Genomic DNA, 99,024 nt, shown 5'->3' on the forward strand with positions numbered 1-99,024 from the left:
CGGGCGTGATACGCCGCGCCGCACGTTCGCAACGCCTGGTTCACTGGCCATCCGGCCGACTGTCAGTCGCCGCCGCCGCATGTCATGATTTGCCTCAAGGTTGCAGGCAGACGTGGCATCGGCGGCGGATTGTCTTGTTGTACGGTGTTCTGTACAATGGAACATCCGATGGATAGCTGTCTTGTCCCACATGTTTTCCCGCCAGGGAGGCCCGTGAAAGCAGCGCTGCCAACCCAATCTGACAGGAGCGACCGGAGCGAAACCACTCAGGTCGGGAACCCGCAAATGAACGTTCTAACTTATAGCGAAGCGCGTGCCGGCTTCAAGCAGGCAATGGATGACGTGTGCCGCGACCATACGCCGATGATGATCACGCGGCAAAGCGGCGAGCATGTCGTGATGGTGTCGCTCGATGATTTCAATGCGATGCAGGAAACCCTGTATCTGTTGAGCTCGCCGAAGAACGCTGAACGGCTTGCACGTTCCATTGCCCAGGTGAAGGCCGGCAAGGCGGTTCGACGCAACCTGCTGACACATGAGCAATCAGAAGAGCCGCAACAAAGAGGCCGCAAGGGCTGATGCCGCGTTTGCCTTCACGGACGAAGCGTGGGAAGACTATCTGCACTGGCAGCAGACCGATCACAAGGTTCTGCGCAACATCAACGCACTGCTCGAGGAGTGCCGGCGCGATCCGTTCAGGGGAACCGGCAAGCCCGAGCCGCTGGTGGGTAATCTGAGCGGCTTCTGGTCGAGGCGCATCACGCGGGCGGACCGCCTCGTGTATCTGCCGGAAGACGGTTTGATCTATGTGATCGCCTGCCGTTTCCACTACGAGTGAGCGAATGAGCGGGTGTGCGTGGCGGCGCGGTTGCGAAACCGCGCCGAACGCGCCAGACGCGCAACCACCGCGCGGTTCAACCGGAACGGGCCCGCGTGCCGGGCAGCACGACCGAAAGCAGCGGCCAGCCGAGGTTCACGCCGAGGCTCGCGGCGACGATCAACGCCATGCCAGCGAGTTGCAGCGGCAAGAGCGCGCGGCCGTAGACGAGCGCATCGACGGCGATGGCCGTGAGCGGATAGACGAACAGCAGCACGGCGATGACGGGCGTCTGCAGCTTCGGCAGCGCGCCATAGATCAGCACGTACGAGAGGCCGGTATGGAGCACGCCCATGCCGACGACCCAGAACCACTGCTGCGGCGAAAGATGTACCGACCCAAGCGGTGCAACGAATGCCGCAATCAAAGGCAGACAGACCACGCCCACCAGACATTGCGCGAGCGTCAACAGATGCGGGCGCAGGTCGCCAAGGCTCTTCGCGATCAGCGTGACGCTCGCGTACAGCACCGAGCCGGCGAGCGCTTCGCCGATCCCGATCAGGTAGCTCGCATGGCCCTGCACGTTCCCGCTCGCGATCACACCCGAAGCGAGCACGAGCCCGACGAACGCCGTGCCGATCCAGCCGAGGCGGTCGATGCCGAGCCGCTCGTTGAAGAGCGCCGCGCCCATCAGCACGACCCAGAACGGCTGCACATGAAACACGACCGTCGCGACGGCGATGCTCGTGCGATGAATCGAATCGAAGAATCCTACCCACTGCGTGACCATCAGCACGCCCGAGATGACAGCGAGCGTCACCGTGCGTCGCGTGAAAAAGCGGCGCGCGAAGAAGCCTTTCCACGCGCAGTACGCGAAGAGCGCGAGAAAACCGAACAGGCAGCGAAAAAACACGAGCGTGAGCGCGCCGAGCCGCGCCTCTTCGACAAAGATCCCGATGGTGCCCATCAGCAGTCCGCCGGCGGCCAGTGTGACGGCCCCTTGCTGGCGTTCGGTGATGTTCATGAAAAATAGCTCCCTCGCATGCGTCGACGAACCGAGTATCGATGACTTGCCGGGCACTCACAAACGAATTAAATTGAGAAATCCCATAAGCCAAATTGATAAATCATGCATCCCGAATTCGATGTCGATCTGTTGCGTACGTTCGTCGCGGTGGTGGAGGCGGGCAGTTTCACGAAGGCGTCGGTGACGGTGCACCGGTCGCAGGCGGCCGTCAGCATGCAGATCAAGCGGCTGGAACGCATGCTGGACACGACGCTCTTCATGCGCGACACGCGCAATCTCGCGCTGACGCGTCCGGGCAACACGCTGCTCGAATACGCGCGGCGGATGCTCGATCTGCACGAGGAAGCGTGGTCGGCGATTGCGCGGCCGGATGTGAGCGGGCGCGTCGTGCTCGGCGCGCCGGACGATTACGTGTCGTCGCTGCTTTCGCCGGTGTTGCGGCGCTTTTCGAACCTGTATCCGCGCGTGGAGATCGAGATCGTCTGCGCGCAAAGCACGGCGCTCGCACCGATGCTGGCCGACAACAAGATCGATCTCGCGTTCGTCACGCGTGACCGCAGGCTGCGCGGCGACTTCGTGCGTCGGGAGGAGATGGTGTGGGTCGGCGCGCCCGACGATACCTCGGTGCTCGCGACGTCGCCGCTACCGGTCGGGCTGTACGAGCATGGCTGCGTCGCGCGGGCGCATACGCTCGCGGCGCTCAACGGCGCGGGCATCAAGTACCGCGCCGCGTATAGCAGCGCGAGTCTGCTGGGGCTCGTGGCAACCGTCGATGCGGGGCTTGCCGTCGTGGCGCTCGCGCGTTGCAGCGTGCCGTCGCGGCTCTCGATTTACGGCGAGGCGCAGGGGCTGCCGGTCATCGAACCACTGGAGATCGTCGTTGCCCGCAGCGCGAAATCCGACCGTCCGACGTGCGACTATCTCGCCGCGCAGATGATGCAGGATCTGTCGGTGCGCGCTCAGGCGCGCGCGTAGCCTGTCACTTCGCCGTCGACGGCGAGCCGCACATGCTCGCCAGGCTGCGGGCTGCGATAACCCGGCACGCGGGCGCGAATCGCGGTGCCGTTCAGCGGCACAGCCTTGCCGTTTGTGTTCGCCGCGTCATCGTCCAGCAACTGCAGTACGACGCTGGCGTCCTGGCCGTTGAACGTCACTTCGCGCACGACCGCGCCGAACGTCGGCACGCCGTCGCGCGTCAGGTCGTGCGCGTGCAGCACGTGAATCTGTTCGGGGCGCACCATGACATCGATCGGTCCGTCCGCCACGGGCGCCGACAGCTTCAGTTCACCGAGCGCGCACCGGGCGATATCGGATGACGCGATGCCCGGCAGCAGCACCGCTTCGCCGACAAATGAAGCGAGTTCGCGTGAGACAGGTCGCCGGTAGAGCGTTTGCGGCGTCGCGGTCTGGATCAGCTTGCCGTTCCACAACACGGCAACTTCGTGCCCGAGCGAAAGCGCTTCCGACTGGTCGTGCGTGACGAGCACCGCGGTCGCACCCGCGGCGGCGAGCGCATCCGCTACCGCCTGGCGCGTTTCGAGCCGCAGCGCGGCGTCGAGCGACGAGAACGGCTCGTCGAGCATGACGAGCGTCGGCGAGGGCGCGAGCGCGCGGGCCAGTGCGACACGCTGCTGCTGCCCGCCGGACAACTGCTGCGGCGCGCGGTTTGCATAATCGGGCGCGAGGCCCACAAGTTCCAGCAGTTCCGCGACGCGATGCTGCGCACGACGCTGTCCACGTGGCAGGCCGAACACGATGTTGTCGGCAACCGAAAGATGGGGAAACAGCGCGCCTTCCTGCGGCACATAGCCGATACGCCGCAGCTCGGACGGCAGATGCAGGTTGTCGCCCGCGACCCGGCGGCCGTCGATTTCGATCGTGCCACTATCGGCGTGCTCGAAGCCGCACAGCACGCGCAGCAGCGTGGTCTTGCCGCTGCCGGACGGACCCAGCAGTGCCAGCAGCGTGCCGCGCTCGACTGAAAGATCGATGCCGTGCAGCACCGTGTGACCGTCGAAGGACTTGTGCAGCCCGCTGATACGAAGATTGCTCATGTGAACCAGATGGAAAAAGCGGGGCGTCGGGGTGTTGTGAGGCGTGCGGATGCGCGCAATTATGCGTCGATTCTGTGTCCGTCAGCGATGTGCGGCGCGGTTTTGGCGCAAGGCGGGCTGTGAAACGGACTCCGAAGCCGGCTGTGATGCCGCCCGCAAAGCGGGATTGTGATCGCGCCCGAGCAGCGCCGAGCGGCCGAGCAGCGCGAACAGCAGGCCGGAGGCGCACAGCGAAATGGCCGTCAGCAGCGCGGCGTAAGGCGCGGCGGCGGCGAACGCGAGCGTCGAGGTATCGGACCATACCTGCGTCGCGAGCGTATGCGTGCCGATCGGCGAGAGCAGCAGCGTCGCGTTGAGTTCGGTGACGACCGAAATGAAAACCATCGAAGCCGCCGCACCGAGGCCCGGGCCCGCCAGCGGCAGCAGCACACGAAGGAGCGTCTGCGTCCAGTTCAGACCGAGCGCGCGGGCGGTTTCCTCGAGACGCGGTTGCGCCTGCGCGAGGGCGGCGCGCACGCTGACGAGCGCGAGCGGCATGAAGAGGATCGCGTAGGCGATCACGAGCAGCGTCGCGCCCTGATACAGCGGTTGCAGCGCATGCACGGCGAGCGAGACGATCGCGAGCGCGATCACGAGCCCGGGCACGCCCTGCGCGAGAAACACGGTGCGCTCGAAGACGGTCGCGAGCCGTCCGGGAAAACGCACGAGAAGAAACGCGAGCGGAATGACGAGCGCAGTTGTGACGAGCGCGGCGGCAAGCCCAAAACCGACCGACGACATCGTCGCGTTGAACAGCAGTTCCGGCGACACCTCGGCCGGCGTGACAGCCGCCGCGCCTTCCTGCGTGAGCCAGAAGCCGATCATGCCGAGCGGCACGCCGAGCGTGACGATCGCGAGCGTGGCGAAGCCGCCAGTCACGATCCAGCGCCACTTGCCGAGGTCATAGCGCAGCGCGGCGCGGCGCGCGCCGCGATCGACGCGCTCATACCGCGCACCGCCGCGCACGCGAAATTCGAACGCGAGGCATACGAGACACAGCGCGATCAGCAGGCACGCCATCACCGAAGCGCCGCTGCTGTCGAAGCTCGTGCGGAACTCGGCGTAGATCTGCGTGGTGAATGTGCGAAAACGCAGCAGCTGGAACGCACCGAATTCGGACAGCACGCCGAGCGCCACAAGCAGCATGCCGCCGAGGAGAGCAGGGCGCAGTTGCGGCAGCACCACGCGGATGAACGTGGCATAGCGTCCGCAGCCCAGCGCGCGTGCGCTTTCCTCGAGCGCCGGATCCATGCCGCGCAGCGAGGCGGCCACCGGCAGATACACGAGCGGAAAATACGCCGACGTGATCACCAGCAGCGCGCCCGCGAAGTCCTGCAAATCGAGACTCAGCGACACCCACGCGTAACTCGTGATGAACGGCGGCATCGCGAGCGGCGCGGCGGCGAGCACGGCCCACACACGACGTCCCGGTACATGCGTGCGTTCGACGAACCACGCGGCGGCCGTGCCGATCACGCTGCACGTAAGCGTCGCGCTGACGGTAATCATCAGCGTATTGACGAACAGTTCGCCGACGAGCGGTCTGAACACGAGTTCGAGCGTGTCGTCGAAACCGAACGTCGTCGCGCGATAAAACGTAAACGCGAGCGGCAGCAGCACCAGCAATGCGCTGATTGCCGCTGCCGCCAGCAGACCGCGCGGCGCGCGTTTCGTGGCGCGCGCCGGTGCGGGAGCCGCCGTGGCGGCAATGACTATTTCACTCATCGATGGCGCGTTACAGCAGGCCCGCCTGACGCAGCAGCTTGCCGGCCTGGCTGTCGTCGCCGAGCTGTTCGAGCGTGAGCGCCGGCGGCGTCAGTTCAGCGAACGGCTTGAGGATCGGGTCGGCCGCGACACCCGCGTGCAGCGGATATTCGTAGCTGACGCGGCTCTTCGCCATCAGGCTCTGCGCGCGTTCGCTGACCAGATACTTCAGGAACTGCTGCGCGCCATCCGGGTTGTGCGCGGTTTTCAGCACGGCCGCACCCGACACGTTCACGAGTGCGCCCGCGTCGCCGTTGCCGTAGTGATAGATCGCGCTGCGCGTGGCCTTGTCGCCGAGTTCGGTGTGCAGGCGTGCCCAGTAGTAGTTGTTGATGATGCCGGTGTCGACGCCGCCACGGTTGACGGCGGCGACCACGCCTTCGTCGTCATCGAAAATCTGCGCGTTCTTTTTCAGGCCCTTGAGCCATTGCAGCGTCTCGTCATGGCCCTTCAGCGCGAGCACGGCGCTCACGAGCGGCAGGAAGTCGCCGTCGCTCGGTGCAATGCCGACGCGGCCTTTCCACTCGGGCTTCGTCAGATCGAACAGCGAAGGCGGCAGTTGCGACGGCTGCAGTTTCGTCGTGTTGTACGCGAGCACGTTTTCACGCGCTGTCACGCCGACCCACTGGCCCGCCGGCGAGCTGAAACGCGCGGGGATCGTCGCGAGCGTCGCGGGGGCGACCTTCGCGAGCATGCCCTTTTCCTCGAGCAGCATCAGTTCGGGCGAGTTTTCCGTGAAGTACACGTCGGCCGGTGTCGCCGAGCCTTCCGCGACGAGCTGCGCCGCGAGCGCCGGACCTTCGCCGCTGCGGATCTTCACCGAAATGCCCGATTCCTTTTGGAAGTCCTTCGCGAGCATGTCGACAACCTGCTCGTGCTGCGCGCTGTACAGCACGAGCGAAGCAGCGTGCGCGGCAGGCGCCGTCAGCGGCAGCGACAGTGCGGCGGCGATGAACGACGCGCCAAGGCGCGCGCGAAACCAGGATTGAGTCATGATTCTTATATCCCCTTGATGTGTTGATCCAATGCGTTGTGTGCGCGGTGCGGGCCCAGGGCTTGAAGCGACGCCCATGCGGCCCGCGCGGCCTATGTTTCGAACAGACCCGCGCCGATGTACGAACCCGGCCGCGCGCCCGGCGGGCAGGCGAATATCGCGCTGCCGACGTGCGTCGTGAACTGGTTCATCATGTCGAACTTCGAGAGCTTTTCGTTGATCGGAATGAAGCCGGTGCGCGGATCGCCCTGATGCGCGATGAAAATGAGTCCGGCGTCGTACTCCGTTTCCTGGCGCCATGGCGGCCAGCGCTCGATGTAGAAATTCGTGCCGTCGTTGTACGAATACGAGCGGCGCAGAATCTGCGCGCCGTTGTTCGATGCCTCATTCGAGAGCCGCACGTGCGCGTTCTGCGCGATGACCGGATTGCCGTCCTTGTCCTCGGCTTTCAGGTCGAGCGCGTCGAATTCGTTTTTCATGCCGATTGGCGCGCCGCTGTACTTGTGCCGGCCGAACACTTCTTCCTGGAAGCCGAGCTCCATCTGGTCCCAGTGTTCGAGCGTGATGCGGATACGGCGCACGACCGTGTACGTGCCGCCCTGCATCCACGGCGCGTCGGGCGCGTTGGCCCAGACGAACTGGTTCATCAGCGGCGCTTTCGCTATCGAAGGATTGTTCGTTCCGTCCTTGAAGCCCATCAGGTTGCGAGGCGTCTGCCCGCGCGGACCGGACAGGAAACCCGCCTGGCCCCAGCGCATCGCGATCGCGCCGTAACCCATGCGCGCGAGTTGCCGCACCGCATGGAACGCGACCTGCGGATCGTTCGCGCACGCCTGGATGTAGAGGTCGCCGCCGGTCTTCTGCGCGACCAGCTGGTCGCCGTTAAAGCGCGGCAGGTCGACGAGCGCGGCGGGCCGGCGGTTCGCGATGCCGTAGCGGTCCTTACCCTCCTGCGTGAAGAGGCCAGGGCCGAAGCCGAACGTGATCGTGAGACCCTGCGGGCCGAGGCCGAGGATATCGGCCGAATCGGGCGCGGGTTTGTCGTCGGGCGTGTCGAGTGGGGCGGCGGTCGCGCCCTGTGTCATGCGCGCGGCGGCGTCGGTCCATGCGCGCAGGAGGCCGATCACGTCGTCGCGCTTGCCGGTCGTGAGATCGAACGCCGCGACATACGTATGGCTCTGCTGCGGCGTGACGATGCCGCCCTGATGCGCGCCGAAGAACGGCTCGACAGCGCGCTGCGGATCGTCCGCATGGGGCTTGCCGGGCGCAGCCTGGGCCGCCTGGGCGACGCCCGTCGCGCCAAGCCCGGCGCCCGCCGCCACCGCGGCGCCGCCTGCCTTGAGAAACCCGCGTCGCGACGGGCGCGCTGGGGGTGTGGGGTCGTTTGCCATATTGCTTACTTCGCGAGCACGAGCGTGTTCACGTCATCCTGTACGTAGTAGAAACCATCGCCTTGCGGCGTCATTGCAATGCCGAACAGGTCGCCATTACCCGGCGGCGATTGCGCCTTGTCCGTGTCGATCCAGCGTGCGTACAGCTGCTTGCCTTCGACCGGATCGATTTCGACGACCTGGCCGTTGAGCGCGTTCGTCACGAGCAGATGGCCGTTCGGCGCCGTCACCATCGCGAGCGGGCGGTGCAGCAGACCGTCGGCGCTGACCTGACGGCCGACGCCCGCGCTCGTATCGCGCGTCATCGGTTCGTCGATTTCGGTCACGCGGTTGCCGATCGCATCGGACACATACAGCAGCGACTGGTCCTTCGACAGCGCGAGGCCCGTCGGTCCGACGAGGAACACGCCCTTGTCGGCCTGCGCGCCAAAGCCGCTGCCGACGACCGTTTCCTTCTTCACGACCGGCGACTTGCCCTGCGGGATGTCGAGGTCGAGCCGCAGCACCGTGGCCTGCTTGAACACGGGCGGCGTGCCATCGGCACCACCGACGCCGAAGCCCGCGTTGCTCACGAAGAGCGTCGCGCTCGTGCCGTTATCGACGACGGCCATGTTGCCCCACGGGTCGTTGATGTTCGGGCTCACGATCGTCGATGCCACCTTGCCCTGCGGGTCGAGCACGATCAGGCAGCCGGCGCCCTTCGTGCCGGTGGTGCCGTCATTGCTCGGCGTGCTGCCGACGATCACCCAGCCCGACTTCAGCATCGTCATCGCGGTCGACAGGCCGATGCCGCCCGGGCATGCCTTCAGGTCGCGCGGCACGGTGGCGAACGTCGACATCTGCTTCGTGTCGGGGTGATAGTCGATGATCGTGCTGCCGGTGCCCTGCAGGTTCGTCGCGTTGTTGAAGTTGCCGACCAGCACGTCGCCCTGTTTGACCGTGCCAGCGGAAACGGGCGCGACGACAATCGCGTACGGGTTCTGGTCGCCGTTGTCGGGCACCGTGTTGATGAGCGTCTCGTGATGTTTCAGCGTCTCGAGAAAGCCCTTCGGTTCCGCGTGTGCCGCGCCCGCGGCGAACAGTGCGGCGAAGGTCAGCGCGGCGGTGAGCGTGGCGCGGGGGGTGCCCGTCGTGCGGCGTGCTGCCTGGCGCGTGGGGTAGGTCATATATGTCTCCGTGCCGCTCGCGCAAAACGTTGATGCCGTCATGATCGAATGCGTAGGGTTCGGTTAAGTAAGGAAAGCGTTAGAACGTGATGTTGGTTCGCACGCCGATCACAAACGTATTGCGCAGTGCCTGGGTCGGGTCGTTCGGGTTCTGGCCCGCGCCTGCGTTGAACGTGTACTGCGCGTCGGCCTGCAACTGCCACCACGGCGTGACCTGATACTGATAGGTCGCTTCCAGCACCGTTTCGCTGTTGCGGATCGGATACGGGCCGCCGCTGAACGTGAGGTTGTCGCTATCGAAGTCGCGGGCGTGGCTGCCGACCTTGATGTACGTCAGCGCGATGCCGGCGGAGTCGTCGTCGCGACCGGCGAACGGCGCCTTCAGCACGAGGCCGAGGTTGGCGCTGGCGCTGATCAGGTTGCGGTCGCCCGGCGCGCCCATCACGCGCATGAACACACCGAGACTGCGCGGCTCGTCCGGATCGGGGCGCCAGACCATCTGGTCAGCGACCGCGTAAAAGCTGTAGTCGCCGTGATGCGATTGCGGCGTGCCGGTCGAGAGCGCTGTGTTCGCGAGCGGCACGCCCGTGTTGTCGAAGCGCTGGTCGTCGAAGCGGCCGCTGTTGTACCAGACGCCGACCTTGTACGTGCCCGGCAAACCGCTCTGGCTTACGCCGACCATTTCGCCGTCAGCCGGCTGGTTGATCGCGTACTGCAACTCGCCGATGAAGAGCGCGCCGTTGTGCAGGTTGAAGTTCGTGCCGCTGAGGTTGTCCGGATTGTTGCCGAGCGGATCGCCGTCGAAAACGCCGGCCAGCGCGGTGAGCGAGGGCGTGATCTGTCCGCGCACGCGCACACCGAGCGCCGCCAGCGGATACGCCGGGCCACCCGACGGCATGTCATACGAAGGCACACCTGGCCAGCCGAACATCGTGTTCACGAAGAGCGCCGAATACTGGCTCGTCATGAACTCCTGGTCGATACTCTGCTGACCGACCTTGATGTCGACACGCTTGTTGAGCAGTGACTGCTGGTACCACAACTCCCACAGACGGGTTGTTGCCTGCGCCTCGATACCGCTTGCCGTATTCAACGTGCCGAGCTTGTTTTCGCTCAGATTCTGGCCGTGAATCTGCAACGCGCTCACGTTGAACAAGCCGCCTGGCAGACCGAACGCTTTTTGCGTATCGACCTGCACGGTGGCTGTCGTCAAACCGTCGTAATCGCCGCCGCGCGCGAGACCGCCGCGCAGGTTCGCGAGATATTCGCTGGTTTCGGTGAGGCCGAACGTCACGCCGTACTTGCCGAGCCACGGACGTATGCCGCCGATATCGCCCAGCAGCGTTTCACGTGTCCACACACCGGTCCATTGATCCGCGGGCTGCGCCTTGATGTTCAGATCGGCTTCGGGTGCTTCGGGCGTGGCATCGGGACTTGCCGCCGCGTAAGCCGCACTGCCGGCCATGCTCGCCAATGCGAACGCTGTATAGAACGCCGCCCTGCGAAGGGGTGGAACGCGCATCGCGCGAATACGCGACGGGGTCTTCGCACGCGGACGCGCTGTACGAGCGAGTCGGGTGGACCGGGCGAGCTTCATCGAAATCCTTGTTGTTGGTATTTGCGTAACGATTTTCGAGGCGAGAGATGCAATAGCCGGAAATCAGGTCGCGGCAGAGGTCGGTGATATGACGCACTGCGGATGTCACGAATCGTACGCATCCCGTATATCGCAGTCAACACAAATGAGAATGATTCGCATATACATTACTTATATATATACAAAAGATTGACGGACTCCGATAAAAACCATTTGCGCGTAATTTTTAAGAAATACAAACGTAATTGCATTGAAAGAATATGTTCGATTTATCGACAAGGATGGCTGGATAACCGCGCATCGAATCGTCGATATTCGCGGGGCACAATGGGATGAGCGTGCGGCCACGATCACGTGCGAGGGCACGCGCGGCGCGCGGTGCGTACCGAAAACCGCCCAGCGCGCGACGTTGCGCGGCGTTAAGATTGCTTGCGCAGCGCGTCCATTCGACTCTGCCCGCGTGGCTTTCGCTTACGTTCTGATCCTGATTTCGATGCGACCCGGCAGGAGCCCTCGATGACCCCTTCACTCGATCTCGACCGCTATTTCGCGCGGATCGGCTACGCCGGCCCGCGAACGCCGACGCTCGATGTCCTGAGCGACGTGCAGCGTCTGCACGCGCACGCGATCCCATTCGAAAACCTCGATCCGCTGACGGGCCGCCGTGTCTCGCTCGAACTGGAGGACGTGGTCGACAAGCTGGTGGTGCGCCGTCGCGGCGGTTACTGCTTCGAGCAGAACCGGCTGTTCGCGCACGCGCTGATGCAGCTCGGTTTTGCCGTGACACCGCTGATCGCGCGCGTGTTGTGGGGCCGCGATCCGGACGCCGTGCCGGCGCGCACGCACATGCTGATGCGCGTCGATCTCGACGGCGAGCCGTGGATAGCCGATGTCGGCTTCGGCTCGGCGACACTGACGTCGCCGCTGCGCCTGATCGCGGACGAAGTGCAGCAGACCACGCTCGAAGCGTTCCGGCTCGCAAATGCATCGCACGGTGCGTTCGATCTCGAACTGCAAACCGGCGACACCTGGGCGAAGGTGTATCGCTTCGATCTGAACCGCGTCGAATGGATCGATTACGAAGTAGGCAACTGGTACACGTCGACGTATCCGACGTCGTTCTTCACGACGGATCTCGTGGTGACGCGGGTCGTGCCGGAAGGCCGCGCGAATCTCTTCGACGATCGCCTGACTGTGCGCACGAAAACGGGCCACGTGACCGAACGGCAGATCGGCGATGCGAGCGAGCTCGCCGACGTGCTGCGCGGCCTTTTCGGCATCGATACGGGCGATATCGATATCGCGGCCGTGTTCGGGCGCGTGAAAGGGCGCGCGGCGCGCACATAGGCGCCTGAAACCATGATCACGCGGCTCATTGTCCAGACCGTGCTGTGGCTCGTGGGCATGGGCGTGCTGATGTTCGTCGCGGCCGGCACGTGGGCGTGGCCGGCGGCATGGTGTTACCTGGTTGAGATGGGGGCGCTCGGGTTGTGGATCGGCCTGCGGCTCGCACGGGACGATCCCGGTCTGCTCGAAGAGCGGCTCAAGCCGTTCGTGCAGCACGACCAGAGCGCCTGGGACAAGTGCTTCATGGCCGCCGTCGCGATCGTGTGGTGTGCGTGGCTCGTGCTGATGGCGCTCGATGCACGACGCTGGCAGTGGTCGTCCATGCCGGCATGGCTGCACGTTGCCGGCGCGATCGCGATGTTTCTGTGCGTCTGGATGACGGGGTACGTGTTCCGTGCGAACAGCTTCGCCGCGCCCGTCGTCAAGGTGCAGGCCGCACGCGGACATCGGGTCTGCGACACCGGCCCGTATGCGTGGGTGCGCCACCCGATGTATGCGGCGGCGATCCTGTTTTTCGTCGGCTCACCACTGCTACTCGGCTCCTGGTGCGGGCTCGCGTGCCTGCCGGTGCTGGTGGCCGGCATCGGCTGGCGCGCCGTGATGGAAGAGCGCACGCTCGCCACGCAGTTGCCCGGCTATGCGGACTACGCCGCGCGCGTCAGATACCGGCTGGTGCCGGGCGTATGGTGAACCGGTGAATCGGTAGCGATTGCGCTGGCGTCGGCATGAACGACAAAACGCACGCGCGGGTGCGCCAGCTTGAAGCACGGGCGAGTGAGCTTGCACCAACCTGTCTAGACAAAATGCCCCATTGCAGCGCGAATATCCTCACTGCCCGCAGGCAGATTTCCTCCTGGAAGCGCCTCTGAAAGCCTTTATATATAGGGCTTACCCGAACATTTGGCGGTTTTTCGACAAATTTTCTTGCGACTGCTTTTTGTCTCGTGCAGACTTGTCTATACAAATTCGCCGGGCGGGTAATCGCTTGTCAGGTGAGCCGGTGGTTCCTCAATCCATGGAGATTCGACGTGAAGGTCAAGCGCACTACGTTGGCAAAGGCATTGGTTGGCGCAGTTCTCTGCACCGCGGCGGCAATCGCGGCACCCGTGCAGGCGAAGGAATGGAAGTCCGTCACGGTCGCACTCGAAGGCGGTTACGCGCCGTGGAACCTGACGCTGCCAGGCGGCAAGCTGGGCGGCTTCGAACCGGAACTGGTCGCGAACCTGTGCACCCGCGTCAAGATTCAATGCAACCTCGTCGCCCAGGACTGGGACGGCATGATTCCCGGTCTGCAGGCCGGCAAGTTCGACGTGCTGATGGACGCGATCTCGATCACGCCTGAGCGCGAAAAGATCCTTGCCTTCTCGCGGCCGTACGCCGCGACGCCCGCCACGTTCGCCGTGACCGACCCGAAGGTGCTGCCGAAGGCATCGCCCACGGCGGCGGCCATCAAGCTGACGGGCGACCCGAAAACCGACCAGCCGACCGTCGACGCACTGCGCAAGCTGCTGAAGGGCAGGACGATCGGTATCCAGTCGGGCACCGTCTATACGAAGTTCATCAACGACGGCTTCAAGGACATCGCCACGATCCGCGTCTACAAGACTTCGCCGGAACGCGATCTGGATCTGGTCGCGGGCCGCATCGACGCATCGTTTGACGACGTGACGTATTACGTCGCGAACAGCGACAAGAAAGAAAACGCATCGATCATGCTGGCTGGACCGAAGATCGGCGGCCCGATCTGGGGCCCGGGTGAAGGCCTCGCGTTCCGCAAGCAGGACGCCGACCTGAGAGCGAAGTTCGACACGGCAATCAGCGCCGCGCTCGCGGACGGCACGGTGAAAAAGCTGGCCGAAAAATGGTTCAAGACCGACGTCACGCCCTGAGTTCCTGGCCGGCATGACCGCGCCGCGCCGCCTCGGTCACGGCGGGCGGCGCCCGCATGCAGTATCGCTGTAACGGTTCGCCCGGCAGGTGTGGCACGCGAACCACCGGTTCATCGATGGTACAGGTTGAGGAGTAGCGAATGGCTCTGATCGGAATGCTCGGCTTCGGGCCGGAGGGCTGGGGCGGCGTGTTGCTGCTCGCGGCGTTGATGACAGTCGCGCTGACGCTCGCCGCGCTTGCAGTGGGCGCCGTGTTCGGCGGGTTTGTCGCCGCGGCCAAACTGTCGCGCTATCGCACGTTGCGCGTGACCGGCGATTTCTACACGACGGTGTTTCGCGGCGTGCCCGAACTCCTCGTCATCTATCTGTTCTACTTCGGCGGCTCGACGCTCGTCACCACAATCGGTCAGTGGTTCGGCGCGGAAGGCTTCGTCGGCGTGCCGCCGTTCGTCATCGGCGCGCTGGCCGTCGGCATGATTTCCGGCGCGTATCAGGCGGAGGTCTACCGCTCGGCGGTGCTGGCGGTGTCGAAGGGCGAACTCGAGGCGGCCCGCGCCACCGGCATGCCGACCGCGCTGGTCGCGCGCCGCATCCTGATTCCGCAGGTGCTGCGCTTCGCGCTGCCGGGCATCGGCAACGTATGGCAGCTGAGCCTCAAGGACTCGGCGCTGATCTCCGTCACGGGGCTCGCCGAACTGCTGCGCGCGAGCCAGATCGCAGCGGGATCGACACATCAATATTTCACGTTCTTCGTCGTGGGCGGTGCGCTGTATCTGCTGATGACAGGCATCTCGAACCGCGTCTTCAACCGTGCGGAAGCGCGGGTCGGCCGGTCGTTCAAGCGCAACTTCGCGCGCAACTGACAGGACGCCGCCATCATGCATCTCGACTTCGATTTTCTTTTCGACACGCTGCGCCAACTGGTCGGCGCCGTTCCGGTCACGCTCGGCCTGTTCTTTTCGTCGCTCGTGCTGGGCGGACTGCTTTCGCTCGTGATCGTGACGATGCGCGTGTCGTCGCACTGGCTGCCGAACCGTTTCGCGCGCGGCTATATCCTCGTGTTTCGCGGCTCGCCGCTGCTGATCCAGATGTTCCTCGTGTACTACGGGCTCGGCCAGTTCGGCGTGATCCGCGAGAGTTTCATCTGGCCGCTGCTGCGTGAGCCATACATGTGCGCGGTGCTCTCGCTCGCGCTGTGTACCGCGGGTTATACGGCGGAAATCATTCGCGGCGGCCTGATCGCCGTGCCGGTCGGACAGATCGAGGCGGGCTATTCGATCGGCCTCTCGGGTTTCGCGCTGCTGCGCAGCGTGATCGGCCCGATCGCGCTGCGTCAATGCCTGCCCGCGTATTCGACCGAAGCCGTGCTGCTCGTCAAGTCGACCGCGCTGGCGAGTCTCGTCACCGTGTGGGAAGTGACGGGCGTCGCGCAGCAGATCATCCAGCAGACCTACCGCACGACCGAAGTGTTCATCTGCGCGGCGCTGATCTATCTGTTCCTTAACTTCGTCATCGTGCGTCTGCTCGGTCTGCTTGAACGCCGCCTGTCGCACCATCTGCGCGAGGCGCCGGCCGCAGCCGCGCCGCGCCCGGTTTCCGCCACCAGCGAAGCCCGCCGTGCCGCACCCTGAAGTGCCGCACCCTGAACGGCAGTCATTCTGGAGAATCACATGAACGCTACGACACCCGTTGCATTGTCGGTCAAGAACATTCACAAGTCGTTTGGCGAGCATCATGTGCTCAAGGGCATCTCGCTCGATGCGCACGAGGGCGACGTGATCTCGATCCTCGGCGCGAGCGGTTCGGGCAAGAGCACGTTTCTGCGCTGCCTGAACCTGCTCGAAACACCGGACGACGGTTCGGTATCGCTCGCCGGCGAAGAACTGGAAATGAAGCGTCGCAGCGACGGCAAACTGCAGCCGCGCGACCGGCGTCAGGTGGACCGGATCCGTTCGCAGCTCGGCATGGTGTTCCAGAACTTCAACCTCTGGTCGCACATGACGGTGCTCGAAAACCTGATCGAAGGCCCGATGCGCGTGCTGAAGCGCACGCGCGCCGAATCGGTCGAAGAGGCCGAGGCGCTGCTTGCGAAGGTGGGTCTCTCGGAAAAGCGCAGCCACTATCCGGCGCACCTGTCGGGCGGCCAGCAGCAGCGCGTCGCGATCGCACGCGCGCTCGCCATGCATCCGAAGGTCATGCTGTTCGACGAACCGACTTCGGCGCTCGATCCGGAACTGGTCGGCGAAGTGCTGCGCGTGATGCGTTCACTTGCTGAAGAAGGTCGCACGATGCTGGTGGTCACGCACGAAATGGGTTTCGCGCGGCACGTGTCGAATCGCGTGATGTTCCTGCATCAAGGGCAGGTCGAAGCCGACGGCACGCCCGACGAAGTTTTCGGCGAACTCAAATCCGAGCGCTTCAAGCAGTTCGTTTCGAGCCACCATCACCGTACCGCTAACTGAGCAACATCATGGCCGTCATCCGTTCCGATCGTCCTCTCGACTGGCATCAGGTTGCCGCGATTGCCGCCGGCGAGCCACTGGTACTTTCCGCCGATGCGCGCGCCCGCATTGCCGCGGCGCGCGTGCTCGTCGAGCAGATCGTCGAGCGCGGGATTCGCGCGTATGGCGTGAATACCGGCGTCGGCGCGTTGTGCGATGTGATCGTTTCGCCCTCCGAGCAGCGCACGCTGTCACGCAATATCCTGATGAGCCACGCAGTGGGCGTGGGCGCACCGCTCGGCGTCGCGGAAACGCGCGCGATCATCGCGGCGGCCGTCAACAATTTCGCGCACGGCCATTCCGGCATTCGCCTCGAAGTCGCCGACCAGCTCGTCGCGCTGCTCGATGCCGACTGCCTGCCTGAAGTGCCGGCTTTCGGCTCGGTCGGTTATCTGAGCCACATGGCGCACATCGCGCTGGTGTGCATCGGCGAAGGGCACGCGCGGCATCGCGGCGAGCGCATCAGCGGCCGCGAGGCGCTGCGCCGGCTCGGGCGCGAACCGCTCGTGCTCGAAGCGAAAGAGGGCTTGTGTCTCGTCAACGGCACGCCCTGCGTCACGGGTCTCGCCGCGCTGGCGCTTGCACGGGCCGAACGTCTGCTCGACTGGACCGACGCCGTCGCGGCGATGAGCTTCGAGAACCTGCATGGGCAACTCGCCGCGTTCGACGCCGATTCGCTCGCGTTGCGCGTTTCGCCGGGGCTGAACGTCGTCGGTGAACGGATGCGCAATGCGCTCGCCGACAGCGGCATTCTCGCGGCGGTCATCGGGCGGCACACGCAGGATCCGCTCAGCATGCGGACCATCCCGCATGTGCACGGCGCGGCGCGTGACGTGCTCGTTGCCACGGCGGATGTCGTCAATCGCGAACTCGCCTCGATCACCGATAACCCGATCGTCGCCGGTACGCCCGAAGCGCCGCGCGTGTATTCGCAGGCGCACGCGGTGGGCGCCTCGATCGCGCTCGCCATGGACAGCCTCGCCACCGCGATCGCGCAGGTCGCGGCGATGGCCGAGCGTCGTCTCGACCGGCTCGTCAATCCGCTCGTAAGCGGTCTGCCTGCGTTTCTCGCGGAGCCGGGCGGCACGTGCTCCGGCTTCATGATCGCGCAGTACACGGCGGCTTCGCTCGTCGCGCAGAACCGGCGGCTCGCGGCACCCGCGAGTCTCGACGGCGGCATTACGTCGGGGCTGCAGGAGGATCATCTGTGTCACGCGACGCCGGCCGCGCTGAAGACGCTGGAAATCGTCGACAACGCGGGCCGTATCGTCGCGATCGAACTGCTGGCGGCGGCGCAGGCCTACGACCTGCAAACCATCGCCGCCGCCCGCGCGCCGCATACCGACGCGCTGTGGCGCCGGGTACGCAGTCTCGTGCCGACGTACCGCGACGACCGTCCGCTTGCCGGCGACATCGCTGCCGCGTTCCACCTGATCGCGGAGACCGCACCACCGCTTTTCCCGACGCCGGGCAAACTCGCCACGCCGCCCACGGACGACGCTGCGTTCACGTTTGCCAGCAATACGGACATCGCCACCTCCGACACTGCTAACATCGCGGCGAACGATCCTCATTCGGTGGCTAGCGCGGGCTGATAGAGCCCGTGAGCCACCGGATTGACATGGCGGCGGCCCAACCGGCTCGTCCGCCGGTACTTGCGTACAACCCACGAGGTCGACGTGAATCTGAACGAAAGCACAGAACTAAAAGAGGACCGGACGGACAGCGCGCACGCAGCCGTATCGATGAAGGCGCTGCCTGCCTATGAGCAGATCAAGCGTTACGTGGTGAAGCGCATCTCGGAGGGCGTATGGAAGCCGGGCGGGCTGATTCCATCCGAAACCGAACTGGTGAAGGAATTCGGCGTCGCGCGCATGACGGTTTCGCGTGCGCTGCGCGAGCTCACCACCGAGCGTGTGCTCACGCGCGTGCAGGGCTCGGGCACATTCGTCGCGCCGCAGCGCTATGAATCGACCGTGCTGGAAATCCGCAATATCGCCGACGAGATTGCCGCGCGCGGCCACCGTCACACGGCGCGCCTCCTGATGCTCGAACCGGGCGACGATCCGCTTTCGCTCGAAGCGCTTGGCCTTGACGAGGGCCCCGCGTTTCATTCCTGCATCGTGCACGCCGAGGAGGGTGAGCCGATCCAGTATGAAGACCGCTTCGTGAACCCGAAGGTGTTCCCGGCGTATCTCGAACAGGACTTCACGCTCGAAACGCCGAATCACTACATGGTGCGCATCGCGCCGATCCAGCGGGCCGAGTTTCGCATCTACGCGCAAAAGCCGGATGCCAACGTGCGGCGTCATCTGATGATGGAAATCGGCGAGCCGTGCCTGATGCTGTGGCGCAGGACATGGGTCGGCGACGACGTCGCGACGTCGGTGCGCCTGTGGCACCCGGCTTCGCGTTTCCATCTGGCCGGGCACGTGTGAAGCGTTTATCCCTGACGTAGCGACGTATCGGGCGTGAACCGGCAACCCAGCCGGTAACGCGATCCCGGATGCACGAAGCGTGCGTACGTAACGGCGATACCGCTCGACCACGTGCGCCGCACGAGCGTCAGGCACGGTTCTTCCAGCGCGATCTTGAGCAGCCCGGCTTCGGCGCGCGTCGGCAGTCCGGCGTCGACGATATGTTCGATGTCGTGCGCCGGAACGGTCGCGTACAGATATTCCGAAGGCCGCACGGCGGAGAAATCCTGCTGGATGAAGTCAGGCGCGATCGCCGGGTTCACGTAGCGGTCTTCGAGCTGCACCGGCAGGCCGTTCTCGCGATGCACGCAGATCACATGAAACACCGACGCGCCCGGCGCAAGCCCGAGCGCGTTCGATACGCCGGCCGGCGCGGTCTCGCGTTGCGTGAGCAGCGTGTCGCAGGTGTAGTCGTGGCCGCGTGAACGGATTTCGTCGCCGATGTGCGCGATCATGAGGAGCGTCGACTGCGGCTTCGCTTCGGCGACAAACGTGCCAACGCCGGACACACGGGTGAGCAACCCTTCGCTCGTGAGTTCGCGTAGCGCGCGATTGACCGTCATCCGCGAAACGCCGAGCGATGCGACGAGATCGAGTTCCGAGGGAATGCGGTCGCCTGGCTGGCGCGCACCGGATTCGATCGTGTCGCGAATATGGCGCTTCACCTGTTCGTAGCGCGTGGCCGTGGCGCCCGCGGCGTTTGCGCTTCCGCTACGCGAGGCGTTGCTGCTCACGCGGGTTCTCCATCGGTGCTGCCCTGAGTCCAGAACGCGTTGCGGTCGATGTAGTTCTGCAGGAACTGCCGCAGACGCGGTTGCCGCGCATCATGGAACACGTCACGCGGATTGCCTTCGACGGCAATGCGGCCCTCATCGATAAAGACGACCTTGTCCGCCACCTGCGCGGCGAAGCCCATCTCGTGCGTGACGACAGCCATCGTCATGCCGTCGCGCGCGAGCTGTTTCATCACCTGCAGCACTTCGCCGACGAGTTCCGGATCGAGCGCGGAGGTCGGCTCGTCGAACAGCATGATGTGCGGCTCCATCGCGAGCGCGCGCGCAATCGCCACGCGCTGCTGCTGGCCGCCGGAGAGCTTCGCCGGATACGCGTCGCCCTTGTGCGCGAGACCGACCGTGTCGAGCATCGCGAGCGCCCGCTTGCGGGCCACGTCGCCCGACAGGTTGCGCACGCGCCGCAGCGCTTCCATGACGTTGCCGAGCGCCGTCATGTGCGGCCACAGATTGAACTGCTGAAACACCATGCCGACGTTGCGCCGCACGCGATTGATCTCGCCCTGCGAAGCGCGCACGCGTTTGCCGTTGCGTTCGCTGTATCCGAGCAGTTCGCCTTCGATGCGCACGTCGCCGTGATCGTAGGTTTCGAGCGCGGCGAGACAGCGCAGCAGCGTGCTTTTGCCCGAACCCGACGGCCCGATGATGCAGACCACTTCGGATTTTCCGATGTCGAGATCGACGCCGCGCAGCACTTCGTTTTCGCCGAAGCGCTTGCGCAGGTCGCGCACCTGGACGAGCGGCGTGGCGGTGGTGTGTGACGAACCGGACGAAGAAAGGGAAGAGGGCATGTCGGTCATTGCATTCATGTTCACGTCCAGTGTCGCGCCAGGTTTCATGCCATGAAACGGGAGAGACGGTGCTCGGCCCACATGCCCGCGCGCGAGGTCAGTTCGACCAGCGCGAGATAGCAGACGCACAGCACCAGTAGTGTCTCGACGAATGCGAACGTGGCCGAACCGATGCCGGTCAGCACGAACGTGAGTTCGGGCACGGTCACGATCGACAGCACGGCGGTTTCCTTGCTGAGCACGATGATCAGATTCGTCAGCGCGGGCACGATCAGCACCAGCATTTGCGGCACCTGGATACGCACGACCGTTTGCCAGCGCGAAAGCCCAAGGCAAGATGCCGCTTCAAGATGGCCGCGCGGAATGGACTGAAAGCCGGAGCGGAAAGCTTCTGCAAAATAGGCGCTTCCGTAAAGACCCAGACCGAGCACGCCGGCGGTCATCGGTTCGAGCGTGAGGCCGAACGACGGGCCACCGTAATAGAGCAGAAACAGCTGGACGAGAAACGGCGTGCCGCGAAAGAGTTCGATATACGCGCGCAGCACGCCACGCATCCAGCGCCCGCCGAAGAGTTGCAGGACCGCGATGACAAATCCGAGCACGAGGCCGATCAGCACGCCCGCGACCCACGTGCCGAGCGTGGTGAGGAGCCCGGCTGCGATCGGCTGGAGATTGTGCGTGATGACGGTGGGATCGAACTGCTGCATCGCGATGACCTCAGGCGTGCTGCAAACGGTGTTCGGCGGCGTGTGCGACGAGCGACAGCGCACCGCAGATCACGAAGTAGATGAGCCCGGCAGCGACGTACGCTTCGAGCGGCCGGTACGTGCTGGCGGCGATATTCTGCGCCGTGCGCGTGATTTCAGCGACGCCGACCACCGAGATCAGCGACGACGCCTTGATGAGCAGCACCATTTCATTCACGAGCGAAGGCAGTGTCAGGCGGAACGCTTGCGGCACCTGAATACGCCGCAGCATGTCGAGCGGCGACAGGCCAAGCATCCGCGCGGCCTCAATCTGTCCGGGCGGAATGCTGAGAAAGCCGCCGCGCAGAATCTCCGCGATATACGAGGCCGAACAGAGCGAGACCGTGCTGATCGCGGCGACGAGCGGCGATACGTTGATACCCACGAACGGCAGCAGGTAATAGACGAGCAGCAACTGCACCAGCATCGGGACGCCGCGAAAGAAAAACACGTAGGCGCCGCCGAACATGCGGGCCGCGCGATGGGCGGAGAGCCGCGACGAGCAGACGCCCACGGCAACGAAGAAGCCGGTCAGAAGTCCGGTCAGCGAGATTCCGACGGTGGCCAGCGCCGCATGAAGCAGCAGCGGCAGGCCCTGTGCAAAGACGGTTGTGCTGAACATGTCACCTGCAAGCGAAGTCTGGTTGCGGGGTGCGTGCCGTGTCGTTGTGTCTTTTGACCCGGACACGCACCGCGCACTGCGTCAGCGCATCAGTAGTTCGGCGTGGGCATCGTGGTCGGCGCATCCATGGCGACACCGAACCACTTCTTTTGCAGCGCGGTGAGACGGCCGTCGCCGTGCATCTTCACGAGCGCGGCATTGAATGCATCGGCGAGCGACTTGCTGTCCGCGTCCTTGCGCAGGCAATACGCGAAGTAAACTTTCGCGCCGAACGGCGGCATGACGACAGCAAAGGCTTCCGGACGCTGTTTCGCGACGTAGGCGATGTTCGTCATCGAGTTCGCGACCGCCGCAATGCGGCCGGCGGCGAGGTCGGCGTAAGCCTGGTTGTTGTCGACGTATTCGCGGATTTCAGGCGGCTTCGGCAGCGTCGCCACATAGGCCTTCAGCTGGTCGAGCTGCGCCGAGCCCTTGCCCGCGCCGACGGTCTTGCCGGCGATATCCGACGACTGCTTGAGGCTCGTGTCGTTCGCGCGTTTGAGCAGCGCGTCGGTGGCGTCGGCGATGGGAAGGGTATACGTGTAGCGTTCCATGCGCGCTTTCGTCACCGTCAGCGGGCCGCCGACCATGTCGAACTTGCCGGCTTCGAGGCCCGGCAGCACGCTTGGCCAGGGCAGGTCGATGAAGCGGACCTTCACACCGAGTTCCTTGCCGACCTCCGCGAAAAGGTCCTTGTTGAAGCCTGCCTGCTGGCCGTTCTCGAGAAAATCGAACGGCGCGAACTGCATTTCCGTGCCGACGACGAGTTCGCCGGCCTTCTTCACTTTCGCGAGTTGATCGTCCGCATACGCGCTGCCGATGCTCGCGGCACACAACGTCAACGCCATCAGACGACACTTCCAGCCTGCAAGGATGCTCATGAGATTCTCCGGTGGGCAAAGCGGTGTCGCGCGATGATGGTCGACGCGAGCCATGCGAGGCAGTATATACCGCAGTTTTGGTGCGAAAAAATAAAGCGCATGCCGGTGTGAAGGTCTGATCATTGGCCGCTGCCCGGCATTGCGCTGCACCTTGCGAAGGCGCTTTTGGCGGTATATACAACGATGAAGTCATGATGTCTTTTCCCGCCTGGGCGTCAGCCTGTGCGTGCCGGGCTTACACGGAGCGTTGCGATGCCACCTGTCACCCGTATTCCGGTCATCGACCTCGCCGGCCTGCATGGCGGTAAGGATCCGCGGACACTCGCGCGCGTGGGCCGCGAGATCTACGACGCCTGCACGACGATCGGCTTCTTCTACGTCGTGAACCATAGTGTGCCGCAGTCCGCGATCGATGCTGCGGAACACGCCGCGCGCACGTTCTTTGCGTTTCCTGTCGAAACGAAGCGGCGCGCCGCGGTGAACCAGCGGCATCGCGGGTTCAATGCGCTGGGCGACGCCACGATGTATCAGGCGAAACGGCCCGACTACAAGGAGTTTTTCAGCATCGGGCTGGAGTTGCCGGAGGACGATCCCGATGTGCGCGCGGGGCAGGCGTTGCGCGGTCCGAACAACTGGCCGGACTTCATGCCGGAATTGCGTCCGGTGTTGTACGGCTATTACGAGGCGGTGGCCGCATGCGGCGCCGACCTGCTGCGCGCGGTGGCGGCCGGCCTTGGAATCAGCGAGGATTTCTTTGCGTCGCGCTATACGAAGCGCATGCAGCGCACGCAGATGGTGTATTACCCACCGCAGCCGCCGCAGTCCGGTGCGGACCAGTTCGGCGTCGCTCCGCACACCGACTACGGCTGCATCACGCTGTTGTGGCAGGATCAGGTGGGCGGCCTGCAGGTGCGCGAAATCGCGAATGACACGTGGGTCGATGCGCCGCCGGTTCCGGGCAGCTTCGTCGTCAATGTCGGCGATCTGCTCGCACGCTGGACCAACGACCGCTTTCGCTCGACGCTGCATCGCGTGATCAACGCGTCGGGCCGCGAGCGCTATTCGATCGCGACGTTCTATGATCCGACGTATGGCGCGCGGGTCGATCCGCACGATCTGGGTGTGAGCGAAGCTGAACGCCGGTATGAACCCGTCGCAGCCGGCGACTACATCCTTGGGCGCATCAACGATTCGATGGGCTACCGGAAAAAACACGCAACACAGGGAACACCGGCATGACGATGGAACACGACGCAGCGCTGGCAGCGACACTCAACGCGCTGCGCGAGGCAATCGGCGACGACGCGGTACGCACCGGCGACGAGATCGGCGAACGGTCGATGACGGACTACACGCGCCACGCGCCGATGCGTCCCGCGGCGCTGCTGTTGCCGCGCACGACGCAGCAGGTGGCGCGCGCGATGATGATCTGCAACGACGCGCATCAGAGCGTCGTGCCGCAAGGGGGCATGACGGGTCTTGCGGGCGGCGCGATTCCCCGCGCGGCCGATATCGCGATCTCGCTTGAGCGCATGAGCGGCGTCGAGGACGTCGATGTCGCGTCGGCGACGATGACCGTGCGTGCGGGCACCACGTTGCAGGTCGCGCAGGATGCCGCGGCGCAGGCGGGTTTCGAACTGACGCTCGATCTCGGCGCGCGCGGGTCATGCCAGATCGGCGGCAATCTCGCGACGAACGCGGGCGGCAATCGCGTGATCCAGTCGGGCACCGCTCGGGAGCAGGTGCTGGGGCTCGAAGCCGTGCTGGCAACCGGTACGGTGCTGACTTCGATGAGCCGGATGGTCAAGAACAACACGGGCTACGATCTCAAGCATCTTTTCATCGGCTCGGAAGGCACGCTTGGCATCATCACGCGCGCGGTGCTGAAGCTGCATCCGCCGCGTGCGTCGCGTCATACGGCGCTCGTCGCGCTCGATGGCTACGACGCGGCGGTCGACCTGCTGCGCCGTCTGACGAAGCGGTTCGGCAACGATATCGGTGCGTTCGAGATCATGTGGCCGGATTTCTTCGACTTTGGGGTGTCGCTGACTGCTGAAGCGCGTTCGCCGTTTGCGCAGGCTTATCCGCTTTACGCGCTGATCGAACATGCAAGTTTCGATGCCGCCGACGACGGCCAGCGCTTCGCATCCGCGCTCGGCGATGCGCTGGAATCGCGCGCGATCCGCGACGCGGTGATCGCGCAATCGGTCGCCGATGCGCGCGCGTTGTGGGCGATCCGCGAATGCACCGCGGAGTTTCCATCGCGGCTTGACCCGGTGAATTTCGACGTGAGCCTTTCGATCGGCGAGATCGGCCGCTTTGTCGACCAGTGTCGTGCCGCGCTCGACAGAAAATGGCCGGGCAACCGTTCATATTTCTTCGGCCATATCGGCGATTCGAACCTGCATGTGACCGTCGACGGTCATTCGGTGCCGGGCGTCGGACATCATGCGATTTACGCGTTCGTCTACGAGATGCTGGGGCCGCTGAACGGCTCGGTGTCGGCGGAACATGGCGTCGGGCTTCTCAAGCGCGAGTTTCTGCCGATCTCGCGCTCGCCAGAGGAGCTTGCGGCGATGCGCGCGATCAAGCATGCACTCGACCCGAACGGCATCCTGAATCCGGGCAAACTTCTTTAGACACGAGCGCGGCTCGCGCATCGGGCATTTTGCTCAATGCGCTAGCAGATGCCGTGCAATCACCGGGTAGACATCGATCGCGGCCCGCTTGCCGAATATGCAGTCGATGTGGCCGTATCCGTTGATGATGTGGCGCTCGAAGTTATCCGGCCCGAACTGGTCGACCAGCAGGTTGTAGGTCTTCTCCGTGCTCTCGGGTAGATAAACGCGGTTCTCCGAACCGTGAATGAACGCGACCGGCAGGTTCATGCGGGCGATATTCGGCATGTAGATATCGTCGCCATCGGCGCTAACCAGGTGTCCCTTGCGGACGATTTCGGCCAGCTGGTCGAAGAGTTCCACGTCGTGTACGCCGAACAGTTCCTGCAGATTCGAATGCAGCAGGTCGTCGAGTTGCGCGTGTTCGTAGAGCAGCCCGTACAGGAACGTCGCGCGATGGCACACGGCGCTCGTGCATTCTTCATCGTCTTCCACCGGATAGAACTTCAGCGCGTCGTCGATCAGATTCTTCGGCCACGTGTCGCGTTTCGTGTACGCGGTCATGTCCTTGATGCCGATGTGCTTGAGAATGTCCGGCAGGTGCAGGCCCGCCTTGATCCGCGCGGGCAGCGGGGGCACGAGATGCGCGGAGACCTGCGAGAGCACCACGGAACGCACGCCCTTCAACCCCGACAGCAGCGACATCGTGCAGGCCACGGCGCCAAAGCAGTGCGCGAAAATCTGGATGCTGTCCGCGCCCGACAGCTCGCGCACTTTCGCGACGGCAGCGGGGATGTCGTATCGCGCGACGGCGTCGGCGGTCGTGGGGTCGGGCGCACCCGGCAGCTCGATACTCACGCGCAGATCGACGAGCCATACATCGTGCTGCGTGGCGCACAGGAATTCGACGAGATTCGTATCGATGAGATCCGTCGAATAGATACGGCTCGACACACCCGAGCCGTGAACCAGCAGAACCGGCCCGTTGTTGCCGCCGTGAAAACGCGTGAGCCGCAGCGTCTTGCCGTCTTCGGTGTTGAAGAACGAAACCTGCTGCACGGGTGCGCGCAAGGCCCGCTTCACGCGCGGCTTCGCGTCAGGGTCGAAATATTGCAGCGGCGCGGCGACGCCGCCATATTCGTTAAAGAGCACGCCGCTGAAGAATTTGCCGAACTTCACCGCCCACGCGAGCCGCGTTTCGGCGTCGGGCGCGTTGGTGATGTCGTAGGTGCGCGACTGTTTCAGGAAATTCTCGAACGTGATGATGAGCGTCGCCGTTCCGATGACGGGCGCGTCTTCGGCGGGCGATTCGCGCATCTGGCCGTAGAGCGTGTTGGTCTGCGTCCACAGTTCGAGCAGCGAGGTGTGCGTGATGATTTTCTGGCCGAAGAAGTAGTACGTTTTGCCTTCGACGGACTGGAGCGTCATCCGGTAATTCATGTCGCGCCGGTCGACATTGTCCTTGTCGACGACGAAAAGGTTAAAGCGTCCCTCGCTGATCGTGAGCGGTTGCGCCGACAACGCAACGCACGTCATCGTGCCGGCGATGCCCGCACGATGCTGCGGATTCTTCATCATGTCGTCGAGATCGTCCGACTTGATGGTCGCCGTGAACTGCATCCTGACGGCATTCTTCGCGCCAGCGGGCGTGTAGTCGCCGATCATCGTTTCGGTAAAGCGGATGCCGACCTTCGGTTGCGACGGCGGCGCGGACGTGCCCGCCGATTCGTAGTCGATAGTCCAGCCGTGTGACGTAGCCAGTTGCACGCAGTTGCGTTCGGCCAGCGCGGAAATCGTCAGCAGCGGATTGACGCCGAGCGACATCGGCATCACGGCGCCATCCATCACGTAGAGCCCGTCGTGTACCGCGTTGCCCGCCGCGCCGCTGAACACGCGGCCGGCCTGATCGACGACGCCGTTCGCGGCATCTTCGGCCATGCCGCATCCGCCAAGCGGATGCACGGTCACGAGCCGGTCCTTGAATGCATCGAGCGAGATCGGATTACGCACATATTCGCCACCGAGCGCGACGCTCGCGTCTTCGAGCGATTGTTCGACGGTCGCATAGATCGGCTGCTTGCCCGCATTCGGCCAGCTGATGCGCGGCCGGCCGTCTTCGACCGAAATCTCGCCGCTTTCGTCGTCGTGGGCCATCACGAGATACGTCTGCGTGTTGCGCATCGCGCCGCGATACGGCCCGCGCAGCACGCTTTCGAGAATGCGCGCTTCGCTGTCGAGCGCGCCTTCTCCGGGCAGATCCGGCACGCGCACGCCGGCGACCGGAGCGGTGACGCCGAGCACGCCCATCATCATGCCGCCGATCGGCGCCGCGAGCGATCCTTCCTCGATCACGAAGCCATCCTTCACGTTGGGCGTGTCGCGATGATCGATGATGCCGCAGATCGTCGGGCCCACTGGCGGGATGTCGCCGGGCTTGTGGGTGCCCCAGCCGACGCCGTTGATTTCCGTGTCGGTGTTGAACGCGAATGCGAGGACGTCGCCGTTGCCGGTGAAATGATGGCCGAGTTGCGGCGACACGCTGAGCCCCGCCTGCTTGGAGCGCAGCAGAATCGCGCTCGAGCCGATCGTGCCGGCCGACAGGATCACATGATCGGCCAGCACGAAGAGATCGGGCGCATCATAGATTTCCCGGCCGACGTCGACCACCTGGTAGCGCACCATCCATTTCTGCGTTGCCTTGTCACGAACGACGGAATGTACGGCCGCGCCCGTGAAGATCTGCGCGCCGTGCGCGACGGCATCGGGCAGATAGTTCATGTGCGTCGAATTCTTCGCTTCGTGATTGCAGCCTGAATTGCAGTCGCCGCAACCGATGCACCGTTCCTGATGCACGCCGGCGGCGTTGGGTCCGGTCGTAAACGTGACGGTGATCGGCGGCCGGTAGAAACGGTCTTCCATGCCCAGCGCCTTCGCCGACAGTTCCAGCGCATCGAGTTTCGGCAGACGCGGATAGTCCGGCGGCACCGGCGACGGAGTCAGCATGGCGACGGCGCGGGCGTACGCCTTGTCGAGACCGTCCCGGTCGTTGCGCACCGCGGCCGGCCAGCGCGGATCGTCCCACAGACGCGGATCGGGATGCAGCGCGACGTTCGCATTGATGAGCGACGTGCCGCCAAGCCCGCAGCCGACGACCGCATTCACTTCCGCGTTGAGGTGTACTTCCAGTAGCGCGAGCGGCGAGCCGATCTGTTTGAACGCGGTGTTGTACTGCACCTGCCCGATCCCTTCGAGCGGTGTCGCCGGAAACTCGCCCGCCATGAATTCACGTCCGCGCTCGAGCAGGCACACCTTGCGTTTCGCCCGCGCCATGCGGCTCGCGGCAATGGCGCCGCCGTAACCAGACCCGACGACAACGACCTCGTAATGCGGCTCTATCGCGGCAATGGCGCTGGACAAGCGGTTCATACGACCACCTCGCATGCACGTGCGCAGGGTGGGAAAACCCTGGCAGGACTGGACGGAACGGACGGGAAGGCGCGGCGCGACACGGCGGACACGCGGCGCGTCTGTTTATCTTAGACGGCACACGTCCGCACAATTAAAAAAATGCAGGTATCCGGAGTTAGAGGTTGACGTTCGCCATGCATGCCCGCGTGGCGCTGGCCCTCAGGGGCGCCTCGCCAATACTTTCTGCATTCGGCAAATGCAGCACTGGCAGATGCCAAAGTGGCAATTGCGTCGACGCGCAAGGCTCGACCGCACGCTGGGCGCACTGTTCCGCGCAATACTTTTCCCCAGCGCCTGAGAGACCTGAACCACAACGGACCGGGGAGACCGGCTAGATACGCTTCGCTTCACGAATGCTCTTCAGGAACGCACGAGTCCGGTCACGCTCAGGCTCGCCAAAAATCTGTTCCGACGATCCCTCTTCATACACGGAGCCGTCGCACAGAAAACATACCTTCGACGATACTTCTCGTGCGAAACCCATTTCGTGCGTTGCGAGCAGCATCGTCATCCCTTCACTCGCAAGATTCCGGACGAGATTCAAGACTTCAGAAACAAGCTCGGGATCCAGTGCGGAAGTGATTTCATCGAGCAACAACACCATCGGATCCATCGCCAATGCGCGCACGATCGCCACACGTTGCTGCTGGCCGCCTGACAGCCGATCCGGATATTCCTTTGCCTTGTGTGCGAGGCCAACGCGTTTGAGCAGAGCCATAGCGCATTCTTCGGCCTCGTCCCTGGGCTGCTTCAAAACGCGGATCGGGGCTAGCGTCACGTTCTCGAGGACGCTCATGTGTGGAAACAGGTTATAGCCCTGAAACACAATGCCAATGTCTCGACGCAATGCGTTCACATCTACACCAGGACCGGTGATCCGGTCTCCATGGACCAGTATTTCGCCATCGTCAATCGACTCAAGGCCATTGATACAGCGCAGCAGTGTCGATTTTCCGGAACCAGACGGCCCAATCAGGCAGACGACGTCATGCTCTTCGACTGTCATCGCCAGGCGTTTTATAACGGGCACCTCACCGTACGACTTTGAGATGCCACGAATGTCAATGAACGACATCAGAATCGTCTCCCTCAGACTTCGCTGGCGCGCATACGTGCACGATCGCGCCGCATCATCCGCTCCACGAATCTGGTCTGTGGAATTGATACGACGATGAAAAGCAGAGCCACCGTGCTGACAGCAGAGAGGTTGTAGTAATTCGACGCAATCAACATCGACTGGTTGAATGAATCGATAACCCCGACGACAGAAACCAGCGCAGTATCCTTCTGCAAGGAAATGAAGGAATTGAGCAGTGGCGGAATAATCTGTCGAATCCCCTGTGGAATGATCACGAAACGCAAAGTCTGAAAGTGGGACAACCCTAGCGAGCGGGCCGCGGCACGCTGGCTCCCGTGGATGCTCAAAATTCCGGCGCGGTAAATCTCCGCGACGTAGGCACCTACCGTCAATGTCAATGCGACAACGACGAAGATCGTGAGGGAAAGATCTTTAAGCACCGGTATACCGGTCAATGGAATCCCGAAGCCAACCAGATAAATGACCAGCACCGCGGGAACTGCACGGAAGATATCGACATAAGCGGTTGCGATAAAACGCACGGGTTTGCCCGCTATGCCCGGCGCGAACATCGCGAGCGCCACGAACAATCCCCAGATCAGGACCAGGATCTCTGTTACGACCGAGATCTTCACGTTCATCCAGAAAGCGGAAAGTACCAATGGGAACGTCTTGACCATCAACGGTACCTGGAAAAACGTCCTGGCGACCGCCTGATGGTTGACCAGAAGGAACTGGAACACAAAAATCATGACCAGTTGCGCCAATGCATATCCCAGGGTGATAAAGCACTGGTCCCTGGCCGCCGAGCGGGCAACGCGTGCCTGCACCAGATCCTGGCGCGCAGCCGCGGCGCGGATACCACTGGACCATCGAAGTGCCCGAACCAGCGGCAGGACGATCACTATCGACAGCAGCGCCAGAAATACGGTGATGGCGTTGGTCGAGGCGCCATCGAACTGGATTGACAGGAAGAAGGTACGCAATACGGCAATCGTGTACCCACTTCCTGCTACGACGACGGATACCGCCAACACTGACGCAAGCAGCAGTGACACGGGCACGCACGGAATGCCACCCATCTTCAGACGTCGCCCGCTCCCGATAGCGCCCGGCAAAATGTCGCTCGTCTGTTGCGTTGTGTTGCTCATGGTTTCGGCTCGCTTAAGGGGTCAACACGGGCAGTTTGGTGGGATCCATGCCGAGCTCCGGAGTCAGATATTTGCTGGTCAGTCGTGCGAGCGTGCCGTCTTTCCTGAGACCTTCGATCAACTGGTTGAATGCCGCGAGATTAGGAGAATCCTTGTTAACCAGTCCGCCCCATTTTTCACCTGTGTCGAAGCGCCCGGCAACTTCCAGCGCGCCGTTTGAGTTCTTCGCGCGCAAAAGGACGTTCGGCGTGTCATAGATCACTGCGTCGACTTGCCCCGCAGCCAGTGCCGTATACATGGAAGGAGGATCGTTGAACACTTTGGGCTGCTCGGCGGGTTTGATTTTTTCAACGATGTAATCGTAGGCCGTGGTTCCCCGCTCAACCGCGTAACGCAGAGTACCCAGGCTCTTCTTGTCGACTTTGGTGCCGGCCTTAACAAGAATCCCCTGATCGGAGTCGAAGTACGGTTCAGTGAAATTCACCACCTTCTTGCGTGCGTCGGTGATGGTGATTTCACTCAACGCGATATCAAAGCCCTGGGATTGTCCCGTCAGAATCTGTTGAAAGGATCGACTGACAAGAATCACTCGATCGAGGCCCGCGCGATACGCCATGTTAGCGGCCATGCAGTACTCGAATCCGTCTTTGATCGTGTCGAGGGAATCGCCATTCCACCATCCAGGCACACCGAGAACCGGTCGTACCGAAAGCGCTCCAGGGACGACGGTCGTCAACTTGACCGAACCTTTTTCTCCCGTTACCTCGCACTTCCCAAAGTCCGATGCAGCGAACGCGGTGACTGTGAAAGCACTCAAGACGAAGGCAACCGCAGCCCGATTAAGCCATCCTGCATGTGCTTTTGCGCCAGGACCTCTGATTTGTGTCATCTTTGTCTCCTCGATTATGGAATGAAGCGCCTTCAACGACCGACTACACGTTCTTGCAGATTGCCCACCCCGGCAGCGGTGCGAAATCCATGTACCTTCCGCTCAGCTCATGCACGGCGTCGCCGGTTGCGCAATGCCGCCATGAGGCATGCCACCCGACACATCCCCCCAAAGGACCGCATGATCTTCAGGCAACGCGCGCGAATTGGGCACTGATAACCAGAGCCTCATCAGCATTCGATCCTGGCCGGTACTCACATCGTCTTTAAAGGCCGTGCGCCCGTGATAGATGACGTGGTTGTTGAGAAGCTGGATGTCGCCAGGCGCAAATCGCATCTCGAAGCAATGTTTCTGGGCAAGCTCCAGCATCATCCGGATAGCCTCATGCTCGGAACCGGTCAATCTGCGGACGCCGGAAAGCAGTTGCGCATTCTCGATGTAGGTCAGCGAAAAGTGACTCGTCAGCTTACCGTCCCGGACACCGAAAACCGGTAGATCGTAAGTCACATGCTGCCCTCCCGCTTCCTCTCCAAACCGGCTCCGCGGAATGGGTGCGCAAAGCAGGGCATGGAGATCTGGCCGAAGCCGCCGCATCTCGTTGTAAACAGTCGCGCTGCTGGCGAGCTTGCTGACGCCGCCTTCCGACGCCTGACGCACACAAAGCAAACCCACGACGTCGCAGCGGTCCGTGTGAAAGCGCAACTCTCCGGGCGAGAGTGTCCGCGCGCCCGACGAAAGAAATTCCTTGCCCGCTGCGTCCACCGTCGCGCCGTAGAGCTTGACGCCCACTCCTGCACCTTCGTCTTTTATCTCCCGCATCAATTCACCGCGGCGATTCTGAAACATGGGCGTCCCTAAATGACGACCCAATCCATACCAGATGCGGCGCAACTGTTGCTGGCTATAACGACTGACATCGAGGCCACGGATCTTCACCATCCCGGAGCCGTTCTCCAGTTCATCGCGCACGTCGTCGAAGAATGCATCGGCGCCTGGCAGCGGAAAGTTATCGCGGTCGACTTCGCTCCAGTCGATCTCTCCCAACTTGTCGACCGCGGCGTCGATCCCGTCCAGCACTGCCGGAGGAAACACCTTGACCCATCGAGGGTTCTGCTGGATTTCGACGCCACTCCACACACATGCACCCTGCAGATAATCGGCTGAAGACATTGGCTCTCCAAAGAAACTGAGACTGTAGCGGTGATGCAATTCGACAGGACAACCCTTGACCGTCCCCAACCTGCGACTTATCCGGACGCCGGCATCTGGCGCATCGCATGGTTGTATATACAAGAAATCAAGATAAACCGCGTTGTCTAGTCAATCAAGAAATTATCACTACGATGCGGGCAAACACCTACCTTGGGACGACAACGCAGATCGCTGGCTTCAATCTCGCGCGGCGCCGGAAAATCGCTGGCTGGTTTTTTACCTGGACAACATCCCTGAATGGCGGTTAACTGTGCCCCGATCCGATCTTGTATATACAAATACACGAAGTCATTCCGGAATCGCAATCGGGGCAAGTGCTGATGCACATGGTCGCTGCGATGAAGGAAATCACCGGCAGCGACGAACAGCCAGCGATATATAAAAGTACGGATCTTTGTTGTGGAACGTAATGCACTATTAAAGGCATCATTCGATGTTATAATTGATGCTCTCGTTTAAGGAGGTTCCCATGCGTACAACTATCGCGCTCGATGACGACCTGATCGCCAGGGCGCAGGCCTATACCGGCGTAGAGGAAAAAACGGCACTCGTGCGCGAAGCGCTAAAGGCGTTGATCCAGCGTGAAGCCGCGAAACGACTCGCGAATCTTGGCGGTAGCCAACCGGGTATCAAGGGCGCGCCACGGCGCCGGCAGGACGTTGAATGATTCTGGTCGACACGTCGGTCTGGATTGACCATATCAGTGCCTCCGATTCCATGCTGGTCAGCCTGCTTAACGAGGAGCGTGTGCTGGCTCATCCCTATGTGACAGGCGAGATTTTGCTCGGGAGTCTACGTAATCGTGACGCCGTGTCTGGCGCTTTGCTCGACCTGCCACGCGCGCCAGTCGCAACACCGGAGGAAATTTTTTACCTGATCAAGCACGAGGGTTTGTTCAACCGCGGCATCGGATACGTCGACACTTCACTGCTGGCGTCCGCGCGTCTCCAACCCGGCATCACCATCTGGACGCGCGATAAGCGATTGAAGAAAGTTGCCGATGAACTCAATCTCGGCGCGATGCTCGCGCACTAGATAGCTTGCAGCTGCATTTCCGGATGCCAAAAAACGCAGTCCTCCGTGCGCCCGGTCCGCACACGAAGGACTGCACCCAGCTGCGCTTCAGTCAGGCGGCTGCTTCATTCATTTCCTGCGCGTTCGATTCGGCGGCGAGCAGATTCAGCACGACGAGAATCGCGTCGCGGTTGTCGAGACTGATCTCGATGCCGAGTACGTCGGTGAGCCAGCAGCCGATCTTCGTATTGGAAAAATCGCCGGCGTCGGCCGTCTTTTTCATGGTGACGCCGAGTTTGACGGCGCGATAGTGATACGACGGCACGCTGAACTGCGCGGCAACCGCGGAAAGACCGCCCTTGCATTCGGAGCACCAGCCAAGGCTGCCGGCGAGCACGATCTGCTCGGGTTCGTCGAGGCTGGCGATAAAGGCCCGGGCGGCGCGGCGCACGCAGTGCTCGTTGAGACCGTAATCGGTCAGCACGCTGTCGACGGGGTCTTCGAGCGCCTGCGCGTGCAGGTCGATTTCCTGTTCCATGCCGTCGTTTTCCATGGAGACGTTACGTTGATGACTTGCACTGCGCAGACAGTCGATCAGATAACGGCGGAAGTACGCACAGAGCGCGTAGCTGCTCGACGGCGCGCTTTCCGGGCAGGCCTGCGATCCGGTGTGGCCCGGCGCGAGACGCAGCACCTTCGTGTAGATGAACTGCGCGACGAGTTCTTCCTTGTCTTCGCCGAGCGCCTGCAGCTCGACGGGATGATAGGCCCGCAGCGTGCGCCGCACGAGATCGTACATCGACGCCATTTCGTCGTGCGAGAGTTGGGTGCGACGCCGCCACAGATCGGGCAGGATCGCGTCGTCGAGGTGTCGTGCCAGTTCGCGGCCCGCAATGGCGCCCATGAAAGCCTCCGTCGGTTAATTTGAGGCATGGAGCGCGGGGGAAGCGGATAATCCGCCGGGAAGCCTTGAAGCTGGCTGTCTGAAAAGCCCCGAAAGGCTTCGGCCGCGCTGGTAAGTTGCAACCAGTATGGTTTTTGCCGGCGGCTTCGCCTATATGGATTAAGTGTTAGCTGATGGGTAAACTGCCGGGTAAACCATCGCGACGAAACGGCATAACGGGCAGAACGGACATCACGGCGCGTGCAACCCGCACGGTTCGCCGTCCAGACCGCCGGCTTCCGGCAAGGAGACCGCACGATGCGGGCCGATCCCATCCAGCGCGCCATTGACGAAGATCTCGTGCCGGTCCTGTATGCGCAGGATCCGATTGCCTTTGTATCGCACTGGTTTTCGATCGTCGTGCTGGTCGCGATCTACTGGCCCGATATTCCGTTCCCCCATCTGTTCGCGCTGTGTTTCGGCTTTTACGGCTTCGCCAACTGCGCGGGGCTCGCGCTGTGGCTGTGCAATCGCCGCTGGCCCACGGCGCTTTCGCCGCGCGCCTGGATCAATCTGCACGCGCTGCGCGGTGCGCTGCTCTACTCGGCGCCGGGTGCCGCGATCTGGTTCGCGTTCCAGAGCGTCCATGTCGACCTGCCGCTGCTGCACACGGTGATGCTCGTCACGCTCGCAGCCGGCGTGTTCATGTCGAACGGTTTCGATTTTCTCAACTTCGTGACCGCGATTCCGTTCCTGCTATTGCCGGCCATTGCGCTTCATTTCAGCGTCCACACGTTCGACCGCACGATTCTCGCGATCGTCCTCGCGTTTTTCTTCTGCGCGATCAACGTGTATGCGCTGAGCTACCGGAAGCTGTTCCGCCGGGTCGTCGAGGCGCGCGTCGACCAGCAGTATCTGGCCGAATCGCTGGCCGCGCAGAAGCTGGTCGCCGAAGAGGCGAGCCTCGCGAAGACACGGTTTTTCGCGGCCGCGAGCCACGATCTGCGGCAGCCGCTGCATGCGATCGGGCTGCTCGCGGCGTCGCTCAACGACGGCACCGTCGCGCCCGCGCAGCACGCGAAGACCGCCGACCATATCGTGCGCAACGTCGAGGCGCTCAACCAGCTGTTCAACCAGGTGCTCGACCTCGCGCGGCTGGAGAGCGGGGTGACGCAGGTGATCCGGCTGCATTTCCGGCTCGACGAACTGTTCGAGCGCGTCGGTAGCCAGTACCGGCCGCAGGCCGCCGCGAAAGGGCTGGCGCTGCGGATCGCGCCGACTGCCGTCGTGGTGCATGGCGATCCGGTGCTGCTCGAACGCGTGCTGAGTAACCTGCTGTCCAACGCGGTGCGTTATACCGAGGACGGCGCGATCTGGCTGGGTTTTCGTCGCGCGGGGCGCCGCGCGGGCGGCTATATCGAAGTGCGCGATTCAGGTATCGGCATTCCGCGCGCTGAACAGGAGCGCATTTTCGAGGAGTTCTATCAGGTCGCCAATCCGCAGCGCGACGCGCGCCAGGGGCACGGCCTCGGGCTGCCGACCGTGCGCCGGCTGGTGGGACTGCTGGGCGGAGAATTGCAGATGAACTCGGCGCCGGGGCGCGGTTCGACGTTCCGGTTCCTCGTTCAGCCGGGCGACCCGGCGCGGATCGTGTCGAGTCTCGGCGACACCGTGGTGAACAGTCCGGCGATCGAAGGGCGGCGTGTGCTATGCATCGACGACGATCCATCGATTCTCGAAGGGCTGTCGGCGTTGCTTGGTCGCTGGGGCTGCGTCGTGCGCGGCGTACCGGACGAAATCCAGGCGCTGCAGGCGGTCGGCGAAGGGTTCGTGCCGGATGCGGTGCTTTGCGACTACCAGTTGTCGAACCATCGAACGGGCGCGCAGGCGCTGTACGCCGTGCGCGATGCGCTGCGCCACGCGGGGCACGGCGAGGTCGCCACGCTGCTGATTACCGGCGACATGGCTTCGCCCGATCTGGAGGCGCTCTCCGCGCAGGGTATTCCGGTGCTGCACAAACCGGTGACGCCGGCGCGTCTGCGCCGCACGCTTGAAAGCCTGTGGCAGCAGCACGCGGCGAAAAGCGGCGTCGAATCGGGTACGACAGGTGGCGAGTCGGCTGGTGCGCAGCCGCCTGTCGCCATCGACGGACAGCATTGAACGCACTGCCCGCAACACGATACGTGCAATCTCCGCGCTAAAGCGTTTTGCCGGCTTCGAGCCAGCCGTTGATCACGGCGATCGCGGTGGACCGGTTATGCACGCCCAGCGCCCGGAAAATCACCGACAGATGTACCTTGACGGTTCCTTCGGCGACACCGAGTTCACGCGCGATCATCTTGTTGGTCCAGCCGCGATGCACGAGCCGCATGATGTCCTGCTGGCGCGGCGACAGGTTTTCCAGCAGATGCCGCTGATGCGGCTGCAACTGATGCGCGGGCGGCACGGTTTCGAGGACGGCTGTCTCGGCGCCCGCGGGAGCGCGCGCGGCCGCCGCGCCGGCCGCGTCGCGCGTGCCGAGCAGGCTGAGCGCTTCCATCGGCACGTAGGCGCCGCCGGACAGCACCAGTTCGATCGCCTTCAACATCACGCTCGCGGGCTGGCGCTTCGGCACGAAGCCGAGCGCGCCGGCGGCGAGCACGGCGCGCATTTCGTCGGGCGATTCTTCAGCGGAAAGGACGACCACCGGCAACGCCGGGTTCGCCTTGAGCAGGACTTCCAGCGATCCCGCTCCCTCCATGCCGGGCATGTGCAGATCGACAATCGCGAGGTCATGGTTGGCATCGGGCCGCGCGGCGGCGGCGAGCGTCTCCCACGTATCGGCCTCGTCGAACTGGGCATCGGCATCGAGTCCGCGCAGCAGGCCTTTGACGCCCTGGCGGATCAGTTCATGGTCGTCGGCCACAAGAAACTTCATGATGTCTCCGCGTGTGGGCCCTGCCGGTTTGTCCTGCTACTCTTGTTGTCTGACGGTCGGAACCGGTCAGCGCCGCAGTGTGGCTATTCTGCCCGATGCGGCGAGCCGATGCGCGTCCGTCTTCTCCCTGTGTCGCCAGGTTGCCTCGCTGCGAGGCGTGACCCCTGGCAACGACCGCAGCAGGCCACGCAGACATCCTTGCATGGCTTACCAGGTAGACGAGTGGATTGAAGCGATTTTGAACCGTTGCACACCTGGCATTGCAGAATATGCGGCACGGTTCAAACGGGTGTTTCTTGTGGGCTTCGCAGCCCGCTTTCCGGCGTGATCGCGTTAACGCGAAACCGCGAAGAGCGTCGCGTTCATGAAGATCCGGAACGCGAAACCGAGCGAGACGGCCGCCGAAACACCGCCGCCCCACAACAGCACGAACCAGAGCCAGCCAGGCAGACGGAAGCTTGCGGCACCGCGCTTGCGTGCGCGGAAACGGGTCAGGGCAGTGAGGCGCATAGGGTTGGCGATGATGTGTGCGACGTGCGTTCCGGTTTCCTCAGTGGATATCCGGCGATGGCTGCTGGTTTTCAGCGGCTTAGTGGTAATGGATATCGCCATGACGAACCTTGCCGCGAAATACCCAGTATCCCATCGTCGTGTACGCGAGGATGACGGGCAGGATCACCGCGGCGCCCACGAGCGTGAACACCTGGCTCGAACGTGGCGCGGCGGCTTCCCAGAGCGTCATGCTCGACGGGATCGCATACGGCCACAGGCTCACCAGCAAGCCGGCGTAGCCGAGCAGCACAAGTCCGAGCGCGAGCGCGAACGGCGTATTGTGGTGACGATTCCGCACGGCACGCCGCATGAAGAACGCGCAGATCGCGACGAGGAGCGGCACCGGCAGCAGGCGATAGAAGAGCCCGTCATGGAACCAGCGCGCGGCGATCGCCGGGTCTTGCAGCGGCGTCCACAGGCTGACCACGGCGATGAACCCGAGCAGCACCACGGTGAGCGGCCAGACAACGCGATGCAGGCGCCGTTGCAGATCGCCTTCGGTCTTCGCGACGAGCCAGCAGCAGCCGAGCAGCGCATACGTGACGACGAGCCCGAGGCCAGTCAGCAGACTGAACGGCGTGAGCCAGCCGAACGCATCGCCGGCGAAGCTGCCGTCCACGACCGGAATGCCCTGCAGGAACGCGCCAAGGACGATGCCCTGAAAGAACGCCGCGCCCGTCGAGCCGCCGATGAACGCCAGGTCCCACAGATGCTTCGTGCGGTTCGCCTTCGAGCGGATTTCGAATGACACGCCACGAAAGATCAGGCACGTAAGCATGAACACGAGCGGCAGATACAGCGCCGAAAGCACCGTCGAATAGACGACCGGAAACACCGCGAAGAGGCCGGCGCCGCCGAGCACGAGCCACGTTTCGTTGCCGTCCCACACGGGCGCGACGGTATTCATCATCAGGTCGCGTTCCTTCTCGTCCGGGAAGAACGGAAACACAATGCCAATGCCGAGATCGAAGCCGTCCAGCACGACATACATGAAAAGGCCCAGTGCGATGATCCCGGCCCACACTACGGTAACGTCCATTTCGTTTTCGCCTTGAAATACAGGGGTTTTATGCAGCGTCGATCATCGCGTCGGCGGCGGAAAGCGGCCGGCGCGCGGTGTGACCGGGTGTGTTGCCAGGCAACGCGTCATGCGTGTCGCCCGGCAGCGTGGGGCCGGTGCGCATCAGCTTGAGCATGTAATAGACGCCGGTGCCGAACACGAGAAAGTAGACGATCACGAATGCCATCAGCGAGATGCCGACCTGCTGCGCCGTCAATGGCGAAACGGCCTGCACGGTACGCATCACGCCGTAGACCACCCACGGCTGGCGTCCGACTTCGGTCGTGATCCAGCCCGCGAGCAGCGTGATGAAACCCGTCGGCCCCATCGCGACGACAAAGCGCAGGAACCACTTCGATTCATAGAGGCGGTCGCCGCGTCGCAGTGCCCACGCGATCAGCGACATCAGGATCATCAGTACGCCGAGCCCGACCATCACGCGAAAACTCCAGAACACGATCGTCGAATTCGGCCGGTCCTGCGGAGCGAAGCTTTTCAGTCCGCGAATTTCGCCATCCCAGCTATGCGTGAGGATCAGGCTGCCGAGGTGTGGAATCGAAACCGCGTAGCGGGTTGTTTCCGCCTTCATGTCGGGCAGGCCGAAGAGGTTGAGCGCCGTGCCGCCTTTTTCCGTGTCCCACAGGCCCTCGATCGCGGCAATCTTGGCCGGTTGATATTCACGCGTGTTGATGCCGTGCTGGTCGCCGACCAGCGCCTGAACCGGTGCGAGAACCAGCAGCATCCAGAGCGCCATCGAGAACATCTTTTTCGTGGCCGCGTCGCGCCGGCCCTTCAGCAGATGCCACGCACCCACGGCCGCGACGACGAGCGCACCGACGATGAACGCGGCGATCGACATGTGCGCGAGCCGGTACGGAAACGACGGGTTGAAGATGATCTTGAACCAGTCGAGCGGCACGACCTGGCCGTTGACGACTTCGAAGCCTTGCGGCGTCTGCATCCAGCTGTTGGACGCGAGAATCCAGAACGTCGAGATCAGCGTGCCCAGCGCGACCATCAGCGTCGCGCCGAAGTGCGCACGCGCGCTGACGCGCTGCCAGCCGAACAGCATGATGCCGAGGAAGCCCGCTTCGAGGAAGAAGGCGGTCATCACCTCGTACATCAGAAGCGGGCCGGTGACGGGGCCCGCGAAACTGGAGAAGCCGGACCAGTTCGTGCCGAACTCGTAGCTCATCACGACGCCGGAGACGACGCCCATGCCGAAGGCCACTGCAAAGATCTTAGACCAGAAGAGACAAAGGTCTTTGTAGTACGCCTTGCCGGTTTTGAGCCAGCGCCATTCGAGTACGGCGATGAAACTGGCGAGCCCGATGCTCAGCGCCGGAAAGATGATGTGAAAGGAAATCGTGAATGCGAACTGAAGCCGGGCGAGATCGAATGCCGAGAGTGCAGTGTTCATGAGCAGGTTGCGAAAATCAGACTACGCGCGTCGACCGCTGTCGAAACGCACTGCGATGTGCAGATGGACGCAAGCGTAGGGGAATGCGCGCGGATTTGCTGCGTCGCGGAACAGGGCGCGACGGCACGTGCAGGGCTGCACGCACGGACGTTATCGAGATAAGCCGTTGATCAGTATCGGAGTTTTCACGCGGCGGATTTGTGCGCCGCGGCGTGCTGTCGCAGGGGGATGTGCGGCAATCGACCGCGCTGTTTGGGCGCGGGTCGTCGCACTAGATCGACGTGATGCGTGAAGTGCTTCCGTGGCCGGTCGTGAGGCGTGTAATCCCATGCGCGCACCAGGCCGCGATCACAAATGGCGCGGTCATGCAGGTCCAGCCGAGGTGGTTAGCAAGCTGTTGCAGCAGCACCGATAACGCGATGGCCGCGACTGCCGCTATGGCGGCGCTGTCCGCTACCGCAAGCGCGGCGAGCGCGCCGTTGAAGCCCAGCAGACCCGCGTCGAACGAGGAGAGTGTCGCGCCGGATAGCAGATGCCCGCCCGTTGCGAGCGCGGCGCCTGCGAGCGCCCAGCACGCGTGCCGTCGCGATGAGACCGCGATGCCCGCGACGATCAGCATGCCCGGTAACGCGCCCGAAGCGAACGTCGTTTGCGCAATGCCGGCGAACACGCCATGCAGCACGTCCATCGACGAAATCACACCCACGGCACTGATGACGCCATGCGGTGCATCGGTGTGCGCGGCAGACCCGACCAGCGCAAGCCACGCCCACGTCACGATCAGACACGGGCTCGAATAGCAGCAGACATGAAACCTTTGCAGGAGACGCGACCACGGATCGTGTATCCATGCCGTGGCGGTCGCGGCAAGAATGGCGATGGCGGCGGCGGTCGCATCGTCGGCGATGAACGTGAAGGCGGCCAGTGCGGCCAGCGCGCCGTTGAAACCGTGCAGGCCGGCGCGTGTATCCTGCTCGTCATAACCCGCGAGCACGGCGCTGATGTTCGCGCTGACGGCACCCATGAGCGCCGCGCAGGCGAGCCGGGGATCGCAGATGACGAGTGCCGCGAGCACGCACGCGCCCGTCGCGGCGTTTCCTTGCAGGACGATTTGCCCGAGACTGCGCAGCAGGGTGCGTAGCGCCGCGGATTCGGTCGGGGTGGTCGTCGCGTGCATACAGGATGAAGAGAAGATCGCGCGAAGCACCCGGCGCGACTGGCGGATTGAAACCGCGAGCATAGGTCAGTTGCCCTTCACCCGGCATGTGCCAGCATCGATAGTGGCTATTTGCAGCGTCATCGCTGAAATCGACCTGAAGGAGGTATCGATATGCGTGAAGTCCGCTGGACATCGGAAGAAGGCGACGGCATCGAGCATCTCGCGTTCGATGCGCGCGGTGACGGGTTTCATGTCGAGAGCGCCGTCGTCGGGCAGCGATATGGGCGTTCCTACGGTCTGTTCTACAGCGTGACCTGCGACGTGCAATGGCGCGCGACGCATGCGTGGCTGAAGATCGCGGGCGGTGGCGAAGTGGAACTGCGCGGCGATGGCGCGGGTCACTGGCGCGACGGCAGCGGCCGTGCACTGGACGCAATCGAAGGTTGTATCGACATCGACATCGCCGCCACGCCGTTCACCAACACGTTGCCCATCCGCCGGCTGAAACTGGCAAAGGGTGCGCGTCAGCCGATTTCCGTGGCTTATATTTCGACGCCGGATCTCGCGGTCAGCCGCGTCGAGCAGGCGTACACGTGTATCGAACCCGATCGCGAGTATCGCTACGAAGGCATCTTCCGCAATTTCGCCGCGAACATGACAATCGACGAAGACGGTCTCGTCATCGACTATCCGTCGCTGTTCAGACGTTTGCCTGCGCCTGATCGCCAGTCACTGCGCTGAAAGCCGCGTGCAATCCACGTATCACGCGGCGCCGGAAGAAGAGCCGGCGTGCCGCGATTTCAACACGTTCGACGTTCCGCGTTCTTTCGCGGTTTAACGGGCGGGCGTTCAATTCTTGCGGCTGAAGTCCCGTGGCGGAGCATCGGCGCCCGGGCCAAGCGTGCGTTGCATGAGCGTCGTATCGAGCCATCGGCCGTGCTTGAAACCGACGGCCTTGAGCGTACCGGTCAGCTCGAAGCCAAGACTGCCGTGCAGCGACATCGAACCGCCGCTTCCGCCATCGGCGATCACGGCGATCATCTGCCGCCACGGTCCCGACTCGCAACGTTCGATCAACGCCTTGAGCAGGATGCGGCCGATGCCGCGCCCGCGAAACGCATCGTCGACATAGATCGAGTCTTCGATCGTGTGGCGATACGCGGCACGCGGCCGGTACGGCGTCGCGTAGCAGTAGCCGGCCACGACACCGTCGACTTCCGCCACCATGTAAGGCAGGCCATGCCCGAGCACCGATTCGCGACGGGCGCGAAGATCGTCGACTGAAGGCGGCGTTTCCTCGAACGATGCGACGCCTGTAAGCACATGGTGCGCGTAGATGGCCTGGATCGCGGGCAGATCGGCTTCGGTGGCGTCGCGCACGTGTGGCGCCGTGGTGCCGGGCGCGGCGTTCGCTTCGGTATGGGATCCGGTATTCATGCGTGTCTGGAAAGAGAGGGGGGAGGCTGGCGTGCGAGCTTTTACTATGCCCGTAGTGCGCACGAATTTGAAGCCGCTCAAAAAAACAGCACGGCTCGCGATGAGCCTGCCTGTGCATGAAAATGTAAGCTGCGGCGCATCGTCAGCAGGACACGCGGCGTTTGCGTGTGTCATCTGCGTGGTATATATCTTCGTACGTGATGCAATTCCTGAACCTGACACGGAGCATGCATGAAATCTGTCATTGCCTTAACAGTACTTGCACTTGCAACTAGTGCGGGCGCCCAGACGCCGGCCGTATCGCCTGCCAGTGCAGCGAGTCCCAACATGGCCTCGGGCGCGGGTAGCGCGAAGCCGGCCGCGCGCGACAGTCATGTCGAGGAACGTATCAGCGAACTCCATTCAGAGCTCAAGATCACACCGGACCAGGAGCCGCAATGGGCAAAGGTCGCGGACTCGATGCGTGACAATGCGCGCACGATGCACGATCTTTTTGAAGCACGGCATAACAGCATGGCGAACGAAACGGCGGTCGAAAACCTGAAGTCGTGGGGCGATATCGCGCAGGCGCATGCCGATGGCAACAAAACGCTGCTCGCCGCGTTCCAGCCGCTTTATGACAGCATGCCCGACGCGCAGAAGAAAATCGCCGATCGGGTTTTCCGGCGTCCCGACACGCATCGTCCGGCGCACAAGTCGTCGAAGAAGAAGTGAGCGGGCGTAGCGTGCTGGACACGTTACGAAACGGGACGTGCGTACAGGCTGCGTCATCCCGCACCCGCGATCACGGAGGCTCGCGATGAAACATCATGCTGCTGCGGTGATCGTCGGATTGAGCATGCTGGCAGCCGTTCAGGGTGCCCGGGCGCGCACCGATGTGAGCGTCGTGATCGGACTGCCGGGTCTGGTCGCCGCGTCGCCGCCGCCGGTTGTGTATGTGCCGCCCGGGAACTACGGGCCGCCGCCCGTCGTCTACAACGGCTATTACGGGCCGGGATGGAACCGGCCACCGTCATATCACCACCGGCCTTACCGGCGCCCACCACCGCCGCCTCCCCGGCCACATCGTCCGCCGCCGCCGCGTCACTAGCATCCGGCGCGTCGACGGTACGCTTCAGCTGTGTGACTACGTAGCCTGAGACGGCGCGCGATGCGTGCTCAGGTTGCGTGCTGCGGCACCGGCGCGCTTTTCGCGAAGCGGCGCGCGCCGCCCACGCATGCAACCACGACAATCGTCACCGCGATCATCGCGGGCGGCACCTGTTCGTGCAGAAGCAGTGCGGCGAGCATCAGCCCGAAGAACGGCTGCAGGAGCTGCAGTTGTCCGACGCCTGCGATGCCGCCCAGCGCCAGTCCGCGATACCAGAACACGAAGCCGATCAGCATGCTGAAGAGCGACACGTATGCGAGCCCCCAGAACGCTGCGTGACTCACACCCGCAAACGATGCGGGCCATGCCCACCACATGAGCGGCAGCATGACCGGCAACGCCAGCACGAGCGCCCACGAAATCACCTGCCAGCCGCCGAGATGACGTGACAGTCGCGCGCCTTCCGCATAGCCCAGTCCGCAGGCGACGATCGCGGCCACCATCAACGTGTCGCCGAGCGGTGACGCATGAATGCCGTTGCGCAGCGCGAACGCCACGACCGATGCGCTACCGAGTGCGGAAAAGAGCCAGAACGCCGGCTGTGGCCGTTCGCCGCCGCGCAGCACGCCGAATATCGCCGTCGAAAGCGGCAGCAGGCCGATGAACACTATCGCGTGCGCGGCCGTGATGTGTTCCAGCGCAAGCGCGGTCAGAAGCGGAAAGCCGACCACCACGCCGAGCGCGACCACCACGAGCGGCAGCAGGTCGCGCCGGGCAGGGCGGGTTTCGCGAAACAGCAGCAGCAACATGAACGCGAGCGTGCCGGCAATCGACGCCCGCGCGACAGTCAGAAAGAAGGGATCGAAACCCTGGACGGCGATGCGCGTCGCGGGCAGCGAGCCGCTGAAAATAAGTACGCCAGCCAGTCCGCTCAGCCAGCCGTTGCCTGTTTTTGTCATGGAGAGTGTCCGATGCTGCATGAAAACGTCGAGCATCCTCTGTCGCACGATAAAGCGTAAGCTACGGATCAGTACAATTCAGACAAACTGTACCGGTCAGGGAGCAGTACGGATGGCGGAAGATGACAGGATGAGTTCGGCGGCCACGGGCACGCGCGTCGCGCTGGTCATGAACACGTTGCGCGAGCGCATCGCGAGCCGCGCGCTGATGCCGGGCGCACGCGTGCCGTCGATCCGCTCGATGACCGACACGCTCGGCGTGTCGAAATCGACGGTGGTCGACGCATATGACCGGCTCGTCGCAGAAGGCGCGATCGTGTCGCGGCGCGGCTCGGGGTTTTTCGTCTCCGGCCACGCGCCGCCGTTCGCGCTCGCCGATATCGGGCCGCCGCGCGATCGTGATGTCGACCCGTTGTGGCTCACGCGTCAATCGCTCGAAAGCAACGCGAAAGCGCTGCGACCCGGCTGCGGCTGGATGCCGGCCGCGTGGATGCCCGAAGAGGGTGTGCGTCGCGCGCTCCGTGCCGTTGCGCGCGACGCGCATGGGCCGCTCGTCGAATACGCATCGCCGCGCGGCCTGCCTGCGTTGCGCCAGCAGATCGCATGGCGGCTGTCGCAACATGGCGTCGACGCGCCGCCCGAGCAGATCGTGCTCACCGATGGCGGCACGCATGCGCTCGATCTCGTGTGTCGCTTCCTGCTCGAACCAGGCGATACGGTGTTGATCGACGATCCCTGCTACTTCAATTTTCAGGCCCAACTGCGGGCGCACCGGGTGCAGATGGTGAGCGTTCCGTATACATCGTCGGGGCCCGATCTCGCGCAGTTCGAGCAGGCGCTGGTGAAGCATCGTCCGCGGCTTTATGTGACGAACTCCGCGATCCACAACCCGACTGGCGCGACGCTTGCGCCGGCAATCGCACATCGTCTGCTCAAGCTTGCGGGCGAGCACGATCTGCTGATCGTGGAGGACGACATCTTCGCCGACTTCGAGGACGAACCCGCGCCACGGCTTGCCGCATTCGACGGCCTTGCGCGCGTGGTGTCGATCGGCAGCTATTCGAAGACGCTGTCGGCGGCGGTGCGCTGCGGTTATATCGCGGCGCGCGGCGACTGGGTGGAGCCGCTCATCGACCTGAAGCTCGCGACATCGTTCGGCAACGGTGAACTCGCCGCGGGTGTCGTGCATCGCCTGCTGGTGGACGGCACGTACCGGCGCCATCTCGAAACCATGCGCACCCGGCTCGCCGATGCAATGGGCGATACCGCGCGGCGTCTCACGCAGGCAGGCTTGCACATCTGGACGCGACCGCGCGGCGGCATGTTCATCTGGGCGAAGTTGCCGGATTCGCTCGATGCCGCGCGGGTCGCGCGTCATGCGCTCACGGAGGACGTGGTGTTCGCACCGGGCAACGTGTTCAGCGCATCGCAGTCGGCGGCGGGTTTTCTGCGCTTCAACGCGTCGCAATGCACGCGGCCCAGGGTCTACGAAGCATTGCAGCGCGCGATGGAGCGTGCGTCACGCGATACGTGACATAGGGGACGCTGCCCGCGCGGGCAGCGTCGCGTGTCACTGCTTTCCGCACAGGAGCAGCAGCCGCTCCTCGTCGGTACATGGGCGCTTCGGCGACTTCGCCGGATCATCCGTTGCGGGACCAGGGCCATTCGTTGCCGCGACCGCGGTCTTGTGCGCGAAGCACGCGCGCAGGCGCTTTTCCACTGGCGGATAGTACTTCCATCCTTTGCCTAGATTCGGCAGCTCCATCTTCACCTGCTTCCACTTCGGATGGCCGTGTTCCTGGAGGTTGTCGAAATTCGTGCACAGTGAATCCGCGAACCGGTTGAGATTGCCGACGGTGTCGCGCAGGTTGTAGTCGTACGTGACAAGGAAGGCTTTCACGGTGAGCGTCTGCACGTCTTCCTTAAGCCAGTTCGGATAGTTCGACACGCGGATCGTCGCGGGAAAATACGTCTGTTTCGCGCGCGCGGTTTCGGGCGCGGCGGGATCGAGCCTGAGTACGCGGATCTGCTGCAGCAGTTCGGGATTCATGTCGGTGAAGAGCCTGGCCGGCTGCCCCGCGACGATCACCGCGACGTCGATTTTCTTCACGATCAGCGCGGCAAGCGCGTCTTCGTTCGACAGATGCTGCGCGTACTGATCGGGAACCGGTGCGCCGAACATCAGCCGGTACAGCGTGGTTGCCGATTGCGCGGTGCCGCTGCCAATCAGGCCGACGCTCATGTTCTGGTTCTTGATCTCGTTGATGGTCTTCAGCGGAGAATCGGCGCGCACGACGAAATAGATCTCTTCGTCATAGAGCGGCATGATGAGGCGCAGCGGACGAATCGTCGTGCCCGCGTCGGCGTTGCCGCTGTTTGCCATGTCGACGTACGCCTGATACACGTCCGACTGTACGAGTGCGAGCTTCACGCCGGGTTCGAAACGCATGCGCTGCACGTTTTCGGCGGAGCCTTTGGACGGCATGACTTCGAGATCGATACCTGCCTGCGGCGCGACCCATTTCGCGAGGTCCGCGCCGATCTGGATGTACGTGCCGCGTTCCGGTCCGGTGACGATCTTGTAGTGCGCGTTGTCCGCCAGCGCCACCGACGACGCCAGCGCCAGGCCGATGCATCCCGCCAGAATGAGCTTGAACATGGTCTCCACCTTTTCTGTGTGGTTGTAACTGAGACTCGCGCAGCGTCGCGCGTGGTGTTGAATCAGGTTTGTGATGTCGTGTGTTATGTGATCAGCGAGGCATCCTGATCGATGCGTGCGGTCTGATGTGTCGGGTGCATCGTGTCATGGCGTGATCGCGTCAATGCGTCCGTCAATGCGCGGGCGAAGCCGTCGAGGTTGCCGCCGCGCCACTCGTCGCCGGATGGCTCCAGCCGGATTCGCGAATCGCGCGTTCCCGTGCGTCGATGCTGTTCGCGTCCGTTGCCTGGGTCGCGACAGACGACGGCGGCGCGGGTGATGCAGAAACATTCGCTGATGCGGGTGTCCGTGCCATTGCGGGTGCTGGCACATCCGCCGGCGCCACGACCGCGTTTGCGGGCACACGCGGTGCAGCGGGACGCGGCGCGCGCGCGCGGGGCGCCGCGGCCGCGACCGCCGCGCCGGGTGCGGTGGCCTGTGCGCCGCCGCGCGCGGTCGGCAGTGCGGGCGAGTTCCAGCCGGCCTCGCGGATCGAACGTTCAAGCAGGGTCTTCGCGTCGTTACTGGATGAATCGACGGCGAGTGCACCGGATGCGTTGTGCCGCACGCAACTCCACAGCCGGTCCTGCATGCAGGCGTTCGCCGCGCGTACCAACGCATCGCGCTTGAGCAGGCGTTGAAGCAGATCCTGCTGCATGAGTCGTGCGTCGGCATTGTCGGGCCGTGTGGCGAGCACTTCAGAGAGCGCCGCCTGCGCGCCCGTCAGATCGTTTGCCTGCAGGCTCGCGTGCGCTGCCTGCAGGCTTTCGGGCACATCGCGATGGCGTGTGGGCGTGCGCGTGGGTAACGGAGGAACCGGCGGCACGACGGGCGCCACCGCGACGGCAGCGGCGGGCGCCGCGCCGGGCAATGGCGGCAAGGTTGGGATGGGCGGTATCGATGGCGAAGCAGCGGCGGCCTGTCGCCGCGTCGGCGGCGTCTGCGCCACGGGTGCAGGTGTAACAGGAGCGATCGAAGTGACGCTTTGCGATGGCTGCGCTCCCGGATACGGCTGGATGCTGCCGCTCGCGCTGCTGGCGGCCGGTTCGTCGGCGACCGTATCGGACTTGTGTTCGCTAAAGAGCGTATAGCCCGCGTAGCCGAGTGAAAAAAGAAAGAATGTCAGCACGAGCCCCTTGCTGAAAATCCAGCGGCCCACGCTGCGCCAGACGGGCTCGGGCATATCGAGCGGAGGAATCGGCGTATCGGGCAACATGAGCGGCTGCGCGTGTCCAGCGGGCTGCGCGATATCGGCGGGCATGCCCGTCGGCGGAATGCCGGATGGAGCCGGCGCGTGGGTCTGCGCGTGGACTTGCGGATGGGAAGCCGCTTTCAACCGCACGCCGTAAGCGACGGCATGACTCGCACCACACCACGGACACGTTTCATCTGGCGGATACAGTGCGCCGCCGCACCGTTTGCAGGGTGTCGGGAACGTTCGGCCGGGACTCGTCTGGGTGGACATGCGTTCAACCCACCAGTTATACGCGGTGCCTTTGAACGGCACGTTACGGATCGTCATCACGGCGAACCGCAGTAGCTGCGTAATTCACGGTACTTCAGGGGACATACGCACTGGTCAGCGGACCTGCCGAAGCAGTTTCGGGAGGGCGCCTGAATGCAATATGTGTCGTTTCCGCGCCAACGTCAATCGCGTTCTCGTCTAACGCACACATTGGTTCCGGACACGTCAGGAGAACGATTCATACAGACATTTTTTGTATGTGCCACATCGCAATGCGGCAGGTTTTTTCTGTCTGGTCAGATGAATGTCGACTGACTGCAGGACTGGACGCGGCGTGCGTCCAGTCGTACGAAAGTCAGGAAAGCAGAGGATCTGCGTGCGTCAGTGATGTTTGCGCAGCGGGATGTCCTTGAGCATCCATGCGAGCACGAACGCCAGCACGACCACGCACGCGGCGACGAAGTACACCGTGTGCAGCGCGCCCGCGAACGCCTGCAGATAATCGTCGCGAAGCGCGGTGGGCAACTGGTGGATCGTGGCCGGCCCAAGCGACTGCGGCAACTCCGTTCCGGCCGGAATGAGTTCACTCAGGCGTGAATGAAGCTGGCGTGAAAACACCGCGCCGAACGCCGCCACTCCCACTGAGCCGCCGATCGAACGGAACAGCGTCGCACCGGACGTTGCCACGCCCATGTGCCGGAATTCGACTGCATTCTGCACGGCGAGAATCAGCACCTGCATGACCATGCCGAGGCCGCAGCCGAGCAGGCCCATGTACAGATACATCACATACAGCGGCGTGGAAATCTGGATGCGCGCCAGCAGGGTCATCGCGACGGCAACGAGAAACGTGCCAGCAATCGGAAATATCCGGTACCGGCCGATCTTGCTGATCACGCGACCTGTGACGACAGACATCACGAGCAGCCCGCCCATCATCGGCAGCATCTGCATGCCGGCTTCCGAGGGCGTCGAATTCTTGACGACCTGCAGGTACACCGGCAGGAACGTGACGGATCCGAACAGCGACACGCCGACGATGAAACCGATCAGACAGCTCAGCAGGAACGTGCGGTCCCTGAAAAGTTCGAGCGGCATGATCGGCTCTTCGGCAAGACGTTCTTCATAAATAAAGCCGCCGATGCATACGAGACCGACCGCGAGCGTGAACCACAATTGCGGCGAACTCCACGGCAGTAGCGTGCCGCCCTGGCTGGTGAACAGGATGATGCAGACCAGTGCGGTCGCGAGGAACCCGGCACCCATGTAGTCGATTGCGTGTTTGATGTGTTTCGTATGCGGTTTGAAAACCGCTGCGATCACGAGCAGCGCGCCGATGCCGAGCGGCAGGTTGATGTAGAAAATCCAGCGCCATGACAGATGCTCGACGAGAAAGCCGCCCAGCAACGGACCGATGATCGTCGCGAGACCGAACACGCCGCCGAACATGCCCTGATAGCGGCCACGGTCGGCCGGCGGAATCACGTCGCCGATGGCGGCCATCGTGACGACCATGAGACCGCCGCCACCGAGACCCTGAAGCGCGCGCAGCACAATCAGCTGCGTCATGTTCTGCGCGGCGCCGCACAGCGCGGAGCCGACAAGGAACAGCACGATGGCCGTCTGCAAGACGATCTTGCGGCCGAACAGGTCGCCGAACTTGCCGTACAGCGGCACGACGATCGTCGAGGCGAGCAGATACGCCGTGACCACCCACGAGAGATTATCCAGACCGCCCAGTTCGCCGACGATGGTTGGCAGGGCGGTCGAGACGATCGTCTGGTCGAGCGCGGCCAGCAGCATGACAAGCAGCAGCGCGGTAAACAGGATGCGCAGCGGCGGATGCGCGGGCGCAGGCGAATCAATGCGGGATTCGCCGAAGTCGCCTGGGTCCGCGCTCAGTGAAGGGGGCTGATCCATGTGAGAGTAGGGTTGCTTGATATTAATTAATGAGAAGATTAATATATGCGATGAAGAACGAATCGTCAAACGGAAATCGTCGAAACGGATATGGCACAGAGAAAACCGGATAGTGGTGGAGCGAGCGGCACGTCGCGGGCGGGGGCAACTGTCACGGCAACACCCGATGACCGTCCGGCGGCAGCCGGCGCCGCGCCGCGTCGTCCTGGCCGGCCCACGGGCAGCGCGCGTGGGTCTGACCAGCGCACGCGGCTCCTCGACGTGGCGCTCGCGCTGTTCGCACGCCAGGGCATCGTCGATACGACGCTCGGCGCCATCGCGCGTGAAGCGGATGTCACGCCGGCGATGGTCCATTACTACTTCAAGACGCGTGACCAGTTGCTCGACGTGCTGATCGACGAGCGCTTCATGCCGCTGCGCGCAGCGCTCGGCGGTGCGTTCGAGGACAATCCGGACGATCCCGTCGCGGCTATCACGCAACTGGCGCGGCGGCTCGTGGACATTGCGATCGAATATCCGTGGTTTCCGCCACTGTGGGTGCGCGAAGTGATCAGCGAGGGCGGCTTGCTCAAGCAGCGCATGTATGCACGGTTTGGCAACGCCCACCGGCTGGCGTTGATCGACTGCATCGCGAAGTGGCAGAAAGCGGGGCGGCTCAATGCGGGTCTGGAGCCGTCGCTCGTGTTTCTTTCGTTACTCGGGCTGACGATCCTCCCGCTCGCGACTTCCAGGGAATGGCGCAACGATCCCATTCATCGTCAGATCAGCGCCGACGACATCGCGCGTCATGCCATCGCGCTGCTTGTGCAGGGTGTCGGGCCACACGGCGCCGCACGCTGAGTGCGGGCGCACCGCAGACCTGTCGCCGGATCCGGCGCGCGATTCGGCACGTATTGTGCTCAACACGATTGAATTCAGAACGTCGATCCGGATGGCGCCGGGGCGTACCTGGCGGCCGTTTGCTCAGGCCCGCATTGCACATGCCGGCTGGCGCGGAGTTCGAACCGGTCGTCGCGCTGAAAGAGACCAGCCGTGCCTTTTTGCACAGCCGGATAATCACGACGGCAATCCGTGAGAGGGATGTCACGACGACATGAGGCCCTGTAAGAAAGGCGTGCAGGGCGCCTTTTTTCGCGAGGTTTTTCCGCCGCGTTTTCATGTCTTCGTCTTGATCCCGCGTTATCGTCCGCTGCGCCTGACACAGCGGTGCAGTGCCTGCAACGGAGGACAACGCGATGAGGCTCGCACGCCGCGCAACGCAAAATGACTGCAACCCGTCGCGCAAAACGGGGTCTACCCGAACGTAGCGCACCGGTTCGCCCAGATAACAGCTGCGCGTGACCGCCTAACCTTTCTATAAGCAGCAAAGCAAAATGAACGGAGAGTTGAGACTCGATCAGGCAACCATCGTACTCGTCGAGGATGACCCGCAGAGCCGGGAATCGCTGGCGAGCCTGCTTGAATCGGAAGGGGCACGCGTCATCGCGGTCGCGGACGCGGAAGAAGGTGTCGAGGCGGCGGTCCGGTTGTTACCGGACGCCATCGTCTGCGATATCGATTTGCCCGCCATGGACGGTTTCTACGTTATCCAGCGACTGCGCGACCACGAGATTCGCGGTGACCACGCCCCTTCGGTGGCGGTGGCACTCACCGGCCACACCGACGACGCCTACCGCCTGCGAAGTATCGGCGAAGGTTTTCAGCACTTCATGACGAAACCGGCACGTCCCGACGCGCTCGTCACGCTGTTGCGCGACGCGATCGAGGCGCGCGCGGCAGGTTGAATCCTGAAGTGAGGGTGTGGTGTGGGGTTGAGATGTACACGGGCGATGCGGTGACCCGCGCCGCGGGTGCGCCGCCGCTGTGTACGAAGGAAATCACGCGCGAAGCCCGCGCGTGATCGATGAGATGCGCTATTAACCGCGCGCGACTTCCGCGTTCTTCGCGGGTTTGCCTTCGGGTGACGCGCTTTTCGCTGCGTTTTCTGCCTGGCAGGCAGCGCACAGGCCTTTCAGTTCGATTTCATCGCTGGCGAGACTATAGCCTGCGTCTTCGATCTGCGCGACGAGCGCCTGACGCAGCTTCGGCTGATGCAGCTCGGTGACGTTGCCACACTGCTGGCAGACGACCAGAATGCCATGCTGACATTGCGTCAGATCATGGCACACCGTGAACGCGTTGATCGATTCGATCCGGTGGACCAGCCCGGCGGACAGCAGAAAATCCAGTGCGCGATACACCGTGGGCGGTGCGGAGCCGGGGTGAATCTGACGCATGTCGTCGAGCAGCGAGTACGCCTTCGTTGCCCGGCCCGAGGCAAGCAGCAGTTCCAGCACCTTGCGGCGGATTGGCGTCAATTTCTCGCCGCGTTCGCGACAATATTCTTCTGCCAGCGCGAGCGCAGCCTCCGACGACCCCGTGCCGGCGGGCCCATGGTCGTCGTCGTGGTGGTGTGCGGTCGTAGGGGAAGCGTTCTTCATGCATCGATTATACGGGGCATCGCGAACTTCGATCGAACGCCCCGTCGAGGCTCCATCAGCGCTCTGTTTTCCATCGGTCAGGCAGCCGGGGCGGGCCGCCCCGGCCAGTCATGTCAGCGGCAGATCGACGTACTTCCGGAATCCGGGACGGTTTTCGAGCCGCGCATACCAGCGCTCCAGATTCGGCATCGAGCCGCGTTCGACGCCTTCCAGACCGAACCAGCGTTTCGCATACGCGCCGAGCACGATATCGGCGAGCGTGAAGTTGTCGGTTTCCAGGAAGAAGCGGCCCACCAGGTGCGTGTCGAGCTGCTTCCACAGTACGCCGACGGCCTGCACATCCCGTTCGAGCGCGGCGAGGTCGCGTGCGGCGGCCGGCGTGCGCACGATCGACCAGAACACCGGGCGCTCCGCCGGCTGCAGGGTGCTCAGCGCCCAGTCGAGCCAGCGGTCGATGCGCGCGCGGATTTTCGGGTCGGCGGGATAGAGAAAGCCCGACGGCGGTCCGTACTGCATCACCAGATAGCGCAGGATCGAGTTCGACTCCCACAGCACGTAATCGCCATCGACGAGCGTCGGGACCTTGCCGGTCGGATTCATCGACAGATAGTCCGGCGCGTCGTTGCGGCCGAACTGCATGCCGGCATCGATGCGCTCGTAGGGCAGCGACAGCTCATCGCAACACCACAGGACTTTCTGGACGTTCACGGAATTGGCGCGTCCCCAGATCGTGATCATTCGGCGGTTCTCCTGAAAAGCAAAGCGCCGCGCATGGCCGCGGCGTCGAACCCTGAACGATACACGATGAAGGCGGTTTTTACCGGCCACAGCCACATCGCTGCGTACAATATACCCACTTCAAAGTGACGAGGCATCGCATGGCCCGCATAGTCCCCGACAACTGGAAAAATCTCGCCGCCACCGGCGCCGCCTCGCGCGAGCGCGAAACGCTCGCGTTGCTCGAACATGCTTTGTCCGACGATTACACCGTGTATCACGGCGTGCACTGGACGCGTCTGAACCAGGGCTTTTCGGTGTTCGGCGAAGCGGATTTCGTGATCGTCAGCCCGTCGGGCCGCGTGATGATCGTCGAGCAGAAAACCGGCTTTCTGCGCGAGACGCCCAAGGGACTCGTGAAAGTTCACATGCAGACCGAGCGCAACGTCGCGATCGCGCTGGCGCGCACCGTCGAAGGCATGCACCGCCGTTTCACCGCGGCGCTCGGCGCGAACTCGTTTTTCATCGAGGAACTGCTGTATTGCCCCGACCACGTCGTGAAGGACGCCGCGATTGCCGGCGTGAACCCGGCCCGCATCGTCGACGCAACGCGCAAGGAGCGCCTTGCCGCGATCATCCGCGAGGCGCTTCCCGCGGATGAGCCGCGTCTCGCGTGCGCGGCGAAGATCCACCACTTTCTCGCCGACGAACTAGCGCTGACGCCCGACGCGAGCGCGCTCGTCGGCCAGGCGGGCACGCTTGTCACGCGTCTCGCGGGCGGACTCGCGACGTGGGCCCGGCGGCTCGAATTCACGCCGTTCCGTCTACGCGTGACGGGCACGGCGGGTTCCGGCAAGACGCAGCTCGCGGTGCAGGTGATGAAAGACGCGATCGCCGAAGGCAGACGCACGTTGTATGTGTGCTTCAACCGGCCGCTCGCGGATCACATCGCGCGCGTGGCACCGCCCGGGGCGAAAGTTGCGAACTACCATCAGCTCTGCGACTGGATCGCGCGCGACGCGGGCCGCGCGCCGGACTTCGATGCGCCGAACGTGTTCGAACAGCTCGAAGCCACGTTCGCGCAATCGCCGGTCGACGCGCGCTGGCAGTTCGACGTGCTGATCGTCGATGAAGGGCAGGATTTCCAGCAGCCGTGGGTCGCGGCGCTCGAACGTCTGTTGCGCCCGGGTGCCGCCTGGTGGTGGCTCGAGGATCCGCTGCAAAACCTGTATATGCGCGCGTCTGTCGAGTTGCCCGGCTGGACGACGCTGACGGAAACCACGAACTACCGCAGCCCGCGCGATATCCTCGATTACGTGCGCGAACTCGTCGGTGCGACGACGCCGCTCGCGGCTGGACTGACGGCGGGCAGTCCATTCGACGGCTCGGACATTTCGTTTTCCACCTACGACGAAGCCAACGCAACCGAAGGCAGCATCGACGCGACCAAACGCGCGATCACGCATGCGCTCGGGCTCGGCTTTCGCAGGCAGGACATCGCGGTGCTGTCGTTTCGCGGGCGTGAAGGCTCGGCGATGACGTCGCTCGATCAGCTCGGCCCGCACCGTCTGCGCAGTTTCACGGGCCGATACGACCTGTTCGGCAATCCGGAGTATCGCGAGGGCGACGTGCTGCTGGAGTCGATCTATCGTTTCAAGGGACAATCCGCGCCGTGCGTGATTCTCACCGAAGTCGATTTCGAGCAGTTCGACGAACGCATCGCGCGCAAGCTGTTCGTCGGCGCGACGCGCGCGACGATGAAGCTGATGGTCGTCGCGACAGGGCGCGCGGCGCGGCATCTGCGTGCGTCGCAGGCCGACTGGGCGTTGACGGCCGACGAACGTTGACGTATACGGCTGGAACCATAAAAAGACAAAAGGACCGTTGAACATGCGTTACCCGAAAGCCCTGTTGTGGGCCTTCCTTGCACTGGCTGTCGTTGCGGACACCGCATGGGCCGCGCCGTTGACGCTCGACGTCAAGGGCGCGATTACACAGACGAACGATGCCGCGCACACCGTCTTTCATTTCTCGGAAGCACAACTGCTGGCGCTGCCGGCGCGCTCCATCACGACTTCCACCGCATGGACGCCGAAATCCACGTTCACCGGCCCGTCGCTGTCGGACGTTCTCGCGACGGTCGGCGCGCACGGCACGATGCTGGAAATCCACACGCTGGATGATTACATCTGCACGGTTCCCGTGGCGGACGCAGCCAGATATGGCGTGATCGTCGCGTACAGCATGAACGGCAAACGTCTGAAGGTCAGCGATTTCGGTCCGCTGTTCCTCATCTATCCGCGCGATGCGTTTCCGGCAGAGCTCGAAGGCGCGGGCGGCGACGCGAAATTCGCATGGCAGATCAAGTCGATCGTCGTCAAATGAAAACGCCGCCGCCGGATGACCTGTCCGTGCCCGGGCGTTCGTTGCGCCATTTCCTGTTCGTCTTGATCTGGCTGACCGCGCTCGCGCCGCCGATCGCGGCGGTCGGCTATTTTCTCGGTGTCAACCTGCTCGATCCGCGCATCACGCTTCAGACAACCGGCACGTATGACGGTTTCTACTGGGACGCCGCGCAACTGCAGATCGCGTATTCGCGCTTCCAGACACAACTGCTGCTTTACCAGCGCGGCGCGGACCCCGATTACGCGGCACTCCAGCTGAGCTATCAGGTGCTGCAGTCGAAGCTGCACGTGATGGCCGGCTCCACGCGCATGCTCGCGTCGCGGCCCGCGCTCGCCGCGCGCCAGAAGAACGAGATCCAGCAAATCACGGCGCTGCTCGATCTGCTCGATCCGGATATCGAGGCGCTGGAACATGATCCGGGCCGCGCCGACCCGATCGTGAGCACCCTGCGCGCGCACTGGGAGGAGGTCAACGATCTTGCGCTCAGTCGCCGTGACGCGGACGTCTACGACCGCGAGGCGATGAATCACGATTTCCTCGCCAAACGGCGCCTGCTGTTTGCCACGGGGATGGTGCTACTGCTGCTTTCGGCGGCGGCGACAGTGCTGCTCGTGCTGAACGGTTATCGTCGCACGCGGCTGATCCGTCAGCAGCACGCCGCGCTGGCCGCGGAACATCAGGCGAGTCGCGCCGCACGCGAATCGAGTCTCGCGAAAGACACGTTTCTCGGCATGATCAGCCATGAGTTGCGCACGCCGCTGCATGCGATCGTGTCGTCGATCGAGCTGCTCGGTTTCAATTTTCATTCGGAGGCCGATCGCAAGGTGATCCGCCGGCTCGAAACCGCCGCGCGCCAACTCGAAGCGCAGATGAAGGATCTGACCGACTACGCGCGCCTCGGCGCGGGCAAGCTCGAATTGCGGCACGAGCAGTTCGATCCGCGCGAGCTGATCAGTTCGATCGCCGACCAGAACGCCCCCGCGGCGAGCGCGAAAGGTCTCACGCTCGAAAGCGATGCGGGCGGCCATATCGGGCTCGTCGAGTCGGACCCGCATCGCATCCGGCAGATCGTGAACAACCTCGTGGCCAACGCGATCCGCTATACGGAGACGGGCGGTGTGCGCCTGCAGCTCGTGCAGGGGCCGACACTGCTGTCGATCTTCGTCAGCGATACCGGGCCTGGTGTGCCCGCTGACCAGATTCCGCGGATCTTCAGGGAATTCACGCAGCTCGATGCTTCGCGCGCGCGACGTTTCGAAGGCGCGGGCATGGGGCTGTCGATCGTGAAGGGGCTCGTCGACCTGTTTGGCGGCAACATTCAGGTCGAGAGCCGCGTCGGTGAGGGCACGACGTTTCGCGTGGCGATTCCGGTCGTTTCCGTTGGGCCCGCCGCTGCGGCCAATACCGAAGTCAGCGCACCCGCCAGCGGCGCGCCGGCCTGCGTGCTGATCGTCGACGACAACCCGTTCGTGCGCGATTCGCTGAGCGAAATGGTCGTGCACATGCAGTGCGAAGCGGCCTCCCGCGCGACCGTCGACACCGCGCTGATCTGGCTCGACACGCACCGCTGCGACGTGATCCTGCTCGATCTGTCGATGCCGGGCAAGGATGGATATGCGTTCGTCGAAGCGTTCGCCGCGCGCGATGTGCCCGCGGGTCACGCACCGGTGATCGCGGTCAGCGCCGACGTGCCGCCCGCCGATGCGCGCGGGCCGTTCTTCGACTGCCTGTCGAAGCCCGTGCACTTCGAGGAGTTGCGCGCCGCGGTGCAGCGCGCGCTGGCGATGCGTCACACGGTGTGAAGCACGGCGTGACGCGCACGGGCCATGCACCGTGCCTGCCGGCCTAGATGCGGTTCAGGCGTTTCGACAGATCGGCGACGAGAATCGCCATGCGCGCCGGCTTTTCGTAACAGGCCACGTCGAAGTTGCGGATCACGTCGCTGATTTCCGATTCGCTGGCCTTGCCCGTCAGCAGTTCGCCCGTCAGCACGAAGATCGGCGCATCCGGGTTTTCCGACGCACGCACCGCGCGGATCGCCGCAGCGGACGTCTGCGTGCCGAACAGCCAGTCGATCACGACACCGTCGAACACCTGGGTCTGCAATGCTTCCGCGAACGCGCTCAGGCCGTAAAACGCCGCCGCGCAGAAGCCGCTGTGCTCCAGATAGTCGCGCAGGTTGTCGGCGGAAGCCTGATCGTCGTCGACGACCGCGATCAGCGGTTTGTCCGTTTCCGCGCGCCGCGGGTAGATCTCGATCTTGTGGACCTCGAAGGCGTTCTGATAGAGCGCACCGTCGTGCCGCATGACGCGCCATTGTCCGAGCTTCGAAAACGCGATGAACTCCGGGCGGCTGCCCGGTTCGAGCGCGGCGCCGACCCACGCGGTACACGCGAGATCGATCGCGCCGATCGAGAACACCGCTTCCCGGGCGATCGCGCCGACCATGCCCGGATCGAGCGACTGCGCGCCGAACAGCTGCGCGGCCGGCTCGCCGAAGGCCTCGGCGACTTTCTTGATCTGCGAGAGCGTCCATGGGCTGTTGCCGCGCAGCTTGCGGTGCCCCTGCGAAAAACTCAGATCGAGGATGCGACACAGTTCGGTTGTCTGCTGGCGCTTGCCAATGCCGTGCCGGCTCATCAGCTCGCGCACGCGTTCGGCGACGGCGATCGAGTCGGGAGAGGTTGCTTCGTTGGCCATACTGCGTGCGTGTCCGTCGATGTGAGTTGTCGTAACTGGAGATGAACGCTACAGGCGCCAGACAGTCCGGCGGGATTACGGTGCGGATACCGCGTGGACGTACGGCGTGGCCGGGGACTGTCAGGTTCGCCCACCTGACTGCCTGGGTGCGCCTCGACCGTCACGCGCGGCCGGCCTGAGGGTATCCGCTATCCTCGGACACCGCGTAAAACGAGGCGTTCCGGTAATTCGCACGCCCTTGCCGAACCTTGCCACCGGTCCGGTCAAGGGCGCTATTTTACCGATGAAAGTATCTAAGCCGCATAAATGTAATGTGTCAGGCGGCACTTTTCGTGGTCGCCGGGATGCGCCGGCGGCTCGCTTGCACTGGAAGAACCAGGCGAGTCGCGCAGGCCATGCCGGTACGCGTTCAGGGTTGCCGCCGGGCGGCGCGCCTGCGAAGATGCCGCCGCATGCCCTTTTTTCCCCGATCCATACGATGACGACGACCTATCCGCTGCACGCGGGGCTGACCCGCGCCGATGAACCCTTTCCCGCCGAAGCCGATGTCGTGATTGCCGGCGCCGGCATCATGGGCTGCGCGGCGGCGTATTACCTTGCGCGGCGCGGCCTGAAGGCGATGGTGCTCGACAAATCCCGTATCGCCGGCCAGCAGTCGTCGCGTGCGTGGGGATTCGTGCGCCAGCAGGGGCGTGAAGCCGCCGAAGTTCCGCTGATGATGGCTGGCATGCGTCTATGGGAACAGCTCGAACGTGAACTCGATTTCGACCTCGAATGGCGGCAGGGCGGATGCATGTACGTCGCCAGCGATGAGAGCGACTGGGCGTCGTTCCAGCAATGGACCGACGTCGCGCGCCAGTACGGGCTCGATACGCGTGTGCTGAACCGCGCGCAGATCGACGAGCACGTACACGGCATGCAGGGCGCAGTGCTGGGCGGCCTCTACACGCCGACTGATGGCCAGGCTGAACCGCGACGCGTCGCGGCGGCGTTCGCCGCGCGCGCGATCGAAGACGGCGCGCGTTTTTTTGAAGGTTGCGGCGTGGTGGCGATCGAACGGGCGGCGGGCGCGATCACGGGTGTCGGGACCGAACGCGGCACGATCCGCACGTCGCGGCTGATCTGCGCGGCAGGCGCGAGCAGCTGGCGGCTCCTGAAAACGCTCGGTCTGGAACTGCCGCAGCAGGCGGTGCGCGGCACCTGCATGCGCACGAACGCGCTGCCGCAGGTGACGGCGTCGACGTTCTGGGGACATGGTCTCGGCATTCGTCAGCGGGCGAACGGCATGATCAATCTCGCCGACGACATGCAGGTCGACGTCGACATGACGTTCGGCCATCTGCGGGCGTTGAAGTGGTTTTTGCCGGAACTGTGGAAGCAGCGCGAAAAATTCAGCTTTCATCTGAACGGCGCGATGTTCCGCGATCTGCGCGAGCGTTTGCCCGGCGGCGTGCCGGACGCCGAACGCATGCTGCATCCGCGCGATCCGCAGCCGCAGCCCGAGCGCAGTCATGCGCCGCGTGCGCTGCGCAAGCTCAAGGCGCTGTTTCCCGCCTTGAAAGACGCACAGATCACCGAGGCATGGGCCGGTCTCATCGACGTGCTGCCAGACGGCATTCCCGTCATCGATGCGCCTTCGGAAGTAAGCGGACTGATGATCGCAACGGGCTTCTGCGGCCACGGTTTCGCGATGGGGCCGATTGCCGGCAAATTGCTGGCGGAGTGGATCGACGAAGGCAGGCCGTCGCTCGATCTCGCGGAATTCCGCCTGCGGCGGTTCTTCGACGCGACGATGAAACGTCCGCGCAGCATGCTTTGAAGCGCTGCGCGCGCCGCCTGTTGCTTCACGCCCGCCTGTCTGTGATTCCGGGCGGCATCATCAAGGATGCGTGGCGACGGCTAATATCGGGTAAATCCGCTACTGAATACGGGAATCATGCGAATGAATGAAAAGCCGCTAACGGCATTACGCCATTCTGGTGTGCCGTATTACACGCAATGGGGCGATCCGGCGTGGGTGCGCGCGATCGTCGAGGACGCCGCCGATCCCTGCGACGACCCCGCCTGGCGCCGCGGCGGCTTTACCGAGCCGGAGCGCTACCGGTTCTGGGCGAAGCGGTTATGCGGGCTGACCTGCCTCGAATCGGCGCTGGACTTCTGGGGAATTGGGCACCCATGCCGGGCGGCATTGCTGGACGAGGCATTGCGTCACGGCGTGTACCGGATGCGCGACGATGGCGGCGTCGATGGCCTGATATATCGTCCGTTTGCGCAGTGGACCGCGCAGGCTTTCGGGCTGCACGTCGATGTGCTGCCGCGGATTGGCATCGAGGAGATCGCCACGCGCATCGATGCCGACACGCTGGCGATCGTCTCCGTCAGCCCGGAAATTCGCTACCCGGACCGGCATAACGAAACGCGCGGAGGGCATCTGATCCTCCTGCACGGACGGGACGAGCGTGGGGTGTGGTTTCACAATCCGTCGGGCGTGGCGCCGTTTCAGGCGGACGTCTGGCTGCCGTTCGATACGGTGAACCGGTTCTACGCCGGGCGTGGCCTGACGCTCAGGCGCCCGGCCCGGGCCGGAGACTGAACCGGCAACGCCGCTCAACGCTGGCGGGCGATTTCCCGCGGTACGCGATGCGGGTTGCCGGACGAAAGCAGCACCTGATACTGGCTGTGACGCATATACGAATGCCACATGTCCTGCGCGAAACTCACAAACGCCGCCTTGAACGACGAAGCGGCAGGGCGGGCAGCAGGCGTGGAACGGGAGGAAACGGACTGGGTCGACATGATCGGGTAATTAATGGTTAACGAGTAGGGGTTAACCATTATACGTCGTCCATGCGCGCGACGCTGGCCGTCGCGTGCGTGGCCGGATCGGGTCTGGATCCTGCTGCTCCGGCAACAGCACGCCCGACGTGAACCGTGACCGGCAATCAGGAATCAGGAATCAGGAATCAGGAGACGAGAACATGAATCGACATTCCATCCTGCTGAGTCCTGGCGTATTCGTGCTGGTTACGCTATGCACCGTGAACCGGGCCGCCGCTGCGTCGAGCGACCATCAGGACAAAGCCTGTCGCGGCGACGCCATTCATTTCTGCAAGGCGGAAATCCCCAACCGGCAGAAGATCATCGCCTGCATGAAGCAGCACATGTCCGAATTGAGCCCCGGGTGCAGGGCGATGTTCAGCGAAGACAAAAAGCAGGACACAAGCGATCAATAACGCTCACGTTTAATCCTGTTCCCCTGGCGGTTGATGCTTCGCCGGCAAGTCAGCGGAGAGTGATCCCCGGCAGCGATCGGGCCCCGGGTTCACCGTTTGAGCCGGCAGTCGTCGTAGAATCAGTGTCCCTGGTTCTGGAGCGCCGCATGCCCGAAGAGCGACGCAACCCATCCCGCTTCCGTCTGTCGCGGCGCGCCCGTCTCGCGTGGCAGCCGCCGCGCGCCCGCACGCTCTTCACACGTCCGGCCGCCTCGCCGCAACGCGTGCTCGTGCGGCGGCTTTACCTTGTCGCGGCACTCTGCGTGCTCGCGTTCGTCGTGCTGTATCTCGATCGCGGCGGCCTGCGCGATGCGACCAAGGAAGTGCTCGGCATCGTCGATCTGATGTACTTCACGATGGTCACCGTCGCGACCGTCGGCTATGGCGACATCGTGCCCGTGACCGCTCGCGCGCGGCTGATCGACGCGTTCTTTATCGTGCCGATCCGCATCGTCATCTGGTTTATCTTTCTGGGCACCGCGTACCAGTTCGTCATTCAACGCGTCATCGAGGAATACCGCATGAAACGCCTGCAAAGACAGTTGCGCGATCACATCGTGGTGTGCGGGTTTGGCCTGAGCGGGTCGGTGGCGGTACGCGAGCTGCTCGAAAGCGGCGTCGATCCGGATTCGATCGTGGTGATCGATCCGCAGCAGCAGGCGCTTGAAGCCGCGACCGCGCTCGGCGTGGCGGGACTGCTCGGCGATCCGTCGCGCGAGGATCTGCTGCAGCAGGTGCATGCGCGTCTCGCGAAAGCCGTGATCGTCGCGGTGCAGGAGGACGCTACGGCGATCCTGCTGACGCTGACCGTGCGCGGCGTGGCGCCGGAAACGAAGATCGTCGTGCGCATCCAGGAGCAGACGTTTCAGCGGCAATTGCGTCAGGCCGGCGCCGACGTCATCATTTCATCGACAAAGATCGGCGGCCTGTTGATGGCCGACGCCGTCAGCAGCAATTACATCGTGCCGTTCGTGAACGACCTGCTGTCGTCGCGAGGGCGGGTGAATCTGGTGGAACGGTTCGCGCGGCCGCACGAAGTGGGATGCCAGAGCAACGCGGTGCCCGGCGCGCTGGTAATCGGCCTCGCGCGCGATGGGCACGTACGGTCGTTTTATGAGGATCCGCCGTGTCCGATCGAGATAGGGGATCTGCTGTTCCTGATTCAGTCGACCCGCGCGCAGAGCTAAAGCCGCAGGTTCAGGCGGAAGATTCAGTACATTGAAAAAACAGCATGGAGGAGAGCAGGATGGCAGTTGAACAGACGTTGATTGCAAAAAGGAGTGCCGTTGCATCATGAAGTTGAATCGTGTGATCAGCACCGTTGAAGTTCATACCGGCGGTGAGCCGTTCCGGATCGTCACGAGTGGACTGCCGAAGATTCCCGGCAAGACGATCGTCGAGCGCCGTGCGTGGCTGAAGGAACATGGCGAACCGCTGCGCCGCGCACTGATGTTCGAGCCGCGCGGCCACGCCGACATGTACGGCGGTTATCTGACCGGGCCGGTGAGCGAAGGCGCCGACTTCGGCATCATCTTCGTTCATAACGAAGGCTATAGCGATCATTGCGGCCACGGCGTGATCGCACTCGCGACAGCTGCCGTTTCGCTGGGCTGGGTCGAGCGCACGGAGCCGGAGACGCGCGTCGGCATCGACGCGCCGTGCGGCTTTATCGAAGCGTTCGTCGAATGGGACGGCGATCATGCGGGCGGTGTGCGCTTTGTCAATGTGCCCTCGTTCATCTGGCAACGCGACGTGACGGTGAACACGCCGTCGTTCGGCGCGGTCACGGGCGATATCGCGTTCGGCGGTGCATTTTATTTCTATACGTCCGGCAAGCCGTTCGGGCTGGCGGTGCGCGAGGCCGGGGTCGAGCGGCTGATCCAGTTCGGCGCGGAAGTGAAGCGCGCGGCGAACGAGGCGTTCAAGGTCGAGCATCCGCATATCCCCGAGATCAATCACATCTACGGCACGATCATCGACAACGAACCGCGTTTCGCCGGCTCGACGCAGGCGAACTGCTGCGTGTTCGCGGATCGCGAAGTGGATCGTTCGCCGACCGGCTCCGGCACGGGCGGGCGCGTCGCGCAACTGTATCTGCGCGGGCAGCTGGGCCGCGACGAAACGCTCGTCAACGAATCGGTGATCGGCACGATCTTTCGCGGGCGTGTGCTGTCCGAAACGAAACTCGACCGCTTCGACGCCGTGATTCCGGAGATTGCCGGCGACGCCTATATCTGCGGCTTCGCGAACTGGATCATCGACGAACGTGACCCGCTGACGTACGGCTTCCTGGTGCGCTGACGCGCGCCGCATGCTTCGACGCAAAGGACCCCACGAGTATGACAACCCGCATTTTCGATGCCGCGCAGACCACGCGGCTTACGCCGTACGCGTCGCTGGTCGATGCGCTGAAGCTCGCCGCAGCGGATTATGCGCAGGGCCGCATCGCGAGCCCTGAACGGCTTGTCGTGCCGTTGAACGCGGGGGGCGTGATGCTGTCGATGCCGGCCACCGCGCCCGACCTCGCGATTCACAAACTCGTGAACGTGTGCCCGACGAACCGCGCGCGCGCGTTGCCGACCATTCACGGCCAGGTGATGGCAAGCGACGCCGATACGGGCGAGACACGCTTTATTCTCGACGGCCCGACGGTCACCGGCCGCCGCACCGCCGCGATGACGATGCTCGGCATCCAGACGTTTCTGGCCGCCGCGCCGCGCGACGTGCTTCTGATCGGCGCGGGCACGCAGTCGGCGAATCATCTGGAAGCGCTCGCCGAGCTGTTTCCGGATGCGCTTATCCGCGTGCGCGGCAGTTCCGCGGCGCGCACGCAGGCGTTCTGCGACGCCCACCGCGCCGCGGCGCCGCGCGCGGAGCCGCAGCAGGACACGCGCGTGCCGGACTCCGTCGACCTCGTGATCACGCTGACCACCAGCAAGACGGCGGTCTACGACGAAGCGCCGCGCGCGGACCGGCTCGTGATCGGCGTCGGCGTGTTCACACCGGATGCGGTGGAAATCGGCGCACGTACGGTGCTGGGCAGCGCGCTTTTCGTCGACGACCTCGCGGGCGCGAAGCATGAAGCCGGCGATTACATCCAGGCCGGTGTCGACTGGAACGCGGTGACGCCGATCGCATCCGTGCTGGCCGCTAAAACTTCTCTGCTCGCGCGCGGCACGCCCGTGGTGTTCAAGACGGTGGGCTGCGCGGCGTGGGATCTGGCCGCGTGCCGCGTCGCGCGGGCCGCATTAGGCGACGGCTGACAAATCTTTCACGCCCTGCGTCCGCGATCCCGTTTGCGCTTGCGGGAATCGCGGCAACGCGTGCCGGACCGTGGATCAGGGACCACGGCCGGGCGCACCGCGCGTGCAAACAATCTCAAAACGTTGCACCATAGGCGTTCGCGAAAAAACGCCCGGCGCGCCGTGCTTTTTTCCGCTTCTGACCGACATTCTTACCGGTGTATGCGCTATGACGACCCAGACTACCCAGGCCCCGCCCGATTTGCCGCTCGACATGATCATCTTCGGCGGCGGCGGCGACCTGTCGGCCCGCAAGCTGCTGCCTGCGCTGTACATGGCGCACCAGCACTGCAATCTGCCCGCGAACACGCGCATTCTGGCGATTGGCCGTAAAAACTGGACGCGTGACGAATATCTCGCGTTCATGGAAGAGCATTCGAAGCCGTTCGTCGAGCCCAAGGCGCTCGAGCCGGCGTCATGGGACAAATTCCTGTCGCTGTTCGAATACGTGCGCATCGATGTCGATTCAGCGGCCGACTACGCGCGTCTCGCCGAAGCGTCGCGCCCCGGCGTACGCCGCGTGTTCTATCTCGCCACCGCACCCGCGCTGTTCACGACGATCTGCGACAACCTCGCCGCCGTTGGCCTCGTCGACGAACATTCGCGTGTCGTGCTGGAAAAGCCGCTGGGTCACGATCTGGCTTCGGCACAGGCGATCAACAATTCGGTGGGTCAGCACTTCGCGGAAACGCAGATCTATCGCATCGATCATTACCTCGGCAAGGAAACGGTGCAGAACCTGATGGTGCTGCGCTTCGGTAACGCGATTTTCGGGCCGCTGTGGCAGGCGCCGTACATCAAGAGCGTGCAGATCACGGTGGCGGAGAACGTCGGCGTGGGCAGCCGCGCCGGCTTCTACGACGAAACCGGCGCGCTGCGCGACATGGTGCAGAACCATCTGCTGCAGCTGCTGTGCATCGTCGCGATGGAACCGCCGGTGTCGCTCGACCCCGATGCGGTGCGCGACGAGAAGCTGAAGGTGCTGCGCTCGCTGCGCCGCATGACCGATGAAGACATCGCACGCGATACGGTGCGCGGCCAGTACACCGCGGGCGCGGTCGGCGGCGAGCCGGTGAAGGGCTATCTGCAGGAAGACAACGTGCCGGCCGACAGCCGCGCGGAAACCTTCGTCGCGTTGCGCGCGCATATCAACAACTGGCGCTGGGCGAACGTGCCGTTCTATCTGCGCACCGGCAAGCGCATGCAGAAGAAAGTGTCGGAAATCGTCATCGAGTTTGCCGATCTGCCGTTCGCGATCATTCCGCCCGGCCCGCGCAACTACGGCAACCGTCTCGTGATCCAGTTGCAGCCGGCCGAATCGATCCAGTTGCAGATGCTCGCGAAAGAGCCGGGCAGCGGCCTCAAGATGCTGCCGGTGAACCTGAATCTCGATCTCGAACAGGCGTTCACCGAGCGTCGCGCGGAAGCGTACGAGCGTCTGCTGATCGACGTGGTCCGTGGCCGCCTCACGCACTTCATGCGGCGCGACGAACTCGAAGCCGCATGGTCGTGGGTCGAGCCGATCATCGAAGGCTGGAAGCGCTCGGGCGACAAGCCGCGCAACTACACGGCGGGAACGTTCGGGCCGGCGGCATCGTCGGCGTTGATGGCGCGTGAGAACAACGCGTGGTCGGAAGAGTCGTAATCGCTGTAAAGCTCGCGGTAAAACGCCGGACTGCCCGCGCCCGCGCATGCGGCAGTCCGGCGATCGATGCAGACACGTTTCGTTTCGCTAAAGCGATGGCGTTTCGCACTTGCGGTGCGCCGCCATGCGTGCGGCTACCTTGTCTTTCATTACCTCACTTCGTCGGGATACACGCCGCGCAATAGCTGGCGCACGCGCGACATGTCCTCGCTCGCGTGCTCCGTGCGTTCGAACAGATCGGCAAGCCAGTCGACGAATGCACGTACGCGTGGCGACACCTGACGGTTCTTCACATACGCGACCGAAACCGGCATCGACGAAGGCTTCCATTGCGGCAGGACCTCGCGCAACTGGCCGGAATCGAGATACGGCTGAGCGGCGATCCGTGCGGGCTGGATCATGCCGAGCCCACGCAGGCCGCAGGTCAGATACGCCAGCTCGTCGGTGACCTTGACGAAGCCGTCGACCTTCACGTTGAGCGCGTTGCCGCCCACCTCGAAATCGAAATCCACCGCGCGGCCGTTATGCGCCGACATGCAATTGACCGCGACGTGGTGGTCGAAATCGTCGAGGCTCGCCGGCATGCCGTAGCGTTCGAGATATGCCGGGCTTGCGCACGTGACGTGTTCGAGCATGCCGAGCCGGCGCGCGGCGAGACCCGAGTCCGGCAGTTCGCCGAGCTGGATGCTGCAATCCACCGCTTCGCCGACGAGATCGACCGTGCGATTGCTCACGCCAATGGTGAGATCGACGTTCGGATAGCGCGTATGAAAATCGTCGAGCGCGGGCAGCACGAGCGCCGTCGCCACGGTGCCCGGCATTTCGACGCGCAGGCGGCCGCTGAGCCTGTCGGTTGCCTGATGCAGGCTCGCTTCCATTTCGTCGATGTCGGCGAGAATCTGCGCGCAACGCTCGTAGTAGGCGGCGCCTTCGACGGTCAGGCTGAGACGCCGCGTCGTACGCACGAGCAGTTGCGTGCCGAGCAGCGCTTCGAGGTTCTGGACAAGCGTGGTGACAGTGGCGCGCGGCATATCGAGCGACTGGGCCGCGCGGGTAAAGCTGTTGGTATCTACGATGCGAATAAAAGTACGCATCGCCTGAATACGATCGATCACGGGCAATCTCCTGGTCAAGGACGGACTAGAGACGTGCCAAAGGCGAGCCGTGTGACGCAATACGGATGCCTGGGCAGTGTTTATATCGTACGGACCAGCAGCCGTTCAGGGAATGGCAGGGGCTCCGGACGATTTGCCTGTTTCTCCTGGATTCAGGAGAAACAGCGTTGAAGTGCCAAAGACGAAGACGCGATGCGGATGCGTCGCATGCGTTCGGAACGCAAAGAGACAACGGTGTCATCCGGCGACGAATGACCGCCAGCCGTCAACCGCCAGAAGCAGCAGGCCGCGCGGATCGAACCGCGCGGCCTGCATCGAACTGCAGGACTGCCGCTTTAGTTGCGCATTTACTTGCGCATGGAATCGATGTCGATCACGAAGCGGTATTTCACATCGCTTTTCAGCATGCGCTCATACGCATCGTTGATCTTCTGCATCGGGATCATCTCGATGTCGGACGTGATGCCGTGCTCTCCGCAGAAGTCGAGCATCTCCTGCGTTTCCGCGATGCCGCCGATCAGCGAGCCCGCAAGACGGCGGCGCTTCATGATCAGGTTGAACACCTGCGGCGACGGATGATCGTGCTCCGGTGCGCCGACCAGCGTCATCGTGCCGTCACGCCTGAGCAGGTTGATGAACGGGTTCAGGTCGTGCGGCGCGGCCACCGTGTTGACGATCAGATCGAAGCTGTTCGCATGGGCGGCCATCTCGTCCGGATTCCGGGAGATCACGACTTCATCGGCGCCGAGGCGCTTCGCGTCTTCGATCTTCGAGGTCGACGTGGTGAACAGCACGACGTGAGCACCCATCGCATGCGCAAGCTTCACGCCCATGTGACCGAGCCCGCCGAGGCCCACGATGCCGACCTTCCTGCCCGGGCCCGCGCCCCACTGACGCAGCGGCGAATACGTGGTGATGCCCGCGCACAGCAGCGGTGCGACGCCAGCGGGATCGAGATTCTTCGGCACGCGCAGTACAAAGGCTTCATCGACGACGAGTGCCGTCGAGTAGCCGCCGTACGTGTTTTCTCCGGTCTCGCGATCCTGGCCGTTATACGTGCCGACAAAGCCGGCTTCGCAATACTGTTCGAGACCTTCCTTGCAACTCGGACACGTGCGGCACGAATCGACGAGACAGCCGACGCCCACCAGATCGCCGACCTTGTAGTTCGACACCTGCGGACCGACGGCCGTCACGCGACCGACAATCTCGTGACCCGGCACGGCCGGATACACGGTGTTCTTCCATTCATTGCGCGCTGTATGCAGGTCGGAGTGACACACTCCGCAGAACAGCACGTCCATCTGCACGTCGTGATCGCGCGGCGCGCGGCGCTGAAGTTCGAACGGAGCGAGCTTCGATGCGGCGTCGGGGGCGGCGTAGGCATAAGTCGTGTTCACAAGACCTCCAGGAAAAATGTAAGCGCGACAGCAGGTGTCGGGGGGGAGTGCGGATGGTTTGCCGGGCATGCCGGCAGGGTTCCCATCGTAGGGCTCGCCGTCATTCGGGGATAGACCTGATCGTCTTGAAGGTTTGCCTGATTCTCCTGGACGTACACATAGGCGGTGGATTGGTGCTAGATTTGGAGCCTTATTCTCCTGACGGGCATCGAACCCGGCAGACTGACCCGGACAGGCACCGCCATGAACTCGACTCAACCGGTAACCGCCACGTGCGGCGGATTCATCAGCCCCGCGCAGAAGCGCATGGTCGGGTTGCTCCGCACGCTCGCGCCCGCGGAAGGCTACACACATTCGTGCCTCGAAGGCGTGAGTTTCATGCGCTCAAACCGGTCGATTCCCCGCATGCCCGTGATGTACGAACCGTGCGTCGTGATCGTCTGCCAGGGACGCAAGCGCGGTTATCTCGGCGATGAAGTTTTCGTTTATGACGCACAGCAGTTTCTCGTGCTGTCCGTGCCGCTGCCGTTCGAAAGCGAGACCGAGGCGAGCGCGGAGGAACCGATGCTTGCGATCAAGATTCGCGTCGATCTCACCACCATCGCCGAGTTGCTGATGGCGTTGAACGATACGCGCGGCACGCAGCGTATCGAGCCGAAGGGTATCTATTCGACCGCGCTCGACCAGCCGTTAAGCGACGCGGTGCTGCGTCTGCTCGAAGCGCTCGGCTCGCCGCTCGATGCGCGCATTCTGGGCGCGTCGATCGTGCGGGAGATTTTCTATCGCGTGCTGAAAAGCGAGCAGGGCGACGCGCTGCGCGCGGCGCTCACGCATCAGCATCACTTCGGCCGCATCGCGAAAGCGCTGCGGCTGATTCATGTGGATTACCAGGGCGATCTCGACGTCGACATGCTCGCGCGCGAAGCCGGCATGAGCCTCGCGGTGTTCCATGCGCAGTTCAAGCAGGTCACGTCGACATCGCCGATGCAGTATGTGAAGGCGACGCGGCTGCATCACGCGCGTCTTCTGATGGTGCAGGACAACCTGAATGCGGGCGCGGCGGCGGCGCGCGTCGGGTATGAAAGCGCGTCGCAGTTCAGTCGCGAATTCAAGCGGCTGTTCGGGTGCAGTCCTGTCGAGGAAGTACGGCGCCTGCGCACGACGTTCGAGGTGTCGCCGCCGCGCGTGCCCACGCCGGCACTGCGTCATGTGACGGCGGCGTAAGCGCGCGTTCGCAATACGGGTAATGCCGATACCAGCATGATTCGACAACTGGTTACGGTCGCAAACCGTCGATACGATGGCATCACGCCTTTCCGACCGGAGACAGTGACCCCATGACCAGGAAACGTTTTCACATCGCGCTCGCCGTGGCGAGCCTCGACGCTTCGATTGCCGACTACAGCGAGCGCCTCGGCCAGCCGCCGACGACCGTCGTGCCCGGCCTTTACGCCATGTGGCGCACCGACCTGCTCAACTTCTCGATCAACGAGACGCCAGGAAAAGCCGGACAGTTACGCCATGTCGGCTTCGAAGACGATGCCTTTGACGGCTACACGAAGAGCACGGACGTCAACGGGCTCGAGTGGGAGCTGTTCTCCGCGGCGGAGCAGGACCGCCGGATCGTCAGCACCTACGGTGAAGCAGTCCGCCCGGCGGGTCCGCAAACGTAACGGCGCCCGCGCGCCGCTGAATAGCGGCGTCGCCCAGCGTTCAGATCGTGGCGCTGGTGCCGCCGTTCTGGTTCGCGTAGTGCGCGCGTTTCTCCTCGTACATCAGCAGGTCCGCGCGCTGCACCGCCGCTTCGATCCGCTCGCCTTCCGGGCACGTCGCCGTGCCCATCGAGAAGCTCAGGGTCGAGCCGGGATAGAACTGGTTGTTCAGGTCGACGAGTTGCCGGATCGTGTCGATCATCGCCGCGCCGCCGCGTTCATCGGTGGCGGGCAGCAGGATCGCGAATTCGTCGCCGCCAATCCTCGCCGCGTGAAACGGCGTTTCAAGTGCCTTCGCCAGCACTTCGCCGGCACGGCGCAGCAATGCGTCGCCGGCTGCGTGGCCGAGCTGGTCGTTGATGCGCTTCAGGCCGTTGAGGTCGGCCATGATGACCGTCACCGGGAACGGCCCCTTGCGTTCGAGGCGGTTCAGTTCGTCGACGTAGAACGAGCGGTTGCGCAGCTTCGTCAGCACATCGTGCTTGCCGAGGAACTCGAGGTACGCCTCGGCCTTTTTACGCGCGGTGATATCGGTCAGCGCGACGAGCACCAGATCCCATTTGTGTTCGTGACCCGGCAATACGGAAAACTGCAGGTGTACGTGCAGCTCGTTGCCTTCCAGCGAATAGTTGAGCACTTCGCGTTGCTGGAACAGCTTGTTCTCCCACAGATCGATCAGCTGATCGCGAAAATGCGGGCGCATGTCGTCGCGGAATACATCCTGCAGACGCGCCAGCAGCGTTTTCTTGTCGGGTGCGGCGAACATTTCGAGCGTGTGCTGGTTCACGTCGATCACGTGAATTTCCTGCATGCAGCGTTCGACAAACTCCGGATGCACGTCCGTGAACACGCGGAAATCGACGATGCCCGCCGCGCGCGCCCCATCGATCAGGCGCTTGACCGCGCTGAAATCCTCGACCCACAGCGATACCGGCGAATGTTCGAACAGGCCGCGCGCGTACAGTTCGCCGTCGGCGATGCGGCGGCGCGCACCCTCCAGTTCGGTGATGTCCTCGACGGCCACCAGCACGCGGTCGAGACGCGCCTCGTGGCCGGGCAACACGTTGCCCTTCACGAGCACGTCGAGCCGGCGGCCGCCCAGCGTGTAATTGACCGTCTTGCTCACGAAGTGGGTTTGGCCGTCCCACAACTGGCATAGCTCTTCGATGTGGGTTTTCAGCATGTCGTCGCGAAACACGCTGGCAAGATTGTCGGTCAGTACGCCCAGATCGGCCGCTTCGAATTGCGCCAGCGTGCGCCGGTTCACCTTGATCACCCGTATGCACGACGAGCATTGCGCCACGCGTGCGATATCTTCCGCGAAATACGCCCGCAGATCGGTGATGCCTTCCGCCTTCCAGCCGTCGAACAGCGCCTGCACATCGCTGAAGTCCTCGAGCCAGAGCGAAACCGGCGCCAGCTCGAACATTTCGGTGTCGTCGCTCGCGAGCGGGAGATCGCGCAAGTCACCTTGCATACTGAGGTTATCCGGCATGTTGCGCCCGTAGTCGAAAGTGCGACTATTTTAAGACGAGTTTGGAATCGTCAATAGCAGAGGCCGCGACTATTCAGCCAGATGTCTGGCCGGAGGCCTGATCGAGGCCCCGGGCAGGGCTGCGTTTAGCCGTATCCGCAGGCTTGGGCGGACGGCTCCGGAGGGGTTGTGCTCTTCGCTGCCGTCATGCTGACCGGCCTTGTTCCCGCGAGCAGCCACGCATCGAATGGACCGCCTGTATGGAGCACGCATACGGCCTTTGCGCTGCCCTCGTAGCCGGAAGGAAACTGGCCGCGCAAGGGATCTTTGGGAAAATGCCACGTGCCCCTGATGTCAAGGCGAAGCACGTCGCCTTTGAGGAAGCGGGTGGCATGAGGTTGCAACGCGATATCGACGGGAACAATCTCGCCGGCACGCAGCGGCTCGCTGATGCGATGGCGATGTACCGGCTGCGACGGCGACGAAAGCGCTTCATCGCGTTCGGGACGACTGGCGATTTCCTTGCGAAATTCAGTGTTTGTCCTCACACCGCCTCGCTTGAGCCCCTTGTCCCAGACGATCGTGAAGCCGTCCTCCCGAACGCCGCCCGGGCGAGCGAAATCCCGGTACAGATCGCTAAACCCTTCCCATGGGCAGATCGCCGCGAGATGCGGCGGGCGCAGCGCCGCCACTTTGTATTCGCTGATCGCGAGATAGGACACGCCGTTAAGTCCTACTCGCCCGGACGACCAGGATTGAGTTCCGGCCCATTCGATGACGTCGTGGAAATCCAGGGCTTCCTGGTCGGAGAATAAATCACCGATGCCTTCGGCTGTTCCGCCGCCGCGTAAATCGACGTTGACGACCGCGTAGCCTCGCGGCACCCACACACCGGGGTCGGGTGCCTCCCAGCTGGTCCACTCGGAGATCTCGATGGGATGCGGCTGCGGGAACAGCCGGTATTGCAGGTTCAGGCCACGGCCACTTCGCGTGCGCGCGGGGATTGCGTCCTTGCCGTAAGGATGGGCCGAGATGATCACCGGCGCCGGTGCGCCGCCTTCCGGGCGGAAAACGTTGACGCGTAGCGTCGTGCCGTCACGAACGATCACCGGAACGTTCCAGTCCGTGTGAATGCCGGGGGGCATCTTGTACACCTTGACCCGAGGGCGAATCGCGTTTCTTATACGACGAAACGCCAGCGTCATTGGTCCAACGCTTTGCCGCGAACCTTTCACCGTCATTGTGCTCACCGGCTGGTCTGATTAATCGGGAATCCTTTTTGCGTCCACTTGACGATATGAGCAGTGCCTGCTGCGCGTACCGTCATAGGGGGAAACCACCATGAAACGCTCCTGGCTAGTCTTACTCCTCGGCTCGCTTTTTCTGTCCGGCTGTCTTTCGTTTAGCAGCAGCGATCCGTCGCCGCCAAACAGGACCACCGTCGTCGTGCCGGAACAGAGCCCCGCGACTGTGTGCAATCCCTCGCCCTGCTAGTGGTGCAGAGTACGGCATGTCGGGAGCGGCGCGGCTGATTCAGGTGTGAGTTGCCGCGCATCGTCCATCACATCGCGGGCGAACAATATGGCGCCGCGGACCGGCAAACCAGCCGATCGTAGCGCGTCCGACGTCCAGGTGTTGCAGGTATGGAGGGCGTCATAGGTGCCCGTGGCGGCGAAGAAGACACTTCCCGGATACGGGCCCTCTGCGAGCTGGACCGGACCGCCCGCGGCGTCGGTTTGAACCGAACGCTGCAGGAACCTCCGAAGCCCGGCCAGACCGGCGTCGCTCACGCCGAGCGTGATCACGCTGGAGGACCCGAACGCAGCGCCTGGCGAGTCGCGCAGGACGGTCATCAGAATGGCCGCCTCGCTCGGGAACAGCGCGGACAGCGCGGTCAGCACGCCGTGCTCGCGCGTGACGACATATTGCCGTTCACCGAAGCCGAAGCACAGGAAGCGAGCGCCTTCGAACCCTTGTGCCAGGGCTGATACCCACGGGCCCGCATCCTCGTTGCGCACACAGACATCGGTATGCCACGCGCGCCTCGCCACCACGATGGTCGTGGTCACGGGGCCCGCCGCAGGCATCAGCGGAACGGTCGAGCAGGCGGCAAGTGCCGCCACCCACGCGATCACACATGACCGGCCGATCCTGAGCAGACTTGAACAAGGCAAGGGTCTCCTCCAGCAGACGCTGCGCCGATCCTGCGACACACCGGGTTTCCTGAGGAGGCCGCGTTTCGCACCGATGCCTTTGTCGCCAGACACTCGGTCGATCCCGGGTTGACTGCTGTGTGACACGCGCATGTTTTATCCCCGGCGATAAATGACATGAGCCTGTTCTTGACACAGCAAGCAGCAAATCTCGTTCCGCCCGCTGGGCCCAGGGCGCGACACATGGTCTGGAGCAGAGGGGAAGCAGGCACGCCGTTTGCGGCAATGTTTCGTTCGCCGTCGCAATCCGCGTTGAGCGTGGCAGCTTGGGTGTTCTGGCTTGCCTGACGCGGTACAGGTGGCACATGCAGACCCGAGGTGATTGTATGATACGGCGTTCGCCAGACGGGCCGCGTGCGGGGAACCTTGCGCAGCCGCTCGCGGCGATACGGAGACGCATCCACGGCAGTCGAAATTGCCGGTTCATGCAAACTGACCAGTCGAATACAGAAAAAATGACCGTCCTTGACGCTGTCGATCAGAACAGTTTCCGCCGCATCATTCGACGAAATATCGCGCTACCTCTAGCGATCGGTCTTCTGACCGCCGCGGTGTTCGTCGCGCTCATCGCTTATCTGGTCTCGACCATGAGCTGGGCCGAGCATTCGGAACGCGTTATCGGCGAGGCCAATGAAATGTTGCGGCTGGCGGTGGATCGCGAATCGTCCCTGCGCGGTTTTCTGATCTCCGGCGACGAGAGTTTTCTCGCGCCCTATGAAGTGGGCGATGCGCGCTTTCGCACCGAGATCGTATCGTTGATGAGCCTCGTCTCCGACAATCCGACGCAGGTCGACCGGCTCAAACGGATTCAGGCCATCCAGGCGCGCTGGGACGGATACGCACAGGAGATGATCGATCTGCGGCGTCGCAATCTGGATTACGTGAAGGATGTCGCGAGCGGCCGCGGCAAGATCGAATTCGACGAGACGCGCCGCGAGTTCGGCGATTTCCTCGACATTGAATTGCGCCTGCGCCAGGAACGCACGGAGGCGGCGCGGCGCGTGACGGCGATCATGGTCGGAACCTTCCTCGCGTTCAGTCTGATCGCGAGCGGCCTGCTCGCATGGCTGGGGCGGCGCGAGTTGCTGGGCCTGTCGGGCACTTATGACGGCATTCTGCAGGATCAGGCCGGAAAGAACGAGGTGCTGGAGCAACAGGTCTGGCTGCGTTCGGGGCAGCGCCTGCTTGGCGAGAAAGTCGTCGGCCAGGCGACGCCGGCGCTCGTGGGCGGGGCCATGCTGGACTTCCTTGCCCAATATCTGGACGCCGCGGTGGCGGCACTCTATGTGCGCGACAGGCGCGACAACACGCTGCGCCGCATCGCCACCTACGGCTTTAGTCAGGAAAGCGAACAGGCTACAAGTGCTTTTCACGATGCCGAGAGTCTCGTCGGGCAGGCGGTCGTCACGCGCCGGCCGGTGGTGTTGCGCGAGGTTCCCGACGACTACGTGAAAGTGGTGTCGGGCCTTGGCATGAGCCCGCCCAGAAATCTGATCCTGATGCCTGTCGAAAGCGATGGCGTGGTCAACGGGGTCGTCGAACTCGGCTTTATCCGGCCGCTCGTCGCGCGCGATCAGGAATTCCTGCAACTGGTTGCCGGCAGCATGGGCGATTTCGTCGAAGCGGCGCTCTATCGCGAGCGCTTGCAGGACGCGCTCGTCGAAACGCAGCAGTTAAACGAGGAATTGCAGGTCCAGCAGGAGGAATTGCGCGTCTCCAACGAAGGGCTCGAGGAGCGCGGCCGGGCGCTGGTGGAATCGCAAACGCGGCTCGAAACGCAGCAGGCCGAGCTGGAACAGACCAACGTGCAACTGGAGGAGTACGCGCAGCGGCTGGAGCAGCAGAAGGCGGATCTGCTGCGCGTGCAGGACGAACTGGCGGCGAACGCGGCGAACCTTGAACAGTCGAGCCGCTACAAATCCGAGTTCCTCGCGAACATGTCGCACGAACTTCGCACACCGCTCAACAGCTCGCTGATTCTCGCGAAGCTGCTGCAGCAGAATCGTGGCGGCAACCTGACCGAGGAGCAGGTGCGCTATGCGCAGACGATTCACGCGTCCAACAGCGATCTGCTGGTATTGATCAACGATATCCTCGATCTGTCGAAGGTCGAGGCGGGCCAGGTCAGCGTCGAGGCCGAAACCGTTTCGATCGACGCCACACTGCAGGCGCTGGAGGACATGTTCGCGCCGATGGCTGCGGCAAAGCAGTTGCGTCTGACCCTCGAGCGCGTGCCCGGCGTGCCGGACACGATCGTGACGGACAGCCAGCGCGTGCTGCAGATCCTGCGCAATCTGCTGTCGAATGCGTTGAAGTTCACCGGGCGCGGCGAGGTGTCGCTTGGCGTGTCGCCCGCCGAGGCCGGCATGCTGCGCCTCGACGTGCGCGATTCGGGCATCGGCATTGCGGCGGACAAGCTCGAACTGATTTTCGAGGCCTTTCAGCAGGCCGACGGTTCCACCAGCCGTCAATATGGCGGCAGCGGGCTTGGGCTGTCCATTTCGCGCAAGTTCGCGCTGCTCCTCGGCGGCAGGATCAGCGTGGCGAGCGAGGTGGGCAAGGGCAGCGTCTTCACGCTCTGGCTACCGCTCGACGCAACGGCCGCGCTGGCCAGGGCGAACGAGCCGAACGCGGCGGGAACGGCACCCGCCATTGGCCCCCTTGTCCCCGACGCAAGCATGGGCGCCGCCGTGCGGCAGCCGGATACTGTCGCGCCAGACGCCACTCAGCTCGCGCGGCGGCCGGAACCGTCCGGCACGCTGGCGGAGGAAAACGGCGAGCCGATCGACGACGACCGCGAGCATCGCACCCGCGGCAACCGGCTGATTCTCGCGATCGAGGACGAGCCTGCATTCGCCGAAATCCTGCGCGACCTGACGCACGAACTCGATTTCGATTTCGTCCATGCCACCGATGCCGCGAGCGGCCTCGAACTGGTGCGCGAGATGCACCCGGCGGCGGTGCTGCTCGACGTCGGCCTGCCGGACCATTCGGGGCTGACCGTGCTCGAATGGCTGAAGAACGATCCGCTCACGCGCCATATTCCGATCCATATCGTCTCCGCTACCGATCATGCGGACAAGGCGCTGCATCTGGGCGCGATCGGCTACACGCTCAAGCCGACCGCGCGCACCACGCTGGAAGCGGCGATCCGGCGCCTCGAAGCACGGCTGCAACAGCGCCTGAAACGCGTGCTGGTGATCGAGGACGACACGCCGATGCGCGAGAGCATCCGCGCACTGCTGCAAGGCGAGAACACGGAAATCGTGACGGTGGGGACCCTCGCGGATGCATTCGCGCAACTGTCGAACACCGTTTTCGACTGCGTGGTGACCGATCTCGCGCTACCGGACGGCACCGGCTACGACCTGCTCGAACGGCTGGCCGCCAACGCTTCGCATTTTGCGCTGCCGGTCATCGTGTATACGGGGCGCACGCTGTCGAGCGAAGACGAGCACCGTCTGCGGCGCTATTCGAAATCGATCATCATCAAGGGCGCCAGATCGCCCGAGCGCCTGCTCGACGAGGTCACGCTGTTCCTGCACAGCGTCGAGTCGTCGCTCGCGCCGGAGCAGCAGCGCATGCTGCGCACGGTGCGGCAGCGCGACAACGCGTTCGAAGGGCGGACCATCCTGCTGGCCGAAGACGACGTGCGCAATATCTTCGCGCTCTCGCATGTGATCGAGCCGCTTGGCGCGAAGCTGCTGATCGCACGCAACGGACGCGAGGTGCTCGATGCGCTGGCGAGCGGCCCGGAGGTGGATCTCGTGCTGATGGACATCATGATGCCGGAGATGGACGGCCTGACGGCAATGGCCGAAATCCGCCGCAACATCCGCTTCGCGCATCTGCCCATCATCGCGCTGACCGCCAAGGCAATGGCGAACGACCGGCTGCGCTGCCTCGAAGCCGGTGCCGACGATTACATCTCGAAGCCGATCGACGTCGACAAGCTCGTTTCGCTATGCCGCGTCTGGCTCAGGCAGCGGTAGGCGCACGGGAGCGACGACGATGAGCCATTCCATTTCCGCAGTCCGCCCCGAGCGCATCAGCGACTTCGATATCGAACTCAAGCTGCTGCTCGAGGCGGTGTACCTCAAGTACCAGCACGATTTCCGGCATTATTCGATGTCGTCGCTGCGGCGCAGGATGTTGCACGCGCTCGACGAATTCGGGCTTGCCACGCTGTCGCAGTTGCAGGACAGGATCATGCGCGACAGCGCCGACTTTTCGCGGCTCTTCAGATACCTGACGGTGCAGGTTAGTGACATGTTCCGCGATCCGGCGTATTTTCTGGCGCTACGCGAACATGTGCTGCCACTTTTGCGCACCTATCCTTCAATCAAGGTCTGGGTGGCCGGTTGCAGCACCGGCGAGGAATTATGGTCGCTCAAGATTCTCTTCGACGAGGAAGGCCTCACCGAGCGCACGCTGTTCTACGCGACGGATATCGACCCTGACGCGCTTGCGCGCGCCGAGGCCGGCATCTATGCGCTGGACCGGATCGCCGGCTTCACGCAGAACTACCTCGCTGCCGGCGGCCGGGCGTCGCTGTCCGACTATTACCACGCGGCGTACGGCGGCGCGCGTTTTGCCAGTTCGCTGCGGGACCGGGTGGTGTTTGCGGATCACAGCCTCGCGACCGACGAGGTCTTTCTCGAAGCGCATCTGGTTTCGTGCCGTAACGTGTTGATCTATTTTGACCGCGTGCTGCAAAACCGCGCGGTGGGACTGTTCGAGCGGGCCCTCGTGCGGCGCGGGTTTCTGGGCCTCGGCAGCAAGGAGACGCTGCGTTTTTCGGACCAGCATGAAGCGTTCGACGCGTTTCGCGAGCGTGAACGCATCTATCAGAAACGTTAAGGATAGCCGGGTGCCACGACCATGCCAGCATTCCCAGTTGGTTGACGGAAGTCCCATGTACGCCAATCGTCAATCTTCCGGACGACAGGTTGCATCGACGCGTTCGCACACCTTCGACATGGTGGCGATCGGCGCGTCGGCGGGCGGCGTCGAGGTGTTGAGGGAACTGCTCGCCGCGCTGCCCGGCAGCTTCGCGCCCGCCGTGATGATCGTGATGCACCTGGTGCCCGATGTGCCCAGCTATCTCGTGCAGACGTTCAGCTATCGCAGCGCGTTGCCGGTGATCGAGCCCGACGCCGGCGAGCGGATTCTCGCCGGCCGCATCCATGTCGCGCCGCCGGGCTATCACATGCTGGTCGAGAATGACCGCACCGTGGCCCTGTCGACCGAAGCAGCCGTGCGCCATTCGCGGCCCTCGATCGATGTGCTGTTCGAATCCGCTGCGTGGGTGTACCGGGAGCGCCTGCTCGGCATCCTGTTGTCCGGGGCCAACGACGACGGCGTGCACGGTCTCGCGACGGTGCGCGCAATGGGCGGTCTCGCCTGGGTACAAACGCCGGAAACCGCGGCGTCGCCCGAAATGCCGCGCGCCGCGATCGAACGCGGCGTGGTGGATGAAGTGCTTTCCCCGCCAATCATGGCCCGGCGTCTCGCCAGACTGCCGGCCGTTCACTGACTATCGACCCGCTGCCATGGCGAATCTACCTGTCAACATCCTGATCGTCGACGACGTCGCGCACAATCTCACCGCGCTCGAGGCCTCGCTCGCGAGCCCGGAGGTGATCCTGCTGGTGGCGGATTCGGGCACCGCCGCGCTCGATCTGCTGCTCAAGCACGACGTCGCGCTGGCGATTCTCGACGTCAACATGCCCGGCATGAACGGCTTCGAACTGGCCGCCTTGATGCGCGGCAGTCCGCGCACCTCGCATGTGCCGATCATCTTCCTGACCGCCACCGCCGAGGATGCGTCGCGCACGTTTCGCGGCTATGAAGCGGGCGCGGTGGACTTTCTCTACAAGCCGTTCGATCCGCGCATCCTGCAATCGAAAGCGGATGTGTTCGTCCAGCTCGAACGACAGAAGCGGCAGCTCGCTGCACAGCTGGCGACGACGCAGCAGATGCTCGAAGCCAATGAAATGCTGATGGCGGTGTTGAGCCACGATTTGCGCACGCCGCTTGGCGCCGTGCTGGCTTCCGCCGAACTGCTGATGCGCACGACAACCGATGAGCAGGTTTCGGGCACGGCCATCCGCATCAAGAGCAGTTCACTGCGCATGGCGCGCATGGTGGATCAGTTGCTCAACCTCGCGCGTCTGCAGGGCGGGCGGCTGCAGCTGGAGACGCGTCCGGTGGAACTGGCGATGCTGTGCAAATCGATCATCGATGAATTCGCCACACGCGAAGGCGGTGGGCGTATCGCCTTCACGAGCCACGGTGACTCGACGGGTAACTGGGACGCCGATCTGTTGTCGCAGGCGATCTCGAACCTCGTCGGCAACGCGCTGCATCACGGCGAACGCGGCGGCGCCATCACGGTGCGGGTCGACGTGACCGCGCCGGGTCGGGTCGGACTGAGCGTGACGAACCAGGGCATTATTCCGGCGGACATCTTTCCGAATCTGTTCAAGGCATTTGGCGCGAAAGGCGTGGGCGGCCGTCCGCGGGAAGGGCTCGGACTAGGCCTGCATATCGTGCGCGAGATTGTCCATATGCACGGCGGCGAGGTCGGTGTGCGATCAGACGAAGAGGGCGATACGGTTTTCACGGTCGAGTTGCCGCGTACGGTGACACGAGCACACGGCTCGTTGACAGGCCGCTAGTTTTGCTGGCGCATCGATATCGACGCGTCTGCCGCAGCCGGGCGCGAAGCGCCGGCAGCCTCTCCGGCGCAGCAGGGGGAAGAAAAACCGGACGCCGAACCGTCGTAATAGATGCCGGGCGGCGATGCCTCTGGCGTGGCGCTTCGTGTTGAGTGTCGCCTTCGAGCGCGAGTCCAGTCGCGCGGCACGAACTGCCGTGCGTCGCAGCAGATCCTGCAACGCGGCGGCGGTGTCGGCGACCTTTGTGCAGATCATTGCCAGGGCGGGTGATGCCCATATGCGATGACGCAGATATACTTCGACTGCCACAGCCTTCTCAACCAGCGTTTCTCAACCAGAATTCCCGCCGGGTCATGAAGCCTTCCTTGCTGGTCCTGATTCCTCTTGACGGGGACAGTCTCGCGGACATCTCCGCATCGTTCGATCTCATCCACGCACCCACACCGATGCAACGCACCGAGACGATCGCCCGTCACGGCGACGCGATCCGGGCCGTGCTGACCAATGGCACGACGGGGCTCACCGCCGCCGAAATCGACCGGCTCGGGCAACTCGAATTCGTCAGTGCGCTTGGCGCCGGATACGAAAACATCGCGCTCGATCATGCGCGCGCACGCGGCATCGTGACGGTGAACGGCGCGGGGGCCAACGACAACTGCGTCGCCGATCACGCGTTCGCGCTGCTGCTCGCGGTCGTGCGCGACGTGCCGCGGCGCGATCGCGCCACCCGCGACGGCGTGTGGCGCGACGTGTTGCCAATGCGTCCGACCGTGTCCGGCAAGCGGCTTGGCATCGTCGGTCTCGGCAACATCGGCGAGAAGGTCGCGCGGCGCGCGGCCGGCTTCGATCTCGAAACCGGTTATCACAACCGCAAACCGCGTGAAGGCGCGACGAGCCGTTACTTCGACAGCGTGCTGTCGCTCGCGCGATGGAGCGACTACTTCGTCGTGACGACGCCGGGCGGCGCGTCGACCCATCATCTGATCGACAAGACCGTGCTCGATGCGCTCGGGCCGACGGGCTTTCTTGTCAACGTGTCGCGCGGAAGCGTGGTCGATACGGCCGCGCTGGCGGTGGCGCTGAAGGCGGGCGCGATTGCCGGCGCCGGGCTCGATGTCTACGAAGGCGAGCCGCATCCGCCGGAGGCGCTGATCGCATTGCCGAACGTCGTGCTGACGCCGCACGTCGGCGGGACTTCGCCGGAATCGGTTGCGGCGACGGTGCGTAATTTCATCGACAACGCCACGCGCCATTTCGCGGGCGAACCGGTACTCACGCCGATCTGATCGTTTTCGTTGCTCCGGTTTTCTGACCTTGGGAATTGCTCACATGGCATTGCATACAGCAGTCGTCGAATGGAACGGTAATGGCAGCACATTTACCGACAATCGCTATAGCCGCGCGCATCGCTGGACGTTCGACGGCGGTGCGGTCGTACCTGCGTCGAGTTCGCCGCATGTCGTGCGCGTGCCGTTTTCGGATCCCGCCGCTGTCGATCCGGAAGAGGCCTATGTGGCCGCGCTGTCGAGCTGCCACATGCTGTGGTTTCTGTCGATCGCGGCACAACAGGGATATGCGGTCGCCACGTATCGGGATGAAGCAGAAGGCACGATGGCGAAAAACGATGAAGGCAAGGAAGTCATGACGCGCGTGGTGCTGAAACCGCTCGTCACGTTTACCGGCGAAAAAATGCCCACCGACGATATGCTGCATCAGTTGCATCACGCCGCACACGAAGCATGCTATCTGGCGAATTCCGTCAAGACGCAGATCGATGTCGAGGGAACCTGGGCGTACAACGCGGGCCATTGACTGACAGTTTTGTCCCGGCGGGAGCGTATGCAGTCAGCCTCGACTCGAAAAGAGACCATAGTTTTGAATTGTTGATTTTTTGGCACTTATGAAGTGCAGCGATCGTGTCCATGGACAATTCGGTCTTTGCGATCTGACATGGTGTTGAGTACGCCTGTCAACCCAAACGCGCCAAAGTCCTGGCCCCCGCAAAATTTCGCCATCTGCCGCGCGTCGTGTAGAGGTCAGCTTGCGCAACTTATCTTCACGCAGAAAGGCAGCGCGTTCGAGCTGAGCGTCAAACGACGGGTCAACTTCGAGGGCGAGACGGTTGAATACCTCGGGAGCGGCCGATATAGTTTGACAGGGAGATGAAAAAACGCATCCAGAGCTTGATTTTCTTTTTGCCTTACCTTAAAGTAAGGAATAGTTAAATCAAGGGGAATGTCATGGCATCCGCGACAATCACGTCGAAGGGCCAGGTCACGATCCCGGTCGGCGTTCGGAGCGATTTGGGGTTGGGAACTGGCGACAGAATCGAATTCGTTCTAAACGATGCCACTGGTCGTTACGAGCTGGTGCCCGCGACAAAATCCGTGGAATCACTCAAGGGACTTGTAGGGAAGCCTGCCAGGCCTGTGTCCGTTGAAGATATGAATGCCGCCATCGCCGCGCGCGGAGCTGGTGCTTAATGATTGGACTCGATACAAACGTACTAGTCCGCTACATCGCCCAGGATGACTCAGCGCAGTCGCCGAAGGCGACTGCGCTGATCGAATCGCTGACGGCTGACGAGCCCGGTTACGTTACGCAGGTTGCCCTGGTCGAAGTCGTGTGGGTTCTCTCCAGCTTGTACGCGGCGGATCGTGACCAGATTGCAAAGGTGGTTGAGGGTCTTCTTCGAACCAAAGAGTTGAGCGTCGAAGCTGCCGGAACAGTCTGGAAATCCCTTCGCGTCTTCACTTCATCGAAGGCCGATTTCGCGGACTGCCTGATCGAGCGTGTTTGCCACGATGCGCACTGCGAGTACACGGCGACGTTCGACGCGAAAGCAGCCAAGTCGGCCGGCTTGCGGTTAATCAAGTAGAGAGGAAAAGCATTTCACCCGACGCGCCGCATAACGCGGCGCGCGCCGGGCTAACCCGCGCACATCATCTCGTCCGCGCCGGAGACCGGTGCGGCGGTCGTCGCAAATCCCGACGCTGGCGAGGCGTCGAGCGGCGACGTCATGAACACACTGACGCGGCGCACGATCTGCCAGAACACTTTTTCGAAGGCACGCGAGCGCCCGGATTCCGTTATGTCCTGCGCGAGCGGATCGGCGAAATTCCAGCGGATCGAGCGCGGTTCACCCGGGAACGCCGGCGCATGGAATCCATCGACGCAATCGTCCATCGCGATGACAAGATCCATCCGTGGCGCCCAGGCGCCAGTGAATTCGTGCCAGCTTTTGGGACTGAGAACAGCCAGGTCGGACACGCCTGGCCGCAGTTGTGCAATAGCCAGCGAGTGCACCTTCGCGGCAGGCGTTGCGCCCGCGCTGAATGCCTCGAACCGGTCGCCTGCCAGTTCGCGTAGCAGTGCCTCCGCCATGATGCTGCGGGACGCGTTGTCCCGACAGAGAAACAGCACCCTGTATTTTATGGTCACCCTCATACCCCGTTTTGCGCATTTTCTGGTTATGTGCGGGATTCTGCCGGGCCAGTTTTACATGCCGGCGACAGAAAGATGACCTGAGATAATTCTGCCGTCAATCCGGCCTTTTCCTTCCTGCCGAGAATTCTGTCGAACGTTCTGTCAGATAGCGACGCGCGGTGCGGCCGGAAGCCGGCTGCCGTCGAGCCCGATGCGATCTTCCGGAGGCCGCACTGCCCGTGCCCGGCATCCGCTCGCTAAAGCTGGTTCGCAACGGCCGCGATCCGCGTGCCGTCCACGGCCCGGCCACCGACGAAGCAGACCACCAGCGCGGCGATCACGAGCACGCCGAGCGCGAGCCGCAGGCCGAATACGCCCGCGCCGAAGCCGATCAGCGGCGGCCCGATCAGAAAGCCCGCGTAACCTGTCGTGGCCGCCATTGACACGCCGATGGCTGGTGCCGACGTCGAGCGTCCCGCCGCGCTGAAAATAACCGGGACGATGTTGGCCAGCCCCACGCCGACCATCGCGAAGCCGGCGCACGCGGTCAGGATGTTCGGCATGCCCAGCACCAGTGCGAGTCCGGCTGCCGCGATCAGACCGCCCGTCGCGACCACTCTCGCCGGCCCGAAACGGTGGACCGACACGTCGCCGATCACCCGGCAGGCCGCCATCGACAATGCGAACGCGGAATACCCGAGCGCGGCCGTGCTGGCCTCTCCAGCCAGCTCAGAGCGCAGGAATACGGCGCTCCAGTCGGCCACCGCACCCTCGACCATCATGCACAGGAACGCCAGCGCGGAGAGCTTCATGACGCCGGCGCCAGGCAACGCAAATCCGCCGGCGGGCGCGCTCGCACGCGGTCCGACATCGCGCAGCGCGAACACGGCGGCGCCCAGCACGAGCACAGCGATGAACAGGTCGGGCAGCGCAAGACCGCCCACGACGCCGACACCGGTCTTCTGAAGCATTCCGCCGCTCGCGGCGCCGAGCAGGCCGCCTGCGCTCCACGCCGCATGGAACGAGGACATGATCGGCGCGCTCCATTGCGTTTCGATCGAACTGGCGTGTCCGTTCATCGATACATCGAGCGCGCCGTTCGCCGCTCCCAGCATAAGGAGCACGAAACACAGCGCCGCGAGGTTGGGCATCAGCGCCGGAAGCGGCAGCGCGACGACAAACGCAGCGCCGAGCAAGGCGGTCGCGCGGCCGCTGCCAAGGCGCGGCGCGAGCCGGCCGGCGAGCGGCATCGCGACAATCGCGCCGAGCGCGAACGCGAAGAGCGCAATGCCGAGCGCGGCATCGCCGAGTGCGAGACTCTCCTTGATGCGCGGGACTTCGACGGCCCACGCGCCAATCCCGAAGCCGTTGGCGAGAAACACCGCCAGCGTCGCAATACGTTCGTTGACGGGTTTCATGATGCGGCCACCATCACGGTATCGAAAGCCGCCTGGAGACTCGCCATACGCGCGGCCGGAAGATCTGCCTCGACGATCAGAAAGTCGACCGCCGATGCAGGTGCTACGACGTACGGCGCGGCGGTCATCAGCTTCTCCGAGGTCATCGCGATCGCGACCTGGCCGCTCGCCTTCACCATCGCCCGTTTGAGTTCGGCTTCCCCGGCTTCGAAGGCCGCGATGCCTTCCATCGGGTCGAGCGCGCAGGCGCCGAGAAAACACAGATCGGCATGGATCTGCTGGACCTGCAGCAGGGCGGTCGCGCCGGTCGCGCCTGCGGTGCGCCGGCCGACACGCCCGCCGATGAGAATCACGTCGAAGCCGGGCCGCTCCTGCATGCGCATGCAGGCTTCCGGTGAATTGGTGATGACGGTCAGATCCGCGTTGTCCGGCAGTGCCTGCGCGATCGCGACGTTGGTCGACCCCGCGTCGAGAAAAACGATCTGCTTCGGCCGGACGATCGACGCCGCGACCCGCGCGAGGCTCGCCTTGCGCTCGACGCCTTCGCGCATGCGAACCGACGCGGCGACGCCCGCCGGCGAGATCAGGATGGCGCCGCCATAGACCCGCTTGCAGTGACCGGCGCTGGCGAGATCGCGCAGATGCCGCCGCACGGTGTGCTCGGAAGTCTGAAGCTCGGCCGCGAGTTCGGCGGCGAGTACCCGGCCCTGCGCCTGAAGCCGCGCCAGAATCAGCCGCTCCCGCTCGTCGGGAAGAAGCCCTTCGATCGCATCCTGCCGTGTTCGCTGCATGTTCTTGCTCCGCTTTGCCCGGTTGCCCCGATCCATGAATCAATCACAATCGAGCAAAATATATCGTAAACGAGCAAAACGGACAATGCGAAAGCGACGGGCCCCGATGGAGCCAGTCGCGAAGCTGCATGCGTCAATTAGTGCAGGACGGTCCTGAATTCGTCGAGGCCCAGCCTGACCGGTTCGGTTGGCTGGAAGGACTTTTTGTATTCCGCGACCTTGAGGATTTCGTACAGCGCGCCTTCGAACGCGACGAGCAGGTCGGTGCGGCGCCGGCTGGCGGCGCCGCACCAGGTCATCAACGCTTCGGCGCTCACTTCGAAAACCTGCGCGCGATCGTCAAAACACACGCGAAAGGCGACCGTTGCGCACTCCGTCACGCAAGGCCGGAACGCTTCATCAACATATACCGACATGGCGATCTCCCAACACAACACTTCCAGGAGAACAGGATGACAGTCTGGCAAATCCAGTCTGTGGGAAAACCGCCATTCATGTGGGGTGAACCATAAAATGAAATGACGATCTCAATAAATTCAATAACTTACGAATTTGTCATCCATCATAAATTGCAATCAACCCGGCGCATAAGGTGAAATTTCCACTATAGATCCACCCCATAAAGTGAAATTTCCTCCAAAACCGGCGCAAAGCCTTGCCCAGCAAAGCGCGGTGATTTGCGGTCACCAAGCCCTTCTCGGAATCTTGCACGGGGTGCAAGCCTTTCCGCGCCGTAATAGTGCCGGCGAATCGAGACTGCTTACCGCTGGGCCGGGTTCACGAAATCCTCGAGCATCCTCGCTGCTTCACTGCTGCGGTAAAAGAGGTCACGGTCGACGCCGGCGTTCCCGGCGATGACGCTCTTGTTTGGCCTTCCGCAAGTTGTGGGAAGCGACTCGCCGCTTTGTTTCAACCGTTCCAGGTAGCCCCGCAATCGGGCTATGGGGCGATCGGCGAAGTCGCCCGCGGCTATTCGTCGATGACTTTCCTCGCACACAAAATCGGAAAGGAGTTCGATTGCTTCCGGATTGGTGTAGAACACGTCGCGATCAAAGCCGCACGCTCTCGCGACTGCCATTTTGTTAGGAAGTCCGCCTCGCCACGGCAGAGGCTGATCGGTGTCTATGAGATTCTGAAGATATGCGCGGAGTTGGTCGACGGGGTTTGGTTTCGTCGCTTTTGGCGCCTCAGCAGATCTGGCGCGGTTGTCGTCGTTGAATGCTTCATGCAGAAGCTGAGTGTCGCGGCGTTTGATAAAGGGAGATTTGCCGTTCTCGTAATGTGAAATTTCGAGTACTTTGATTCGTGATTGACGGCAGATCTGTTTCAGACGGGGCGAACTCGTCGCCCAGTCGGCAGCGCACCTAGCTAGCGGTACGTAGCTATGGGCGAACTGCTCGACCGAATCTGCGTCAATACGGACAGACTTATCTCTGGTTACGTTCTTCAGGTATTTTTCATAGAGCAAGCCGCTTATCACCTGGACGTCGCATCCAATCGCCTGAGCGGCCTGCCGCTGCGTAAGTGCGCCTTTGGCAATGACAGCGCGGCTTGCTTCGGCGAGCGTCGTGACTCGCTCCCTGTCAAAGAAGATTTCACCTAGGGTGTCACCTGTTCTGCCCAAAGACGACAGCTCTCCGTTCAGGTAGCCGATGAGGAGTTGCGCCTTATGTTCCACGCTATGGAGCCGTAACGTGCGCAGCATCTGACTCAGGCTGATCGCCTGATCGGGTAAAGCCGCCTGGGCGATTGGCGGGCTACGATCGGTCAGGCGGCTCCTGAGCGCCATCAGATCTGCCCGATGATAACCATATCGGAATGAAAGATGATGACGCATAGGGAACTGGCCCAGGTCCCGTAAGCGCTCGAGGACACTCACTGGCATTCCTAGCCAGGCGGCTGCCTGGCGCTCTCCGAGAATCTCATTTCTTTGAGGTCGAGGCGGCAAAGTAATCGATTCAGTATCGACAATGTACCGCCGGTTCGTCCCGGCTCCTACACTGATGATATCCAGAGACCCTCTCTGATGCCATGCTTCAAGCGAGCGTATGTCGTGGCCGGTGCGTCGTGAAAACTCTCTCAACGGGATGCGCCTGCGCTCATGGGAGCGATCAGGTATGGCCCTCGGATCTACGTACGATCGCTTTTCGTGTGTCAGTCCGAACTGGATAAACTCGGAATGCAGCCAGTTAAATTTCATGCGTGTTTCTGGTGTGCCGAAGAACAGTTCAGAGAACTGCTCGAAGCGCTTATGAAATGAGGGGGCCTCCTTGCTTTGACCGTGTAGGTCGAGAAACCGATGGAAGCCATGAGGCCAATCCTCAAGGGCCTCAGCGACGCCATCAATAAACTCCAATGAATCCGCCGCATAAGTCGCGCGATTGAAGCGGCCGAATTTTGGAAGGTGTGTCAGCAATGAGCGCAGCGGCATACCTAGCAGGTGGTCTGTCGGGAAGCCTGCGAATGGCGCGGTTGATGGGAGTTCGACGCGCTCGAGAGTGGCCTTCAGAACGGCCATTAGTGCAATGATCCGCTCACCTACGGTAGGTCGGATCTGTTCCGTCAAAGATGCGCCACATCTGCAGATGAGCAATCCGGGACGAAAATGTGTCAGTCGATTCCCGCAGTGCTCACATTGAGACAGCAACTCCCGCCCATGCACGGGGCAGGCAACAGCGAGATTCAGATCAAAGAAGGCTTCTATGTATCCTCGATCAGATACGCATTCCGAACACAGCGCAGGACGTTGTAGTCTGAAAGGGCTGGTATTGAGGCTGCCACCAAGCTGATGCTCAAGGATTACGAAGTTCGAATGGCGACCGGAAGGCATCGTATACGCGATGCTGCGAAGCGCTTCTGGACGCCGGCCTAGAATGGCGGCAAGTTTCGCCACAGGGAAACCGGCATTCGTCATTGCCGATGGCCTAATTCCGGCGAGCTTGAGGATATGCCACGGCGTTTCATATCCATTTGTCTCGGACACGCGCAGCGCATAGCCGAGCAGGCTTTCGGTTGACGCGTGAAAAGGCGTACGTACGAGCATCAGGTGGCGTTCAGTACTTCGCGGCTCGTCATGCGCCTGGAGCGTCCAGTTCGTCCTCTTCTGCTCTTTGGAGGCGGTTCAACGGATTTCCCAATAGTATGGGCAGCTAATAGAAGATGCTCGTTTGGAGTGGGGCTGAACGACCGTGAAAACGGATTCAACAGATCGGTGCGACCCGCTTCTGCCCATATTGCCTGATCTTGCGCAGTGGCAAGATCGGCCAGCGTGATCGTCTTCTTGCCTTCATCGATCGCATTCCAGACGACCTGCCTCAGGAACTTCGTCACATACCCAATGAGGCCGCCGGAACCACAGTAGCATCGAAACGCCATGCCTCTATCATCCAGCTTCGGTAAATCGAAATATCTGCTCATTGATTCATGAAACGCACCGAGAATGGCGATGAATTCATCCCGGTTGGAGTCAATCTTCCAATCAAATCTCGGCATATGAACCGGGGCATAGAAACGCCCTTGAAACTGCTCGTTCTGGGTTAGGATTCCAACGGACGAGGGTAAACCTGCGACGACCAGCACACAACGCAATTTGTCGACCAGCGTCTTTAGCCAGTCTGCGGAATCGTAAATTACTCTATCTGAAGCTTTGTCGACGAAGTGTTGGAATTCGTCGATGATGATCATTAATGTGCCGCATTCCTTCATCAAGCGAACCAGTCTCCGCGTTTTCTCATTTTCCGTTCCACTCTTCAATGTTTGATCCTGCATGGCTTCGAGCATCGTTTCGGCCAGACCTTTCACCGTTGGTTTGGACGGAGCAGTGACACAGAGGATCGGAATGTCGAGTCCCTCCTCACTACGTATGATCGGATGCGCGGCGGAAAACTCTGCAAGGACACGGCTTTTTCCGGTGCGCGATTCGCCCACGACCGCAATACATATTGGCTCCCTCTTACTGTGTGAAAATGCGAAGCATTGTTCGAGACGACTCGTCGCGTTTTCAAACGGCTGATGTGGTACCAGCGTGTCTTCGATCAGGGTTACGGGTGGCTTTTGTTTGTTCATATTTTTCTCCGGGGGTAGTCGTAGGTTCATTCTGACGGTCCGCCGTCACGGTACCTTGGGGTAATTCGCCGTGGCGACGCGTTGGAGTCTGATGTCGGGTGCCTATCTGGAGTGGGGGCAACGTCATCCTGAAGAGATCTATTAAAGTCGTCAGCGGCACTGCTTGAGGAAACTGGAAGGGCTGGTGTCAGCGGAACGCTTTCAGCAGTGGACGGCTCGGTAGCATCCATATTTCTGAAACGTGCCGCCTTCGAGCGCGTTCGCCGTTTTTTAAGGAAGATTTCTTCCTCTACGATCTTACGGATTTGAGATTTCGCATCCAGCCATCCTTCCGGAGAGTAGTTGCCCAGGTGCCTGTTGGCGAATCGCTTGCAAATCTTATGTTGATAGAGCGACAGCGAAGCCGCGTAGTCGAGGCGGAGACAAGGTACGTCATACATTTCAGCCTTGTCGGGTGCGAGTATGACAATATGTCCGAGATCTGAGGTGTCGACGCGCACTTCTACACGGAGACTGTCGCCGAGCCTTCGTCGCAGGTAGGTCAGTTCCACCGAGTTGTAGAAGAGACCGCCGTGAAGTTCGATTCCTTTGTGAGTTAAGGTCCGCTCCTCGCACTTTCCAAAGATGAAGTTGAGTGACTTTGGGTCGTCGGGAAGCGGGATGTCTTCCTGACGGATGCCGGAAGCCCACTTGAGCGCGGGTGGTACGCCCAGCGAACGGTGTATTTTCTGGTGATACACATCGACCACCCAGATATGTGCAATTTTCTTGAGGGTGCTCCACCTCACAACCGCGAATTTTGATGGATCGTAGTCGTCCTTTTCGAGAATATTTCTGAACGTCGTTCCCGGAATCCCGTGGGAAACGTTCTCATTGAATGTCTTGAGGAATCGCTCGATCATTCCCTTGAACCACGCCTTTTTGCGTGGTGAATAGTGAATTTCAATACCCAGCGAGTAGCATCCGTTTTCGAAGCTGTCGCTATGAAATTCGAGGCCATTGTCTACATCTAACCCGCTCATAACACCGTGGGCCATCCATGCATTCTTGACTTCTGGGTATGATTTAAGAAGCGACGTTTTCGGCATGAATGCATGCTGGAGACAGCGGGCCACGGTTAGGTGGCTAGGGGGATCGAAGCTGATATGCAAGCCGAGTACACAACGTGTGGCACAGTCCAGACACGCTGTGACATACGGTCGTCCCAGCGGGAGCAGCGACTCGTCGTCAATCACAATCAGATCAAGCGGCGTATGGTCAATCTGTGCGCGATCCAGGGGAGCGTCGGTCACGTGATGATGCAGGACTGCCCGGAAGCGTTTTTCCGCGGCAGTACGACCATAACGGGCCACATAACGGTCGAACTCGGGAATCCTGGCGATCGTACGTTCAACGAGATTGAACGTCGGCAAGGGCAGTTGTTGAGAACTCGGTCGAAGCTTGTTCTCTTTTCTAACCCGATGCTCTGCTTCGTCAAGCGTGTCCTGGATTGTATTCCTCTCCTGGGTCAGATAGATGTCTTCAATAGATTCTGCGACGGAGGCGAGAACTTCGTCCGGGTAACGTTCCTTCCTGTTCCCTCTGAGTGCCTTGGCCGGAAGCAGCGCACGGATATCCCGACCAGCTTTAAGGTACCGGACCTTCCAGCGCCAAACGGTTATCTCCGATGGACATTTCGTCGGCTTGTTTTTCAGTTTTTCCCACGTCCGATGTATCACATCCTTAGTCTGTTGTCCCAGGCTTGGCATATCCATTACGGCGAGAACATATTGGCGCCGAATTTTCGCGATATCCCATGCTGCCTTGTCAGCGTGAGCCTCAGGGAGATAGGGGCGGCGAAAATTGCCTTCAGGTCGGACGGAAAACACAAGCTTTCCGGACTGGTAGAGCGCGAGAAGGTCACCTTGCCTGTATTCACGGATTCGCCTTGTGTGTTTGTCCTCAATTTGCCACGTTTCGTCGTCGAGCTTTCGAAATAGAGTCCCCTCGATGCCATCAATCCTGATATGTACCCCTGCGCGAAAGCTGGATGTACCCATTAGGTAGTCCTTATGGAAGATTCGCCGTGAAAGTGGCTTGCGGATTCAGGGGGGCGTCGTAGGGGACGCTAAGCATGCCTTCAAGCGCGAGCCGGGCGATGATCGCGCGGCTGCGTGGACCAAGTATGCCGGCATCCGCTGTACCCCAGTGTATATAACCCGTTTTTTCGAGGATGCGCTGAAGATGCTCGCGTTCCGTCAACGTGATGGTCTTGCGCCCGTAGCGCAGCAGCGAAAGTGCGATTGATAGACGAGGTTCCAGGGCAAGGAATTCCGAGGTAACGATGCGGTAGGTATAGCCATAGGGCGGGAGCTGGGCCTTCAGTAGGGAAGTCAAGGCAGCTTCGTCAGGAGAGGCTGCCTGTTCTGCGGTGCATACGCGCCAAAGCTCGCGTCCCGACCTTAGATCGACCTGTATTTCTGGATAATGCTTGAACGCCTGGTCGTTACAGATGAGTTGGATCGCCAAAGGATATTCTCTGAAGGCGAGAACTCTCGGTTCTGCGTCAAGCAAGCGGAACGCGTTTAGCTCGCTGCTTTTTCCCCACTGCATCATCCTTCCCATCTTCCATGACGGATATTTCCCGGATGGCTTCGCGTTGGATCGGCTGACGATGGTTTTGGCGCGTAACTGGCCATTGGCAGGGTGAAGGATGGCGACAATCCGGTCTCCGGAAGCGCGGATGGGTGTTTGCATGCCGGGCCCTGAACGAGGGGAGTTCGTCGAATCTGATATCGAAGCTGTTACTGGAAATGACGCTGTTCGATCGAGCAGGCCACCGCTATCGGTGCGCGGATGAATTCGTGCGATGACCGCATTTTCACGCTTTGCGCGGGCGTGCCTCGTAGTCTTCGAACCAGCTGTCGAGCAGGCCGAGGACGGTTACTGCGTCGCGCCGGCCATAAGCGTAGAAGTAGTCAGCCAGAAACGTCCTCGCGAACGACTCCGCCACGCCTGTGGATGCGGTACGGCGAAATGGTGCGAAGCCCGGCAGCAGACCAAGTCCGATCGCGAAGGCGACTGTCTCGTTTGAAGTGTTGGCACGCCCGTTGTCCGAGAGCCATTCGACTGCATGCGGCGTTCGATGCTGCCCAAACTGCCGCTTTACACACATGAGCATAAGGTTTCGCGGCGAATCCCATGTAAAACCGGCCGTGCTCGCCGTCCATCCAATGATTTGGTGGGAATAGGTGTCGATGGCGAACATCACACAGACGACTTCCCCATTATCACAACGCAATTCCAGTCTTTCTGATTCCCAACGCAGGTTCGGACCCGGCGTAATGACCTTGCCCTCATGCCGATGGCCTGGTGCCTTATCCGCGAGACAACGCCACTGCAGCAGATTGTTTTGGCCCAAGGGCCGATGCAGCGGGTTGCGGTTCAGTGTGGAGCGTCTCTTGTCACGTCGCAGACGATTCACGATGAGCATAGATAAGTTCTCCTAAGGCCCGTCAAGAAAGGAATCTTTGGCAGACTTCCTCACCTACGTAATGAACGTCATCGATCCATGGCGGCGCGCGATTGTCCGCCAGAATTTCAATGTTTACCGACAGGACCGGGGGTCAATCAGTGTAGTTACGTTAAATATATCTAGAGTTAGAACTTATTGCAATAAATACAGATTTTCGGTATTTCGATTCTCTTGGAATTATCTGTAAATGTTAAAAATGAATCGTGTTAATTTCTGCCTATTCGCGCTGAGAAAAGACTTCATGGCGCCTCGCCGGGAAATGTTTAAACGTGGCACATGTTTCAAATTTAAAGTATTTTGGGGCGATTGGAAGCCGGGATATTCTCAGCTGTCTCCAGGTCTTCACAATTTGGCACGGCGCTCGACATAGGTAGGCAAGTGACAGAGCGATGGTGAACGTAACCGCCACACTCACATGCGCGGGATCTGTGGGATGTATTCCCCAATGCACGGGATCGAATCCATAAACGGCGCAATGCCAGCATCAACCGGACGGAATTTACATTCATTCCGGTTTAAGAGTTAGCCGTCCGTTTCTTGTCTGATTCGACCATCTTCTCCCTGCACCGAGCCGGTCTACATGCTTCTGAAGTCCCCGAGCCCACGAAAAGTCCGCTTCAAGGCCGAGGTCGCGCACGAGCCTGACCACCTTCACCCGGTGGCAGTGGCTCAGAAATTCGTCCAGCACGTCGGGGCGCAGGTTGCGCAGGCTCATCATCAGGTTGCTCGCTTGCTCAAGCGACTCTGTCCTTTGCCAATGTCGATGGCGAGTTCCAGGATGGCCCGCTCCGGTACCGACACCTTGACCTCCGGGTCGCCAGCAGGGAGCGGCTTGAGGCCCTTTTCGTAAGGCAGATCGTCGTCGAACAGGGCCGTGGTCTGAAATGAGTAGCTCAGGTGCTGGTCCACCCACGAGGGGATTCGGTAGGTCTCCTGGCCCCGTAGCACGACCTTCTCGTGAAACGCGATGTTGTGACGGACGCCTTGCCACGAAAGCGCAGTTTTTCTGCCAACGTGAAGACCGGCGATGCGTCGACTCAGATACGCGATCGAACCGTCCCTGGTCGGCGCGTCCCCGGTCAAAAGGTATGCGCCCTGCGAGAGCCGTTGCAGACAGCCGGATTTGACCATGTGCGACGCGAGCGCAGCACTGATCCCCACGTTCCTGAGCATGCCGGAACCGACAGGATGGCCGCGCCGACTCTCCTGCATTAATTGCTGGACTGTTTTGTTGCGCATCGTCTCCGGCCGTTTTGCGTTACCTGGTCGCAGTATATACGTTATTATTTGATTATCTGCAAATGTTTAACGCAACATGACGATTTGAGGAATCATGCAGTCAGGCGTTCCGTATCTTGGGCGCCAGGGATGTTCGCTTCACGGTTGTTTGCGGAGCGATCGGGGAAACTACCGGAAACGCCGGTCTTTCTGGCAGGAGGGTAATGAGCGGCGTGGCGTTTAATGCGTAAAATCTGCGGGAGGGCGCTTCGCGTTGCACAAATTCTTTCAAATAGCGTTCCACGAGAGCCGCAGAAACGAACGCGGCTCGCTTACGACCATACTCATCGGGGGTTGCTTGACATTGCATTCCGCTAACCGCGGCGTCACCGAGTGCTGTGCCATGGTGCTGAATTGGCTGCTGAACCGGAGCGTTGCGCTATTTCCCCGGCGCGGCGTCACACTGCGTCGGTACCGGATGATGAACTGGCAGCTCATTGTGGCGCCGCAGCTTGAGCAACGCTTCGCGGCGGTATGCCGCCGTGCGCGCCGCGAATTCTGGGAAAGCCTTTATGTCCGGAAAGACAGCGATCATCGGACGGTTTCACTGTGGGCAGGTGTCCATCCTGTCGGTTCGTCATTGCGCAATCCAGGCGCGATGGCAACTGAGGACGGCGCGGCCCTGGTCTTTTCCCAGTCGGTGACGGGCAGCGTCGCCGTGTTGCTATATCCGTTCGAGTCGGAGTTCATGCATCAAAAGGAAGATCTGATCGTCTGGCGCGTGTTCGAAGGGCCGACCGACGTCACACGACGCGTGATCGACGCGGCACTGGTTGATGCATTCCGGTACTGGCGTGTGTCCAGCGTGTTCGACGGCGGATCGTGGTGGGACCGGTGGCGCGTCGGGCTGTTGCGCCGTCGCGACCGCTACCGCTCAAAGGAAAAGGCGATGGCCGCCCGGCCCAGCTTCATTGGAAAGGCTGTTGGCGAGTTTCTGGCGTGGTGGCCCGTTGCCGCGGTGCTCGCGTTCAGCGGTATTGTGACGATCGTGACTGGCTGGCATGACTTCGCCGACAAAGTCGGTGACGCATTCCACGTGACTTCCGGTGCAACGGGCCCGGTACCGGCGAATACGCCGCAGGCGCACGCTGCACCTACTGCCCACGCGAGCATGTAGTGACGAATCTGGCACGGGCGAAACACGTGCCGTCGCGGTCAAGGGCGTACGTTTGAACGGTCGTACAGCGTCCACGCCAGATCAGCGATCTGCCAGACTGAGGCGATATGACCAGCTACAACGTCGACTTCGCCCTTTGGGTGACCACAGGTGAACGGTCCTTTGGAGTTTGTCCATGACAAATCATCCTGAGCATGAACTGCCGACAACAGCAGCGATCGGATTCCGTGACGAGCTTCTTGGCAAGGGATGGCCCGACGATCGCCGCGTTGCCGAGCTGACGCGTAAAGCGTAAGCGTCATTTGAAGGCCGTATCGACATCGACGTTGAGAGTGTCCAAAGTGATGTCCATCACTTCGAGTAGTGGGGACCACTT

Annotated in this window: 89 protein-coding genes and 1 pseudogene; 43 read left to right on the plus strand and 47 right to left on the minus strand. The window is 62.7% G+C overall.

The window, feature by feature from the left end; genetic code table 11:
* The first annotated feature begins 285 nt into the window (after positions 1-285).
* Both LPA34_RS20725 and LPA34_RS20730 read left to right on the plus strand, forming a co-directional pair.
* Entirely contained in the window at positions 286-579 is a 294-nt protein-coding gene (locus tag LPA34_RS20725; protein WP_090537818.1) for a type II toxin-antitoxin system Phd/YefM family antitoxin, read from the plus strand.
* Positions 536-838: a Txe/YoeB family addiction module toxin gene (locus tag LPA34_RS20730; protein WP_228981692.1), complete on the plus strand. Its 303-nt coding sequence runs from the start codon at positions 536-538 to the stop codon at positions 836-838. Before LPA34_RS20725 ends, LPA34_RS20730 begins: the two co-directional genes overlap by 44 nt.
* Positions 839-914: 76 nt before the next feature.
* Here LPA34_RS20730 and LPA34_RS20735 read toward each other — a convergent pair whose 3' ends face one another.
* Complete coding sequence (locus LPA34_RS20735) at positions 915-1,841, minus strand: DMT family transporter (protein ID WP_228981693.1); 927 nt, start codon at positions 1,839-1,841, stop codon at positions 915-917.
* A 105-nt stretch (positions 1,842-1,946) separates the two neighbouring features.
* Between LPA34_RS20735 and LPA34_RS20740 the strand changes: the two genes are divergently transcribed.
* On the plus strand, positions 1,947-2,819 hold the full coding sequence (locus LPA34_RS20740) for a LysR substrate-binding domain-containing protein (RefSeq protein WP_228981694.1): 873 nt from the start codon (positions 1,947-1,949) through the stop codon (positions 2,817-2,819).
* Here LPA34_RS20740 and LPA34_RS20745 read toward each other — a convergent pair.
* The 6 genes from LPA34_RS20745 to LPA34_RS20770 all read right to left on the minus strand — a co-directional run bounded on the left by LPA34_RS20745 (position 2,804) and on the right by LPA34_RS20770 (position 10,849).
* The gene (locus LPA34_RS20745; RefSeq protein ID WP_228981695.1) at positions 2,804-3,898 is read right to left on the minus strand and encodes an ABC transporter ATP-binding protein; all 1,095 of its coding nucleotides are present in this window, start codon (positions 3,896-3,898) and stop codon (positions 2,804-2,806) included. The two genes, LPA34_RS20740 and LPA34_RS20745, sit on opposite strands and share 16 nt — an antisense overlap.
* A gap of 81 nt (positions 3,899-3,979) precedes the next feature.
* Positions 3,980-5,662, minus strand: coding sequence for an ABC transporter permease (locus LPA34_RS20750; protein WP_228981697.1), 1,683 nt, complete (start codon positions 5,660-5,662; stop codon positions 3,980-3,982).
* Between the two features lie 10 nt (positions 5,663-5,672).
* Positions 5,673-6,695 carry an iron ABC transporter substrate-binding protein gene (locus LPA34_RS20755; protein ID WP_228981699.1) on the minus strand — a complete coding sequence of 341 codons (1,023 nt, stop codon included), beginning with the start codon at positions 6,693-6,695 and terminating at the stop codon, positions 5,673-5,675.
* Between the two features lie 92 nt (positions 6,696-6,787).
* On the minus strand, positions 6,788-8,086 hold the full coding sequence (efeB, locus tag LPA34_RS20760; RefSeq protein WP_228981702.1) for an iron uptake transporter deferrochelatase/peroxidase subunit: 1,299 nt from the start codon (positions 8,084-8,086) through the stop codon (positions 6,788-6,790).
* 5 nt (positions 8,087-8,091) lie between these two features.
* Positions 8,092-9,252: an NHL repeat-containing protein gene (locus LPA34_RS20765; RefSeq protein ID WP_228981705.1), complete on the minus strand. Its 1,161-nt coding sequence runs from the start codon at positions 9,250-9,252 to the stop codon at positions 8,092-8,094.
* 79 nt (positions 9,253-9,331) lie between these two features.
* On the minus strand, positions 9,332-10,849 hold the full coding sequence (locus LPA34_RS20770) for a carbohydrate porin (protein WP_411179021.1): 1,518 nt from the start codon (positions 10,847-10,849) through the stop codon (positions 9,332-9,334).
* Between the two features lie 516 nt (positions 10,850-11,365).
* Here LPA34_RS20770 and LPA34_RS20775 point away from each other — a divergent pair.
* The 8 genes from LPA34_RS20775 (at position 11,366) to hutC (LPA34_RS20810) (ending at position 19,024) form a co-directional block, all read left to right on the plus strand.
* Positions 11,366-12,196 (plus strand): arylamine N-acetyltransferase family protein, encoded by an 831-nt coding sequence (locus tag LPA34_RS20775; RefSeq protein ID WP_228981708.1) that lies wholly within the window; start codon positions 11,366-11,368, stop codon positions 12,194-12,196.
* 12 nt (positions 12,197-12,208) lie between these two features.
* Positions 12,209-12,886: a methyltransferase family protein gene (locus tag LPA34_RS20780; protein ID WP_228981709.1), complete on the plus strand. Its 678-nt coding sequence runs from the start codon at positions 12,209-12,211 to the stop codon at positions 12,884-12,886.
* A gap of 338 nt (positions 12,887-13,224) precedes the next feature.
* Positions 13,225-14,085, plus strand: a complete 861-nt coding sequence (locus tag LPA34_RS20785; protein ID WP_228981710.1) for a transporter substrate-binding domain-containing protein — start codon at positions 13,225-13,227, stop codon at positions 14,083-14,085.
* A gap of 140 nt (positions 14,086-14,225) precedes the next feature.
* Positions 14,226-14,948: an ABC transporter permease gene (locus LPA34_RS20790; protein WP_228981712.1), complete on the plus strand. Its 723-nt coding sequence runs from the start codon at positions 14,226-14,228 to the stop codon at positions 14,946-14,948.
* Positions 14,949-14,963: 15 nt separating this feature from the next.
* Positions 14,964-15,716 (plus strand): ABC transporter permease, encoded by a 753-nt coding sequence (locus LPA34_RS20795; protein ID WP_228981713.1) that lies wholly within the window; start codon positions 14,964-14,966, stop codon positions 15,714-15,716.
* 39 nt (positions 15,717-15,755) lie between these two features.
* Positions 15,756-16,547 (plus strand): ABC transporter ATP-binding protein, encoded by a 792-nt coding sequence (locus LPA34_RS20800; RefSeq protein ID WP_228981716.1) that lies wholly within the window; start codon positions 15,756-15,758, stop codon positions 16,545-16,547.
* 8 nt (positions 16,548-16,555) lie between these two features.
* Positions 16,556-18,181 (plus strand): HAL/PAL/TAL family ammonia-lyase, encoded by a 1,626-nt coding sequence (locus LPA34_RS20805; protein ID WP_228981718.1) that lies wholly within the window; start codon positions 16,556-16,558, stop codon positions 18,179-18,181.
* Between the two features lie 150 nt (positions 18,182-18,331).
* Complete coding sequence (hutC, locus tag LPA34_RS20810) at positions 18,332-19,024, plus strand: histidine utilization repressor (protein ID WP_228981855.1); 693 nt, start codon at positions 18,332-18,334, stop codon at positions 19,022-19,024.
* 5 nt (positions 19,025-19,029) lie between these two features.
* On the opposite strand, the gene hutC (LPA34_RS20815) is transcribed toward hutC (LPA34_RS20810), so the two are convergent.
* The 5 genes from hutC (LPA34_RS20815) to LPA34_RS20835 form a co-directional block, all read right to left on the minus strand.
* The gene (gene hutC / locus LPA34_RS20815) at positions 19,030-19,797 is read right to left on the minus strand and encodes a histidine utilization repressor (RefSeq protein WP_228981721.1); all 768 of its coding nucleotides are present in this window, start codon (positions 19,795-19,797) and stop codon (positions 19,030-19,032) included.
* On the minus strand, positions 19,794-20,663 hold the full coding sequence (locus LPA34_RS20820) for an amino acid ABC transporter ATP-binding protein (protein WP_324251763.1): 870 nt from the start codon (positions 20,661-20,663) through the stop codon (positions 19,794-19,796). The genes hutC (LPA34_RS20815) and LPA34_RS20820 overlap by 4 nt, the downstream gene beginning before the upstream one ends.
* Positions 20,664-20,689: 26 nt before the next feature.
* Positions 20,690-21,352: an amino acid ABC transporter permease gene (locus LPA34_RS20825; protein ID WP_228981723.1), complete on the minus strand. Its 663-nt coding sequence runs from the start codon at positions 21,350-21,352 to the stop codon at positions 20,690-20,692.
* A gap of 10 nt (positions 21,353-21,362) precedes the next feature.
* Entirely contained in the window at positions 21,363-22,013 is a 651-nt protein-coding gene (locus tag LPA34_RS20830) for an amino acid ABC transporter permease (protein WP_228981725.1), read from the minus strand.
* An 89-nt stretch (positions 22,014-22,102) separates the two neighbouring features.
* On the minus strand, positions 22,103-22,933 hold the full coding sequence (locus LPA34_RS20835; RefSeq protein ID WP_228981727.1) for a transporter substrate-binding domain-containing protein: 831 nt from the start codon (positions 22,931-22,933) through the stop codon (positions 22,103-22,105).
* Positions 22,934-23,185: 252 nt separating this feature from the next.
* Between LPA34_RS20835 and LPA34_RS20840 the strand changes: the two genes are divergently transcribed.
* Both LPA34_RS20840 and LPA34_RS20845 read left to right on the plus strand, forming a co-directional pair.
* Positions 23,186-24,172 (plus strand): isopenicillin N synthase family dioxygenase, encoded by a 987-nt coding sequence (locus LPA34_RS20840; RefSeq protein WP_228981729.1) that lies wholly within the window; start codon positions 23,186-23,188, stop codon positions 24,170-24,172.
* Positions 24,169-25,572 carry an FAD-binding oxidoreductase gene (locus LPA34_RS20845; protein ID WP_228981731.1) on the plus strand — a complete coding sequence of 468 codons (1,404 nt, stop codon included), beginning with the start codon at positions 24,169-24,171 and terminating at the stop codon, positions 25,570-25,572. The genes LPA34_RS20840 and LPA34_RS20845 overlap by 4 nt, the downstream gene beginning before the upstream one ends.
* Before the next feature lie 33 nt (positions 25,573-25,605).
* On the opposite strand, the gene LPA34_RS20850 is transcribed toward LPA34_RS20845, so the two are convergent.
* The 5 genes from LPA34_RS20850 to LPA34_RS20870 form a co-directional block, all read right to left on the minus strand.
* Positions 25,606-28,977 carry an alpha/beta fold hydrolase gene (locus LPA34_RS20850; protein WP_228981733.1) on the minus strand — a complete coding sequence of 1,124 codons (3,372 nt, stop codon included), beginning with the start codon at positions 28,975-28,977 and terminating at the stop codon, positions 25,606-25,608.
* Positions 28,978-29,350: 373 nt separating this feature from the next.
* Positions 29,351-30,094, minus strand: coding sequence for an amino acid ABC transporter ATP-binding protein (locus tag LPA34_RS20855; RefSeq protein WP_228981734.1), 744 nt, complete (start codon positions 30,092-30,094; stop codon positions 29,351-29,353).
* Positions 30,095-30,108: 14 nt separating this feature from the next.
* Complete coding sequence (locus LPA34_RS20860) at positions 30,109-31,248, minus strand: amino acid ABC transporter permease (RefSeq protein ID WP_228981736.1); 1,140 nt, start codon at positions 31,246-31,248, stop codon at positions 30,109-30,111.
* A 13-nt stretch (positions 31,249-31,261) separates the two neighbouring features.
* Positions 31,262-32,137 (minus strand): ABC transporter substrate-binding protein, encoded by an 876-nt coding sequence (locus LPA34_RS20865; RefSeq protein WP_228981739.1) that lies wholly within the window; start codon positions 32,135-32,137, stop codon positions 31,262-31,264.
* Positions 32,138-32,239: 102 nt separating this feature from the next.
* Complete coding sequence (locus tag LPA34_RS20870; protein ID WP_228981741.1) at positions 32,240-33,307, minus strand: TauD/TfdA family dioxygenase; 1,068 nt, start codon at positions 33,305-33,307, stop codon at positions 32,240-32,242.
* Positions 33,308-33,818: 511 nt separating this feature from the next.
* On the opposite strand from LPA34_RS20870, the gene LPA34_RS20875 reads away from it, so the two are divergent.
* Together LPA34_RS20875 and LPA34_RS20880 are read left to right on the plus strand one after the other, a co-directional pair.
* The gene (locus tag LPA34_RS20875) at positions 33,819-34,016 is read left to right on the plus strand and encodes a type II toxin-antitoxin system VapB family antitoxin (protein ID WP_228981743.1); all 198 of its coding nucleotides are present in this window, start codon (positions 33,819-33,821) and stop codon (positions 34,014-34,016) included.
* Positions 34,013-34,384, plus strand: a complete 372-nt coding sequence (locus tag LPA34_RS20880; RefSeq protein ID WP_228981745.1) for a type II toxin-antitoxin system VapC family toxin — start codon at positions 34,013-34,015, stop codon at positions 34,382-34,384. Before LPA34_RS20875 ends, LPA34_RS20880 begins: the two co-directional genes overlap by 4 nt.
* A gap of 91 nt (positions 34,385-34,475) precedes the next feature.
* Here the strand turns inward: LPA34_RS20880 and LPA34_RS20885 are convergent, their stop codons facing one another.
* The gene (locus LPA34_RS20885) at positions 34,476-35,267 is read right to left on the minus strand and encodes a hypothetical protein (RefSeq protein WP_228981746.1); all 792 of its coding nucleotides are present in this window, start codon (positions 35,265-35,267) and stop codon (positions 34,476-34,478) included.
* A gap of 297 nt (positions 35,268-35,564) precedes the next feature.
* Between LPA34_RS20885 and LPA34_RS20890 the strand changes: the two genes are divergently transcribed.
* Positions 35,565-37,406: an ATP-binding response regulator gene (locus LPA34_RS20890; protein ID WP_228981748.1), complete on the plus strand. Its 1,842-nt coding sequence runs from the start codon at positions 35,565-35,567 to the stop codon at positions 37,404-37,406.
* A 37-nt stretch (positions 37,407-37,443) separates the two neighbouring features.
* On the opposite strand, the gene LPA34_RS20895 is transcribed toward LPA34_RS20890, so the two are convergent.
* The 5 genes from LPA34_RS20895 to LPA34_RS20915 all read right to left on the minus strand — a co-directional run bounded on the left by LPA34_RS20895 (position 37,444) and on the right by LPA34_RS20915 (position 42,372).
* A complete protein-coding gene (locus LPA34_RS20895; protein ID WP_228981750.1) occupies positions 37,444-38,163 on the minus strand; it encodes a response regulator transcription factor in 720 nt (239 codons plus the stop codon).
* A 333-nt stretch (positions 38,164-38,496) separates the two neighbouring features.
* Complete coding sequence (locus tag LPA34_RS20900; protein ID WP_228981752.1) at positions 38,497-38,673, minus strand: hypothetical protein; 177 nt, start codon at positions 38,671-38,673, stop codon at positions 38,497-38,499.
* 79 nt (positions 38,674-38,752) lie between these two features.
* The gene (cydB, locus tag LPA34_RS20905) at positions 38,753-39,754 is read right to left on the minus strand and encodes a cytochrome d ubiquinol oxidase subunit II (RefSeq protein WP_228981754.1); all 1,002 of its coding nucleotides are present in this window, start codon (positions 39,752-39,754) and stop codon (positions 38,753-38,755) included.
* 28 nt (positions 39,755-39,782) lie between these two features.
* Positions 39,783-41,195, minus strand: coding sequence for a cytochrome ubiquinol oxidase subunit I (locus LPA34_RS20910; protein ID WP_228981756.1), 1,413 nt, complete (start codon positions 41,193-41,195; stop codon positions 39,783-39,785).
* A gap of 271 nt (positions 41,196-41,466) precedes the next feature.
* The gene (locus LPA34_RS20915; RefSeq protein ID WP_228981758.1) at positions 41,467-42,372 is read right to left on the minus strand and encodes an urea transporter; all 906 of its coding nucleotides are present in this window, start codon (positions 42,370-42,372) and stop codon (positions 41,467-41,469) included.
* A gap of 153 nt (positions 42,373-42,525) precedes the next feature.
* On the opposite strand from LPA34_RS20915, the gene LPA34_RS20920 reads away from it, so the two are divergent.
* A complete protein-coding gene (locus tag LPA34_RS20920) occupies positions 42,526-43,095 on the plus strand; it encodes a putative glycolipid-binding domain-containing protein (RefSeq protein ID WP_228981760.1) in 570 nt (189 codons plus the stop codon).
* A 108-nt stretch (positions 43,096-43,203) separates the two neighbouring features.
* Here the strand turns inward: LPA34_RS20920 and LPA34_RS20925 are convergent, their stop codons facing one another.
* Positions 43,204-43,791, minus strand: a complete 588-nt coding sequence (locus LPA34_RS20925) for a GNAT family N-acetyltransferase (protein ID WP_228981761.1) — start codon at positions 43,789-43,791, stop codon at positions 43,204-43,206.
* A gap of 327 nt (positions 43,792-44,118) precedes the next feature.
* Here LPA34_RS20925 and LPA34_RS20930 point away from each other — a divergent pair, with 327 nt between their 5' ends.
* Together LPA34_RS20930 and LPA34_RS20935 are read left to right on the plus strand one after the other, a co-directional pair.
* Positions 44,119-44,505 (plus strand): Spy/CpxP family protein refolding chaperone, encoded by a 387-nt coding sequence (locus LPA34_RS20930; protein WP_228981762.1) that lies wholly within the window; start codon positions 44,119-44,121, stop codon positions 44,503-44,505.
* Positions 44,506-44,590: 85 nt separating this feature from the next.
* Positions 44,591-44,881 carry a hypothetical protein gene (locus LPA34_RS20935; RefSeq protein WP_228981764.1) on the plus strand — a complete coding sequence of 97 codons (291 nt, stop codon included), beginning with the start codon at positions 44,591-44,593 and terminating at the stop codon, positions 44,879-44,881.
* A 68-nt stretch (positions 44,882-44,949) separates the two neighbouring features.
* On the opposite strand, the gene LPA34_RS20940 is transcribed toward LPA34_RS20935, so the two are convergent.
* The gene (locus LPA34_RS20940) at positions 44,950-45,840 is read right to left on the minus strand and encodes a DMT family transporter (protein ID WP_228981765.1); all 891 of its coding nucleotides are present in this window, start codon (positions 45,838-45,840) and stop codon (positions 44,950-44,952) included.
* A 112-nt stretch (positions 45,841-45,952) separates the two neighbouring features.
* Between LPA34_RS20940 and LPA34_RS20945 the strand changes: the two genes are divergently transcribed.
* Entirely contained in the window at positions 45,953-47,374 is a 1,422-nt protein-coding gene (locus LPA34_RS20945; RefSeq protein ID WP_228981771.1) for an aminotransferase-like domain-containing protein, read from the plus strand.
* Between the two features lie 36 nt (positions 47,375-47,410).
* Here the strand turns inward: LPA34_RS20945 and LPA34_RS20950 are convergent, their stop codons facing one another.
* The 3 genes from LPA34_RS20950 to LPA34_RS20960 all read right to left on the minus strand — a co-directional run bounded on the left by LPA34_RS20950 (position 47,411) and on the right by LPA34_RS20960 (position 51,923).
* Positions 47,411-48,499 (minus strand): TAXI family TRAP transporter solute-binding subunit, encoded by a 1,089-nt coding sequence (locus LPA34_RS20950; protein WP_228981773.1) that lies wholly within the window; start codon positions 48,497-48,499, stop codon positions 47,411-47,413.
* Positions 48,500-48,671: 172 nt separating this feature from the next.
* Positions 48,672-49,874 carry a hypothetical protein gene (locus tag LPA34_RS20955; protein WP_228981775.1) on the minus strand — a complete coding sequence of 401 codons (1,203 nt, stop codon included), beginning with the start codon at positions 49,872-49,874 and terminating at the stop codon, positions 48,672-48,674.
* Positions 49,875-50,384: 510 nt separating this feature from the next.
* Positions 50,385-51,923, minus strand: a complete 1,539-nt coding sequence (locus tag LPA34_RS20960; RefSeq protein WP_228981776.1) for an MDR family MFS transporter — start codon at positions 51,921-51,923, stop codon at positions 50,385-50,387.
* A 90-nt stretch (positions 51,924-52,013) separates the two neighbouring features.
* Between LPA34_RS20960 and LPA34_RS20965 the strand changes: the two genes are divergently transcribed.
* Complete coding sequence (locus tag LPA34_RS20965; RefSeq protein WP_228981778.1) at positions 52,014-52,763, plus strand: TetR/AcrR family transcriptional regulator; 750 nt, start codon at positions 52,014-52,016, stop codon at positions 52,761-52,763.
* A 533-nt stretch (positions 52,764-53,296) separates the two neighbouring features.
* Complete coding sequence (locus LPA34_RS20970) at positions 53,297-53,707, plus strand: response regulator (RefSeq protein ID WP_228981780.1); 411 nt, start codon at positions 53,297-53,299, stop codon at positions 53,705-53,707.
* Between the two features lie 132 nt (positions 53,708-53,839).
* Here the strand turns inward: LPA34_RS20970 and LPA34_RS20975 are convergent, their stop codons facing one another.
* Positions 53,840-54,403: a Fur family transcriptional regulator gene (locus tag LPA34_RS20975; protein ID WP_228981782.1), complete on the minus strand. Its 564-nt coding sequence runs from the start codon at positions 54,401-54,403 to the stop codon at positions 53,840-53,842.
* A 108-nt stretch (positions 54,404-54,511) separates the two neighbouring features.
* Entirely contained in the window at positions 54,512-55,141 is a 630-nt protein-coding gene (locus LPA34_RS20980) for a glutathione S-transferase family protein (RefSeq protein WP_228981783.1), read from the minus strand.
* 140 nt (positions 55,142-55,281) lie between these two features.
* Here LPA34_RS20980 and LPA34_RS20985 point away from each other — a divergent pair, with 140 nt between their 5' ends.
* Genes LPA34_RS20985 through LPA34_RS20995 form a run of 3 tightly spaced genes read left to right on the plus strand, consistent with a single transcriptional unit; the run spans position 55,282 to position 59,328 of the window.
* Positions 55,282-56,967, plus strand: coding sequence for an ATP-binding domain-containing protein (locus LPA34_RS20985; RefSeq protein WP_228981785.1), 1,686 nt, complete (start codon positions 55,282-55,284; stop codon positions 56,965-56,967).
* A gap of 43 nt (positions 56,968-57,010) precedes the next feature.
* The gene (locus LPA34_RS20990) at positions 57,011-57,505 is read left to right on the plus strand and encodes a putative pterin-binding protein (protein WP_228981786.1); all 495 of its coding nucleotides are present in this window, start codon (positions 57,011-57,013) and stop codon (positions 57,503-57,505) included.
* Positions 57,475-59,328 (plus strand): ATP-binding response regulator, encoded by a 1,854-nt coding sequence (locus LPA34_RS20995; protein WP_411179023.1) that lies wholly within the window; start codon positions 57,475-57,477, stop codon positions 59,326-59,328. The genes LPA34_RS20990 and LPA34_RS20995 overlap by 31 nt, the downstream gene beginning before the upstream one ends.
* A gap of 43 nt (positions 59,329-59,371) precedes the next feature.
* On the opposite strand, the gene LPA34_RS21000 is transcribed toward LPA34_RS20995, so the two are convergent.
* Positions 59,372-60,226 carry a helix-turn-helix domain-containing protein gene (locus tag LPA34_RS21000; protein ID WP_228981788.1) on the minus strand — a complete coding sequence of 285 codons (855 nt, stop codon included), beginning with the start codon at positions 60,224-60,226 and terminating at the stop codon, positions 59,372-59,374.
* 478 nt (positions 60,227-60,704) lie between these two features.
* Here LPA34_RS21000 and LPA34_RS21005 point away from each other — a divergent pair, with 478 nt between their 5' ends.
* Both LPA34_RS21005 and LPA34_RS21010 read left to right on the plus strand, forming a co-directional pair.
* Positions 60,705-62,045 (plus strand): NAD(P)/FAD-dependent oxidoreductase, encoded by a 1,341-nt coding sequence (locus tag LPA34_RS21005; RefSeq protein WP_228981790.1) that lies wholly within the window; start codon positions 60,705-60,707, stop codon positions 62,043-62,045.
* 123 nt (positions 62,046-62,168) lie between these two features.
* A complete protein-coding gene (locus tag LPA34_RS21010) occupies positions 62,169-62,819 on the plus strand; it encodes a C39 family peptidase (RefSeq protein ID WP_228981792.1) in 651 nt (216 codons plus the stop codon).
* 14 nt (positions 62,820-62,833) lie between these two features.
* Here the strand turns inward: LPA34_RS21010 and LPA34_RS21015 are convergent, their stop codons facing one another.
* Complete coding sequence (locus LPA34_RS21015) at positions 62,834-63,022, minus strand: hypothetical protein (protein ID WP_228981794.1); 189 nt, start codon at positions 63,020-63,022, stop codon at positions 62,834-62,836.
* A gap of 182 nt (positions 63,023-63,204) precedes the next feature.
* Here LPA34_RS21015 and LPA34_RS21020 point away from each other — a divergent pair, with 182 nt between their 5' ends.
* From LPA34_RS21020 to zwf, 5 genes are all read left to right on the plus strand, one after another.
* On the plus strand, positions 63,205-63,459 hold the full coding sequence (locus LPA34_RS21020) for a hypothetical protein (protein ID WP_228981795.1): 255 nt from the start codon (positions 63,205-63,207) through the stop codon (positions 63,457-63,459).
* Positions 63,460-63,605: 146 nt separating this feature from the next.
* The gene (locus LPA34_RS21025) at positions 63,606-64,685 is read left to right on the plus strand and encodes a potassium channel family protein (protein WP_228981797.1); all 1,080 of its coding nucleotides are present in this window, start codon (positions 63,606-63,608) and stop codon (positions 64,683-64,685) included.
* A 106-nt stretch (positions 64,686-64,791) separates the two neighbouring features.
* Positions 64,792-65,799 (plus strand): trans-3-hydroxy-L-proline dehydratase, encoded by a 1,008-nt coding sequence (gene lhpH / locus LPA34_RS21030; RefSeq protein WP_228981798.1) that lies wholly within the window; start codon positions 64,792-64,794, stop codon positions 65,797-65,799.
* A gap of 38 nt (positions 65,800-65,837) precedes the next feature.
* Complete coding sequence (lhpI, locus tag LPA34_RS21035; protein ID WP_228981799.1) at positions 65,838-66,761, plus strand: bifunctional Delta(1)-pyrroline-2-carboxylate/Delta(1)-piperideine-2-carboxylate reductase; 924 nt, start codon at positions 65,838-65,840, stop codon at positions 66,759-66,761.
* Positions 66,762-66,969: 208 nt separating this feature from the next.
* Entirely contained in the window at positions 66,970-68,445 is a 1,476-nt protein-coding gene (zwf, locus tag LPA34_RS21040; RefSeq protein ID WP_228981802.1) for a glucose-6-phosphate dehydrogenase, read from the plus strand.
* Between the two features lie 149 nt (positions 68,446-68,594).
* Here zwf and LPA34_RS21045 read toward each other — a convergent pair whose 3' ends face one another.
* Together LPA34_RS21045 and LPA34_RS21050 are read right to left on the minus strand one after the other, a co-directional pair.
* Positions 68,595-69,560, minus strand: coding sequence for a LysR family transcriptional regulator (locus LPA34_RS21045; protein ID WP_228981804.1), 966 nt, complete (start codon positions 69,558-69,560; stop codon positions 68,595-68,597).
* A 347-nt stretch (positions 69,561-69,907) separates the two neighbouring features.
* Complete coding sequence (locus LPA34_RS21050) at positions 69,908-70,960, minus strand: NAD(P)-dependent alcohol dehydrogenase (protein ID WP_228981806.1); 1,053 nt, start codon at positions 70,958-70,960, stop codon at positions 69,908-69,910.
* A gap of 306 nt (positions 70,961-71,266) precedes the next feature.
* Here LPA34_RS21050 and LPA34_RS21055 point away from each other — a divergent pair, with 306 nt between their 5' ends.
* Together LPA34_RS21055 and LPA34_RS21060 are read left to right on the plus strand one after the other, a co-directional pair.
* The gene (locus LPA34_RS21055) at positions 71,267-72,184 is read left to right on the plus strand and encodes an AraC family transcriptional regulator (protein WP_407672508.1); all 918 of its coding nucleotides are present in this window, start codon (positions 71,267-71,269) and stop codon (positions 72,182-72,184) included.
* A gap of 113 nt (positions 72,185-72,297) precedes the next feature.
* Positions 72,298-72,633, plus strand: a complete 336-nt coding sequence (locus LPA34_RS21060) for a VOC family protein (protein WP_228981810.1) — start codon at positions 72,298-72,300, stop codon at positions 72,631-72,633.
* A 40-nt stretch (positions 72,634-72,673) separates the two neighbouring features.
* Here LPA34_RS21060 and LPA34_RS21065 read toward each other — a convergent pair whose 3' ends face one another.
* The 3 genes from LPA34_RS21065 to LPA34_RS21075 all read right to left on the minus strand — a co-directional run bounded on the left by LPA34_RS21065 (position 72,674) and on the right by LPA34_RS21075 (position 76,215).
* On the minus strand, positions 72,674-74,149 hold the full coding sequence (locus tag LPA34_RS21065) for a sensor domain-containing diguanylate cyclase (RefSeq protein WP_228981812.1): 1,476 nt from the start codon (positions 74,147-74,149) through the stop codon (positions 72,674-72,676).
* Positions 74,150-74,292: 143 nt separating this feature from the next.
* Positions 74,293-75,387, minus strand: a complete 1,095-nt coding sequence (locus LPA34_RS21070) for a CocE/NonD family hydrolase (RefSeq protein ID WP_228981814.1) — start codon at positions 75,385-75,387, stop codon at positions 74,293-74,295.
* Between the two features lie 249 nt (positions 75,388-75,636).
* Positions 75,637-76,215 carry a DUF2459 domain-containing protein gene (locus LPA34_RS21075; RefSeq protein WP_228981817.1) on the minus strand — a complete coding sequence of 193 codons (579 nt, stop codon included), beginning with the start codon at positions 76,213-76,215 and terminating at the stop codon, positions 75,637-75,639.
* A 599-nt stretch (positions 76,216-76,814) separates the two neighbouring features.
* Between LPA34_RS21075 and LPA34_RS21080 the strand changes: the two genes are divergently transcribed.
* The 8 genes from LPA34_RS21080 (at position 76,815) to LPA34_RS21115 (ending at position 85,917) form a co-directional block, all read left to right on the plus strand.
* Positions 76,815-80,351, plus strand: a complete 3,537-nt coding sequence (locus tag LPA34_RS21080; protein WP_228981819.1) for a response regulator — start codon at positions 76,815-76,817, stop codon at positions 80,349-80,351.
* Positions 80,352-80,370: 19 nt separating this feature from the next.
* Complete coding sequence (locus LPA34_RS21085; RefSeq protein ID WP_228981821.1) at positions 80,371-81,219, plus strand: CheR family methyltransferase; 849 nt, start codon at positions 80,371-80,373, stop codon at positions 81,217-81,219.
* A 118-nt stretch (positions 81,220-81,337) separates the two neighbouring features.
* Positions 81,338-81,895, plus strand: coding sequence for a chemotaxis protein CheB (locus LPA34_RS21090; RefSeq protein ID WP_407672509.1), 558 nt, complete (start codon positions 81,338-81,340; stop codon positions 81,893-81,895).
* Between the two features lie 16 nt (positions 81,896-81,911).
* Complete coding sequence (locus LPA34_RS21095; RefSeq protein WP_228981824.1) at positions 81,912-83,039, plus strand: hybrid sensor histidine kinase/response regulator; 1,128 nt, start codon at positions 81,912-81,914, stop codon at positions 83,037-83,039.
* Between the two features lie 353 nt (positions 83,040-83,392).
* Positions 83,393-84,325 carry a 2-hydroxyacid dehydrogenase gene (locus LPA34_RS21100; RefSeq protein ID WP_228981826.1) on the plus strand — a complete coding sequence of 311 codons (933 nt, stop codon included), beginning with the start codon at positions 83,393-83,395 and terminating at the stop codon, positions 84,323-84,325.
* Positions 84,326-84,368: 43 nt separating this feature from the next.
* Positions 84,369-84,851 carry an OsmC family protein gene (locus tag LPA34_RS21105; protein WP_228981829.1) on the plus strand — a complete coding sequence of 161 codons (483 nt, stop codon included), beginning with the start codon at positions 84,369-84,371 and terminating at the stop codon, positions 84,849-84,851.
* Between the two features lie 428 nt (positions 84,852-85,279).
* Positions 85,280-85,522 (plus strand): AbrB/MazE/SpoVT family DNA-binding domain-containing protein, encoded by a 243-nt coding sequence (locus tag LPA34_RS21110; RefSeq protein WP_228981830.1) that lies wholly within the window; start codon positions 85,280-85,282, stop codon positions 85,520-85,522.
* Positions 85,522-85,917 (plus strand): PIN domain-containing protein, encoded by a 396-nt coding sequence (locus tag LPA34_RS21115; RefSeq protein WP_228981832.1) that lies wholly within the window; start codon positions 85,522-85,524, stop codon positions 85,915-85,917. The genes LPA34_RS21110 and LPA34_RS21115 overlap by 1 nt, the downstream gene beginning before the upstream one ends.
* Positions 85,918-85,967: 50 nt before the next feature.
* Here the strand turns inward: LPA34_RS21115 and LPA34_RS21120 are convergent, their stop codons facing one another.
* From LPA34_RS21120 to LPA34_RS21165, 10 genes and pseudogenes are all read right to left on the minus strand, one after another.
* Positions 85,968-86,480 (minus strand): arsenate reductase ArsC, encoded by a 513-nt coding sequence (locus LPA34_RS21120; RefSeq protein ID WP_267478875.1) that lies wholly within the window; start codon positions 86,478-86,480, stop codon positions 85,968-85,970.
* 242 nt (positions 86,481-86,722) lie between these two features.
* Positions 86,723-87,883 carry an MFS transporter gene (locus tag LPA34_RS21125; RefSeq protein ID WP_228981836.1) on the minus strand — a complete coding sequence of 387 codons (1,161 nt, stop codon included), beginning with the start codon at positions 87,881-87,883 and terminating at the stop codon, positions 86,723-86,725.
* On the minus strand, positions 87,880-88,674 hold the full coding sequence (locus tag LPA34_RS21130) for a DeoR/GlpR family DNA-binding transcription regulator (protein WP_228981838.1): 795 nt from the start codon (positions 88,672-88,674) through the stop codon (positions 87,880-87,882). Before LPA34_RS21130 ends, LPA34_RS21125 begins: the two co-directional genes overlap by 4 nt.
* Positions 88,675-88,811: 137 nt before the next feature.
* On the minus strand, positions 88,812-89,090 hold the full coding sequence (locus tag LPA34_RS21135; protein WP_228981839.1) for a hypothetical protein: 279 nt from the start codon (positions 89,088-89,090) through the stop codon (positions 88,812-88,814).
* A 344-nt stretch (positions 89,091-89,434) separates the two neighbouring features.
* Complete coding sequence (locus tag LPA34_RS21140; protein ID WP_228981840.1) at positions 89,435-91,717, minus strand: TniQ family protein; 2,283 nt, start codon at positions 91,715-91,717, stop codon at positions 89,435-89,437.
* Complete coding sequence (locus tag LPA34_RS21145; RefSeq protein WP_228981842.1) at positions 91,717-92,739, minus strand: TniB family NTP-binding protein; 1,023 nt, start codon at positions 92,737-92,739, stop codon at positions 91,717-91,719. Before LPA34_RS21145 ends, LPA34_RS21140 begins: the two co-directional genes overlap by 1 nt.
* Positions 92,740-92,765: 26 nt before the next feature.
* Positions 92,766-94,778 (minus strand): Mu transposase C-terminal domain-containing protein, encoded by a 2,013-nt coding sequence (locus LPA34_RS21150; RefSeq protein ID WP_228981844.1) that lies wholly within the window; start codon positions 94,776-94,778, stop codon positions 92,766-92,768.
* A gap of 10 nt (positions 94,779-94,788) precedes the next feature.
* Positions 94,789-95,475, minus strand: a complete 687-nt coding sequence (locus LPA34_RS21155) for a hypothetical protein (protein WP_228981847.1) — start codon at positions 95,473-95,475, stop codon at positions 94,789-94,791.
* Between the two features lie 124 nt (positions 95,476-95,599).
* The gene (locus tag LPA34_RS21160) at positions 95,600-96,211 is read right to left on the minus strand and encodes a DDE-type integrase/transposase/recombinase (RefSeq protein WP_228981850.1); all 612 of its coding nucleotides are present in this window, start codon (positions 96,209-96,211) and stop codon (positions 95,600-95,602) included.
* Positions 96,212-96,758: 547 nt separating this feature from the next.
* Positions 96,759-97,492 (minus strand): annotated as a pseudogene (locus LPA34_RS21165) (type IV toxin-antitoxin system AbiEi family antitoxin domain-containing protein).
* A 253-nt stretch (positions 97,493-97,745) separates the two neighbouring features.
* On the opposite strand from LPA34_RS21165, the gene LPA34_RS21170 reads away from it, so the two are divergent.
* On the plus strand, positions 97,746-98,648 hold the full coding sequence (locus LPA34_RS21170; protein ID WP_228981852.1) for a hypothetical protein: 903 nt from the start codon (positions 97,746-97,748) through the stop codon (positions 98,646-98,648).
* The last annotated feature ends 376 nt before the right edge of the window (positions 98,649-99,024 follow it).

Source organism: Paraburkholderia gardini (assembly GCF_907164575.1).
Classification (GTDB): domain Bacteria; phylum Pseudomonadota; class Gammaproteobacteria; order Burkholderiales; family Burkholderiaceae; genus Paraburkholderia; species Paraburkholderia gardini.

Bases quoted from the DNA above. Each gene is read 5' to 3' on its own strand.
- LPA34_RS21065 (WP_228981812.1), bottom strand. From the start codon at position 74,149: ATGCAAGGTGACTTGCGCGATCTCCCGCTCGCGAGCGACGACACCGAA.
- LPA34_RS21080 (WP_228981819.1), top strand. From the start codon at position 76,815: ATGACCGTCCTTGACGCTGTCGATCAGAACAGTTTCCGCCGCATCATT.
- LPA34_RS20735 (WP_228981693.1), bottom strand. From the start codon at position 1,841: ATGAACATCACCGAACGCCAGCAAGGGGCCGTCACACTGGCCGCCGGC.
- LPA34_RS20865 (WP_228981739.1), bottom strand. From the start codon at position 32,137: ATGACACAAATCAGAGGTCCTGGCGCAAAAGCACATGCAGGATGGCTT.
- lhpI (WP_228981799.1), top strand. From the start codon at position 65,838: ATGACAACCCGCATTTTCGATGCCGCGCAGACCACGCGGCTTACGCCG.
- LPA34_RS20845 (WP_228981731.1), top strand. From the start codon at position 24,169: ATGACGATGGAACACGACGCAGCGCTGGCAGCGACACTCAACGCGCTG.
- LPA34_RS21060 (WP_228981810.1), top strand. From the start codon at position 72,298: ATGACCAGGAAACGTTTTCACATCGCGCTCGCCGTGGCGAGCCTCGAC.
- LPA34_RS21135 (WP_228981839.1), bottom strand. From the start codon at position 89,090: ATGTCGGTATATGTTGATGAAGCGTTCCGGCCTTGCGTGACGGAGTGC.
- LPA34_RS21125 (WP_228981836.1), bottom strand. From the start codon at position 87,883: ATGAAACCCGTCAACGAACGTATTGCGACGCTGGCGGTGTTTCTCGCC.
- LPA34_RS21095 (WP_228981824.1), top strand. From the start codon at position 81,912: ATGGCGAATCTACCTGTCAACATCCTGATCGTCGACGACGTCGCGCAC.
- LPA34_RS21085 (WP_228981821.1), top strand. From the start codon at position 80,371: ATGAGCCATTCCATTTCCGCAGTCCGCCCCGAGCGCATCAGCGACTTC.
- LPA34_RS21010 (WP_228981792.1), top strand. From the start codon at position 62,169: ATGAATGAAAAGCCGCTAACGGCATTACGCCATTCTGGTGTGCCGTAT.
- LPA34_RS20880 (WP_228981745.1), top strand. From the start codon at position 34,013: ATGATTCTGGTCGACACGTCGGTCTGGATTGACCATATCAGTGCCTCC.
- LPA34_RS21110 (WP_228981830.1), top strand. From the start codon at position 85,280: ATGGCATCCGCGACAATCACGTCGAAGGGCCAGGTCACGATCCCGGTC.
- LPA34_RS20935 (WP_228981764.1), top strand. From the start codon at position 44,591: ATGAAACATCATGCTGCTGCGGTGATCGTCGGATTGAGCATGCTGGCA.
- LPA34_RS21150 (WP_228981844.1), bottom strand. From the start codon at position 94,778: ATGGGTACATCCAGCTTTCGCGCAGGGGTACATATCAGGATTGATGGC.
- LPA34_RS20770 (WP_411179021.1), bottom strand. From the start codon at position 10,849: ATGAAGCTCGCCCGGTCCACCCGACTCGCTCGTACAGCGCGTCCGCGT.
- LPA34_RS20780 (WP_228981709.1), top strand. From the start codon at position 12,209: ATGATCACGCGGCTCATTGTCCAGACCGTGCTGTGGCTCGTGGGCATG.
- LPA34_RS21025 (WP_228981797.1), top strand. From the start codon at position 63,606: ATGCCCGAAGAGCGACGCAACCCATCCCGCTTCCGTCTGTCGCGGCGC.
- LPA34_RS20990 (WP_228981786.1), top strand. From the start codon at position 57,011: ATGCGTTACCCGAAAGCCCTGTTGTGGGCCTTCCTTGCACTGGCTGTC.
- LPA34_RS20790 (WP_228981712.1), top strand. From the start codon at position 14,226: ATGGCTCTGATCGGAATGCTCGGCTTCGGGCCGGAGGGCTGGGGCGGC.
- LPA34_RS20730 (WP_228981692.1), top strand. From the start codon at position 536: ATGAGCAATCAGAAGAGCCGCAACAAAGAGGCCGCAAGGGCTGATGCC.
- LPA34_RS20745 (WP_228981695.1), bottom strand. From the start codon at position 3,898: ATGAGCAATCTTCGTATCAGCGGGCTGCACAAGTCCTTCGACGGTCAC.
- LPA34_RS21140 (WP_228981840.1), bottom strand. From the start codon at position 91,717: ATGCTCGTACGTACGCCTTTTCACGCGTCAACCGAAAGCCTGCTCGGC.
- LPA34_RS20850 (WP_228981733.1), bottom strand. From the start codon at position 28,977: ATGAACCGCTTGTCCAGCGCCATTGCCGCGATAGAGCCGCATTACGAG.
- cydB (WP_228981754.1), bottom strand. From the start codon at position 39,754: ATGGACGTTACCGTAGTGTGGGCCGGGATCATCGCACTGGGCCTTTTC.
- LPA34_RS20995 (WP_411179023.1), top strand. From the start codon at position 57,475: ATGGCAGATCAAGTCGATCGTCGTCAAATGAAAACGCCGCCGCCGGAT.
- LPA34_RS20945 (WP_228981771.1), top strand. From the start codon at position 45,953: ATGGCGGAAGATGACAGGATGAGTTCGGCGGCCACGGGCACGCGCGTC.
- LPA34_RS21115 (WP_228981832.1), top strand. From the start codon at position 85,522: ATGATTGGACTCGATACAAACGTACTAGTCCGCTACATCGCCCAGGAT.
- LPA34_RS20840 (WP_228981729.1), top strand. From the start codon at position 23,186: ATGCCACCTGTCACCCGTATTCCGGTCATCGACCTCGCCGGCCTGCAT.
- LPA34_RS20920 (WP_228981760.1), top strand. From the start codon at position 42,526: ATGCGTGAAGTCCGCTGGACATCGGAAGAAGGCGACGGCATCGAGCAT.
- LPA34_RS20750 (WP_228981697.1), bottom strand. From the start codon at position 5,662: ATGAGTGAAATAGTCATTGCCGCCACGGCGGCTCCCGCACCGGCGCGC.
- LPA34_RS20890 (WP_228981748.1), top strand. From the start codon at position 35,565: ATGCGGGCCGATCCCATCCAGCGCGCCATTGACGAAGATCTCGTGCCG.
- LPA34_RS20925 (WP_228981761.1), bottom strand. From the start codon at position 43,791: ATGAATACCGGATCCCATACCGAAGCGAACGCCGCGCCCGGCACCACG.
- zwf (WP_228981802.1), top strand. From the start codon at position 66,970: ATGACGACCCAGACTACCCAGGCCCCGCCCGATTTGCCGCTCGACATG.
- LPA34_RS21000 (WP_228981788.1), bottom strand. From the start codon at position 60,226: ATGGCCAACGAAGCAACCTCTCCCGACTCGATCGCCGTCGCCGAACGC.
- LPA34_RS21055 (WP_407672508.1), top strand. From the start codon at position 71,267: ATGGTCGGGTTGCTCCGCACGCTCGCGCCCGCGGAAGGCTACACACAT.
- LPA34_RS20765 (WP_228981705.1), bottom strand. From the start codon at position 9,252: ATGACCTACCCCACGCGCCAGGCAGCACGCCGCACGACGGGCACCCCC.
- LPA34_RS20980 (WP_228981783.1), bottom strand. From the start codon at position 55,141: ATGATCACGATCTGGGGACGCGCCAATTCCGTGAACGTCCAGAAAGTC.
- LPA34_RS20855 (WP_228981734.1), bottom strand. From the start codon at position 30,094: ATGTCGTTCATTGACATTCGTGGCATCTCAAAGTCGTACGGTGAGGTG.
- efeB (WP_228981702.1), bottom strand. From the start codon at position 8,086: ATGGCAAACGACCCCACACCCCCAGCGCGCCCGTCGCGACGCGGGTTT.
- LPA34_RS20825 (WP_228981723.1), bottom strand. From the start codon at position 21,352: ATGCAGCAGTTCGATCCCACCGTCATCACGCACAATCTCCAGCCGATC.
- LPA34_RS20805 (WP_228981718.1), top strand. From the start codon at position 16,556: ATGGCCGTCATCCGTTCCGATCGTCCTCTCGACTGGCATCAGGTTGCC.
- LPA34_RS20910 (WP_228981756.1), bottom strand. From the start codon at position 41,195: ATGAACACTGCACTCTCGGCATTCGATCTCGCCCGGCTTCAGTTCGCA.
- LPA34_RS20915 (WP_228981758.1), bottom strand. From the start codon at position 42,372: ATGCACGCGACGACCACCCCGACCGAATCCGCGGCGCTACGCACCCTG.
- LPA34_RS21090 (WP_407672509.1), top strand. From the start codon at position 81,338: ATGGTGGCGATCGGCGCGTCGGCGGGCGGCGTCGAGGTGTTGAGGGAA.
- LPA34_RS20940 (WP_228981765.1), bottom strand. From the start codon at position 45,840: ATGACAAAAACAGGCAACGGCTGGCTGAGCGGACTGGCTGGCGTACTT.
- LPA34_RS21070 (WP_228981814.1), bottom strand. From the start codon at position 75,387: ATGACGGTGAAAGGTTCGCGGCAAAGCGTTGGACCAATGACGCTGGCG.
- LPA34_RS20960 (WP_228981776.1), bottom strand. From the start codon at position 51,923: ATGGATCAGCCCCCTTCACTGAGCGCGGACCCAGGCGACTTCGGCGAA.
- LPA34_RS20755 (WP_228981699.1), bottom strand. From the start codon at position 6,695: ATGACTCAATCCTGGTTTCGCGCGCGCCTTGGCGCGTCGTTCATCGCC.
- LPA34_RS20830 (WP_228981725.1), bottom strand. From the start codon at position 22,013: ATGTTCAGCACAACCGTCTTTGCACAGGGCCTGCCGCTGCTGCTTCAT.
- LPA34_RS20740 (WP_228981694.1), top strand. From the start codon at position 1,947: ATGCATCCCGAATTCGATGTCGATCTGTTGCGTACGTTCGTCGCGGTG.
- LPA34_RS20795 (WP_228981713.1), top strand. From the start codon at position 14,964: ATGCATCTCGACTTCGATTTTCTTTTCGACACGCTGCGCCAACTGGTC.
- LPA34_RS21160 (WP_228981850.1), bottom strand. From the start codon at position 96,211: ATGCTCATCGTGAATCGTCTGCGACGTGACAAGAGACGCTCCACACTG.
- LPA34_RS20985 (WP_228981785.1), top strand. From the start codon at position 55,282: ATGGCCCGCATAGTCCCCGACAACTGGAAAAATCTCGCCGCCACCGGC.
- hutC (WP_228981855.1), top strand. From the start codon at position 18,332: ATGAAGGCGCTGCCTGCCTATGAGCAGATCAAGCGTTACGTGGTGAAG.
- LPA34_RS20965 (WP_228981778.1), top strand. From the start codon at position 52,014: ATGGCACAGAGAAAACCGGATAGTGGTGGAGCGAGCGGCACGTCGCGG.
- LPA34_RS20975 (WP_228981782.1), bottom strand. From the start codon at position 54,403: ATGAAGAACGCTTCCCCTACGACCGCACACCACCACGACGACGACCAT.
- LPA34_RS20775 (WP_228981708.1), top strand. From the start codon at position 11,366: ATGACCCCTTCACTCGATCTCGACCGCTATTTCGCGCGGATCGGCTAC.
- LPA34_RS21105 (WP_228981829.1), top strand. From the start codon at position 84,369: ATGGCATTGCATACAGCAGTCGTCGAATGGAACGGTAATGGCAGCACA.
- LPA34_RS21155 (WP_228981847.1), bottom strand. From the start codon at position 95,475: ATGCAAACACCCATCCGCGCTTCCGGAGACCGGATTGTCGCCATCCTT.
- LPA34_RS20870 (WP_228981741.1), bottom strand. From the start codon at position 33,307: ATGTCTTCAGCCGATTATCTGCAGGGTGCATGTGTGTGGAGTGGCGTC.
- LPA34_RS20725 (WP_090537818.1), top strand. From the start codon at position 286: ATGAACGTTCTAACTTATAGCGAAGCGCGTGCCGGCTTCAAGCAGGCA.
- LPA34_RS21005 (WP_228981790.1), top strand. From the start codon at position 60,705: ATGACGACGACCTATCCGCTGCACGCGGGGCTGACCCGCGCCGATGAA.
- LPA34_RS21145 (WP_228981842.1), bottom strand. From the start codon at position 92,739: ATGAACAAACAAAAGCCACCCGTAACCCTGATCGAAGACACGCTGGTA.
- LPA34_RS21100 (WP_228981826.1), top strand. From the start codon at position 83,393: ATGAAGCCTTCCTTGCTGGTCCTGATTCCTCTTGACGGGGACAGTCTC.
- LPA34_RS20895 (WP_228981750.1), bottom strand. From the start codon at position 38,163: ATGAAGTTTCTTGTGGCCGACGACCATGAACTGATCCGCCAGGGCGTC.
- LPA34_RS21020 (WP_228981795.1), top strand. From the start codon at position 63,205: ATGAATCGACATTCCATCCTGCTGAGTCCTGGCGTATTCGTGCTGGTT.
- LPA34_RS20900 (WP_228981752.1), bottom strand. From the start codon at position 38,673: ATGCGCCTCACTGCCCTGACCCGTTTCCGCGCACGCAAGCGCGGTGCC.
- LPA34_RS20930 (WP_228981762.1), top strand. From the start codon at position 44,119: ATGGCCTCGGGCGCGGGTAGCGCGAAGCCGGCCGCGCGCGACAGTCAT.
- LPA34_RS20800 (WP_228981716.1), top strand. From the start codon at position 15,756: ATGAACGCTACGACACCCGTTGCATTGTCGGTCAAGAACATTCACAAG.
- LPA34_RS21130 (WP_228981838.1), bottom strand. From the start codon at position 88,674: ATGCAGCGAACACGGCAGGATGCGATCGAAGGGCTTCTTCCCGACGAG.
- lhpH (WP_228981798.1), top strand. From the start codon at position 64,792: ATGAAGTTGAATCGTGTGATCAGCACCGTTGAAGTTCATACCGGCGGT.
- LPA34_RS20835 (WP_228981727.1), bottom strand. From the start codon at position 22,933: ATGAGCATCCTTGCAGGCTGGAAGTGTCGTCTGATGGCGTTGACGTTG.
- LPA34_RS20860 (WP_228981736.1), bottom strand. From the start codon at position 31,248: ATGAGCAACACAACGCAACAGACGAGCGACATTTTGCCGGGCGCTATC.
- LPA34_RS20875 (WP_228981743.1), top strand. From the start codon at position 33,819: ATGCGTACAACTATCGCGCTCGATGACGACCTGATCGCCAGGGCGCAG.
- LPA34_RS20885 (WP_228981746.1), bottom strand. From the start codon at position 35,267: ATGGGCGCCATTGCGGGCCGCGAACTGGCACGACACCTCGACGACGCG.
- LPA34_RS20970 (WP_228981780.1), top strand. From the start codon at position 53,297: ATGAACGGAGAGTTGAGACTCGATCAGGCAACCATCGTACTCGTCGAG.
- LPA34_RS20820 (WP_324251763.1), bottom strand. From the start codon at position 20,663: ATGAATGCAATGACCGACATGCCCTCTTCCCTTTCTTCGTCCGGTTCG.
- LPA34_RS21015 (WP_228981794.1), bottom strand. From the start codon at position 63,022: ATGTCGACCCAGTCCGTTTCCTCCCGTTCCACGCCTGCTGCCCGCCCT.
- LPA34_RS20950 (WP_228981773.1), bottom strand. From the start codon at position 48,499: ATGTTCAAGCTCATTCTGGCGGGATGCATCGGCCTGGCGCTGGCGTCG.